Genomic DNA, 87351 nt, shown 5'->3' with positions numbered 1-87351 from the left:
ATGCCGCCGGAATTGGTGATCATTTCGCTCCGGAATACACACTAATACCAATTTGTTATTTTCAAAACCACCTGGTATCGATGCTGAAACTTCAAATCATATGGCTTCATCTATTGACCGCTTAAAAGATTTTGACCGTTCAAAACAAAATCTTTGGTTAAAATACAGTGAAGACATCATCAATGAATTCTGTGCTTTATTACCAGAGTTTCCCAAGATAAAACCTAAAGTGCGTGAAGATATTCGCTGCCCGGAAGAAGCGTTATTAACTCAAGTCGGTTGTGCTTATGCTTTTTTAGCCAGTAAAAGACGCGAGGTAGCCAAGCTTTTAAAACATGGTCCTCTAAGACATCAATTTGGTTTATTTAACAAGCCAGGGTTTGCCTCAATCGATGATTTCAACCTCAGTAAAGATATTCCTTCTCAAAAGGATAAAATTTATGAGCATCTCTCCTTGTTAATCAGTCAATCTAATCCTTTTGTTGAAGTTAAGCAAAACAATAGAGAAGCCGAAGGTTTTTCTATTTACACCATAACGTTCAAGATGAAACCTGATGAAATAGAACAAGTGCATATAAAAAATTTGAATTCAAACAAGCCATTTATTGAAAATGATACGGTGCTGACGATAACTTTCAATGATTATGGGAAAAATGACAACAGAACATCAATTGTTATTGATCATTGCCCTACCCCTTTTGCTGAAAACTATACGAGCGAATCCAGTTATTTTAAAGTGCAATTTGAATTGATTGAGCCCTATTTTCAAGCATGCCTGGTCTGGGAGCCTTCAGAAGGAATGAATCAATTTTTAGAAAATGCCGGTAAAATTGCTTATATCCTCGCTCGTATGCAACCTGTTGGGCGTGGTAATTCTGCGATTGTTGAATGGATGATTAGAGGTCTTGCCCAAACCAAAAACATCGAATTAGGACCATTTAACCCTGATGAAAAAATTGGGTGGGATTTTAAAGCGTTTTTGACGCCTCAAATGCAGGATTATGCCCATTGGTTTTCTAAGAAAGCCTTTGCGCACAGCCAATTAAAAAATGTTTCTTCCTTGGGATATTAACAGGACTTACGAAAAACTCCAAAGCCAAGACAAAAAATGTTTTTAGTGAGAGAGTTTAGATAAACTAAATGACCGAATTAAAAACTTTTTTAACAAAGAGATTGGAGGGTTTCGTAAGTCCTGAAAAAGAGAAAGCCGGGGTTCAAGTCTTACTTTTGACTATCAGACGCAAGAAAAGTGAAAAACTTGCCCCGAGATAAATGTATTATTGTTTTAAGTTTGATTTAGATACTTCTTCTTCAAGTGTTTGAGCATCCAATAACCTTTGTGTATTGTTTGTGATTGCGCGACCTGTAATCATTGATTGAAATCGGTCAACCATATATACACCACCCCAGCCGAAAGTGCTGCTGTTTTTATACTCGAACTCAGATGCTACCTTGATAGAATTAGCCAGTTGCTCATCAGATGCGCCTGGGGCTTTATATTTTTTACGAATTTCTTTGCTTTTTTCACTGCTTGGTTTCATGTGCTAAACACCTTCATTGTTAAAACTGACGACATTATATATGAATGATATTCAAACATCATTAATCTAAAAAAAACAATTTGATCTAAATTTTTCATAAATATTTCTTTAGTAACACACAGTCCACAATGATTGAGTATAAAAAACAATGGACTGATTACGCTCAAATCCAATATATTAGGTTATGCTCATCTATTGGATAAAAACTGTGCTAACAAAAAATCTGATTATTTATTAACCAAAAAAAACGCGCTCCATTATATGACCTTCGCAATTGCTTGATTTTCCCAAAAATAAAATCTCACAATGAAAAAACAAACCCAATGGATCAAAATATTAACACATTGTATTTTATTTGATATAATAATAATCCTGTTTTACCCCATGTTATTTTTTTATGCTCACAAAAAATCTGAATGAAGCCCTAAGCGCGATAAAATATGTAAAATCCAAACTGATTTATGGTTCCAATACTGAGCAAGATTCAAAGAAGCCAAACTGGGAACCTGGAAGAATTATTCACTTAAGGAAAGAGGTTCATGAACAAGCTGTCGCCTATGCTCGTTCACATAATGGTAAAGCAGGATTTGATATCATCTCCAAACTTACTCATGCAGCACTCTTGAAATACGGATTTGGTAATTGCGGGGAACAAGCACAAACAGCATTCTGTTTTCTTCAATCTCGAGGAGTCGCGCCGCTTGATTATTGTCAAACATCAATAGGAGAACACTGCTTGATAGTAATTGGACGTGTTAGTGGTTCTGATCCTAATGATATTTCGACCTGGGGAGAAGAAGCCGTGATTTGTGATCCTTGGGCAGAGAAAGCCTATCCCCTTTCTGAATTTAGAGAAATGCAAAATCCTGATAATGATATTCGATACCCTGAGATGTGCTACACTAATGGTAAAAAACCCAAACCTTATTTAGCAGGAGATTTAATCAGTTTCCACAGGATAGAACCTGTGTTGAAAAGCACCTCACTGTCTTTCTTTAAAAAAGCAAATACTGATTATTCGCAATCGAGTTATACGACACTTAAATCGCTTGCCTAAAGTACTTAAATAAAAAGACCCTTTTCTACAGAATACTCCAATTTCCAGCCTTTCAGGTAGCCATTCATTGAATGGTCTAGAGTATTTTATTCATCTAACTAACAGACCAAGACCTACAATGCTTCCCTTGAAAAAAATCACCCAGTAAAAAAATAAAACCATTTATTGTTAACTATTAATATTCTCTTAATAAAAAGAAAGCATTATAGTCATCTTGAAGTCATATTTGCGCAGCAAAAAACATGGCAGGAAACACAAAACCACAATCAGGAGGTAAAAAATGACAGACAGTACCCATTTAAAAAATCCTGTTAGCAAATCATTAAATGACCTTTGTCAAGATGAGCTGACTGTAATTGGCTCCTACCTTGGTGCCTGGAATGATTTATGGAGCTTGACATTTACATCATCAGAAATGAAAAAACACCTCACTGATGAACAAAATGATAAGTTGTGGGAGTTTCTTTTCAAGGAATATTTTCCCTACATTCCTCTGCCAACACAAGATTTTTATAAGAATTTCATGGAAAGCTATAAAAGTTGGTATCAAACATTGTGCCGGGTGAAATCTGATCCCTTTTTTCTCATGTATCTGGATAAACTCAAGAAAGATCCTGCGCATCTATTCAGGAACGATAAAGAAATTATTATGGCAGCCATCGAAATACAACCCGTTTTGTATAAAAATTTTTCCAGAGATTATAAAGAGGATGAAGAGGTGATTCTGTGTGCTCTTAAAAGAAATCGATTTATAATCCATGATGTACCAAGATCAGTAAGAGATGCATTTGAAAAAATAGCTGATATTAAAGACGATAAAACAAGAATTGATGCTTGTGACAAGCGTATTGCTGAACTTTCATCGCAACGTGCTTCTAAAATCGAAAGCCTGGATTTGTTTAAAAGCCAATTACAGTTTCTAACGCAAGATACAAGGAAATCAACTGGTGAACAAGCTAATAGCCGTCAAATTCAAAGGTCAACGGTGTCCATAATAACACCTGCAGGGATCACTTCTCTTGTTAATTTAAGCCTGTTTAAAGACACACAAACCCAGGATCAGGAAAAAGATGAATCACCACACAACCAATATCGAAAATAAGGTACATAAATTTTGAGGTTACTATCGCGAAAATCATTACAGAAATATCCAGGCATCGCCTTAATAGATTGATTAATGCATGAAAACATGTCAGCTAATTTGTATTGATTACGACAAAATACCCTAATTTTTATGATACAACACCGTTTTATTGCGCCCTGAATTTTTAGCTTCATACAGCGCATTATCGGCAGCGGTAATGAGATCTTGCATGTTGTTGCCATGCATGGCGTACATAGCTAATCCTATGGATATTGTGATTTGGGTTAAAGCATTTCCTCCATAACGTAAATGAATACGACTGACCGCATCATGAATTGATTGAGCCCTTTGCAATGCTGTTTCAAGCTCAATCTCTGGTATAATCAGGATAAATTCTTCTCCTCCATAGCGGCAGGCTATATCCTCTTTTCTGCTAATTTGACGTAAAACATTAGCGAAAGCCTGTATCACCATGTCTCCTGCCTCATGTCCGAATTTATCATTAAATTGTTTAAAATGATCAATATCCAACATTAGCACGGCAAGTGATAATGATTTTCTTGCGCAACGATTCAATTCACGATCCAATGCTTCATTCAAATAACGTCGATTATAAAGCCCTGTGAGAGCGTCTCGTAAAGATTGGTTACGCAAGGTTTCACGAAGCATGATATTGGAAATACCAAGCGCTATTTGCTCGGCCATCATACTTGCGAGAATTTCCTGATTATTTTCTTTATTTATTTCTTCCTCTGCTTCCTTTTTAAAAGAGTTCCATTCCATACAAACCAAACCAAGAATATCGCTTTGAGCAAATAAAGGAATACAGGTATAAGGCCGTAAACTACTATTGATTTGATGATGGGGGCATATTAAATCTTTTTGAGGATCTTCTACTGTATACATCGAGCCACGTCGTAAACCCAAACAATCATCTGGTTTAATGATCCTTTCTTCTATCACAGAGTCGCCCCATGAGCTCATAGCTTCAAGATAATTACGTGAGGGATGCATGACATAGAAGATTCCCGATGTTTCAGGTAATAATTTAGTAGCATACAGAGCAATTAAATGATAGGCCTCCTTAATATATAAACAGGTTTGCAATGTTGAACTTAACTCCTTCAACCATTGCATTTCTTTATTGCGGTGATTTAATTCATATAAGGCACATTCAAGATTTTTATTGACTTCCATTAATTTTCTAGTCATTTCTATTTGAGCAGTTGTTTCTTTCTGCCCTTTCTCCAATTCTGATTGCAGCATCACATTTTCCATTGCAACGGATGTGCTGTCAGCCAGTACCTGCAGCCAATTTAATTGTTCCTCTGTAGGAAGGTAATATTCTGCCCAATAAATTCCAATGGCACCCAAAGGGGCAGCTGTTCTAATAGGAACCATTGCCAGACTCTTTACAAAAGTCGGTCGATAAGCATCAAAAGGAATTCTTGGATCGGAATAAATATCTTCAATAACAACCGACTGACGATGCTCCATAACCCAACCACTGATACAAGCACTCATAGGGAATCGTTTGCCTTTCCAAAGAGGGGCGATCGCATCTTCCTCCGCGTAATAGCATTGATTGCCATCACGCAATACAAATGTAGAACCGTCAGCTCCAGTCAATGTACGAGCGGCCTTACGTACAATGAACATGATTGTTTCCAGATCTTTTGCAAGAGAAAGTTTTTGTATGACATCTAATAAGAACTCAACCTGACAATTGGAAGCATCAGTTCCACAAGATTTTGATGGCTTGAGATGTGATTTAATTGGGAATTCTTTATTTGTTCCCATGTGCATTCTATTCATGTCCGTTTGGCTCTTTGCTATCATCCTTGTCTCTTTGTAATTATAACACTGTGTGAATATTTTTTGAACAAAACTTTCCTTTAGATCACTCCTCTTTATAATTTTTCTATCAACTCAAATTTTCATTTTCAATAATTGTTGAAACAAGTTGACGTCTGCTCAAAGACCATTTATGTTAATTATTGATCCATAAGATCTTAACCTATTCAATTTGATTTAAAATACCCAATGACTGAAACATCAATAATTTAAACAAGGAGATAGTCCTCAATACATAAAACTTTATGACGGAAGCGTTTTAAATACCCGATTGATTGTGATGGCTGTAGCAAAAGAATCGTAAAAAATAACTTAGAATTTGTTTTATATAAGGGATTATCGGTATGAAAACAAAGCAAGAAGTATCTCAGCAAGACAAATCAAAAGATTCAAAATCGTCTACACCACCCCAGACAAAAGAAACATGGTTACTATCTGATACCTTGAATATTACTTTTGACCCCTATGATTTTAGTATATCTGTTACCGAACAAGCCCCCATACCGTATCGTATTGTTTTCAGTGGCGGGGGTTCAAGAATACTGGCACATATAGGCGCCCTGGATGAACTAAACAGGCATGGATTACAGTTTACTGAATTTTCTGGAAGCTCTGCTGGTGCAATGGTCGCTGCGTTTGCTTATCTGGGTTATAATTGTTCCGAAATAAAACAAATTATTTCCTGGTTTAATGAAGATAAGCTCCTTGATAGCCCGCTCATTTTTAATTTCAATAACATAAAACAAATATTTAATAAAGGAGGCCTTAGCTCAGCCAAATTAATGCGTCAAGCGGCTAACTACGTCATTTTAAAAAAAGTAATGGATATTATATCCGATGAAAAATTCAAAGCGCGATTTACAACACGTCAAAACTTTTTAGAAGAAAATATATACAGCTGCCCCGAGAATATAACATTTCAAACCTTAGCCAGAATAAAAAAAATATGTCCTGAATGTGAATTAGGAGAAAAATTATTTATTACTGGAACAAATTTAAGTACCCAAAAACATGAAGTGTTTTCCATTGATTCAACACCCTCTATGGCACTCGCGGATGCCATTATTATTTCCGCAAATTTACCTATTGCCTTTGAGCGTATCTGCTATCAAGGAAACATATACAGCGATGGAGGAATCAGCAATAATTTACCTGCCCATTGTTTTTCAGAAAAAGGGCATAAAACAACTTTTTTGAAACACAAGGATGATGTTGACTTCAGTGTACTTGCCCTGCAGTTTGATAATGGGCTTGAAGAGAACGCTCTTTATAGCCAGAACCCAATTCCTAAATGGTCATGGCTAAGCAACACATTCTACTCATTGATTACAGGGCATCCCAATGTTACTGAAAACTGGTATGAAGATCTTCAAATACTGAGGAGGCATGCGCATCAAAGTATTTTAATCAAAACTCCATCCATTGCTTTGACTAATCTAACGCTTAGTCAAGATACAAAAGAAGCCCTGATCGAGTCAGGACGAACAGCGGCCAGAACCTATTTGGACCACCATGAGTTTTATACAGGTACTTATGGAAATATCAGACGTAATGAATGCTTATATGAAAAATTTCAAAAACCCGAAGAGTTATTGGATTACTGTATCCAACAAGGGCACGTTGAACTTTTAAAAAAAATAAAACAAGCTATTTCCAGTTCTCAATATTTAGAAAAAGGGTATAAACATTATTTATGCGAGTTATGTGAAAACTTCCTCCCACCTCAATTGAAATGCTCCAAAGAAGATCCAGGTATAGAACAACCTGAAAACAAATTAGAAAAAGAAACCATCATTTGCAAAAGGGATAATAATAAAGGGCTGAGGTGCTCAATGGCATTTTTTGGGGCTCAGCCTTCCTTAGTCAAAACATTACATCAGTATAGCCCTGAATTAAAAATTAAATTATTTACAGGTCTATATCCCATATTAATTCAAAACTGGCAAAATTTATGCCCTATTTCAGGCATTAGCGGCGTATTAAATTCTATCCGTATGTCATTACTTGAAATCAGTTCCACAGATACCTGTATCAAAGCATTAATCAATAAACTCAACGAAATTGAAATTGGACATTTTTTGATATTTGTTTTTAAAGCAGCTCTAAAAAATTACGATAAAAATGACTTCATATTACTATTGAAAAACCTGAAGCACCTTCACCATTCTATCGAGTTAATTAGAAATAAGCCGTTTCATTCTGATGACCGATTTTATGGGCAGTGGAATTTTGAAGGCCATGATCCTAAAAGAATTCTCGAATTCCTTAAAAGCGATGATATTTCAGGATTAATGACTATTTTAGAAGATAAAAAAGCACTTCCTAATAATAAACCTAATTAACAGACTTAAATTCAAAGCGTCACTGATTAACAAAATCAATTTGAATTGATGTTTTTACTACTAATCAAGTGACCTTTCTGTCTTGCTTTGGAAAATAAAGAATTAAGTATAAGATGGCCCCTTATTCATTGCTCTTTCATTAAATTCCTCTATCAATAAATCTATTTTTTGCCCCAGTTGACCTTTACCCATTAATTTCCCGGAAGCATTATAAAGTGTTTGGGTAAAATAAGAGTACATAGAATTTGTGCTACTGTCCTGATTTCTGCGCTTTTGTAAATTATTCTCTTCAGAACGCATGCTAAGTAACAGGATATTCACCATCTCATGGCAATCAGAGAACTCTCCTTTTTCATAGCGAGGATAAAGATCGGCCGCCTTCTGGATATATTTAAGAACCAATTGTTTTTTTGCATCAAAAATATCTCTGCTGGCTTTAGCGGTTATAAACTCATATTCCTTATCAAGAATATAGTCATAGAATACAAAAGAAAACTGATACACCCAAGGTACATTTCTATTATTACAAAACAATGATTCATCCATGATATGAGTAATAATAGAAGGACTTTTTTGAAACAGGTCAGCTACCACTTCAATAAAATTGACTAAACTGTATGTAAAAAAACTTTCATACAAATCTGTTGTGAAATCAGTATTCTTTTCTTCATTATATTCTTTGACAGCATTTTTGGCTGCTTGTAATGCCGAGTTAATTTCATCAGAGATCCGTTTAAAATAGTTAGCATAATCCTCTTGGGTTTTAACTTCCATTAATGAAATGGTTTTAATCAAACATCTAGCAAGCTCGTTTCGTTGAATTAATAATTCCGCTTCTTTGCCTTTGTATGTTTTTTCATCTGCCTGCAATTGGTAGCTATCCAAAATTTTCTTAAAATAGCGGTCGGTAATATCTTTAAAAATCCACATTATCTACCTCTTTAATTAGTGAGCCAGAAAGTATTTGTAAAAGTTGTTGCTGATTATCGAGAACAATAACGTCTTCCTTTTCTATTATGGGCGATACTCAATATTGTAATGACAACAAACACTGGATTTTTTTGTCCGAAGTGTTTGTAATCCATTGATAACCGCTAAGAATTAAAAATAAATGTTCAAAAGCAGTAGGAATAGCCATGGTGGCTAATAGTAACTCATTGTAAGTTATGGGAAAAGTATCTGTATTCAGTTTTTTGGAAATAGTCGAAGACATCCATTGGCAAAAAACACTACAGGAGAAGACTTTAGGTTTTTTTCATAGCCCTGACATAAAAACAGTATTGTTCTAAAACAAACATCATTTCAACTCGAAGCAATTATTTGGCTCTTTTCTAAAAAGGATTGATAATTAATCAAGAATAGAAAAATAATTATTATACTTTTCCAAAAAGAAATTAATCATGAAATCAAAATGCATTAAATTATCCTTTTTTTCATTCATTTTATGGTTTAGCAGCCCAATTCTTTTGGCGCAACCGTCCAGAGTGGATAATGTAATTAATAAACTGGTTCAACCATTTATTGAGACACATCAAACTCCTGGCTTAGCCATTGCTATTTATTATAATGGAAAGGATTATTATTATAATTTTGGATTCGCTGACCGGAAAAGCAGGAAACCCGTCACTAAAAATACTATTTTTGAATTGGCATCGATTACCAAAATATTCATCAGCACTCTGGTGGCCTTGGAAGTTCAGAAAGGAAAATGGAATGTAACCGATTATGCCGTTGAATATACACCTGAACTTTCAAAAACCAAAGGACTACCCATTGACAGGGTTCAAATTGTGAATCTGGCTACTCACACAGCAAGCTTTCCCAAACAAATGGAGCAATTTGGTGTCAATAAAGGCAATATACAGGTCTTCTTTACCCGTCTTAAAACATGGCGTCCTCCAGTAAAAATAGGAACTCATTATAAATATTCCAATATTGGTTTTGGGTATTTGGGATACGTATTGGAAAACGCCACAAACGAAACTTTACCTAACCTGTTAAAATCGAATATTACCAAGCCATTGGGAATGTCTCATACTTTTTTTGATGTACCAGAAACTCTGTCTCACTATGAAGCACAAGGGTATCGACCTAAAAACAAGCCAGCGCCCTATTATATACCCGCTAACTTTCTAGGTGGCGGAGCGCTACGTTCTTCTTCAGCGGATATGCTGACTTTTTTAAAAGCAAATTTAGGCATTCAACTTGGCACTGCATCAGCCGAGTTACTTTCTGCGATGCAGTATGCCCAACAACCATTTTTTGTAGTCAACCCAAATTTTGTTATGGGATTAGGTTGGCAAAGAGTGAAAAGAGGAAGGTACATTGTAATTACTAAAAATGGGGCAAACCAGGGATTTAGTACCTTCATTGGTTTTTCACCTGCAAAAAAACTGGGAGTCGTCGTATTAATCAATCAGGCGAGGGGCAAGGCAACCTTGCTGGGAAACCAAATTCTTAATAGTCTACTTGGGTTATAGCTTAAAGGACTATTTTTTAAGCATAGACTCATGGGCATTGACAATCAAAATGTCGTGCAACATGATTGTCCTTGTACCTATTCTCTGTGCGTCTTGACTTACAATATGGCTAGGATGATTTTAGTCTAAACTAATGACGAACAGAGCGATAGGTCAAACCAGCAACTTATCAAATAACTGAAAAAGGAAGTTTCGATGAAAAAATCTAGTCCTGTATACTCGTTGTTATTGCTTTCTGCTATTACCTTTTCGCCTGTTATCAAAGCAAGCCCTATAGGTCTGATGGTGGATATCTATTGTCCTACTACCCAGGGAGCACCAAACGTCATCACTAATTTCGGAGATTACATTGGTGGTTATGGCATGGAAAATATTTTGTCCCAAAATAATCCTATTTATTTTAAATCCATTTCGCTAGCCCATGATGTTCCAGCTCAACTTGGAAATTATTATAATGAAGCGACCAGTTATAACAGCACAACAGGTCAAGTCACTTGCAGTTATATAAGCAATAACCCAACAGAGCCTCGCTTTGCTGTAGCGTATACCCTAACCAATGGCAAAGGCGGATCTGTCCAATGGCAATCAGGGAATTCAATCAATATCATTTTTCCGGTTGGTTTCAACAGTTAATCCAAGGTTACTGTCTTAAAGGTACTAACTGTCTTCTTAGCCTCCCAGCAACTCTTTCTGAAATTGATTTGCTGGGGAAATTGATGGAAATCTTACAATAAAAGTAAAACCAAGAGGATAAATCCACTCGCGAATTGGCGTACTCTGGCTGAAACGCATTATTTATTTCATTTCAACTCAGACTACGTTAGCTGATACAGACTACTACCGCTTTACTTTGATGGTTGAGGGATTTTGTCCAATTGCATACTGACATGCTTGGTAATATCATCAAGCATTTGTTGGCATGATTCACGATGCTCTGGGAATTGTTTATAGATGACATTGGTCAAAAATGCAGACAAAGCCTGACAAACCAGCCTGCGATTACGAAGCTGTGGAGGCAACTTTTCTACAGATTGAGTTAATGATGACAATAAATTTTGGCCTATAAAATTCATTGCCTTGGAATAATCTTCAGTAGTTAGAGCTTCGCCTGGTTGAGTGTTTTCACTATTCACATTCATTTTTTATCCTGTCAGTGTGTGAGCAAGCCAGATTATAGAGTCTATCTCAAGCTACTTCAACGACTGTTTCAATTCTTTCCGTAAAAGCAGCTTGATTATCAATTAAAATAACAAAATACATCATTAACAGGACTTATATAGGATGTAGCTATGGTTTTACAATGACAACAGGCTCTGGTGTGCCACCCAAAAGACTAAAGACCAAAAGCACAATAAACATTACTATAAAGAGGAAGAACAGAACTTTAGCTATCCCTGTTGCGGCTGATGCTACGCCTCTAAATCCAAATAAACCTGCGACAATTGCAACAATAAGAAAATTAAGGCCCAATATAACATGATAAACTCCCTGTCTTTCAGAATAATAAGTTCTTCCCGAATTGTTTTTACCAGAGCAAAATCAGATCCCTCTGTTTGCGCTCATCTCACTTATAAAAACGAAAGAAATTGAAATACTTATTTATAGTCATCCTACTAAAATTGTAGACTATTTATCCAAAACAAAGAAAAACAAACAACTTTTATGATATTTCATATTGTCCTCTTTTAACCGTAGATTGTCCTTATTCGACCATCCAGCTCAATTGTGATTAATTTATAATTGTTTAGTTTGTTTTTTATCTGTTTAGCCCTATTTTTGATCTAACCATTCATAATATGGAAAACTATGAGAACGATCCGCAGTTACGATTAATACCCTGGATTCTATGGGAAAATTTATTTCAGCATTTTATCAGTGTGTATGAATTATCTCTTATGACTTTATCTTATAAAGAAGCAATCCATATCTTTTTACCGAGAACAAAAAATATGGAACAGGTGAGGCAATTGTTGTGTCTATACTATGCTCATTTTGACAGGAACTCCAAACAATTCTGGAATGATGTTCACAGTAAAGGAATAAAAAGTGAGGTTATTTGTTTTGTTGCTGCAATAACCGGTTGTTTAAATGCCTTGGATACAATATCTTTTTCTTTAATACCTGATGAGATTGTGAAGATGATTCAGGCAGAAAATTACCAAGCCTTTCGTCTGGCGGCAGAAAATGGACACCTCCATGTGATAAATCATTTATGTGAATTGGCGCCAACTGAAGTCACAGCAATGATTCAAGCTGAAAATTATTATGCTTTTCGCTGGGCAGCAGTTGGAATAGGTCATCATGATGTCATTAATTTTTTGCTCGACTCTCCGGTTATGCTCGCGTACGCAAAAATACACGAATTTGAATATGGAGAGAAGTACGTCAATCCGTTTATTACCAGCCATGTGAACAGGTTAAAAGAAATGCGCGATGCCTTTAAGCAAAGTAACCTGGATGGTGTCTTTGATTTAGTCACAAAGTCGGGATGCCTGGAAGGCTTTTATATGTTACGTAATTTAATCCGTCGTAATGATGAAGCATTACTTGATGATATTCGTTTTTTGCTAAGCATCCCCGGTATAAAAGCCTTGGCTCCTGCTGGAACCATTCCAGGAGATGAGAATGAGTTACTTCGCCTGGCTCTAAGGCTAGGTAATCAAGGCGCTTGTGAGTTACTCTTATCTATTCCAGACGTACTGGCATTGACTAAGGCAAACAATTATTACATTGATGAAACAGGGGGACGACTCGACTTGCGTGCCGTAGCTTAAGTCCGTCAAGAACAATCAAAGGAGTTGATGCTTGCGACAATAAAATTGTCATATCACTCAACCGTTATGGCTATGTTTATAAACGTTTACCTATGGATTACTCATCGGATATAACTGTAAAACTACTGAAAGTGAGTTCAACTTAATACGAGTCCAAAACCATTTTGTTCAAATTTTTATGCTATATTACATTAAAAGATGTTCTTGGAAAAAAATAATGTTGCGCACATCCAATCCCTTGCTTCACGCTGCTATTCTGAATCTTGATGTTGAAAACTGTAAAGCTCTTTTAAAAGACAACAAAATTAGCGATATAAACGAATTTGCAGAATTAATTAGGGATATTCTGATTGCTCCTAAAATTAATGAACATCGTAGTTCCTTCGATAAAGCAGTTCAGATTTTAGATGTTTTTTTGGACCAAGGTTTATTTCTTGATGTTTACAAATTACCTGAGGATATTTTTCATCGTTTGTTGATGGAATATCCTGATACAACTTATAAGGTCATTGATGATTTTCAAAAACAAATCAACGACGACTCACTCCCTAACTATGTTAAGTTTTTGAAAAAAAATCTTCATGCGATGCTATACAGTTATTCTGTATTAGGTTTCCGTGATGAAAATGGCCCCGCTTTTAAAAAATGCTTAGAACTTATTTTCAAGTTTTTAGGACAAAATCAAGTCGATTATACAACAGCACCTGGATTTGAATTTATGGAAGGGTATGATAGCTCTTCTTTTTGGCGTTTAATGCAAACTCTAGTGCAAAATGATTGCGTGATATCTTTTCAATCACTCCGAGAATGGCCTTTTGTCTCTCAATCAATAGAATTGTTGGAAATAGAAGCTTCAGATAAGGACAGTCCTGCAATATTTAGTAAAATTTGGTTAGCAAATGCGAAAAATATGAGTTTGGATGAAACTTTCTCTAAAATTGGTTCACTTTATAATAAACAAGCCCACAAATGTATTGCAGTCATTATGGAAAACTTAGATCTCAATGACGAGGTAATAAAGCGTATTAGGAATGTAAGAACAGTTACTTCAAACGATAAATTTAATGCTTATATCAGTGGAGATTTCAGAAAATTAAAAAATAGAGATAATGGCAAACTGATACTTGCTCTATTTAAAAACCATTATCGTCTTGCAGCAATTGAAGTGTTTGATCCAGATCGATTCAACTCAGCTGATGAAAAAGAGGTAAAGGAAAAAATTAGGGATTTATTTTTAAATTTATTTGCATCCACTCCTTTCGACAAAATTAATAAACTAGTTACTGCTCTTCCCAAAGATCATCCTCATCTACAAACTATTAAAGAAGTTTATTCGAAAGTTAAAACTGAATATTGTGACGCTGCACCTTGTTTTTCACGCTATGTAAAACCGCAACATATAGATAAACTTAAAGAGTTTTATGGAAACAAAGCTGGGAAAATCAATGATGATATTCAATTTGGCGCTAAACGAATGGAATTAGTTCATGAGCTCAATAAGTTATTATCTAATTCAACATATCATGTTACCCCAAGCAAACTACCTTTTAACTCTTTTACCCTCAAGCAGTAAGACGTATTTAGCTGCTTTCGTTCTTGAAAAAGTATCCGAATTTCTTCTGCAGACTGGACGAAGTGATGCAGTAGGTCGATTACGAGAGTCTGAAGATTATAACACACCTGTTAGAGCTCAGTATGCATTTGCATTACCTCTTATTAGAAATGTGTTTTATTTTTCCGATGACGTAAGACTAAACAAAAAAGGCTACTCTGTGAGTTATGGCCTATTTTATAATGACCTTCAAGTCAATAGTATTGAGGAAACCAGATACACTTGGAGTGGGCCTGTTGACGAGACTAATGTTGCACCTAACTTAATGTGGCAACATGGCCTGGCACCATTAAATGCCACCTGGCCTAATATTGAAAATTTATTTGCAGAAATCTGGTCTATGGATTTATCCTTTGCGGAAAAATATTCTGACTATCGAGACAAGCTTACGGTCTTTTATGAGAAACTAGCCGAGTTATCGTGGTTAATTGGAAATACTCAACCCTTAGAGCGTGGCACAGGGAGCTTTGCTGAAACTGTAGTAGCCTTGATGCATGTTCATCATGGTTTAAATCCGCCCATTCTCAAAAGTGATTTTCCACAACTGGATGTACTAAATATTACATTTCCTCTAGAGACTTATAAAAATATTTTCCCCTATTTTTTTGAACCATCAACTGTTCCCAAACACTTAAGGTCATTTACTAATATCCCTGAGATGGAAAATCTCCCTATCTCGCAACAAATACAACATTTATTCACTCAATTCCAACGACAACAACCAAATAATCCTGGCTATGAACTCGATGAGATCTCAGTTGCTAACATACTAAAAAACCATGCAACAAAAAATAAACCACCCACATTTAGCTTTTTGAATCCAGAAAAAGCCCTCTTAGCCAAAACATCAAACTATTATTTTTCTCTCTTTAATAAAGCGGACAACCCTGAACAAAAAATTCTGCTTCTTTTGACTATATTACAATTTTCTAAAAATAAAAATTTACAATTAGATATAGCAAAACAAATTTGTAGGGATAATTTCATTAGTTGCACTAAAATTATGGATAGGGAACAAATTATTAATAACGCGTTACACTTCATCAAGACTACTGCACTTGAAAATACCGAGAAGATTGACGAAAAAACGATTGCTACTTGGGAGCAAACTGCAAAACAAATTGCTGAAGCGGAACAAGAGAACCCAGAAAAAATAGTCCTACCTAAGTTTGAAAATATTTTAATTAAACAAGATACAGATACCAGACAAGAAATACCTACTTTACCCGATAAAACAAAATTATATATTAGTATCATGAAGATACCTGTCAATGAAAGAGAAGAAAATATTTTAGCAGTCTACACGGTATCAAATAATGATGAATTACTTACAAATCAAGATGGTTCAGTTCCAACCATTATCAAAGAAATACGAGACATGGTAGGGAAGATTGACCCTTCAAAAGAAGAAAATATAGCCAATACCATTATTGAAATCAAAAGAAAAATAGCTGAAAACAAAGACAATAATTACAATGAGAATGCTCATGACTTCATCAATGCATTTGCCAAACCAAGCTGTTGCGATTTCCAAAAAATCCGCGCTGCTTTAAGTGCCAACCCTGCAATTGAGGAAATAATGAATGCTGTCAGAGTAGAAAAGCAGCTAAAAACCTAAAACTTCGAGGACTTACAAAAACCCCCGGTCTCATCGTTAAAAAATGTTTTTAATTCGGTCATTTGGTTTATCTAAACTCCCTTATTAAAAACATTTTTTGCCTTGACATTGGAGTTTTTCGTAAGTCCTCACTTCGTAAGATCGCGAGGGATTAGCAAAAAGGAAAGACTTGTAACTGAAAAAAAGGCTGTTATGAAAGCTCAGCCCCTTTCAGTTTTATTGCAAAAGTAGTAGTCAGCCTCACCGCATTACTTTAGCATTTTAGAAGGTAGTGGGAAATTGTTATCTAAATTCTGTTCTCTCAATTCAAGTGAACTGGCTTTGCATTCAATACATTTTTGACACATACATTTTGTTGCTCGCGATACGATCAAAGGGATTGGAGTTGTTGATATTCCACCTATAAGTGCAGATAAACCCCAATTTACAGGAAAACAGCAAGCGAATAATGAACCACCAACAGTTCCTAATACACAACACACAACCGTAAACGTTTTTTCTTCTTTGGAAATACAACTGCTTCTGTGTGCTGGATTGTCTTCCAGGTCTTTTCTTTGTTGATTTATTGACTCTCTAACTTCTTTGATTGATTGTAATTCCTTTTGACGTTTTTGAGAGGCCACTAGGAATTTTGAGTATTTTTGATGTAAATGACTATAAGTTCCCTCGCAGCCTATATCAACTAAAGTTACATTAAACGCTTTACTTAACTGATGTACTTGATAATTAATATCCTTATTAGTTCTTGCAAAACGACTTAGTGATTGAAGATCAAGGAAATACATAACATGCAAGAGTATTTCATTAGGAACTCTTGTAAAACTGCCAAGATTGGTGCTAGAGGGATTACTTACTCTATTTGAGTTATTTTTTTTTAAAATGAACATAAATCAACCTTAACTCCAGTGATAGATTTTATTGAGCAAAAAATATTTTTTCCAAATAAATTTTTTTTGGTATGTACATAAACAACGAAAGAACACTAACATATGTTAGCATCCAAATAAAAGATAATATGATATCGAATTAGGGCATAATCAATTGACTTAAGGATCTGAACAAAATAACGATCATCTCAACTTGATTTATTGTGCTTAGTATTGATTAAGATCTTATAGGTTTTTCCCTTTTTTAGCATTGTTAAAGTAATATGAAAAATAATACAACGATTTTCAGGAGCATTATCTTCACTCATTTTTGTCATTTTGGTTAAAATAAATTGGGTAGTTGTGTCAGATTAAGTCGAAACTAATTCATATAATTTTTGATACATATTTTAGTTTGAGGCAAGCTGATTTACAGGAGATGCGTTCTGATCTTATGATAACTTTGCCAAAACAGAACAGTGCTTAACTTAATTTGACCTGGCTAACTTCCTCATGGACCAAATCTTTGGAGACTTTACGCGCAACAAGGAGCTCTTCCATGGATTTATTGATAATTTTATCCAGTTCACCCATTTCCAGTTTTGAAGTCTTCTTATAATGTTCAATCAAATCTTCTCGCGCCTTTCCAAGCTCTTTTGTAATCGCATTGACATCATTACCCATGCCTTTTTCATTGAGATCAATAAGCCTTTTTTGTAATGCATCAGCAATTTGCTCTTTGACTTCCGAATGCAATTTCGGAAAAGGAATGTTGAAAAAGTTCAAAACGTCTTTAACTGAATTCCAAAACGAATTCCTATTTTTATAACTATCCAATCGCTGAATAATTTTATCAGTCATATTGGTTTCGCCATAATGAGCTTTTGAGAGTTGATTCAATGTTTGAGATAGAGATTCTAAATTCAGGGTTTTTTGTGTATCCCCTGATAATTCAAAATAGGCTTTTTGGAAATGACTTCTTGTTAATTGACTATCATCTTCCGGTGTGGTGGCTTTGGCGTTTAACTCAATCACCTCTCTTCTTATTTCCCTATATTTCTGCTGGCTGTCTTTGTTACCATCGTTGACTATGCTATTCATTCTATCCATAGCCTTACGAATTTCCTCTTTCTGAGTGTCGGATAGCACTTGATTATGCTGAAGATGTTCCTGAAGTGCCGCTTTTACTTGTTCACAATATTGTCGAGCATTAGGGGAAATGTGATTAATTTGTTGCCAGAGGAAACCTTTTTCATTTTTGGATTCGAGAATCTGTTTCACCTCTTCCATGGTCTGTTCCAAATGTTTGATTGCCTCGCTATCCGGTTTTGTTCTTGATTCTTTCACTCGTTCTAACAGCAAATTTTTAACTGACTCATTCGTTGAATTCTTCTCATTACAATGATAGTGATAATAATTCGCAATGGAGATCAGTGAATGTTGTAAATAAGAAAGCCGATCCCTGACTGGAGGTAGCCTGAAGCTTCTTTTTTCATCCCGATCAATGCCCGAAGGTTCTGGCAAGGTTCCTGCAATATTTTTCTCATTAATTTGAAAGTGTTTCGCTAATGATGAAAAAAAATGCTCATACCTTGGATCTTCGGATAGCGATTTTAATTCAGCGATGACTTCTTCTTTTTGGGTTTGGCCACCATGATTTTTTTCAAAAAGCCAGTTAAATGATTTGGGATACAATTGCTTAAACAATTCCCGATGCTCTTGATTAACAAATAATCTGGAATCTTGTACGTAATCTTCTCGCTTGGACAGAATACTGCGTTCATGGTATTTCTTTTTCAGCTTGGCATAGCCCCATTCATTTTCCTTCATACCACATAACAATTCAAAACGTTTTTCTGGAGATAATCCTGAAGACGTTCGAACCTCCTCTTTTTTATCTCCTACTCTGGCAATAATTGGTGGAGGAATTCCAACAGACGGAAGGGAGCCGGTTTCCCTGCAAAAACGATTCATATCATCATGTAATAAAATGGCAGTGTGATTCGTGTTGGGATCTTCGGTAACGCGATTACCAGTATTGTGTTCCCCATAGTAAGGTTTAACAACCACTTTTGTTTTTTCAGGATCTGCAATCACATACCTTCCTGAATGTTGCGGATCAAATCCTGGCCTGTATTCATGTAACATCAGGGTCGACTCAAAATGTGCTACATTAGGGGGGACAGTATAAGAATGTGGATCATCGCGTTTCCCAGGCCCAGGTACCTGATCGATTAAAAATAAATTGACTTTGATGTCTGGATATAATTGATAAAGAAGATTCGCCATTCGCATACAGGTATCAGCCCCTCGGCTAAACCCGTGCAAATTGATTGTTTCAGGCAGTTGGCCTCCATTTTTTTCAATGATGTCATTAAGGTAAAGCACTGCCTCAAATAATAAATGCTCTATGCCTTCTCCCGCCAGATTCCCTGTCAGTTTTTGTATGGCATTGGTAATCGTTTGGGAGATTACAGGACTAATTAATATTTTGGAATTATCAGTTGGGTTATAAATGTAAGTCCCGGGAATAGGATCTTTGCTGTCGATTGATTTTGGTTCTGAACCAGGACCATCAAACATCCTCATTGCCACTGTGGGATTGTCTTTATGAACTTCCGAGATTTTATTATGGAAACTGGTGAGAATATGATGAACATTTTCACGATGTTGACCAGTACCCAGAAAACTTAAAGTGACTGTTTTTACTTTTTGTTCACGAACGTCTTTCTCTGGTGTGCTCATAATATGAATATCAACTAATAGGCCCCATTGATATAATTTTAATCTATAAGCACGACAAATGCACATAAAAATCAAAATGATTACTTTTGTTGAAAATTGTTTTATTTATAATCAACATTAAGCTGGAATGGCGATTAAATCTCGAAGGATAATCAAAACACAAGCAGCAACAGTGCTGGATACTGACTATGTTTTTCCTATCTCTAATTAGTTTTAGTCTTTAACCGTAACGTTTCAATTATCATTAGCAGTTCAATACAAGTATTGCTATCCTTGACACAACAATGAAAAAAATTAAAACAACGATTCATGGAATGAAGATGAAAACAATTCTCAGCATTTTAATTGCTCTGCACACCACGTCTACTTATGCAGGCCAGCAAGTTTTGGTACTGTCAGGGGGAGATAACCCAGGCCTTAACCACTACACCCAATACCTGCAAACAAAAACTCTTTATGAGCATTTAATCACCCGATTTAATCCTGAAACAGTGAGTATCTATTTTGGAGGAGGTAACACACCAACCGCACAACCTTCTCCCTTTGATGTGCACAAACTCATTAATACAAAAGATAATCAACAAAACAAAGAAGACGTCATGTTTACGGGTATTATCGCAAACAATCAACAAGCCAATAAATACAATGTGGATGCCTTTTTTTTATCTTCCAAAATTCAACAAATCAACCCTGGTGATAATTTGCTTCTCTTTGTCAGTGATCACGGAATGCCTCATGGGTTTTTAGAGGATAAAAATACCAATCCCTACAGTAACAATTGCATTGATCTCTGGCATTATCAAAAACCATTTATTAACAACTTCACTAACGCCAAAAACTTTAGCAAAGCCTGTTTATCCAAAAATGAATTATCGTCGCTGCTCACCTTAATACCAAGCCAACACATTATTTTTGCGATGTCTCAGTGTTATTCAGGCGGGTTTCATCAATTATCTGTTACAACACAAGATGGATATCCTATAGCTAATCCTAAAATTTGTGGTTTCACTTCCTCAACGGATGATCACTATGCCAGTGGCTGCACTGCTGATGCCAACGGTGCTACCTATCAAGGATATGAACGTTCTTTTACCGAATGGTACACAGGGCATGGTGTCATTGATGGAAAAAAAATCAGAGAACCGGCTAAAAATATGTTGGTTGCACATCAAAACGCGATCATTGAAGACATGACAGTAGACATTCCTTTAAGTACTTCGGACTATTATTTACTCCAATGGGCCAAATTATTCGCATCAAAACAGTTTAAGTCCCGCATGAAAAATTACGACAATAATACGATTCGATCCGTTTACCTGAATTATGAAGAAAGATTTCAATCCAACAACAATGATGCTCTTTCCCAATTTATCCGTGTGGCCAGTGCTTCTCAAGATAAAATTATCCAGTTAATGCCTGAAGCCAGTGAATTTGCCACTTTATCCTTAACCCAACAAAAACAAAAAATCAGTTCGCTGGAAAAGCGATTAGAACAACAAGGCAAGGAATTAGAAGCCGTTTGGGAGGGAATGATGAATCTGACACTGAATGTCATCATGCCAACCTGGGAAAAAACAGTGAATCAATCAAAAAATCAGCCTCTCAATGAGAAGCAACAAACTTTTGAAAAAGAATTTTACCAAACTATTATTAAACTTAATTTATACCAACATCCTTATCAATTTGAAATGTATTATTTGCAATATCTGTCAGAAAAACACAATGATCCTGATTTAGTGAACTATCAAAAAAATCGCAACACCATGATTTACGAATGGGCAAAAACTAATAATAATGAGCCTCTGGCGAATGCCATAAAAAATTGGGAAAAACTGAACCAAAAACAACTTGCCTTATCTGAACACATTGCTGAAGAAGAAAAGAAAAAACAGTGGTTAAAGCGGATTTTTACCTACAATCAGATCATCGCCGCCTGGGTGACGCTCTTAGCTATCCACGATGAAAAAGCCCTGATTGATCTCGAAGGTTTGTTAAAATGCCAAAATGCCAGTTGAATAAATTCTCGCCAGGTAATACAACAAGATATGATGCTAAAGCAACGACATAAAAGGCCTCTTATACCTCTTATGTCGAATTTGACTTTAACCTAAAAACAAAGATGAGCTTTGCTCATCAGTTTTTTGTTCTTCAATTTGCGTCTTGAAGAGATTATGACGATGATGATGTTTTAATCTGGATTGATTTATTTCAACACATATATCTTGCAATTCGAACAGCTGTTGTGTTGTTAAACCAACCGCAACATCAATAATAAATTGAGATGATTTGATAGTATTCTCAATACTGCTTATGTATATAGGTCTTGATTCATCTTTCATCTCAACCATCTCATTTCTGAAATCAAAGCTGATTTGTTTTGATGTTTTATCCTGAATTTTTTTGAGAATGCTCATTGCACTCTTATAATCACTGGTAGCTTCCTGATGATAGCTTTGGGTTCTAATATGCAAGTAGGGACGCGACATACTTTTTCCTTCTCTGCCATCAAAAACAACCAGATCCTGGATCACCCTATTATGCGGAAATGATTGTTTTAAAAGTCCGATAACATTGGAGAGCATTTCTGCGTTTGCATTAGTATTCTTTTCTTTTTTAAGTGAAAACTTATGAAGTTCCTGAGGATTTACCTCCTTGATAATGCATACTTTCTGGCCATCTTCAAGTTCTTTGCTTTCTGTTTTTAGACAATCAAGCAAAACAAGGCTATCCATTGATCTCAGCAGTTGTTGAACGCCTGTCTCCTTGGAATCTAAATTTCCTGTGCGCAAATCAATGGGGAACTCTTCACTGGATGAATGAAAATGAACTTCAAACTTCACCCCCAAAAGAGATTTTAAATCGTTCTGTATTTGAATGAGATTAAGTTCTGATCCACTATTTAATAAATCCAATAAATCAAGAACAGAAAACCATTGTTGTGTCGGTGTCGTTAGTTCGTTTTCTTTAAACGAACCAAGGTAATTCTCCCCATCGAGTTTTGCAGAATTGAATGAAATCCCTCGTACATACCCCCTATTCCCTGCAATTGACATACGAATAAAGGTCGTAGCAGGAATAGTATTTTGCATTTCTTCCTGATTCAGTGGGATAAATCCTTCCAGTTTCTCAACCTCACATGCGGTGATAATAAATTCCACCCCATTATCCTTTAAATTGTGCCCTTCCTCATATTTCACTGCATTGGCAGCAGACAACATGACGAGTACAGATCTTAATTCCTCTATTCTTTCTTTTGATTTTATAGGGCCTATCCTTAAATCGGTTGTAGCCCCCTCGTCCCAGGATCGACTTGTCGATTGCTCAATTCGCGTTACCTCGTTTTCTTTTTCATCCAGATTTAAAATCTCGCACAACTTGGTTTTGACACGATGAATATAAGGGTTTTGCAATTCATCCAAGGTAGCTAACAACTCGATAATTTCTTTCATCTTTTAAATTCCAAGTAAAGTAAAAGGACTATTCCAAAATAGTTTTTGTATCTAACTTCCTGATTTTATTGACCAAGAAATTGAACAATAACATAAAATACAATATACAAAAAGCTCAATGTTTATAATTTAAATACAAAATGTACTCTGTTTAATAAAAACTCTATGCCCCCATAACGAAGCACGAAAATTGTTAAAATAACTGGTGATGTTTTAAATGAATCAAATTATGTACAGAAAATGAAAGAGACCGGCTCGAAGAGATTTTGGGGATATACCTATATCAACTACTGAAATAGACGATATTATTTTCACAATTTATTTATTAAGGCAGTGTTTTGGTAGTACATTCACAACCACATTTAATTTGGGCATTCGCTGCGATTTCTGCATTGCAAAGACAATAAATCCCTCCTCCAGCACTAGCGCAAAGGCTGGGACCAGCATTTTGACAGTTAGTGAGCACAATACTGGAAGCTGTTCCATTCACACGACCTTTACAATCAGGGGGTGGCAGACAGTCATCATTCGCATCACAAGTCGCTTTATTCGCGTCTTGACAATACCTGTCTGCAATTTTACTTTTTAATGTCGCATTGGTGGGATTGCATGCAGTTGAATTAACACAAGCGCCCAATTGCCCTATCGAAAAAGGAGACGATGCAGGGTTTTGTGGAAATGGGTTAGGGGTTGTTCCGGTACAGTTTTGCCCTGAAGGACTGCGTTTAAGGTTCTGTTGAGACGATTGTTCCGAGGTATTTTGTGAGTTATTGCTCACCACAATGCTGTTGCCATTTCCATTGAACTTGGCACTGCTAGCCTCTGAAAGCATCGTACCAACTAGTAATAAAACAACCGGTAAAATCCTTTTTGTATTCATTTTATTCTCTTAAACGTTTGGACAGCTATTCAAAGTCTAGGATAATTTTTTAATCCCCTCAAGTGTGCAAGGTAAGGCGATGAAGATATGGTCATTAATAAAGAAAGTACCAAAATTGCATATGCATATATTGAAAAAATATAGCACTTTAGTAGCCATTAAAAATATCGGGCATTTATCGAATCTTGACAAGCAGTCATCAAACAATCCAAGAAAACTGAAACTGTTAAATCCATGCGATTAAAAAATACGGAGTCCTGCGCAGGACCCCTGATAATTACACAGGCGCAACAAGAGATTGCTTTTCTTGACACTCTTCCTTACCTGCCAGTTGACTTAATTGATTTTTGATATGCAGCCAACTGTTAAGATCATATTGAGTTCCTAAACTGAGTATGAACGGTTTAAGAGCATACTGAACCAATAATTTATTGAGCTCGTCCATCACATAAGGAGCCAATGAATGATTATTGTATCTGGTGGTAGAATCCGCAAAGAAATGATGAAGCAAGGTCAACAAAGACTCAACCGTACTGGTTCCCCGTGCTTCACTGGCGAGCCCGCCTGCTTTTTCTTCTCCTGCCTTGCCATGACGCAACCAGCTGAACCAACCATAAGCTTCACCGGGAGTAGTTCCTTCCATTTTTTTCTTCGTATAGTTGTCAACTGCTCTTGATAAGGCAGCCATCAGTTCCGTCCAAATTGATGCAGAAGAGTTATCTTCAACTTTTTTTTTATCATTAGAAAGGGATACAGATGACACCTCCCCCTCGGTTTTTTCTTCTTTAACAGAAGCAAACAAAGTACTGTCTGAATTGGTATAGCTAAAGGAAGAAGGAGGTCTATGATTGATTTTTGGACGTTCGCTCGTTAGATGGGTCAATCGGGGTTTGAGTGACTCGGAATTGCTCTCCTTCACAGGACTCTCTGATTCTTTATTTAAAGATTCTTGAGCTTTTATAGCTTCTTCTAATTTTGCCAAGAGCAATTCTGCTTTTCTTTTTGCAACCAAACCCTTAGGAATATCAGAAGGTTTATTGATAATAGGCTCTGATCGACCGGTATATTTTTCTCTCATATCCACTTCCCTATGTCATGATTTATGAATTTAAACAGTTCACTAATGTTAATGCAATATATTGTTTTCTTTCAAGGAATTAATCTCTTCTGTTCAACCAGAAAACAGAAATACGCTGAAATAAAGTATTTTGTATTTTTCAGTTACAGAGAAATATCATAGGCCAACTTACCTTGCACAAGCCACAAGAAAAAAGCAGGGGATAAAATCAAATACTTGCGTCAATATCTACTATACTATTAACATTTTATATCACTATAGTTCTCATCCGATTACTAAAAAATTATGGACTGGAATAAAAACCTCAAGGATTATGAGAGCAGACTCACTAACATCAAACCTTTTTTTAAAAAAGGCAAAATCGTTTCTGAGAAAAATATAGTCGCCCTTCTTGAAGCAGCAATAAAACCTCATGACAAAGTCTGCCTGGAAGGAGACAATCAGAAACAGGCCGATTTTCTGGCACGCAGCCTATGTTCTGTAAATCCCCAAAAAATATACGGATTACATATGTTGCAATCGGCTGTTACCTTATCGGAACATCTCGACTTGTTCGAACGAGGAATTGCTGAAAAAATTGATTTTGCATTTGCTGGCCCACAATCAACTCGTTTGGCAATTATGATCCAGCGTAATCAGGTTAAGATAGGCAATATACATACTTACAATGAGCTTTATGCACGTTATGTGATGGATCTTACTCCCAATGTCGCCTTAATCACTGCAGAAAAAGCAGATTATTACGGTAATCTGTACACCGGTGCCAATACGGAAGAAACACCGAGTATTATTGAAGCAACTGCTTTTAAAAATGGCCTGGTCATTGTGCAAGCTAATGAAATAGTCAAGAAACTCCCAAGAATTGACATTCCAGGAGACTGGGTCGATGCCATCGTTAAAGCCCCATCGCCATCCTACATTGAACCCTTGTTTACAAGAGATCCCGCACTAATTGACGAAGTAAAAATCCTCATGGCCATGATGGTGATTAAAGGCATTTATGCTCCTTATCAAGTCAATCGATTAAATCATGGGGTTGGTTTTAACACTTGTGCAATTGAACTTATTCTGCCAACTTATGCCCAGTCTCTGGGTTTAAAAGGTAAAATTTGTAAACATTGGATGGTCAATCCTCTACCTACTTTAATCCCTGCAATTGAAGCGGGATTCATCGAGTCTATCTTTTGTGTAGGGGGTGAGGTAGGGATGAATGAATTTATTCGCTCCAAACCAGACATCTTTTTTACTGGTCGAGACGGCTCATTACGTTCAAATCGCCTGTATGGGCAACTTGCCGGGCATTATGGTTGTGATGTATTTATTGGCGCGACTCTTCAAATGGATCCGCAAGCCAACAGTTCAACGGCAACCAAAGGAAGAATCGCCGGCTTTGGTGGAGCACCCAATATGGGCTGTGATACTTTAGGGCGACGTCATTCCTCTTACGCATGGCTTAAAGCCGGACAAGAAAAAAATTCTCATAATCCTGTAGCAATGCCTCGAGGACGTAAACTTGTGATACAAATGGTTGAAACATTTCAGGGGGCAGGCAAACCAACCTTTGTAGAAAAACTGGATGCATGGGAACTACAAAAAGAAATGCAGGCCGACCTGCCGCCCATTATGATTTATGGTGATGACATCTCTCATGTCGTCACCGAAGAAGGGATAGCCAATCTGTTATTATGTAAAAATTCAGAGGAGCGTGAACAAGCTATCCGCGGAATCGCCGGTTATACTCCGGTAGGTTTGAAACGTGATAAAGCAATAGTCGATGAACTGCGCCATCGTGGTATCATTCAACGACCAGAAGATTTGAGCATTTCATTAAAAGAAGCTGATCGAGATCTACTCGCTGCCAAAAACATCCGTGATCTAGTGGAAATTTCGAATGGACTTTATAGTCCTCCTAACAAATTCAGGAATTGGTAGACCTATTTATGGATAAATATCAATACACATTCAATTTGCCCCAAAAACTCCAAATATCGCCAATGATTAAAGTTGGAGTAGCCGGTTCAGGTAATTTGGAAGTGATTATTAAACCAAACTCTAACTTTGATAAAACCGATATTATTGTAAATACTGTAATCTCTGGTTTCCGAAATACCTGGGATGCAGTGATCGAACGCTTTGTTGAAGACTATCCTTATGGTGGGCTATCCATTACTCTTAACGATGCGGGCGCCACTCCGCCTGTCGTTTCCTTACGCCTACGTCAAGCGATAGAAACCTACCAAACAGGATATCATAAAAAGGATAGCTACACGGAAGCCGCCGCACGCAATAGAATTTATTCGTTAGTCGATGAAGCCAGTTTTACAGAGTTTTTACTTGATAAAGAGACACCAAGTCCAACCCTGCCTCAGTTAAACATGCAAGTGGAAACAGACGATGGGATCATCATTGGTATCGCCAAAATGGATGGAATTGATATAGCCATTGCATCGCAACAAAAAGATTTCATTGGCGGGTCAGTAGGAGAGATACATGGTGCCAAAATCAATGGTTTAATCAAGTATGCAATTAAACATCAACTGCCTGCAATCATTTTTTTGATTGACAGTGGTGGAGTCCGTTTACAAGAAGCGAACGTAGGTGAAATTGAAATTTCTGAAATCATTCGCTCCATCCTGGATGCTCGCTCAGCCGGCATTAAAACCATAGGTGTTATTTGTGGCAATAATGGGGCTTTTGGTGGCATGGGAATCATCAGTGGCACCCTTGATTATCTCATCGTTAATCAAGGAGCGCGTATTGGCATATCTGGAGCAGAAGTCATTCAGGCAGTAAAAGGAGTTGAAGTATTTGATAGCAGTAATCGTCCTTTAGTTTGGCGCGTCTATGGCGGTAGAACCCGTTTTCTTAAATCCGATGTTCAAGGATATACCACCAATAAAATCACGGATATTCGTCAGGCTATAACAATTGCCCTTCAAATACTCTCCGCTACCCCATCCCTTAGTCTGAATTCTATTCTGGCAGAGCATGAACAACTGCAAAAACGAATTGATACAGCCAATAATTGCCGTGAGGAAGGTGAGTGGTTAAAAAATAACTGGCCCGAATTATATCAACAAGACATTTTCAATGTTCCTGATCAGCAGTTCCTGGCATTGACTAATAAAGGGAAATAAACAATGTCTAATGAAAAAATTACTTTAAAACAATTAATCGATCATTGCTTTGACACATCGAAAACAACAATTAAACAGCAAATTGTTTTTGGATCCGGGAAAATAAAGAACCAAAATTTCAACATTGTTGGCACCATTGAAGACACCAGTTTTGGAGTTGACGAATCCATAGAAATGGCCCGATGTATTCTGGATATAATCAAAAATAACAACACAGATCCTATTGTCCTGTTGACTGATGTAGCCGGACAAAAATTAGCAGTACGTGATGAATGGCTAGGAATGTATGCATACTTTGCTCATTTATTAAAGTGTTTGCATTTGGCACGCCAAAATGGCAATAAAATCATTACCCTCATATACAATCAAGCCATTGGCGGCAGTTTTATCGCATTCGGGATGATGGCAGACAGAATATATGCTTTGAAAACTGCCAAATTGGCAGTGATGTGGTTAGAGGGTATGTCCAAAGTGACCAAGATAGATATCGATGTGTTACGAAAAATCAGCGAAACATCCCCGGTATTTGCCCCAGGCGTAGAAAATTTTAAAAAATTAGGAGGCTTACACCAGATACTTGATTTGGACGAAGTCTCGCAGCAATTGCTATTGACACTCAAGGAGCCCAATATTAGCCATGATAATCGTGCCGAATTAGGCAAACAATATGGCGGCCGCAAAGAAGCCTATGACATTATAAAAGCCATAGAAAACCTATGAACTATCTCAGACACACACTATGTTATCTTGATAAAAACACGACAACTGCAATCTTACCCGCTCCTGGACAACTTGATTTACTCCAGTATTGGTTAAAATGTGAATACCCCCTTATAGTAACCAGGCAGCCTGAAGATGTCTCCTGTGGACAAATCCAACTGGCCATTCCCTACTTTATCCCAGTACGAACCCAAAAATTACGCGCCAGCTACGTAGTGGATGACTCTTGGGTAATTAGCACAAGAGCACTCCCTTCTCTTCAAGAGATCTTCCCCTCTTTAGAACTTGATACAAGCAGCAAAATCCAGGTTTATGGCTCCTACTGCTGGCAATTCCTAACCCGGGAGCAATATGTCCAACCTTCCTCTGATCTGGATGTGCTGATATCTTATGACAATCAATCACTCTTTAACTTATCAGCATTGAAAAAACATTTACAAAAAACGCTTAACATTAATTGTATAGACGGTGAAATACGCTTTCCTGCTTTAGGCGAGTGTTCTTGGGCAGAATTGTTACAAATACAATCCAGTGATTCCATTTTGTTTAAAACAACAAAAAAAGTCATTTTAGTGAAAAGAGAGAGCTTATATGCAAACTTTCCGACACTCATTGCCTAATCCGCACAAAATTGCCAGATATTTCGCAAAAACAGCAGTTCAAGCACTGTATGATGAAGTAGCCTTGTATCCAAAACCCGGATTAGTCAGTTTTGTTGATAGTGGGGCACATCAAGATATGAATGGAGCTTTATTTTTTCGTAGTCTTTTTGGTTTGCGCCATTATTTTTTTCAGGTTGGTCTGCATACCGCTTTGGGATATTCACCTAAAAGTCTGGTAACATTTGGCTTGAATGCCGAAAAAACCATGCTAAAGATTACTGGTGGGGTCAATACCCATCGGGGAGCTATATTTGCCCTTGGTATATTATGTACTGCGATTTGCAAATTAAGTGCAAAATATCATACTTTTTCTATCGCAGATCTGCATTATGCGATTATTGATCAATGGGCTCAATACCTGGAAAAGGAACACCAAAACAGAGATACTCATGGTACATTAGTAACGAAAAGATATGCTGTATATGATGCCAAACAAACTGCCATTGAAGGGTATAAACCAGTATTCGATACTTATAATGAATTGTTGAGCATGACTCACGATCAGACATTCTTTGGCTTATTGGCATACCAACGTTTATTATTGACCATTGACGATATCAATATCCTTTATCGTTCAGGCCCCGAAGGATTACAATTTGCCCGCTATCATATTCAACAAGGCATATCTCAAAACAATCGGGAACAATCCATACAAAAAGCCATTGAACTGCATCAATTATTTTCCCAAAAAAACATAAGTCCCGGGGGTGTAGCAGATATGTTAGGCTTAATTTATTTTTTAAGGCATGTTTTCTCAAGAGAAGCTAAATGAAACTATTATTTATTTTTGCCGGACAAGGTTATCATGCTAACAGTTTGTTTGATATTTTTCGAACTGATAAAAAGGCAATGAATCTTCTAAAGATAATGTCTTCTGCAGCTGAAATTGACTTCTTACAAAATGATCTTGAAATAACCAATCCGCATTCTGTTCAATCTATTATTGGCGCCTATCAGTTGACTCTTTTTTCAAGACTGCTGCCGCTCTTCACAAATCATCAAGTTGACCTGGCTGGTTACAGTTTAGGCGAAATCAGCGCCTTTTTAGGGAGCATTAATGCAAGTCCTCAAGATTCCTTTAAATTATTCAGGTATCGTACCCAACTTATGACATCGATAGTAGATAAAAATATCATTGAAGAATACGATTTGTTGTCTATCGTTGGACAATTTATATTGGAAGAGATTCAACCTGTTATTGCAAAACATAACTGCTATATTGCTATTATCAATTCAACACAACACGTGGTGATCGGCGGAAAAATTTCAGATTTAACAAAATTGATCACAGCGCTTTCCCAATATCCTGTAAGACATGCGAAATTTTTAGGAGTTTATCTGCCTTCTCATACGGATTTTTACTCTGATAAGAGCAAACAATTCCAGCAATTTCTGGATGAAAATTATGGTTTTTATTCTCTAAAATATCCTGTCATCAGCCCGCTAGAATTAAATAAAATATACGATGCCAGGCAAGAAAGAGTTTTGCTTGGCCAAGAGCTATGTACAACACTTCAATGGCATAGAGTTTGCTCTTTAATCGGTGAGTATCAGTACAATTTGATTATAGATCTCGGACCTGGCGATTCAATGACTACTATCTTGACCAAAGCAAACGCAGAATCGCTCAATATACCCTTAATTACTGCATCACATTACAATAGTTTAAAAGGGCTTTGTAACGCCATAACATCGCTTACCTCATCTTATCAATGAGATAATATTCATTAAATTTCGCCCGGTTTAAAAATTAAATTGACTTAATCATCTTGTACTTTCAATTCTATTGATTTATTAAAAAGAGATCTCTTACCATAGCGGCTTTGCTCCATCAAGCACAGGGATCTTCTTTGAAAAACTTGTTGTTTCTTGTTTTGGTTATCCTGACTAACTCGCTGATGGCCCAGGAAAACTTGGTCTTTGCTGTCATTGGAGACTATGGTGCCAATTCTTTAGCGGAAGCCAAAGTAGCCAGTGTCCTCAAGTCTAAAAATCCCCAGTTTATCCTTACTCTTGGAGATAATAATTACACCCACGGTTGCTGGAAAACCATTGATAAGAATATTGGTAAATATTATCACGAATACATAGGCAATTATCAGGGAAAATACGGGAAAGGTTCTGATATCAATCGCTTTTTCCCTACTCTGGGTAATCATGATTGGCTTGCTCGAAAGACTTGTTTATATCAGGGAACATTACCCTATTTCAGCTATTTTACCCTTCCTGGAAATCAAAGTTATTATGATTTTGTTCGCGGCCCAATCCATTTTTTTGCCTTGGATAGTGATTCTCATGAACCGGATGGAAGCAAGGAAGGTTCCAAGCAATATCAATGGTTGTTTGAACAGGTACAACAATCAAAAGCTCCCTTTAAAATAGTCTATTTTCATCATGCTCCGTTGAGTTCTGGCAAACATGGTTCCAATACCCGTATGCAATGGAATTTTGCCGCTATGGGTATTGATGTGGTCATGGGAGGTCATGATCATCACTACGAGCGTATCGAACGCAACGGAATTGTTTATTATGTCAATGGAGCCGGAGGAGCAGAGCTTTATTCCTATAAAAAATGGGTGGAAGGAAGCAAATTTTTCTACTCTAAACACCATGGATTCATGCTGATAACAGTTCTCGAGCATGCCCTGAAAATTCAATTCATCAATGATGATGATGAAATCAAGGATGAAATAGTCATTCAAGAAAAACCGGGTATTGGATAACATCAGTACCTTGGGGGTTTTTGTAAGTCCTGAACATAAGAAAATGACGAGTTTACACCATTCTTGCCTCGGTTTTCTTAATATTCACATAATATTTCTTTGATAAAATGGCAATATTAAATACTTTTTGTATTATTGTATATCCATATGACGCCTTTGTTTCCAGAAAAAAATACTCCCCTTACTATAAAACAAGGCCCAGTCGATGATTGTTACTTGCTAGTCGCATTAGATTGTATTTTTAACTCTGGAGACGAAGCGCGTCAATTGTTAGCATCAAAGTTTACGCAAACTCCACTTGGGCTAACCGCCCGCATTAAACGAAATAATCAGAGTACCCGACTTGATTCTCAGAAAATGCGCGGCAAATATATCCACGTTTATGATCGAAACACAGATGAAGATGTTTTTTTTATAGGCCAGCAAAAACTGAAAGAAATTGATAATTCAAAAAAAGGGGTACAAACCAATTCACTTGCAATTAAAGTTTTAGAACGAATCAGTCCCTATTATTACACCGGAGATTGGGATCATACCGGTGAATCTGGCAGTCTAACGGCTCATAGCTTAAGACAAAGACACATGGAATCCTCCACCCGTTTTGTCGGTAAGTTACTAGGTATTCATGCTGAAGATACTGAAGAAATGGATGAAATCATCAAGCTCAAATTAATGAATCCAAGGGAAGCCATTTATATCAGCTTCGCCTATGGTGAGCCAGATGCCAATGGAAAAATTCATGAGCGTCATGCATTAAGAATAGATAAAGTGGTCCCTAAAACAAATGGTGGTTATGATTTTATTTTAGTCAATCCATGGGATAATCAAAAGCAGGAAACATTCAGTTTAGGAGAACTTGAAAAACGAGATTGCCGTTTTTGTACCTTCAGTCTCAATCAACAGAGATATGAAATCACACGTGTTTTATTAAAAAATCCGGTAGAGCAAGGGCAATATATTTTTGCAAACCCGGAATTGTTTACCCTGCTCTTGCAAATGCAAAAGCTAAGCCTGTTATCCGATGCTAAAAATATTCAAGCGTGTATTAATCTTCACAAACAAATGCCTTACTTGCCCTCCCTATACAATTCATTAACATCTGACGAACAAAAAAAACTGATTCAAGGAATGGTAGGCACAAAGGGTGATAAAGAAAAGTTTACAAAACACCTGATATCGAACGTTCCTCGACTGGATTTGATTAAAACGATTTTTCAAAACGAACCTCTGGAAAATAAAACTGAGAACATGATTGTTGACCTCGCACTTGAAGCAAAAAAGAAACATTCACCAGCACGCATTGTTTTCGAAGATCCGGAATTTTTTACTTTAATCATGAATCGAGCGATTCATCATAAAGCAAACATTCGGGGATGCAGTCAGGAACAAGCAAAAAAATTGATTGAATCCAAAATGATTAATTTTTATTTTGATAACATCGGAACAGATAGCCTGACTCGAAATGCAAGGTTATGTGAATTATTTGCCACAAAGATTTTCACAAAAACATCCATTGAAGCCTGGTTTGCTGCCAGACTTTCTTTGACTAATGTTGATTTGCCTCAGGCATTAAAAACTCTGGGATTTTCTGATCAACGTTCTGGAGTAATGAGCGCACCGGTTCTAAAAAAGCAAACAGCTTTGGCGGCTGGCCAGGTTGGATTTTTCCCAATCCATAAATCCTCACCGGCACTGGTAGCAAATAAAACTCCTGCTCCAATCCAGGAACTGACTACAAAAAAATCATCTGTTCCTACTCTACCATCTATAGTAAAAAAACCTTCTACACCGATTCCAGAACCTATTGCAAAAAAATTATCTACACCAACTCCACCACTTCAAGGGAACGGATTATCCATTTATAACCCAACGAAGCAAACATCTGTAAAAACACTCCCTCCGTTAAAAGGCATGCGTATTACACCACTCCCCTAGAGTTTATGGTATACCTATCGTGCTCTCGGTATTTTCTGTTGCCCAAGATAAGTCAGATTTTGGCTTCTCTAAAACTCAGTAACAACTTGACAATGTGGAACCCTAGTAAGAAGAGATTCAAGATCACTTACTTTATGCTAATATTGATTCAATATTGCAATAACAAAACTCCAATCGACGATCATGATGAACAAAGATAGCCACCCATTGCTTGCTATAGCAGCAGAAGAAGTCCCACTCCGTACCAAACCCTCTATTTATCCCGAGCCATTCGCATCCATGATGACTGGTCGTCAAAAACATCCGTTAGGGGATTTTTTTGGAATAAAAAATTTTGGCGTCAACTTAACAAGATTAGCTCCTGGCGCACAATCCGCTTTGCTGCATAAACATAAACTACAGGAAGAATTCATTTTTATCCTGAAAGGGCAACCAACATTGATAACTGAAACTGCGCACATTCAATTACATCCCGGAATGTGTGCAGGATTTACTCCAAATGGCGCAGCACATCAACTGGTCAATCGGACAGCTGATGAAGTGGTTTATCTTGAAATAGGAGATCGAACCCAAGGCGATGAAGTAAACTATCCTGCCGATGATCTGGCAGCAGTCTTTGGTAATGATGGGCAGTGGCATTTTATGCATAAAAATGGAATGCCGTATTAATAACAAATAATTAGAAAGAAAAAATTATGATAACTAACAACATCAGATTCAATTCGATTATCTTCAGCCTGTTATTTGGTTTATTAAATTTACTCAATATCAACGTACTTCATGCGGATGACACTGGAGAGCAAAATCGTCTTAATTTAGAGAATTATTCTCCTCAAACAAAGAAATTATGCCAATCAGTAGCCGATTTATCAGTACCAAGCCAAAACCAGCTTGATGAGGCCAGCAAGGCCTCTCTAAAAAACTGTGATGCGCTTGATCTTTATTATGGTTTTAATGCAGCCCCCGATTATGACAAAGCCTTTCAATGCGCATTAATGAATAAAGATTATAATATCTTGGTCATGGCTTATGCCAATGGTAGAGGAGTAGCATTTAATCCTGATCTTGCCATGCATTTTGCCTGCATGATGGAGGATGCCGCTCCGGCGGAAATGGATGGTCGTATTGCCCATCTTGCACAGATAAAAGAGGGTAATAAGAAAACTTCTTTTGATATTTGCGATGACATTACCAGTGGGTATATGATGGGTTGGTGCTCTTCTATCGATCAGCGCCTGGAAGATGTAAAACGCAATAAAAAAATTAATGCCTTAGTCAGTCAGTGGACTGCTCAAGAACAATTATTATATCAGCAGGTTAGAAAAACTGCCGAAGTGTATATCCGTGATCATTCGATGAATGAAATTGATTTATCAGGAACTGCCAGAAGCGCATTTGCCATCAATGCGCAATTAGGTCTGAATCAAAGCCTGTTTGAGCTGTTACAAAAGGTAGATCGATGTGAGGCTCCTCTTGTGACAACAAAGCAATATGAGGAACTGGATAGGCAATTGAATAGTATCTATAAAAAGTTGATGGCAGATACTACCTCCTTTCAATACACTACTATTACCAAAGAAGGTATTAAAAAAACCGAGATAGCCTGGATTAAATATAGAGATGCCTGGATTCAACTTGCTCACACGAAATGCCCCAGGATCAGCGCAGAAAGCTGGCAAGTGCTCTTAATTCAAGACCGCATTAAATTGCTCAATGAAATTCTTGAGCTAGCTGAATAATTAATGTTATTGACTATCAAATAAAGCGAGTAATCAATGACCCGAAATTCAGTGAAAACAGTATGTATCTTTTTATCGATAATCCTTTATGTTATTGCCTTGTGCTTACCCGCGGCAATAATTCCTGATTTTGAACGAGGAATACATCAAACACATTATGGATTTGAAATTTTAATCACAGGGTGGATGGGTTTTCTAGCATGGCAACCTGCTTGGCTGGCAAACCTTTTGTATCTATTTTCATTACTGACCTATGGATCCAAAAACAGTTATCGCTTTGGCATTACAGCTTTTATTCTTGCCTTGCTTTCGCCATTCATTCTTGTAGAAAAATTATTAATCGGATTTTACGTATGGCTTGCCAGTTTTGCTGTCTTACTATACGGGAATAATTTGCATGAAATGACTATAGAGTAGATTTAAGATTAATAAGTTTATTCATTGTCTAATAGAATATTTACAGAATCATTAAAGCCTCATGTCTTAACATGAGGCTTATTGTAAGCTTGTATAGAAAATGCATTCTATGCATTAGATGCGGCTATTTTTTTAAAACGATCATGTCCTATGAAACGAGCTCCCGGTCCTTCATGAGTAATATCCTGAGCCTGATGGGTCAAGATGGAAATGGTATCAATGATGTTTCCTTTTTTAGTGAAATTACCACTAAAACTTAATACAGAACCACACCCGGGATAAACAACACTAAATGTCACAGTGTTACCTACAGCATAGCCCGTAATTGGTCTTTTTTGGCCAATTGCCTGGGGACAAGATTTAGAAGCAACAGCCGTGGTAAAATAACCTTCGACTTTATTATCTGATAGAGTTTTCAGTTCTAAAATTGAACCACGAGTGTTTTTAAAAGTTAAAACGTCTTGTTGGGCGTAATTAGGCAAACTAACCAACGAAGAGACAATAAAAACATTACTACACAACCATTTTATTTTCATTGATAATTCCTGAATAATGTTCATTGAAAGCACCAAAAATATTATTTTTGGTTTACCTACTTTATTACATACAATATTTATTGTATCTCCGTGAAATCACGGGTGATTACGATTAAATTTTGCTGCCAATTCTGCTCGGTTTTCACCTTAATTTCAATTTAAATAAATAGGCTAAAGCTACCCGAATTGTAGAATAGCATTTTGAATCAATTAAAAATCGCTTAATATTCTAAAACTGAATTTGGTGATTCTAGCCAATCCCAATGCAGTGAAACAAAGTACGGGAATAGCTAAACTCAATGGTTCGGGCATCCATTGCGCTGTCAGAATACCAATTAGACCTGCAAGACCAAACTGGCAAGCACCTAACAGAGCGGTAGCGATACCAGCTTGCTGTTCAAAATCCTTTAAGGCAAGCGCTGTTGCTGTACCCATACTCATACCAATGCCTACAGTCAAGCAAAGCATAGGAAGCATAAAACTTAAAATACTGGATTGATGAAGATTAAGAGCAATCATAAAAAAGCATGACAGAATCATTAACACCAGGCCCCAACGAACTATCCTTTCCAAGGAGTGAGAATAAGTAAGACGTGCAGCCATCATATTGGCGATAAACACTGTCATTGCATTCAAACCAAACCAGAAACCATATTCAGTCGCACTCAAGTGCAGTTGTGTGATCAAGATACCTGGCGATAGAGCACAAAACAAATACAATCCCAGTAAACTGGCTGCTGCAATCAATGTGTATTGGCGAAAATCAGAGTTATCTATTATCTGCCTCATCACTTGATGTACCCTCATCTGGGGTAGCTCTGGTTTGGGATAATGATAATCGGGGATGTAACGGAAGGCTATGCCACTCATTAACACCCCAAGCAAGGTTAAAAAGTAGAATCCACTATGCCAATCCTGCGTCAGATCCAGCAATAATCCCCCAATGACTGGAGCAGAACTGGCCACCATTGAATTGGTCCCAGACAAGATACTAAACAAGCGGGCACAGGTATTCGTTGAGAAATTATCTCGAACTATAATAAAGCACAGCAAATAGGTTCCACAGGCTCCAGCTGCCTGAATTATACGGGCAAAAATCAATGTCGGTACTGAAGGCGCCAACGCGGAGATCAACGATCCCGCAAGAAAAAGAAGTGCCATACTCAAGGCCATCTTTCGGCGGCCAAAACGATCGGCCAAAGGGCCAACCAATAACTGTCCCAAGGCTACAGTAAGCATAAACAAGTAAAGAGTAGCCTGCATTGTTGTACTGTCGGTCTTGAAAAAACGACTCATTTCTGGAATTGCAGGCACAAAAACATCCATAGCAAAAGAGATGCTGATAATGAGGGGAAATAATCGATAAAGGCTTTGTCTTTCTGTCCAACCAATAGAATTCAATTCATGGTATTCCTGTTAAAATACTTATTATAAAAAACACAAAAAGCGCTTAATAATAACAGATTTACACTGACTATTACAAAGTAACCTTTTAAATCAATACATTAGCCATACTTCCATTAGACTAGGTATAAAACGACAAATTTGTGTAAAATATATTCTATTAAAACCACACTAAAATTAAATAATATATAATTTAAATAGATTTAAAATGAATTGTGTTAGAGATGCCATGGAAACTGAAGAAGACAAAACAAAGCAATCGAATATCAAACGATTTAAAGAATTGCATCATCAAAAAGAACGGCAACTGCAGGAAGAGGAAGAATATAATCGACTTTTTAATCAATTAAGAGATGAGATAATTGCTCATCCAGAATCTTTGAAAGAAGAGGTCGAACTCAATTATGTTTTTTCTGAGGGAGCCAAACCAGATCTGATTGAGCTTTTAAAAGATTACAAAGATGAATTTGGTAAGGAGCCTATACCCCATGAGAGTGGATTTGCGCTGAGTTTTAATAGCAAGGAAGAAGCTGTTGATTTTTTTAAATCTCAATCTGAAAAAGGTCGTGCGTTTGACATGTATAATGCGAGTATAGATCATCGTGTTTATTCAGATGGTAAAGGGGTATTTGTTCACGGTACAAATGCTGAAGTTATGGATTATCTTAAAAATAAAGAAAAGTACGAAGTGGGTAAAGATGGAGCGCTAGCCAAAATAGATAATATGGAACACGGTATGTCAATACAGTAGTTGTCTGTCAAGAACATTGTTTTAGGAAAATATCCTGGCATTTTTATGAGGATTTATGTTTTGCAATTTCCTTGGCAAAACGATCCAGAAATCCTTGCAGAAAATTACGAGTAGGCTCTATGGTAATGGAATAATTGCTATCAATCAGTCCATCTTTATAAATAAGATAAACTTCCGGTTGCCCAAAATATATTCCATCAATTGCAACCATTATGCTTCGCAAATGCGATTGAGCAACAGCAGTTCCAATAGCTCCTGGACTCGTTCCAATAGCCGCCATTAGTTTTCCTGCCCATACATTTTTCCCATAGGGTCTGGTACCCCAATCTATAATATTCTTCAATACACCGGGTATCGATCGGTTATATTCCGGGGTCACGAATAAAACAGCATCTGCTTCCGTAATTTCTTTTTTTAACCGCATGACTGATTCAGGTAAATTGTTATCAAGATCCTGGTTATAAAGAGGAATATCATCTATTTTAATATGAGATAGCTGAAATGTAGGATGCTGAAGCTTCTCCAGGGCAAACGCTAATTTACGATTAAAAGACTCTTTACGAAGGCTTCCGACAATCACAGCTACTTTGAACATAAATTTTTCCTTAAATTTATTGATACAAAAAGAATTAATCCATTTATCAATGATTATGCATTAAAAAGCAGTTATTAAACAAGACGTATTCTTGCTATGCCAGTATCTCATTGCATGCAAGAAAAAATATGGATAATCCATTAATACATAAGGAATTCATAATGGGAATATTAATTAATGGCATTTGGCATGATGAAAATAATATAAACACGGACAAAGAAGGTCATTTTCTCCGTGCTGAATCCGGTTTCCGTCAGCACATTACTGCGAATGGAGAAAGTGGGTTTAAAGCAGAACCTGATCGATATCATTTATACCTATCCTATGCTTGTCCCTGGGCATGCCGAACATTAATCATGAGAAAACTGAAAGGATTGGAAAAAATTATTTCTGTTTCCTTTTCAGATCCAGTGATGGGGAAAAATGGCTGGAGTTATGGCGAATCAGGTAATGAAACAAAAGATGAAATCAATCATATCCATTATCTCAAGGAATTGTATTTGGTTGCCAGAAAAGATTATACCGGTAGAGTAACAGTTCCCGTTTTATGGGACAAAGAAAAGAAAACCATAGTCAATAATGAATCATCAGAAATCATGCGCATGTTGAATAGCGAATTTAATGCCTTTAGTACCACAGATTATGACTATTATCCAAAACAATGGCGCCAAAAAATTGATGAGATTAATCGGCTTGTCTATGAAAATATTAACAATGGGGTTTACAAATGCGGTTTCGCTAAATCTCAAAAAGCTTATGAAGAAGCATTTGACGCTTTATTTAAGACATTAAATCAAATAGAAAACCTATTGGCAACACAACGATATTTGACAGGAGAGCAACTAACAGAAGCCGACTGGCGTTTGTTTACAACCTTAATTCGATTCGATGCGGTATATCATGGTCACTTCAAATGCAACTTGCAAAGGATTATCGACTATCCACATTTATCCAATTATTTGCGAGAGCTTTATCAATTTCCTGGTATAAAGGAAACCGTAAATTTTAATCATATCAAACAACATTATTATCGTAGCCATTTAAGCATTAATCCTACCGGAATTGTTCCCAAGGGTCCAAAATTAAATTTGGATGAACCACATAACCGCTATTAATTCTGATAAATTTTTCAATAGCTACAAATAAGGATAAAAAAACCATGCAAAAAATCACTCCATGTCTCTGGTTCGATGATAAAGCTGAAGAAGCAGTGAAATGTTATATCTCGATTTTCAAAAATGGGAGTATTGAAAAAATTTCTTATTATGGCAAAGAAGGATTTGAATTTCATAAAAAGCCAGCAGGCAGTGTGATGACAATCCTCTTTAATTTGAATGGGCAACAATACGTAGCGCTTAACGGCGGACCTGAATTTCAATTTAACGAATCCATCTCACTGATGGTCAATTGCGATACTCAAGAAGAGTTGGATTACTTCTGGAAAAAGCTCTCAGCAGGTGGAGAAGAAGGCCCTTGTGGCTGGCTCAAAGACAAATTTGGATTATCCTGGCAGATAGTCCCCAGTATCTTGGCTGAATTATTGAGTGACCATCAAAGATCAGAAAAAGTAATGAGAGTGCTTCTGCAAATGAAAAAACTGGATATCGCAAAGCTCAAAGCTGCAGCAGATTAATATAAGACTTACAAAAAACGCCAAGACCGGGGTAAAAAATGACTTTTAACTAAGAAATTGGGGGCTGAATAAGTCCTGCAATAATTAATCTATCAAGGAGAACAGATGAAACCGCTAATACCTTACCTTCTTTTCAACGCTACCTGTCGGGAAGCAATGACATTTTATCAGGATTGTTTTGGAGGAGAATTAGAACTAATGACCTATGGTGATTCACCTGAAGGGACTTGTGATAAAAAGGCCGATAAAAATGAAATCATGCATGCCTGTTTAAGAAAAGACAGTTTCATTCTGATGGCATCTGATTGGCCAGGTGGTGAGGCAATACAAGGCAACAATGTGCATCTCAACATTGATTGCAGCACGAAATCAGAAATTGAAACCTTGTTTAAAAAACTCAGTCAGGATGGGACAGTAGTACAACCACTTGCCGATACCTTTTGGGGTGCGCACTTCGGTATGCTGATTGATAAATATAATATACACTGGATGTTAAATTATTACTTGAAACAATAGAAATCAAAATACAAAAAAATTCGATCGACAATTTTTGAGCAATTGATGCTGTTTCACTACATTGTAAATCCCCTATGACAAGCAAAACGCTAATCATACAGGGATTTACCCCATGTCATTATTTACGGTCATAAATACATGAGATGGTTTCTTGTTTAATATCATCTAACGTATTTCCTGTTTGAAAATGCTGCCCTCTGACCACCAGTTGCTCTTGCTCCAATACCATGGAAACCTTACTAAAAAACACATTCAAACTACCGGTTTCATTGATAAACAAATGATAATTAATAAAAATTAATGCTGTGTTATCTTGATTCCATCTCACTGTGGCATTGCCGCTTTCCGATAAAGATAAGCGAGAGGACGACTCTGCTCGGACTTCACCCATAATATATTTTTCTTCCATGAATCCATATGAAATAGAAATGTGATCTCGAGTATGCTTGATAGTCAGGTCCACAGCCGGATTACTACCACATTGCCCACTCCATATCCCAGAAAAATCTATTTGACTTTTTTTGATTTCATCATGAGCCCTATATCTCAGTTTGGTATTGTTTCTGAAATCATTCTCATGCTCAAACCAGGGAAGAGCTGATACCTGATTCATAAAACCAACGAAAAAGAATAAAACTATAAAAAAATATCTTATCATTTCTGACTTCCTTATCAATAAAACGGTTTTTACAGAATACTATTTCTTATGTCTAACCGAAATCGAATTCATAATATCTTTGACTTCGACCTTTTAAGGAGTATTCAGGGAAATGGTGCCAAAGGCTCCTAGTTTTTGACTCCACTCTTATAAAATGGCGCAGTCTTGTTTGGTTATAAGACTTACTTCGAGTAATCCACAGGAAATTGATATCCCAGTACCTCAAAACTGAATATTTTTGATTTCACAAACTATTGGCATGGTTTTTATCAGACAATTTGCTGGCAACATAAGTAATAGCTAAAGCAGCGCCTCCAAATAACCCCCACTTTAGTACTTTCGATGCATAAGAACTATTGCTCTTTTCTATCCTGGGATCACTTTCTTTTTTTAAATAACCATGATCCATTTGCTGTGACATATGTTCTATGGCTTCTATTAAATACTGGATAATATCCTCAGGTTTGGCAGGATCTTCCGCATTACCCATCTGGATAAAGTTTTTTTGGCTATGAAAATAGGCATCTGGATTCATTGGAGAAAGGGTATTGCTCAGAAAATCTTCTAATAAAACACCTACCGTATCATCACCATTAATTTGTTTATTCACCAACTCTTTATCCAAACACTCGATAGGCAGTTTTAATAAATAAAATTGCAGGTATTGCAATACCATGACATGTTCATTAGGTGTTAAATCACCTTCCTTACGTTCAGTAGGAATTCCAAAAAACAGATTATAGTTGGATTCGAAGTAAGATTTTATGGCCGTTTTTTGCTGAGCTGATAACCCCATACTGAACCTCCTCCAATAGCTGTAAAGTCTAAATAATGCAAAGTAAAGCTTAACAGAAGACATACTGATCTTAAATATTTCATGATGACCTTACAATGAATTTTGTGTTTAAATTATAAATAATCAAATAAAAACAACATTAAGATTTTGCTGTCATTGTTTGGAGGGATTTGTTAAGTTAATCTTTTCTTTGAGTTTCACGAATCAATATGAATCGCTTCATTCATTCTTTATTGTTTCTCTTGATAACCTGCTCTTCAGGCTCTTTCAATCTTTATGCAGCCAATAAAAATAATGATTTTGTTTTATTTGAAAAAATATTTACTGACTGGACTTTGGCATTTAATCAAAAAAAACTGGCACCAACCTGTGCTTTATTTGCAAAATCATTGGCTGCCGATTATCAGGGTGCCCCGCAAAAGAATTACACGTCTATTTGTCATGGCTTTAAGAAAATATTTCAGCAAACAAGGAAAAATTACCAATATCATTTTAAATTAAAACGGGTCTATCGCTCAGGCCATCTTGCTGTTGCAAGAATTACCTGGTACTTGCAAATATTTGAGCAAGGAAAACTCATTTCCGAGACGCAAGATGAAGGATTAGATGTCTTTCTTAAAGATTCACAAAATCAATGGAAAATTATCAATTTCATAGCATACCCTGTCCCTGACAATCTCAATGAAAAACACTAAAACAAGGTGTAACAATAAATTGTAATATGATCTTGGATTGATCTTGTTGTATTTTATCAATATAATCACGCCTCTATTTATTTGATGAGTATTAGAATGATCACTGAAATTGAAACATTACTAAAAAGAGCCGGGTTTACTTATGTAGGAAATGGCAGAGGCTTGGGGGAATTTGAAAAATATGAAAACCATCTCTACCATAAAACTGTTTATGGCTCAATACAGCAGATCCAACTGGCTATGGACAGAGAGAATGACACGGTCAGACCTGTGTTTTCAAAAAATGTCCCAGTAGAGCTACGTGACAGTATTTATGACATCATGAAAGGCTCATCTGAAAAAAATTCGTTACAATTTAATTGACATTAGAGTCTGTTGACAATTCATTTTATAATATAATCCTACTAGGTGCCACGGCTGTCCGTGGTACCCATAAGCTCTCCGGATACTGCGGAAAAGCCGCAGTACGTAGCGGTTATAGAGCAATTGTCAACAGATACTGGATTTTGAGCCATAATTTTTAAATGAAACCCATAACACATATCGCAGATAAAAAAATACTATCTATCCCTATCAAAGAATGTGTCGAAGAACTCATTGATCTTAAAAACCAAAATATTATTGTTTATGGACCACCTCCAGAAACACCCTTAACCGCAAATGACTACACCAAAATACGTAAAACTGTATATCAAAAATTATGTTTGGCACAAAATGACCTGCCCAACGGCTGGCGTTTTAGATTATATGAAGGATTACGCAGTCTGTCTGTTCAGGAAATTCTGTTTAACCAACAATGTGATAACCTGCGTCAAAGCAAACAGTACGATTCCTACGAGGATTTATTTGATGCAACGTGCCGCCTGGTTTCTCCAGTAGTCCATTTGGATGGGACAGCCAATGTACCGCCACATAGCACTGGGGCTGCAATCGATCTTGAGCTCATTGATAGTTATGGTAATCTGGTTAATCTTGGAATGGCCGCAAAGGATTGGTTGATCGTCGACCCTGATTTATGCGAAACCGATTCAAAACTCATTTCTGAAGAAGCTATGCAAAATCGTATTCTGATGCTGAAAATACTGACTAAGCATGGTTTTGTTGTTAATTACCCCAGAGAATGGTGGCATTTTTCTTATGGAGATCGCCTATGGGCCTATATGACAGAACATTCTACCGCGATCTACGGTACAATCATAAATAATTAACTCAATGGGATAGGGTCTGTTATTCTTGAACTAATCTAATTAGTTGATCATTCTGTTAATATTACCCTAAAGAATAACTCTTATGACTCCATCCATTTCGCTTATTACCCTCTATTCTTTATTACCTGCCGTGTTGATGTTAATCGGTGGGGGGATCGCGAGCATTTACCGTCCCGGTAGTGCTATAACCAGTGCCACCCAACATTTTGCCGCAGGTGTTGTTTTTGCTGCTGTAGCAAAAGAACTGCTACCCAAAATCGGAGCATACCATGATCCTCTTGCTCTTATTATTGGTTTTTCAGTAGGCATTCTGGGCATGTTATTTCTAAAATGGTTGACTAACAGGCTCGAAGATCTTGAACAAGAAAAAACAGGTCTATCCTGGGGATTATTAACCGCAGTTGGAATTGATTTATTGATAGATGGTATCTTAATTGGGGTTGCTTTTTTGGCTGGCGAACGAGGAGGAATTCTTATCGCTATTGCTCTTGCCATTGAAATTTTCTTTTTGGGATTATCGACGACCGCCACTTTAGGGGCAAGACAAGTGAACGTGCCAATTCGTCTGTTAACCAGTGTCATTTTGGCCATATTGATCCCTGTGGGAGCTGCTCTGGGCGCCAGTTTATTAATTCATTTACCACTATCGATTACCAATGGAATTTTATCATTTGGTGTTGCGGCATTACTTTATCTGGTCACTGAGGAGTTATTGCTTGAAGCCCATGAGGTTCGTGAAACCCCTTACATTACTTTATGTTTTTTCATTGGATTTTTGTTGATTTTATTGTTAGAAGGGCTGGCAGCATAAATACAAGCGGGTATTTTAATAAAAACATAAGCTATGATGAGCTGAACTAGCCTGGAAAAGCAAATACAAACCGCTTGTCTATAGTTTAAAAATTAAATTTTCTTCCATTTTTTTTAACTCCGTTTGATCAAGGGGGAAGTCCACAGTCCAGCGCTTTATCGGCTGGGGAAGATTTGTTTCAGTACAGTAAATTTTCAACTCTTGTGCTGAAATATGATCGATATCAAACTCCTTAACCAGTATTCGCACCCCCTCCTCAAAACTGGTTAAAGTTTTTTGAATGACTTCATCAACTTCATGTTTTGAAAATTTCAATTGATTCGATTGGGCATCCCAAACCAACGATTTACGTCCATGCTCAGTAATAGATCCAACAACCGTTTTATTGTCTCGAATAGAAATGGTATCCGGATAACGTTCCAATTTGAGTAAGTTCATTTCTACCGTTTTGAGATCTATGGGGAGCAAATCAGTCTGCATCAAGCGAAACCACCCTTGACTGGTTTTTCTCTCCAGAACATGCACACCATCATGCTTATAAAATTTAAATTCTTCCTTGCCTTGTAAAATAGGCTCGTCTTTTTCTGTAATCCATATTCGAAGCCTTGGAGCAGAAGCGCCTAATCCCGGATCCAGAAGAAATTTTTTGTCTCCCAAAGTTACTACTAAAACAAGATGAGTAGCAGGTAACGCAAGTACCTTAGGAGAATTCACAGGTTCGCCAATAAGAACATGCGCCGCACAATATTCCGTCTTAAATCCCAATTGCATTAATGCATCAAACAACAGACCCGCACTTTGGTAACAATACCCTCCATGTTCTGAAGAAAGCAGCTTTTTATAATTAAAAAAAGACAAGGATTGTCTTTGGACAGGGTGTTGATTGCCAGCCCGACGTAATTCAAAATTGGAATAAGGAAAAGCCTTGACATGTGCCAAATAGATACTGTTTAGATATTTAATTTGTTCTTCTGTAGGTAAATCAGATAATACTTGAAAACCTAATTTTAATTTCTGGAGATATTCCTTTAAGTCAATTGGTTTCATATAAAACTAAATCATAATACTTCTTTACATCGTATCTGGTTTAAGTTTGAAAATAAAGTGTTTTATTAAAACAAAAATCAAGGGTTCCATAGAACCCTCTGCCCGGAGCCCAAGTAGAATAGACAAAACACTTGGTTTCTATGGTTACACTATCCAGCTAAGCCAGCTTATTGGCTATTTCTGTTTTTAGTGTTTCCAGATTATTGGTAAATTCATCCATTTTTTCAGAAGAATCTGTTTTTATATTTTCTTTGCTCGAAAAGAAAACTCCTACATATCCTTTTGTTGATGAAAAATGTACAACCAATGCAGGAATTACTGCTATGGTTGCAATAACTCCTATAATTCTTCTGACAAAATCAGGATAGCCATGCCAACCGCGATGCGTTGATAAAACTGGGCTGGCCTCCTCAAGAACCTGTTTACACTTCCTTTCAAATTTTTGAAAAGATTGAGGAGTGATTTCATTCATAAAAAAATCATTTCTTACTGTGGATAAGTCATTAATTAGTGCTTGCATGACATTGGTTGCTTCGTGAAGAGTACCATATTTTTTATTCAGTAATTCTGCTTTTCTTTGTAATTCATCTAATAATTTATTGAATGAATTTTGATACGGCATAATTTGAGAACGCAACATCTGTTGATTATGTCGTTGTTTTGCACGTATTTCATCTTCTTGAGTAAAAAGCTTTTCAAGGTGTGGGCAATACTTTAAAAACAATGCGATTAATTTTAAATCCCCATTATTTATCGCCTGGGTTAAATGAGCCTTGTTGAATTGGTCCTTATAAGCAGTATTTGTCTTAAAATTATCTTCCATGCGCTGATAATAAGTATCAAATAAGGCAACCATCTTCGATGCCTTTACCGGATCGCTTTTATCATAGCATCGTGCCCAATCAAGCGCAGTTCTTCCTCCTGTTGGAGCTTCCCCTATTTTATAGCGGTGATCCTGCGACACTATTGTTCTGACATGGATATCAGCACCTGCATCCATCAAATATTCCACGATATCCACATGACCATTAGCACAAGCCCAAAGCAAAGGAGTTTGTTGGAAAGAGTCTTTGGATTCCAATAAATCCGGTCTATGTTCTATAATGATTTTAACCAGCTCAAAATCTCCTTTTTTTGCTGCCTGAATTAAATCATTCCCGTCAATATTCAACGCATGACGAGAGTCTGTGTTGAGAAACGCTCGAATCAAATCAATATGAACCGGTGTACTCTTTATCACTGAAATAAACACGGATGGGAAAACAAGATTGGCATAGTTTGCAATTAAAAGTTTTGCATGTTCGTATTTCTTTTTTTGAATCACTTCGCTTAAGATTTGTGACTTTTGATATTTCGTCAGGTAGCGAACTTTTGACGCCACAGCTTCAGCTATCCCTTCGTCATTCACTTCTTTATCTAGCAGAACTTTTATCTGTTGAAACTCTCTTGATTTATCAATATAAGATTGTCTTTGATTATAAAAAATTTCAAAATTTTCAGATGAAATTTTCTTTTGCTGCTCCAAACTTCGTATATTTCCCTCTTCATTAATAGAACTGGTGCTCCAACAAAGACGCCCTCCCATCACGATATAATTGGAATCCTGGAGCAATTGAGCACTGCATGCTATTCTTAGTTCATCAAAATGTTCAGCATCAATATGAGCCAAGACGATGCCATAAGTTGATTCAGCAATAGACGCGTATTCTGCAGAAGTCAGATCAAATTCATCGGCCATCATTCTCATAAACGCTTTTTCATCGTTACATAATTGTAATACCAAATTATTCAACGTACCCCTGTCTTCAAACAAACCCAGGAATTTTTTTGCCTTTTCTTTGTTTTTTAAACGCAACTGCAAAGAACACAAATAGAGAAACGTTTGTAAAATAAACAGCTGATAAGTGTTCCTGCGTTTACATCCTGATTCAGAATCATCATTAGTGCTTTCGTTATATTTATCAAAAGCCTGATTGTAGACATCTGCAAATGTTTTTTGCTTGGTTCCTGATTGTTCACTCAGCAAATTTGCTTGTTTAAATATTGATTTAATGGCATCGACTATCTCTTCCTTTTGCCAGGTACTAAAGTCTTCGTTGTCTCCAAAGGCAGCGACCAAATTGCCTTCCATGACTTCGAAAACAGCTGATTGTTGATTTTCTAAAGAGGTATCCTGTTTTTGCAGAATTTCATAAACCGCTTTAAATAAAGCTTGAGGATCTTTATTATCTTTTTTGCATAAGTAATCGATGGGGTCTGCATCCAGTTTTCCCAGCGCATCAGTAATCAGGTCCAAGTTACCCTCTGCAGCAGGCTTTTGCACAAGAGACAATGCTTCCAGGCATTGATTAATGTCGGACTGGGCAAGTAATTGCTTGTAGCGGGATACACCGGGATTTATAAGACTCATTACGTTTGGCAAATCAAATTGTCGCACTCTGTCTGGATACACCGTTACAACAAACTCGCTCTTTGATACCATGATTTCATCGCTGTGACTAAAATCATTTTTCATGTCTTCAAAGCCTGGATTTCCTTTTCTGAAAGCGAGAGCTTGCTCTTTCAACTCATTGAGATTTGCTATGATTGTTTCAAGAAATAGTTGCTCATCCACACGGATTTCAGTAGACGATTTGAGACCATTTAATTCATGAATCAGATTTGAGAACAATTCGGTAAAGGGTTTTACTGAGTGACGACCTCCGGATTTCTGCTTACCATAAAAAAAAGTGCTTCTTTCCAGATCTGATTTGCACGTATTATCGCCAAATAAATAAAGAAAAATTGGCTTGGTTTCATCGGCAGTAAAATTGTCGGAAATACTGGCCGCGCCTGTTAAAGGCACAATTATTGATAGCTCACCTGATTTATCTAAATGAACAAAGGGGTATTTTTCGAATATTTTGGCTAATTGGTCTTTCAATTTCGTTATACTCTTTCATTTTAAGCTTTTTTGGCACCATTGTAATATAGTTTGCTTAAGACAAAATTAATAACACTGTGGGTATAAATAAGCCCGGCAAAAACCTCTTGTTGTCTCTGCCAACAAGAAAATCCCAAGATTTGAAAAATGAAGAACTTGCCTATTATTTACAAACACTGCCAATTTTTTTAATATCCGCTGATTCAATAACAAGGAGTTTCCAGTGGCTTTTCAAAGATCATTTTTTTCTCATATCGAAGACGATTGGCGTTATTATCAAAACATTCGTGCAAAATACTCTGATGCTATACCTATACCACAAAGAAAATATTTCGAACCCATTCATTCCATAGATTCATTCGCTACATTAGCAGTACGGCCTATTGAAAAACCTCTTTGGCTTGGCGTTCACACGGCAGGTTTTTTGCTGAAAGCGATAATCCACTTAGTAGGGGCATTAGTTCTTTCACCATTTGCTTTGATCTTTGCGGTATGTGTTCCGAGATCCGAATTGAGAGAGCAAACTGTCTCATCATTTAAATCTACTGCTGCCGGATCTATTGTTGCTGCAGGTATGGCTTGTGTTGCATTACTCTCAACTTTAATGTCGCTTATTTTTAATCCGTTGTATATATTAAGTCGAAGTGCCGCCACAGGAATCGATCATCTTAATTCAGTAACCGAATCCTGTTGCGGTCTGACTATAGCAAAAATCTGATTAGGTAGTTCAATCGCAACCCTTATTTATTTCAAATCTGGCGAAAACTAGAGAACAGATGGTCTCATCTGTTCTGCTGGCTCACTTTTTACCCTCATAGTTGATATTGCTCCTCCAATCAAATCAATCAAATTAATAATGGGGCTAACAATCACACCAATTGCGGTAATAAGAGAAACAGCGAAATGCACCACGCTATCAATAATATGAATCTTTGCGGCTTTTTTATCAGAAAAAACCAGGCTGTTGAGAGACTTTAAGCTCAAATAGAGAGACGACGAAACAAGTTCTAACGTAATAATAGAAAAACTAATCGGTGCTGCTACCACATGACCTGCTCTGTATAAAAAATTAGAGGCAGATGAATAGGGGGAGAAAAAAACTGATTTCAGGGGTTTGTCTTTCCCTTTTAAATAATGGTCAGCAACCAGGTAAGTGGTACCGCCTTGTTCCAATAAAAATTCATTGAATGTTTTTAAGAAATTATTAAACGACATAGATACTCCCTGTTAAAAAAATCTTCACCATAATATCTGAATTTGTACTAATTACTAAAGATAATTTCGATAATGATTTTTACGGGAATTCATTGCCTGTAAATATTGCCAGAAGTAATCAGAAATTTTGAAAAACCCTAAAGTCGAAGCAAAAATGCCTTTAATGAGAGAATTTAGATAAGCTAAATGATCGAATTAAAAACATGTTTTAACAAAGAGATTGAGGTTTTTCATGCTGATCATTGCTCCGCTTGATTTCAGAGTTATAACTTCAGCATAATGCGTCGAAGATTTTCGCCGGATTGGGAGTTTTTCATGCTTCATTTTAAATGGTATGAGTTTTCAGAATTAACAAGCAAACAACTCTATGACGTTTTGGCATTACGAGCGAGCGTTTTTGTAGTAGAGCAGCACTGCCCCTACCTTGATCCAGATGGCAAAGATTTTTTTTCCATGCATTTATTGGGTCTGGAAGAAAATTCTCTCGTTGCTTATTTGCGCCTGTTTCTTCCAACTGAGATTGAAAACCATCTCACATTTGGCCGTGTTGTTACAGCCAGATCAGCGCGGTCTAAAGGATATGGAAAAAAACTGATACTCGAATTATTGTCTTATTGTGATATGCGTTACCCCGGTATTCGTATCCAATGCTCTGCTCAAAATTACTTGAAAAAATTCTATGAAGGATTTGGCTTTAAAGGTTATGGAGAGATTTATGAAGAGGATGGCATTCCGCATCTTGCCATGCAAAGAACTTTATAAAATCGTAATGGCAAATCTGGATTTACGGTAAGAAATCCATGACCATCATCAAATTTTTAAATTGACATCGGTGTCACAATAATGCACACTTTTTCTCGTATTTACTCATTAATAATATTATTTAACGTGAGTTATGGATAAAATCAGTTATTATCTCGAACCGCTCGGGCTGAGGAGGCGTTTATGCCGTCTCGAAGCCCAGTATTGGACTTAATGTTCCATGCTAAGGCTTCGAGACGATGCTTAGGCATCTCCTCAGCCCGAACGTTCCCTGGGTATCGACTGATTGTTATATCCTCTTTAGCCATAACTCACCTTATTTAAAGTATTATTCTTTGGAGATGTTATGACGAAAATTGTTTATCTAAAAAACGACCCGGATAAGATGCTCTATTATAAAGACAGCGTCCCCAAAGATTTAAAAGTGGTTGAGCCAGATGCCAAAATGATGCTGGAAATTTTAGAGCAAAAATTAAAACTACTTGAAGTATTAGATTTGGATTGGTTTTATTGTGCAATTTGTATGGAACTTCCTAAAGAGCCCGTGTTTTATCCAACCTCAGAGGGTATTAGCAATCTTTACGAAAAAAGTGAATTAGTAAAATGGTTTTCAAAAGCCACCGGGAATAAATCCGACCCTGTTGGACTTGGTTCAAATGTTACTATATCTCAATATAAAACCCCTACTCCAAAAGAATTGCTTGATTTTGTCATTAAATCAACAGGATTTGCTGAAGAGGTGTTTATTGAGCATTACAAAAAACCCCAGGTAAAAGTTTCTCCGGAAGAAGAGCTTTTGCTTGAGAAACCCGATTATACTAGACGAAATGAAATAGTTAGCCCATCTCATTCACAGCAAAGATCCTGCTTGAGTCTCTTTTTGTACAGTATTTTTGGTTGTAAAGGAAAGAGATACGGAACACAGGAAAAACCTGAATCTCTAACATCAAATTACCTACCGTCTAATCATTAACAAAGACAAATTCGGTCTTTTTTAGACATTTTTTTATTATGTACAGGACTTACGCCCCCAAAGATCAAGGCAAAAATATAGGAGTTTAGATAAACTCAATTATTGAATTAAAAACCTTTTTTAATAAGGAGATTGGGGATTTTTATAAGTCCTGATGTATAATAATGATATAGTTCAACTAATCAATCAGGGTGTTCCATGTTGACTCCTCCACCTGACTCAAAAATTTCAACCACAGATAAAAGTTTGGATAAATTAAGTGTTCCAATGGATATGCTTAAACAAATGAATGAGTCAACAATGGAGCAAACCAAACTCGATGGACTACGAAAAAAAATGTCCCTGCAAGCCGAAATACTCAATAAAGCGAAAGCAGATAATGATATGTTTTTTCGTTTACTTATCGAATTAATGTCATTAAAACTCCAAGGTGAATTATTTAAAGAACAATTAAGCAAAATTTCTAAAGAAAGTGGTTATGACAGCGTACAAAGCGCATTAATTCAAGCTACAAACTCAGAAGGGCAAAGCCCTTTACAATACGCCCTGCAAAAACAAGATTTCACTACGGCAAAATATTTTCTGGATAATGGAGCGAAAGTAGGCCCGATAGAAAAAGCCGTCTTTGAAATTGCCCTTGACAGTAAGGCTGCTAAAGAATTTGGATTCCCACCACTGCCCCCTGAAAAAGAAAGATTGCATCCTGTCAAAAATTTTGGTCTGGTTTTAGGGATAAAAACAACCAGTGTTGATGGCACTCCCTCCCAATTCGGCCATATAGCACCAACTTATCAATTGATGACAGATTCTGTCAGTCATTTTGCCAAAGCTCATCCTGACAACAAGAATTTTCAGGAAATAGCCAATGCCTTCCATTTTTCAAATGAGGCATCGGCATTCAAATTCAGCACACCGCAAAGAAATCCGGAAGCAGGTAACGATCTTGCACGACGCATTCAAGCCGGTGAACTCACCACAATTCCTGTTAGCTGTAAAGGCCATGCCATGGGATTATCGTATGTACCTGACGGCCCTGGCTCCAAATCTGGCTACCTGATATATACCAATCGCGGTCTGGGATCAAAGAGCAATGAACATGGCACCCATATTTTCCGAATCGAGGATTCCAGTAAAATCACCTCGGAATTTATTAATAATATGACCAATGGACATTCGAATGGTGCCTCTCATGATGAAATTATGTCTCAAATTAAAGCAGCTGCCGGAAACAAAGATCCCATTCACCATATCAAACAAAAAGGACAAAAAAATGACAATTGCACAATAGCCAACTCCCGATCCAACATTGAGGGGATACTATTATGTCAAAAAGCCAGAGAAGTGGGAGGGTTCGATAAATTAACTGAAAGCGACAAAGAATCTGTTAAAAAGGAGTACAAGGAATTTACCAAACATATGCGAGTAGAAAAAGTCAATGAATTAGCCAAAGCCCTTAAAGAAAATCCTCAGGATCCTGATTTAAATAATTTGACCAAAGAATATTTAAAGCAACATCCAAACGCCGACCCTAAACTAAAACAAACGTTAGAAACTGCGTTAAAACAGGCTTCTGAAAGCAGTATGACATTAAGCCAGCCAGGAAAAACCATTTAATACTACAGTGCCTACATGGATTGTAATATCCAAAATAGTTTAATGGCCTCGCCATAATCGAGCGGTTTAATTAAATGGCCTCGAATATTCAAAGGCTCAAACGCCTGCTTATCCTTGCTAGTATAGGCGGCTGTAAGCACAAATACCTCAATGTCTGTAAATTGAGAATCAGCTCGTAATTCTTTTAAGAACTCAATACCATTCATTTTAGGTATATTAATATCGAGAAGAATCAACTTGGGATGAATTTTATTTTCTTTATTTCGACCATAAAGCATGTCCAAAGCCTGATTTCCACTTTTAGCTATTTCAATCTTGATTAATGAACTTATTTTATGGAATACACGCTCAACGGACTGAATATCGACCTCATCATCTTCTAAATACAAAATATCTATTTTATCAGCTGCGAGGTCCATCACTATTCTCCATGAGACAATATTTTATTTTTTATTTCTAAATTAATTATAGACCTAAACCTTTATTGATGAGGTATTTTAGGCCATGTAAATGAAAACTTTGCTCCTTTACCCAACTCAGACTCCACCTCAATTTTCCCATTTTGAGACTCTACAATTTTCTTTACTATAGTTAATCCTATGCCAGTAGTTTCTGCCTCATCTTTGGATTTTAAAGTTTGAAATATTCTGAATATTTTCTCAAAATACACCGGCTCAATGCCTGGACCATCATCTGCCACATAAAACTCATAAAACGAACCTCTATCCAAAACACCAATTTCGATAGTTCCCGTTTTACAGTGATGGTGTTTCATGCTGTTTGCAATCAGATTAGAAAAAACCTGGCTTAGAAGTAATTTGGCAGTTGACAGTTGGGGCATGGATTCATGAACTATGATAGTAAATTGTTCATCGTGATTAAGAATATCCATTATTTCTTGAATTAACTCTTTAGTATCTACCCATTCTATCTCCATATTGACTCGTCCTGCCCGCGCGTATTGTAACAAGCCATCTACCATGCCGCTCATGCGATGGGTACGTTCTCTAAGCAATTGAAGATTTTTTCTGGAAGAAGGATCCAGCTTATATCCACAATCCTCTTCAATCCAGGTTGCCAATTGAATAATTGCTCTTAGTGGTGCTTTTAGATCATGGGAAATAATGTATGAAAATTCTTCAAGATTCTGGTTGCTTTTAATCAGCTTTTCTTCAAACTTTTTAATTTCGGTAATATCTTTTGAAATAATGACGTAACCTACTCTTTTTCCTTTTGAATTATGATGTATGCTCATCGTAACAGAAGCAGTGAACTGGGATCCGTCTTTTCTCACCCTTTGAAATATTTCTTCCGCCTTCCCTTCCCGACGTACTGTTTGAAAAAATTTTCTTACTTTACCAGACTGGATATCTTCCTCTGTGTGCAAAATTTCGATGCTCTTTTTGTTTATTAATTCATGAGCCTCATAGCCGTAATTTCGCCTGGCCCCTTCATTCCAAACCAGGATAACGCCTTTCAAATTGATTGCAATGATTGAATATTCAATTGCGCTTTCTAATATGGTTTGTAAAGTACTTTTGGCATTGCGTTCTTCTTCTGTTTTAGCGATTTGCAGCTTTAATGCTTTGGTCTTCTCTTTTAATTTTTTACTTATTTCTTTTTGAGCTTTTAAACTCTCTTCCAGACGCTGGGCAAAACGATATAACTCGGATATTTTTTTTTCACTTATTTCTTCAGCTTCTTTCCTTGCGCGTATCTCTCTATCAAGATGGCGTAACAATACTTCGTAATCACTCATCAGGATCGCCTTTCGTTAATATAAATCTTACCTTAAAGCCCGTTTTTGCAGACAGATTTTCACGTACAATACTAATATTTTCCCTATGATAATTAATACAACCTCTTATTAAACCTTCCGCAAAATCGGCTAAAGAACGTGAAGAAGTGTAAATCATTTCCAATTGATTTGGACTGAGATATTGGCATTCAAAATGGGGCAATTCAGTATGGTCATACAATTTTTTCACTTCGAAATGAATATGTGTTTCAAGCTCTTCCAAAAATTGAAACACCGTTTTTTTTTCCCTGAAAAATTGAGGATATTTTTTTGCAAAAACCTCAAACAAATATTCTCCATATTCTTGTAAAATCACTGATGTTGGTTTGCCATTTTTCACACCAAGTGCTTTAACCAATTGAAATAATTCTTTGGGAGAGTATGTACCGATAGACGTGTAGGCACCATGGGACTTCAAATGACTATCCATAATAATTTGATCTACCAGGGTGTAGGATTCACTTTTTTCTACAAAATTGAGAAATTCGTTGAATATGATTCCTTTCATAGACAAAGTGTTTTATATCAATTGAACTATATTTTAAGTATAGTCATAAATTTGTTACTAATAATATAATCCTTACGCAATCAGGAAGTCCTAACTCAATACCACAATATTTAACCTCTCTAATATTACCCTGTTCGGAAGAAAAAATAATTTCCTAGGTTAGCTGATTTGAAAAGGCAGGTAACTTGGACCAGTCCGGATAAGTTAACTCCCATAATCGATAAATTTTTTCATCTTTATATTGAGCAATCAATATGACTTCAATTCTCTTGGCAAGCTCATTAGGTCGAGTGGTAGTAATAAATACCCGCCCGGCTATTTTTTCACCTTGCTCAAGAAAAGTCTCCTCATCATACTCAACTTGATATTGAATTTCAGTCGCATAATATTGTTGATGTGAGCTTAGAAATTCATCATAGTCTGTCACTATGTCATTGGTATAGAGTAAAAACTCCCTATGATAATATTCTGGAATAAGATTAGCATTTTTCTTAATTACCATTTGAGCAAACATTTCTTTTAATTTTTGTATATACATTTTCTACTCTCAAATTAATTTTTCAAAATTATACAACAATTATTTAGCAATAAAACTGATCATTTTGAAAAATTACCCTCAGCATTGTTCATTAATTGAAGAAAGGTTACTATGAAATTGCATGGAAGTAATCATTAATACTGGATAATAGGAGAAAAGGAATGTCTCAATTCAATTTTTTTGAAAAAAACCAGGCTTTTGATGAAAAAAATTTCGAGCAAAAATTGCAAGATGCAATTAGCCTGATAAAACAAAATCAATCTTTTGTCGCAAGACTAGTGCTTGATGTCATAAATTCCAATCAAGTCACAGTAAGTACTTTCTTTCAACTTACCCCAGATCATTACCAGAGAATGAAAACCATTATGAAAAAGGACTATCATACTACTCTTCCAAAAACTTTCCCGCCTACAATGTCGGCGGTACGTAAAATTGAGAAAGAATTAGACGGTATTATTTATGATCACCAACATATTTATATCAGCTCGACAAAAAACGTTGAAGAAATTGCCAAAACATTAATTCATGAAGTCTGTCATTTTTTAAATTCAGATCTTTATGATAAGGAACTGGAAACAGAAGCGTCAAAACAAGTCAGCTATAAAGATGAAATAAGGGCATTTACAGCAGAAAAAATATTTGAAAAAAATAATGGCTACCTGCTCAGAAGCGATATAAACCAAATACATGAAACGGTTACCGAGTTATATCCTGAATTCACCGATCCGGATAACCCAATATCAGGGTATATTTACAGCACTTTTGATAAGCCTTCTTAGAGTCTGTTGATATTTCGTCAAAGGTAATGAAGTTAGTTAGAGAACCTACGAATTTTAAAGAATATTAAGTATAATTGTTGTGAGTTTGAATTATAAAATAAATCCATTTTCTTATCTTAAACTCACAGCAATTAAAACTTAAAAGATTATCCAGAGAGCCTGCATGTCAAAACAAGAACGTATCATTTCTCATAACACCGATTCATTTCAGCTGAATACCGTTATAATGCAAATGAAGGAAAGAATAATAAAAGAGGGTGATAAGCCACATGTCACAGTAGAAACGCAACTTAAAATTCTTCAAGAATTAAGTCAATTTGGGTTTGGTCAATTTCTAATAAAAAATCAGGGCATTAATGGGTATTGGACCCATTATATGTTGACTCATCCATGGTTTGGAAGAAAGACAGGGTTAAACAATAGTGGCGAGCCATTATCAGACATGGAACGTTTCTTATTGGACAAGGCACCAACAATGTTAGCAACCCAACAACGCTTTGGGTTATTTTTGCAGGAAAATCAGAAAGCCCTATTTAATGGCGCGACCCTTGCGTCTATTCCCTGTGGGATGTTAGGGGAATTACTTTATCTTGATTTTAGTGGTATCAATAACATCCGACTCATTGGTATAGATTATGACCCGGCAGCACTAGATGATGCCAAAATCTTGGCAAAACAACAAAACCTGGACAAATTCACAACGCTTGTTTGTCGTAATGCCTGGGAGCTTAATATTCAGGAAGAATTCGACCTCATTTCCAGCAACGGGTTAAACATTTATGAACCAGACGATAACAAAGTCCTTGATTTATACCAGCAATTCCATACAGCCCTAAAAAAAGGCGGGAAGTTAGTAACCAGTTTTTTAACCTATCCTCCTCACCTGAGTTCACAATGCGAATGGATGTTCAATAAAATTAATCCAGAGGATTTATTACTGCAGAGAATTATTTTTTCAGATATTTTGAATGCAAAATTCCAGTGTTATCGCTCTTCCCAACAAACCCAAAAACAACTCGAGTTGGCGGGCTTCAAGAATATTCATTTTCTATATGACGAAGCTCATCTCTTCCCAACCGTAATAGCTGAAAAATAGCAAGAAAAAGGAAATTGTTATCAGCATTTTTTAAACTTCCATTTCTTCACACTTCATTTTAAAATAGCTGATTTTCCCAAGGATAGTCGAACATTCGGCACCTGATTATTATCACAAATAAAATAAAGGAATAAGCAATGGTAGACTATCATTATTTCAAGAGTAAATTGAATCACTTTTATGGGCGCTATGTAGGATATAATCAACGCCCGGTTTTTTTTGATATTGAGCAAACTTTCCCAGAATTAAATCATATAACACGTCATTTCCCCGATATCAAAAGGGAATTCGAAAATGTACAAGCGAATGTGAAAGAATTTCCACGCTACCACGACATAGATCCTGGAGAGTCTGCCATATCAAACACCACAGAAAAAAACTGGAATGTCTTCATGCTGTATCTTCTTGGTTATCAACTCAAAGAAGCCCGTTTATTATGCCCGACACTTTGTAATTTATTGGAAGGAATACCACATCTTATACAGGCTTTTTTCTCGATTTTAGAACCTGGAAAATCAATTCCCCTCCATGAAGGACCCTATATTGGCTATCTAAGATATCATTTAGGAATTCATGTCCCTAAAAACAATCCACCACAAATCTTTGTTAATAACCAGTCTTACACTTGGAAAGAAGGAGAAGCAGTACTTTTTGATGACTCCTGGCCACATGAAGTACGAAATACAAGTGAAGATTATCGTGCTGTATTAATCATTGATGTCTTACGCCCTATGCCCTTCTTGCCGCAATTGGTTAATCAATTTGTAACCCACGTCATTGCTCGCTATTTTTATGGACGCAAGGTAATGAAACGCGCGATGCAGTATGGTGGAGAAGTAAAACCTTTGGCACTTTAAATAAAAAACGATTATCTTGCAAATATCAGTTGGGAAAACCACTTAAGGCATAAAGAAACTCATATCGTAAGCTTTAGTGCTCCTTCAATCTCTTTTTTTATTTGGATAACGACTTCCCTCATTGCTTTTTTAACTGATTTGGACAGCGCAGTATTAAAAGTGGTGTTATCAATTTCAATCCCGTACAAAATGATATCCTCTGGCAAATCATTAAGACTTTGACCTATTTGAAGCGCTTCTGCCACACCCATTTCATGGGTCGATAACCTGCTTTGAAATGCAAAAATCTCGTTATTTTTTAAGCGATGAATTGTACCTGGAGCGCATCCGGATTTTACGGCATCAATTAAAAAAACGACTTTGGCAGGATTCATCAATTCAATCAAAAGAAGACCAGGTCGATCGTAAGATTCTATGATCAGCGTTTTACTTGCATAGTGCTCTTTTGACAGTTCTGTCTTAAGGCGATCGGCAACCAGCCATCCCGCTTGATCCTCACCAAAAGGTGAACCTATGCCTAAGACTTTTATAAGATTCATATTCTATCGATTTTTAAATTCAAAAAATGAGTAGAGCATGAAATACACGGATCATAATTACGAATTATCATCTCACTAAAATATCTTATCGCTTCTTCCTGTTGATTAAGGCCAAATTGTATTAAAGAATGTCTTAAATCTTCTTCAATACGCGCTTGATTTTGGCTAGTGGGAGGAACAATCCGGGCTTGTAAAACCTGGCCACTTTCATCAAAACGATAATGCTGCCACAACAGGCCTCTGGGAGCCTCGGTACAACCTACTCCTTCCCCTGCCTGAGGCCTGATTTCAGGATGAGATTGCTCTGGCAAGTCATATTGTTCCAAAATACGGATAGCTTCCAAAACACAGTAGTACATTTCCACTGCTCGAGCAATAATGCTATGGCACATATTCCGCGAAGGGAATTGAATATTCAGGCTTTGTAAAAGAAGATGAATGGGTACTGGCAAATGCCCGAAGCAATTATTAATACGGGCCAGAGGGCCTACTAAATAGGGTTTATTTTGCAATAAACAGTGCAATGCATTGGAGTAATCCACATGATGCTCTTTGAAATAGCTATCAAATTCTTCTTTGCTTATGTTTAATCCACGATCTGAAACAATTCTTCCTTCATTCATAGGATATTCAGTAGGGTGATAAAGCGAAACACTGGTAAAATCATGAGAATTATCAGGTAAAGATAAGCTGGCAAGCCAAGCAATTAACGCTTCGCAATCCGAAACCCGATCTTTTCCCTTGTCTAATATTAATTTGATTTGTGAATGAGAAGGCGCTTTATAAAAACCTCCAACGCAAGCTCCCACTGGATGAACGGAGCGCCCCCCTAACAATTTAATCAAATCATTACCAAAAGCCTGAATCCGCAACCCGCATTTCACTTCCTGTGGATATTTCCTTGCCATTTCAGGTGCTGATTGAAATCCTAAAAAATCTGGTAAAGCCAAAAAATAGACGTGCAAACTATGGCTTTCGAGCCATTCGCCGCAATAAAACAGCCGACGCATATCGCGAACCCAAGGAGTAGGGCTCAGATTAAAACATTGTTCTATAGCCTGTGTTGCACTCATTTGATAAGCAACGGGACAGATGCCACAAATACGGGCTACAAAATCCAACACTTCGTTGTAACATCGACCTTCCAGAAATTTCTCAAATAATCTTGGTGGTTCATAAATTTTTAATTTTAATGTGTCAATTTTGCTATCCCGAATGCAAAGCTCAAGAGCCCCCTCACCTTCCACCCGTGCCAAAATTGGAACATTAATTGAAATGTCTTTAGCCATCGCTGATTCTAATTCCCTTAAAGTAATTTCCGGCTTGATTAAATGCAGGTGCCTGATTATTAATATGTAAAAACTGCCTGGCAATCGCTTCTTTGGTTAATCCCATAGATAAAAACCACTCTCCCAAAGAATTGGGATTGGAGTTTTCTTTTGGTCCATAACAGGCATAACATGCTCTGCCCAACGTGGGGCAAAGCGATCCACAGCCCGTTTGAGTTACTGGTCCCATACAGGGTTGTTTTTTGGTCACCAATACACACACATTCCCTTTTCGTTTGCATTCCATGCATTCAGAATCTCTTTTTATTTTGGGAGTCGCGTTAGATAATAAAAAACGAATCGCCTCCAATACCTGCCCACTATTTACTGGACATCCCCATAACTCCCAATCCACTTTAACGTGATGCGCAATAGCTGTTGAGGTCGTTAAAGTCTTGATATAATTTGGTGAAGCATAAACGCTGGCCATCCATTCCCCGGAATCTGCAAAATTACGCAAAGCTTGTATACCTCCGGCTGTAGCACAAGCACCTATGGTAATAAGGTATTGACTGTTTTCACGAATTTTACGTATCCGACGCTCTTCATCAGGAGTTGAAATGCTGCCTTCAACAAAAGCGATATCTACTTTCACATCCACATCCACCATACCTGCCTCTGCAAAATGCACGATTTCAACCAAGTCAGATAAGGTCAACAACGATTCACCCGCATTTAAAAATGCCAATTGACATCCATCACAAGAAGTAAATTTATGTACAGCGATACGTGGTTTCATAGCATCCCTCAGGCACTTTAAAATCCAGGTTCTTTGAATAACTCTTTAATCTGAGAATAAGCAAAGACAGGGCCATCTTTGCATACGAATAAACCACCATATTGACAATGACCACAATGACCAATTCCACATTCCATGTTTCTCTCCATACTAAGGTAGATGTCGTTTTCAAGAATCCCCTTTTGGGTAAACACTTTAACGGCTGTATTCATCATCATTTCAGGCCCACACATCATCACTACCGACTTATCTGGTTGTATAATGATGTGGTCAATCAAGTCAGTCACATAACCAACACCCCAAGGCCATTTAGGACCAGCTTGATCTGCGGCTATATAAACTTCAGTATGATCTGATTTTTGCCATTTAGCATACTGCTTTCTAAAAATAAAATCCTCGCTGTGTTTTACTCCCTGCAAAATACTGAGCTTACCGTAATGACGTCGTCTTCCTAAAATATAATTGATAATAGAAACAGATGGAGCACAACCCAATCCCCCGGTTAGAACAATAATGTCTTTACCTATCGTTTTTTGTAGTGGCCAGCCTACTCCAAAAGGACCTCGTATTCCAAGACGATCACCAACCTGCAGTTTTTGCATGGCTTTGGTTACCCGCCCCACAGCCCGGATGGTGTGACTCAGGAAAGTTTTCTTTCTGGGATCCGAGACAATTGAAATAGCCACTTCACCTACCCCATAAAGGTACAGCATATTGAATTGACCAGGATAAAATTGAAATTGCTTATGATGTTCTTCATCAGTAAAACGCAAATGCAGGGTAAAAATTGAAGACGACTCCTGCGTACGCTGAATAATTTCAACTTCTTTTGGCAAATAAGGATCATAGACTACTTTATTCACTTTCTATTTTCCTTACATTAGACTCGCCCGAAATCGCTGCCAACTCTTCAGTTATATCAATTCCCACAGGACACCAGGTTACACAACGTCCACATCCAACACAACCGCTGGTATCAAATTGATCAAACCAGCTTCCAACCTTGTGAGTTAGCCATTGCCTGTATTGTTTTTTTGTGTCATCACGAATAATTTTCCCATTGAGATAAGTATGACCTGTCGTAAAACAAGAGTCCCACTCTCTATGGTGTTCACTGGTACAACCATCCAAGCCTGGCTTTTCAACTTCACTATGACAAAAACAGGTTGGGCATACCAAAGTACAATTACCACAGGATAAACACCGTTCGGCCACGTCATCCCAACGAGGATGATTTAAATTCGAAAACAGCAAATCTCGCAAATCCCTTTTATTATCCAAAGGAATCCTCTTGGTTTGCAAGGCAGCGGCTTGTTTCACATTGTTTTGAGCATCGACACATTGCGCGCTTTTTGCATCATGTAAATCCAGTTGATTAATAATCTCTTTGCCTCTATCACTACCTGTTTCCAGCACAAACCCATCGTCAATTTCCGTCATAAGAATATCAAACGAATTGTTCACTGCAGGACCGGTTCCGGCAGAAACACAAAAACAATTTGCAGAAGAATAGGTACAATTCACGGCAACAACAAATAATTGCTCGCGTCTTCTTTTATAACGAGGATCAGGATTATTGCTTTCTATAAAAACTTTGTCTTGAATGCTCATCGCCGCTAAATCACAAGAGCGAGAACCGATAATGGCAACAGGCAGTTCATCAGGTTGATGTGGTTTAAAGCACAATTTTCCTTGTTCATCACGCTCAACCCTCCAAACCGTTTCCTGTGGCTTGAACAATAGAGGCTTTATTCCCTGAGGGCCATTGGCAAAGGCAAAGGCTTTGCGTTCCGGAATCTGTTCCAATCGATACCCGCCTGGTTCCTGATGGTCACGCATACCCCAGGGTAATTGTTCAGCTCTGCTCAGGACATCATAAACAATCGCACCATCACGCACCTGAGGCCCCACACAGGAATATCCAGCATTTTGCAAAGAATCAATTAAATGTTGCAATTTATCATAAGGCAAAAAACTGGCTGTCTTGTCATTCATCCTCGCCATCCTTTCATGTCAACCATTAGTACTTAATTAACAGATTCTGGGTAATTGCTCTCCGGCCAGCCAATCCACAATTCGTAACCCGCCCAATTTTGTTTTCAGCTGAACAAAACAGCGATGATCTTCAATCACTTCGCCAATGATTTCAGCATGTAAACCCAAGGGGTGTGCTTTCATAGCGGTTAATAACCTCTCTGCCTTTTCAGAAGGACAAATCGCAATTAATTTTCCTTCATTAGCAACATAAAGAGGATCAAGACCTAATAATTCGCATGCGCTGGCAACCTCGGTACGAATCGGAATTTTACTTTCATCAATGACAAACCCGACTTTGGATTGCAAGGCCAATTCATTCAGTGTTGTTGCAAGCCCGCCACGCGTAGGGTCACGTAAGCAATGAAGCTCCGGGACTGCTTTCACCATCACATCTACAAGCTCATGCAAGGAAACTGTATCAGACTGCACTCTGGTCTGAAATTCTAGGTTATTGCGATGCGCCATAATAGCCACCCCATGGTCCCCTATAAAACCACTCACAATGATTTTGTCACCCGGTTTTGCTCCATCACCTGAAATATGAATTCCCGCAGGGACAATACCTACTCCGGTTGTCGTAATAAAAATGCCATCGCCTTTTCCTCGCTCCACAACTTTTGTATCGCCGGCAATGATAGCAACAGCTGCTTCCCTGGCTGCATCGGCCATGGAATAAACGATTTTTCGCAAATCGTTAAGCGGAAACCCTTCCTCAAGAATAAAGCTGGCTGTCAAATACAAAGGTTTTGCCCCTGACATAGCCACATCATTAACCGTTCCATGCACTGACAAAGAACCAATGTCCCCGCCAGGAAAAAAAAGGGGGGAAATAACATGAGCATCGGTTGCAATGACCATACGTCCTGAAGGAACAATAAAGCAAGCCTGATCATTTTTCTGTGCCAACCACTCGTTATCAAACGCTGTTAAAAATAATTGTTCGATTAGCTGAGCCATAGCACGGCCCCCACTGCCATGGGTCAAATTGATAGTACCTTCTTTAAAATTCATTTTTGGCCCAGTTAATTTTTTAGTTATCAGGATTTCACTCATAAAGCATTAACCCGTCCATAAGCATAAACAGCAGCGCAAGCTCCTTCCGATGAAACCATACAGGAGCCTAAAGGATTTTCTGGCAGGCAAGCCTTGGCAAACAATTTACAATCAGTTGGCTTTTTTACTCCTCTTAATACCTCTCCACAAAGACACTGCTTATGTTCCTGTGCTGCACTATCAGGTAATTCAAAACGCTGCTCGGCATCAAATTCAGAAAAAGACTCTTTGATTTTTAACGCGCTGGATGGAATAAAACCCAAACCACGCCATTCAAAACGATCCCGTATTTCCAGGACTTCAGCCATGATTTGTTGCGACAAAAGATTACCCATACGATTTACCGCACGAGTGTATTGAATTTCCACTTCACACCGCCCCTCATTCAATTGTTGAATTAACATGAGAATAGAATGCAACACATCCAAGGGTTCAAACCCTGATATCACTATCGGTTTTTGGTATTTTTTACACACATGCTCATAAGGATAGCTTCCTATCACGATACTGACATGAGCTGGGCCGATAAACCCATCCAGGGCAACTTCATTGGTCTGCAGCAAGCTTTCCATCGCAATAGGAGTTAATACATGGTTACAAAATACACTGAAATTGGTGATGTTTAATTTTTTCGCTTGTTTGATGACAAAAGCAGTAGGAGGGGTTGTTGTTTCAAAGCCTATAGCAAAAAATACAACGTCTTTATCAGGGTTTTCCTGAGCGATTTTTAATGCATCATTCGCAGAATATATCATCCTGACATCAGCGCCACCTGCTTTGGCAGTTAACAAACTTTTTTGTCCAGTACCCGGAACTCGCAGCATATCAGCATAGCTGCACAGTATCACTTGCGGCATTGAGGCCAGCGCAATAGCCTTATCAATTCTCGCAATAGGCAAAACGCAAACAGGGCAACCGGGGCCATGAATCATTTCAACATTATTTGGAAGCAAACTTGGAATCCCATAACGATGAATTGCATGCGTGTGGCCACCGCAAAACTCCATAAATTGATAATGTCTTTGCGGATCTGCTGTCGCAATAATTTCATTGACAATGGCTTGTGCGTAAGCACCGTTACGAAACTCTTCTATGTATTTCACTTCAAGCCATCCTTTAGCATCTGTGCAAACAAACTCAGTGTTTTGTTCGCCTCGCTTTCGTCCAGTTTTGTTAAGGCGAATCCTGCATGTATGATAACGTATTCCCCTTTAGAAACTTGATCCAAAAGAACGGTGGAAATTTCCTTGCTGATCCCACCCAAATTAACGATTGCCTTGTTATCTTCCAAAACCTGATCAATTTGCGCTGGCAACGCTAAGCACATAAGCCACCCTTATTCTTTTATTCCAACAATCCATGCTTGACCTAATGCAATCCCCCCATCATTTGGTGGAAGCAATTGGGGTAGCAGGGGTTTAATCCCTGATTTAATTAATGAATTAACTAAACCTTCCGCAAGAATTTGGTTCGAAAAACAACCGCCACTCAATAGTATCATGCGCATCTCTTTTTCTCGACAAATTCCTGTCACCCACTCGCTAAGACCTGCTATTAACGTACCATGAAACAGATTGGCCCCCAATTGTTGCTCTGTCGTGTTTGCTAAAAACTGTAAAGTAGGTCGCATGTCAAACACATTGTCGTTTATCACCCAGCCTTTGTTTAAGACTTGTGGATGAGTCACCATGCTTTCCAACCTCATGGCCGCATGACCTTCAAAACCAGACAGGAACTCAACCCCTAAAAGAGCGCTGACCGCATCAAACAGTCGCCCACAACTGGTAGTCAGCGGACAATGAATCTTTTTTTCTAATAATTGCAGTAAAAATGGCGATTGGGGTTGCTCTTTAAACCGTTGTGAAATCTCATCCCCCCTTCCCAAAGTATGCAAAATGCCAGCAGCCATACGCCAAGGTTCCCTTGCAGCAATTTCCCCTCCGGGCTGAGGAATAGGGAAAAAATGTCCAACGCGCTTAAATTCCGCTTTCTCCAGTAATAATAATTCGCCCCCCCAAGCTTCGCCATCAGAACCAAACCCATAGCCATCCAGAACCAATCCTAATACAGGCTCCTGAATGCCATATTCTGCTGCAACAGAGGCCAAATGGGCATGATGATGCTGAACTCCATAAAAAGGTAAACCAAACCCCTGTGCCAATCTGCTTGTATAAAAGTCAGGGTGCCAATCACAGGCGATTCTTTCTGGTCTGACTGCAAGAAATTTTAACAAATGATTCAACGACTCATGAAAATACTCAATCGTCGCTTTATTATTTAAACTGCCAATATGTTGTGAAACAAACGCTTCTTCGCCACGAGTAATACAAAAGGTATTTTTAAGATGCCCTCCCAAGGCCAACGTAGGAGGGATTTCATAAGGTAACTTTAGAGGAACAGGCACATATCCGCGTGCCCGACGTACTAATAGAGGAGCTTTATTAACCATATGAACTACGGAATCATCCGCTCGGGTAATAATTTCTCGATCATGGGAAATAATTTTATCGGCTATTGAAATTAAACCTTGCTCAGCCTTTTTATCATCAATAATGAGCGGTTCACCGCCAATATTCGCACTGGTCACTACTAATACCATGGAATGGTACGCATCCAGCCATTGGCAATAATCCGGGTTGCCAAGGAACGAATTAAAGAGCAAATAATGTAATGGAGTGGAAGGCAGCATGATACCCAAATGATTTAAGCCAGGAGCAATCCCATCCGGTAAAAACGTTCCCTTTTTCCTTAGCAAAACAATCGGCCTTTCTCTGCTTTCCAATACCAATCTGGCCTGACAACTTACCTCGGCAATTTCTTCGGCACTTTTTACATTGGCTACCATTAAAGCAAACGGTTTGGCCTCACGGTTTTTTCTTAACCGCAATTGTGAAATAGCATCCTCATTTCGAGCATCACAAATTAATTGATACCCTCCCAAACCCTTTAAAGCAATAATTTCCCCCTCCTGAATTCTTTGAGCCAACTTGTCGACTGATAGTGCGAGTTGCGGGCCACATTGACTACAGGCTGTAGGTTGCGCGTGATAGCGACGATTATCAGGATTTAAATAATCAGATTGACACCATTGACAAAGAGGAAACTGGTTCATCGATGTTTGACAACGATCATAAGGCAGATTTCTGGTAATTGTGAACCTTGGACCACAGTGAGTACAATTTAAGAAAGGATAACGATAGTATCTGCTTTGAGGGTCAAATAATTCGCTGAGGCATTCAGAACAAATGCAAACATCCGGAGTGATGGCAGTATTTGCTTTACCTTGCTGGCTATCAAGAATTTCAAATATTGTTTCATTGGAAATAACTGGAAGTGAAATGAACTCCACGTTATGAATTGTTGCAAGAGGCGGTAATTGTTCTCTTAATTTCGGAATAAATTGAGATAAATATTGGCCTTGAATTTCTATCAAAACACCTGATGGATTATTTTGTACAAAGCCAGTTAATTCCATTTGTTTGGCAAGCTTATAAACGCACGGTCTAAAACCAACCCCTTGCACTAGTCCTTGAATGCTAATTTGTACCCGTTCCAATTCCATGGGCTACCACTTTTTCTATGAAGAAGCCTGGACATTCAACCTAAAAGAATGCAACAACCAATCGTACCAATCCTTCAATCCAACACCATTAACCGCTGACAGGGTAATAATCTCTATGGATGGATTCGTGCGGCGTACATATTCCTTACATAAATCCAAATCAAAATTCACATGGGGTAATAAATCTGCTTTGGTTATCAGGAGCAAATCTGCGGAATGAAACATATCAGGGTATTTGAGCGGTTTATTCTCCCCTTCCGTCACAGAAAGAATCACTATTCTGAATTGCTCGCCCAGATGAAATGAAGCCGGGCAAACGAGATTACCCACATTTTCGATAAATAAAAGCGATTGCTTTTTTAGGGAAATATCTTGTATGGCATGACTGACCATATGGGCATCCAAATGGCATACTTTTCCAGTATTGATTTGCCAGGCATCCCCTCCACGGGATTTTAGCATTTCGGCATCACAATTTGTTTGTTGATCACCAACTATGACTGTAATATCAATTTCTTTGCCAAGATCAGAAATGGTTTTGGACAGTAATGTTGTCTTCCCGGATCCCGGGCTTGACATCAGATTCAAGGCCAAAATTTTATGCTTAAGGAAGTAATCCCTGTTATGAGCAGCAAATTCATTGTTTTGCGCTAAAATATTCTGTTCGATATCAACTGAATGTTCATGGGGAACAGAATGCTCATGGTGAGTAGCATGGTGCTCATTATCCATGGTTTGACCTTTTTCTACTGAACATCCGCATATCCCGCACATTATTCCACCACCATTGATTTCACTTTTAATTCTTCACCTTTTGTCAGTGTTAAGGAATGATTGCCGCAAATCAGGCACTCATCATAATACTGTTTCATCGGTACAATTTGTTGACAAGAATTGCATATTGCTTCACCTGGGATTTCTACAATCAATAATTCTGCATTTTGAGCAATCGTCCCTTGAGTTATCACTTTAAAGCTAAAATTCAATGCGTGCTTATCGACTGCTACTAGCTGCCCTATTTCCAGCACTATTTTCTTTACCTTTCGACATTGATTGCCAGTGGCTTGTTGCTTGATAATCTCGACAATACGCTTACATAACCATAATTCATGCATTTTTAGCCTGTTTAAAGCAATTTGCAGCAATTGATTATAGCAATACCTATGCTAAAAAAAGCAATGCCAAATCCTACTAATCTTGAGAAAAGTAATGAGAACCCATCAGCACGCCGAATCAAGCTTGCTACAAAAAATCCATTTAATCCATCCGACATCATCATTCCCAGCATAAAAACAAAACCTAATAACCCGGAAAATAGAAAACCTGATAAAGCACTAGCTGCAAGTGAAAACAATACAATTTGACTAATCGTATCAAAAGATAAGGCAAACAACGCACCAATTAGAAGAATCATAAGAGGATGTACATTGTTATCAGCAAGCTTCCTGAATAAATAACTCCTTAAGTTGGTTGGTATGATGGCAGAAGATGAATAATGAAGCGTATTCCATAAAGTTAAAAACCCAAATAGCAATAAACAGGTAACTGATACAATATTTCCCACTTCATTTAACCATTCAGGAGTACTCGCTGAAATAATACCCCCGCCAATGATCAAACTCACAATAATAACTACCAAACCATGGCCTAGTGAAAACAAAAAGCCAACCATGCGCGATAAAGAAGGTTTATAACGAACTGTGCGAGTTATCGCATCGATCGTTGCCAGATGATCCAAATCAAAACCATGACGCATGCCAAGCAAAAGAGCAGTTGAAATCAAAAACCAACCTGAATCGTTCATTTAGTATGGAATCATTATTATTGTTAAAGACTGTGAATAATATACCAATACTTTCACTGTTTTTATAATCGTCGATGGACTCAGCTTCACAGAGTAGGTTAACATATGAAGCTATCTATCTTTATATCTGGTGCATTAATACACGTTATGCCTAACACTGCAAAACATGAAAAACTCATCTCTTGCGTTGTTCCTGTTTTTAATGAGGAAGTACTTATCGCTGAATTCATCGCTGCATTGGATAAAACTCTTAAGAGCATCACTTATCCTTATGAGATCCTGCTGATCGATGATGGAAGTCAGGATAATACTTTCGCAATCATTCAAACATTAAGAAAAGAGTATTCTCTTCGTTGCATTCGTTTCAGTAGAAATTTCGGCAAGGAAAAAGCGCTCAGCGCAGGATTGGATCATGCGCGCGGAGATGCTGTGATCTTATTGGATAGTGATTTCCAACACCCGCTTGAATTATTAAGCGAATTTATCGCCAAATGGGAAGACGGTTATGACATGGTTTATGCCGTGAGACAAAATCGTTCTGACGAATCATGGCTAAAACGAGTTTGTGCTAAAATTTTTTATCATCTCACTTCCAAAATAAACCGTATTAATATCCCGGCAAATGCAGGTGATTTTAGATTGCTCGATAGAAAAATTGTCGATGCACTACAAACACTTCCCGAACGTAATCGCTTCATGAAGGGCTTATACAGCTGGGTCGGTTTTAAACAAATAGCCGTGCCATTTAATGTGCGCCCTCGTAAATCGGGTAGTTCACAATGGAGTTTTTATTCTTTACTGGATTTGGCAATTACTGGCATAACATCGTTTACTGCTTTTCCTCTAAGAATGATTTCCCTGGGAGGGATGGGGGTAGCCGCCCTGGCCCTTATTTATGCCGCCTGGATTGTATTAAGCACACTAATCTTTGGCATTGAAACCCCTGGCTGGGCAACAATAGTCACTGCAATCAGCTTTTTTGGCGGATTGCAATTATTTGCTATCGGTGTAGTTGGAGAATACATAGGACGCGTTTTTGATGAAGTGAAACACAGACCTCACTACATTATCGATGAAGAGTCCAGTTTTGATGACCATCGTGATTAAATTATCCCATTGATTAATTTATTTGAGTCTGTCGTTAAATAGACTTGATATTCCTCACAATCTTGTATAAATCCATCGCTCAGAAAATAATTTAGCTCTCTGATTCGGGCCACTGCAATAACGTCACTACCCCAATCGCCTTCACCAGGATGACACATAATTAAGGTATTTGTCGGAACGTTGTTTAACCATTGCCGGAATAAGGATCTGTAGTTCGTTCGGTCAGAGAAATCATAAACTCCCGCAAAACAAGGATTATGAGGGATATTTGTTTTCTTTAACTGGCTACTTAAAATTTTACCACCAGTTATTCCCAGAATTTTTGATTTTGCTTGATATCGTGACATATTAACAGAAGGGTAAGTGGAACGAATAAAAATGTTCTTTCCCTTTAATCGCTGCTCATAAATACCAATAATAATTTGTCTAATGGTAGGAAATTGATGGATATGTTGATGACCATCAATAAAATCTGGCAACTGTCCCATGACGTTTGTGAAATGGCCCAATTGAGCATTCAATTCATCAGAGATTAATCTTGAATTCAAGAGCCCCAAATGCGCTCTGATGAGTAATTCTTTCAAACCAAAACAAAGCTTGTCGGGAAGAGACAGAAAATAACCTTCTGTGAGATTAAAATGCAAGCCTATGCGAACTTCATTTTTCAACGCCAATAGATCCTTGGCATGAGCCTCAAAAGAACTGGCATTGACAATACAACTTACTGCGGATAGGCGCTGTAAACGAGCCACTTTTAAAATACCTTGAGTGATACCCTCATTAAGGCCAAAATCGTCAGCACACAAGAATATATTTTTCAGATCACTCATTAAAAACTTCTAATTCCCAAAAAAGTTATAATATCAGGACTTACGAAAAACCCTAAGGTCAAGGCAAAAAATGTTGTTAATGAGGGAGTTTAGATACACTAAATGACCGAATTAAAAACATTTTTTAACAAAGAGATTGGGGTTTTTCGTAAGTCCTGAATATATTATTACCCCTATCCTTTTTGTATAATTATCTGGTAAATCAATATTAAGGATATATACAATCAGTTCGGAATAACTAGGCTGTCTCAGGTTGTTGCGTTTTTGCAACAAACAGACGAGTAGTCAATAAATTAATACAAAGCCCACTAATCACCAGCAATCCGGCAACAAGCTTCCAAAGATAAAATGGCTCTCGCAAAATAAGGACAGAACTCAAAATACCCACAACTGGAACCAATAAAGTGAAAGGTACTACCATGCCAACAGGATAACGGCTTATCAACCAATTCCATACCCCATAACCGACCCAGGTTGAAATATAAACAATATAAAGTACAGAAAAAATACCTTTCCAGGTCATATGTTCATAGGTTGTTACAAAGCTTGCGGGTCCTTCAAAAACTAAAGAAAGTATAAACATGGGCAAACAGGCAACAAAACTACTCCAGACAATCACAGCAATCAGATTGACAGAATGAATTTTTTTCGTAATGAGATTTCCAATGCCCCAGGAAGCCGCTGCAGCAAGAATACATAAAAATCCCATTAAAGACACATTGTGGTCGAAATGTAAGGCCACTACACCAATGCCTATGAATGAAATCAAAGCCCCTATTATCTGGCCGACTTGAGGTTGTTCTCCTAAAAATATTATTGCAAAAAACATACTGAAAAAGACTTGCACTTGCATGAGTAAAGAAGCCACTCCTGGAGTCATACCCACTCGCAAACCAATAAAAAGCAATGCAAATTGCAAGGCAAACATGATTAACCCATAACCAGCAATAATCTTAAAAGGCACAGCAGGGGGTTTGATAAAAAATACAGCAGGGACACTGGCTAAAAGAAATCTTACCGCGCATAGTAGCAGTGGAGAAAATTCTTCAAGACTAATCTTGACGAAAATAAAATTAATTCCCCAAACGAAAACAACCAATAGAGCTAACAAGAGATGTGCAAAAGGCATGAATGCGTCAACTTTTATAAAAGTCCCTTTATTTTAACCCATAAATATGAAATTTGCTAAGAAACATTAACAATTGAATAAATAAAATCCAAACTGTCTTAACAAATAAATTAGGAATTCTAAAAAAAATTATAGTATTATTAATGTTTTTGGTTTTTAGCAAATCCAAATGTACTTTATTAATACTCTCTTAAGTTTTTTCTGCTAAATTTATGCTAGGTTTAAAAATGCACTGACTTTATTTTGATCACACTGGGGAATTAAATGGCCAAAACTATTACAAAAGACAGTTTTTTTCATAGTCGTTTACAACAATTTGTAGCTAATTCCCTTTTTCCAGCAGGGGCCGGTGATTGGTATAAAAACAAAGGCTACGGAAAAAAGGGCGAAGTTGATGACGAAGCTCCTTTTAGAGATTTCGTTGAAAAACAAAAAACCGATAAAAAATCACACTATTATAAAGAGTTTCAAGGCCTGGATTTAAGTCTGAAGAAAGTGAAAACAAAGCTGGTTTCTGGTGAATCCTGTCAGTTAGAAGTCATGAAATGCCAACCAGAGTCTCATGAACCTAAAAAGCCCGGCACCGGAAAACACATTGTCTATTTTCCCGGAGCAAATACTTATTACCAAGCCTGTTTTCGTGATATCAGCACCGCTTGCAAAGAAACTGGAGCAACAGTACATGCTTTCAATTTTCCAGGAACAGGGCTTAGTTCAGGAAAGGTGAGAGAGGCAAATGACTTAATCAATGCCGGTATTTCTGTGGTATCTTCTTTGATTAAACAAGGCGTGCACCCCGATGATATTATTTTACAGGGTGATTGCTACGGAGCAAGCATTGCATTAGAGGTAAAAAAACAATTAGAAGAACAGGCAGACATCAAAGTTCGCGCAATCATGAACAATGTTTTCAAGTCATTTAAAGCAGCCGTTTGCGATATGATTACCCAATCACCATGGCTACCTAACATATTAAAAAGCATTGTTAAAAGATTGTTAGAATTTACTGGCTGGCATGTTACCCCAGGAAAAAAATATAAACATGCCGATCCTTACCAATGTCATATTCAACACTTGGGAGATCAAACGCTAGAATCGTCAACATTATCAGGTAAAGTCAGCAAATATCATCATGAAATACAAACTGGGCAAACCAAATCTCAAAAAAGGGCTCCCATTACCGATACTTGTCCAGAAGAGTATCGAGAGGATCGCGATGAGTTGGATAGGAAACATTATGTTCGAGTCAAAGAAAGCGCTAAAGAACGCCTGGCTTCCAAATTTGGAGTAGATAAATTTGGAAGAGTCAATGCTCACTTTGCCGATTTATGCGAACTGGAAATGTTGGATGGGCAATCGGTGTATCAAGGCTTTGTCAATGACTATATTGCCAGATCGAATGCTTATATCGAAAAACACCCTCAAAAAGGTATTAAAGAAATTCAGGATGATTTACGTAAATTACATTACCTGCAACCAGCTGATTCAATAGAAATTACTGAAGATGAGGCTCAGGATTTTAACACGGTAGTTGATCTTATTACAGATGAACAACAACTAAGACATGATCGAGTCAACGACAATACAATAGGTAAAAGCATCTCTATGTAATTGAAAGTACTGACTGGCAGGACGATTCAGCTTTTGCCAGTCAGTTGTCTCGAACAAAATCCTTGTGCTTCAACGCCAAGGGCACTATTAAATTTACTGGACATATTCTGAAATGCAATCAGTGCTGTCAATTCAATGATTTCCTGTTCAGAATAATACAATTTCAATTGATTGAAACACTCATCATCAGGACATTGATCAGAATAAGTTACTTTTTCAGCATAATCCAATGCCGCTTTTTCTTCTGGTGAAAATAATGAGGAACTCCTCCATTTCGCCAGTTGTTTATACTGTGCTTCACTTCCAGCCCTTTTAATTAAAGTTGCTGAATTAATATCAATACAAAATGGACACCAATTAATTTGAGAAACCCGGACAGTGACGAGAGAGCGTAATATTGGGGAAAGTGGTGATTTTTTTCTGTCTATTACACCATACATAGCAGCAACTGCCAAAAATAACCTGGGAATTCTTGCCCAAATCAAAGCCGGTTCGAGTACTTGGCCGTATTTTCTTTTCTGATTCCAGAAGAACGGTTTTAAATACCAGGGAGTTTTCTTGATATTTTTTTCCAAAATTCTCATGCATAATTATCCTTTTTATGAATACTGAATTAATAGCATGGAATAAGAATGAAAGAAATTATTTTGGCAACCAGTAACCTTGGAAAAATAAAAGAATTTGAACAATTACTTGCACCCACAATATGTATACCCCAAGCCGACTTGGGTATATCCGATGCGGAAGAAACAGGATTAAGTTTTATAGAGAATGCCATTCTCAAAGCTCGTCATGCCAGTGCCTTAGCCAATAAACCAGCCTTAGCCGACGACTCAGGTCTTGTAGTCCCATCTTTAAATGGAGAGCCAGGCATCTATTCAGCACGCTATGCTGGAATAAAGGCAAATGATGAAAACAATATTCAACAATTATTAAGGAAAATGGCCGATTTATCCCAAGAACAAAGGCAGGCCTATTTTTATTGCGCAATAGCCCTGATCCAACATGCCAAAGATCCAACACCACTAATTGCAACAGGCGTATTCCATGGCGTTATTAGCGTGAAACCTTCCGGAACAAATGGCTTTGGGTATGACCCAATATTTTATCTCAACGAATATCGATGCACAGCCGCTGAATTACCTGCTAAAATTAAAAATAGGATTAGTCATCGCGCAAAAGCCTTAAACCAATTACGCGCCCTTCTTCCAGATTGATATGAACAGTGAAGTAGATACTCTTTTTGCACAAGCCTATAAGCTTCAATACGAAGGCCAATTACCTCAAGCCATTAGCTTATATGAACAAATACTTGCCCAATCGCCAAAACATACGGAAACTCTGCATTTCCTGGGATTAACCTATGCGCAACTGGGTGATATGGAAAATGCCATTTTGTATTTTTTACAAGCCAGAACAATGAATCCCAGTGACGTTGGTATACTCAATAATCTCGCTAACGCTTATAAAAAGGCAGGTCAATTAGATGAGGCCATTAAATACTACCAACAAGCCATTGAGATTAAGCCAGAGTATGCTCAGGCTCATAATAATCTGGCAGCCACCTACGCACTGCTTAACAATTACCAGAAAGCCTTGCATCATTATGTGATTGCAGTGAATACAGAACCTGACTTTAGTGCGGCTCACTTTAATTTAGGTTTGTTACTTCTCAAAAATCAACAATTGTCTGCTGCCAAAACACAATTTAATAATGTGATAGCTCTAAATCCCCAGCACAGAGAAGCTCAATTTTATTTAGGTATCTTGCATTTGGAAGACAATCTACTTGCGGAAGCAGAGCAGGCATTTCATAAAGTGTTAGAGCAAGATCATGAACATGTCCAATCCCTAATTAACCTGGGCGTGATCGCTTTGAAAAGAGAGCAAAACCAATTAGCTGTTGATTATTTCACTAAAGCATTGGCTTTGGATAATGAAGACATTGATGCACGCAATAATTTAGCAGCTACCTTCATGCATCATGACCGATTTGAAAATGCGCTCATGCATTATGATGTTTTACTTAAAAAAGAACCAAATAATCTGGAGTATTTATATAATTCCGGAGTCGCTCAAATGGCGTTGGGTCATCTCAATGAAGCCACCCTTTTGTTCGATCAGATTTTAACATTACAAAGTGATCACACCCCATCTTTGAATAATCTGGCCGCTATTTATTTAAAAATGGAGATGCGTGAGACCGCTCGTGAATATCTTGAGCGTGCTCTGGCAATCAACCCCAATGATGTGGTCAGCAAACATATGTTAAATGCTATTACAGGCGCAATGAACGTTAATACGACAGAAAAATATGCCCAAAATTTATTTAATAATTATGCCTTGTATTACGATCAACACATGCAAGGCGAATTACACTATAAGATTCCACATCACATTGGCCGTCTCATCCATCAACTTCAACTTCTGCAAACCAGTCGTTCTTTGGACTTGGGCTGTGGTACCGGATTGACAGGTATTGTGCTCCGTGAAATAAGCAAACACTTAACCGGAGTAGATATAGCAGAAAAAATGATAGCTCGAGCAAAAGAAAAAAACATTTATGATCTTTTGGTATGCTCGGAATTAATCAATTTTCTAAGAGAAGATAAAAACGATTACGATTTAGCAGTCGCTGCAGATGTGCTACCCTATTTCGGTAATCTGGATGATATTTTTAATTACATTAATCAACATCTGAAGCAAGAAGGGTATTTTATTTTCACAACCGAAATCAGCACAACAATTCCATGGAAACTGGAAAGCAGCGCCCGATTTAGCCACCACCCCGAATACATAGAGAGTTTAATCAATAAATACCAATTTCATCTTATAAAACAGGAGAAAATACCAGGCCGCACCCAAAACAAACAAGTGCTGGAAGTCATGCTGTATTGCATTAAGAAATCAACCTCTTGTTTTGTTTCCAACTGAACTTACGAACCCCCTAATCTCTTTGTTAAAAAATGAACCTTAACCTGAGCTTTTTCGTAAGTTCTGTCCAAATCTGGCAAACTCTGACAAGGATAACACTATATTGAATTTTTCATATTCCTAAACACTAAAATGGCAAATCCAACTCAGAGTCCAGGCGCTGAATTTGTTTCTTAAACAAATATTGAATTTGCTCCAGATGATCTTTATCTGTAGCCTCAAAACGCGCAACCAAGCAGGGAGTTGTGTTTGATGCGCGTAACAATCCCCACCCATTTGGAAATTCAACACGCAAACCATCAATATTCAAAATCCTGCCCTCAGGGAAATCAGCCTGCTCACTAAAACGCTGAATAAAATCAAATTTTTCTTCATCAGTAATCGCTATTTTTATTTCAGGAGTATTGACACTATTAGGGATCAACTCAAATTGTTCACTGACAGTCAAATGGGAAGAACTGATAATCTCTAACAATCGACATGCGCTATATAAAGCATCGTCAAATCCATACCAGCGATCTTTAAAAAACAGATGCCCACTCATCTCGCCAGCCAAGATGGCTTGTTCTTTTTTCATCACAGTTTTCACAATCGAATGGCCAGTTGGACACATTCTGGCAACTCCGCCTGCAGCCTTGATTTCTTTCTCCAAATGACTGGAACACTTCACGTCAAACACAACAGTAGCACCTGGATTACGACTTAAAATCTCTCTTGAGTAAAACATCATTAAGCGATCAGGCCAAATCACTTCACCTTTATCAGTCACCAAGCCAAGTCTGTCGGCATCTCCATCAAAGCCCAAACCAATATCAGCTTGATGATTTGCCACAGCCGCTTTTAAATCAAGCAAATTGGCTTCTATTGAAGGGTCAGGGTGGTGATTGGGAAATCGACCATCGACTTCACAATACAGGGGAATGACTTCACAACCTAATTTCGCAATCACTTTGGGAATAATTGGGCCCGCCACACCATTTCCGCAATCAACAACTACTTTTAAAGGGCGTTTCAATTGAATATCGCTTACGATGCGCTGAATGTAGTCTTCGATCACATCAAAAGTCGTTTCTTTGCCACGAACAGCTGCCTGTTTAACTTCACCAAGCAAAGAATAAAGTGTATCTATTTCATCTTGAATTAGTGTTTTTCCGGCTAATACTAACTTGATACCATTATAATCAGCAGGATTATGACTTCCGGTAACCATCAATCCAGAATCAATCCCTTGAGTATGGGTAGCATAATACATGACAGGCGTAGCCACAGCACCAAGATCAAGGATATCTATTCCGCTATCTAGCAAACCTTTTTTCAAGGCCATAGTCAATGCGTAACTGGTCAGACGTCCATCACGAGCTACAAATATTTGTCGACGATTTAATTTTTGTAAATAACACGCAATGGCTAAGCCAATGCTATAAAAAGAATCCTCATCCAATTCTTTACCTATAATTCCCCTGATGTCATAGGCGCGAAAGACCGAACGAGGGATTTGCTTTTGTTGATGGCTCATTTAATATCTCCCAGAGCTGCCGAAACCACCTTCCCCTCTGGAGCTTTCTGTAAATTGATTGACTACTTCAAAAGAAGCCTGCACAACAGGAATAAAAACTAATTGAGCAATCCGATCACCGGGATTAACAGTAAAATGTTCCTGGCTCCTGTTCCAACAAGAAATTTTTAATTCTCCCTGATAGTCCGAGTCAATCAGTCCTACAAGATTTCCTAAAACAATACCATTTTTATGGCCTAAACCAGATCTTGGCAAAATCACTGCTGCCAACTTTGGATCGGCAATATAAATAGAAATGCCGGTAGGCAGCAATACTGTTTGCTGAGGCGCTACTTGCATAGGCTCTGAGATACAGACCCTTAAATCCAGACCAGCAGACCCATCAGTGGCATAGGCAGGCAATGGAATGGTATCACTTATCCTTGAATCCAGAATTTTTAACTGAATAACTTGATGCATAATAATTCTCAATCGTTTTATTGCGCCTAATTTTGCAGACTTGCAGCAAGGATTGCAATAATTTGGCCTGCCAGGCGTGTTTTATGGGTTAATGGCAGCTCTATTTGTTTCTTTTTTGTAATCACTGTTACTTGATTTACATCACTATCGAACCCCATTCCCTTACCTACCTGATTGGCGACGATCATATCCAGTTTTTTATTTTTCATTTTTTCTTTTGCATAGGAAACGACATCCGTTGTTTCAGCTGCAAACCCAACAACAAAGGAAGCTTTACCACTGTTAGCCACTTCAGAAAGAATATCGGTATTTCTAACAAGCTTGAGAGTTAATTCAGAATTCTCATTTTTTTTCATTTTTTCCGAAGAAGGATTCAACACTCTATAATCCGATACCGCTGCTGTTCCAATAAATAAATCCCCTTGTTGTAAATGCCTGTTCACCTCTTCTAACATAGATTGCGCCGACTCGACCCTTATTAGCTCGATATCCGAAAACGTTTGTAAATGACAAGGACCACTAATTAATGTCACTTGTGCCCCTGCCATAACAGCGGCTTCTGCCATTGCAAACCCCATCTTTCCTGAGCTGTAATTGCTTAAATAACGAACTGGATCAATCGACTCGCGGGTAGGGCCTGCAGTAATCACAATTCGTTTGCCATGCAATAATTGGTTCACATCCAGTAAGCGCAAGGTACTCACAATTTGATCTGCCTCACTGACTCTTCCCAGTCCATGTTCCCCGCAAGCCTGAGAGCCTTCCTCAGGCCCGACAAAAAACACACCCCGTTCTTTTAATAATTCACAGTTTGCCTTGGTTGCTGGATGTGCCCACATGCTTCTGTTCATGGCAGGGCAAACAATAACTGGCGTTTCAGCAACAAGATATAATGTTGAAAGCAAATCATCAGCAAGACCTTGAGCCATTTTGGCAAGACAATTGGCGGATGCAGGAGCAATGAGCAAATAATCCGCCCATCTGGCCAATTCAATATGTCCCATAGCTCGTTCAGCTTGAGTATCGAATAAATCAATCCTCACTTCATTGCCAGATAATGCCTGCATCAATAAAGGGTTAATGAACTGTTGTGCTGAATGAGTCATGACAACCCTCACATCAGCTCCCAAACGAGTTAATTCTCTAACCAGATGAGCAGATTTATAAGCAGCAATGCCGCCACAAACACCAAGTAGAATTTTTTTATTGATAAAATCTTGCATGGCTCGCCATTTTTGATAAGAATAATCCCGATCAAAGCACAAACTTCGCAATAAAGGAATATAAAAGGAATACAAAATGATGTTTGCCCAAACAGCGCAACAACTTGACTTGCGCGAAAAACTACTTACTAATGGAGTGCAAAGCCTCTCTGATATCGAACTCTTAGCCGTTTTTATCAGTTCTGGTAACAGTAAAAAATCTTGCTTGCAATTAGCTTATGAGCTTACTAAACACTTGGGAAATTTACGTAATATCCTCAATACTGATCTGCAAAGTTTTAAATCAATCCAGGGATTAGGAGAAGTTCGCTATGCGCAACTTCAGGCTGCGAAAGAAATATGTCATCGTAGTGATTTTATTCATCTGCAAAAAGAAATACAGTTAACTAACACGCAACAAACTTATGCTTTTTTAAAAAAACGATTGCGAGACTATAAAAATGAAACCTTTTCCGCACTCTTTCTGGATAATCAACACCGAATCATTGCTTATGAAGAATTATTTTCAGGGACCATCAACACAGCAACAGTCCATCCCAGACCTATTGTAGAACGTGTACTGCAATTAAATGCTGCTGCTTTAATTCTGGCACATAATCATCCCTCGGGCTTGTCTGATGCAAGCCAGCAAGATCTAGCCATTACAGAACGCATTCGAGATGCTCTGGACTTGGTAGATGCCCGGTTACTGGATCACATTGTCATTGGGGATAATGAAGTGTATTCCATTTTTGCTGAGAACAAATGGGTATGTAACTAGTTCCCGCCCCTATCATTTGAGTTAATGGATTAAAAATGTTCCAACCATTTATTACAGATTTTATAAAAAATCGTTCGTTTCAATTTATTTTTGTAATGGGATTAGTTTCTGATATCGCCCTGGCTGGGACGATAAAGCACATAATATTTCTCTTTGGGTTCCCCTATTTAAGCTCTGTTGGTCTTTATTGTCTAATGAAGCGTAAAAAAACAACTGTTAAAGCAAGAATCAGTGAGCAATACCGGCCAAAGCAGAAAGAAATTTGCAGATGAATTCTTAAGGTTTAGTTAATACTTGGTGGCTATAATGGCACAAAGTGTTGTTTTAGGTCAGGGTGATTATGTTAATTTATCAAGGTAAAGAAATAGTTCTATTTAAAGAAAAAACGGGGGGTAAAAATAAAAGCGACGTCGATGGTTTTTACAAAGACAATGATGGCGGGAAATTTTTTATAAAAAAACCAGGCGACCCTCGTGAACTATTCACGGAATTATTTGCCGGCTTGTTATTAAAAGAATTCATGAAGCGAGGATTGATTGATGAAAGCTATTTTCCATCATTGATTTGCGCGGATGTCATTCAATTTGAAGACAAGTCCTATGGCCTGATCCAACCACTGGTTTCATTTGATGAATTACATAAAGTCATTGGAACGAGCTCTGGTGATGGCAAAGATCGTAATACAATAAAAGAAACCTTCTTTGGACCAGGTTATTACGCTGGTATTACGAAACAAAATAAATATTTTGGCCTTTCTATGGCCCTTATGTTTTCTTTATTGTTTGGAGCCCATAGTGTACATAGTGGCAACATCGTTGTACTCAACGGAGAGGAAAAAGAAAAGTGCAAACAATTTGGCCGAATAGATTGGGGAGACGCCTTCCGTTATTTCGCTCATCCTAACAATAATGACAATCTCCTTTATGCTTATGAAAACAGAGGTTGGTTTAATTATAAATCACTAACTAAAGATTATTTCCTCAACTATAAGAAGATCAATGGACTCTTCCCTGCGATGGCTGAAAAAGCCCGACAATTGCAATCCAAACTCAATCCTAAATTGCTTGTTGAAATAATAACCAGCGCACTCAAAAATATTCCAGCTGATCTGATAGAAGAAAAAACCAAAATCCAACTTGCCGCATACATGTGTATGGATTCATTTAAAGAGGCGACATTTGGCCCAGAGGGTAATTGCAAAGATTTTGCCATTGCCATGGCCACATTATTAGAAAATCGTTTAGGAAAAATTGCTGTCCTTAAAGATATGTCCCCGTTGAGCAATCCAGAAGCGCTGTATCAGAGTATTATGGAATTAAAACCCTTGACGCTTCTTATGACTTCCTCAACCTCTTTTTCAGAAACCATAAATCAATGGGCAGATATCTTAAAAACTTCAGACATTGAAAAATTTTCGTTTGATAGTACTCCAATTAACTTACTGGAATTAGTCAAACAATTTAATCTTTACGTTGATGAACTAGCCCTCACGTGTGAAGCCAATAATGTCTGGGCAAGAGAAAGAATAGACAGCACCCATAATCTATTTACCCCCTACGATAATAGTGGTGGTGAAGCGATTCACGGACATGCCTTTGTTCCTTACTACAAAGAAAGCATTGTATTGCGCCGCCTATTTACAGTAGACCCTAATACTTTCAACTTATCTCGTTTTGCTGCTTTTGAAGGACCATGCCAACTCTATTGCAAGGAACATAAAGACTCTGCCTGGGTTAAAATCCAAACCTTACTGACTTTAGGTAATGGAATTATTAATACGCTAAAAATAATCAAACAGGCTCAAGCATTCGGAATAGATGAGGCAGTTACAGAGAATTTAAAAGCATTGAAAGAACAATTCATTGCTTTTCAACTGGCGGAAGCTGATGTAAAAGAATCATTAAAAGCACCTTCTTTTGCAGAGCCCTTGCCTAATAAGGAAAGTGAGTTTTTTTATCCCATTGATGAAAAAGCATTAGCTAAAATGAATGGATATCAACTTGCAACGATTTGTCTGGAAGAACTAAATAGCCCTAAACCGTCGCCTTTAATTGAAAGAATTCTCAGTAATAAAAAATTTTGGAAACGTATTAACTCTGCTTTTGAAAGTGGTGTATTTAAAGGCCGCACGGATGAGCCCGCCGGTAAAATAGCTAAAATCCGTGAATGGCATCAATTATTACAGATTTCTGGTAAAAAAACTGCTGGACAAATTGATGAGCTGCAAAAGATAGTAATTTCTCTTCAATCAAAAATTAAAAAGCAAACGATTGAATTTGAGGAGCTAGAAGCGACTTTAATCCAAATAAAAGAAAAATATCAGTTACTGGAGAAAATGGCTGAGCAAAGCGAACATGAGAAATCTTCCGCCCAATCCATTATTCGCTCTCTGAATTTAGAACTGGGTCAGCTTAAATTACAACTGCAAGAGCAAGAAAAATTACAGTTCCAATTAAAAGAACTCAAAGAGAAAATACATGAACAAACGACTCTATCCAAGCGATTAGGAGAGGAGCTGCAAACGCAAAAGAAAACCAACACGCACCAGGAAGAAACCATTCAAAGAATTACCAAAGAAAAATCATTGGCCGATTCTTCCCTTGAATTGCTGCGAAAAGAACTGCATGAATTAGCAAAAAAAGAAAGTTCTCTTCATAAAACGCTCGAAGAAAAACAATTACAAGTACAACTGTTAGAAGAGCAATTAGCAGAGAAAGAAAAGGAAAATCTATCTCTGAAAAAAACCATCAAACAAAGTCAGCATGAAAAATCTCTGGATAAATCTGCTATTGAATCTCTAACCTCAGAGCTTAATCAGCTTAAACTAGAACTGCAAAAACAAGAAACATTAGAATTGCAGTTAAAATCTTTAAGAAAACAAATTCAAGAGCAAACATTACTTGTAGAAGGCTTGAAAGAGGAGTTACAAAAACAAAAGAAAAGCAACACACACCAGGAAGAAACCATTGAAAGAATCACTAAAGAAAAATCATTGGCTGATTCTGCTCTTGAATCGCTTCGAAAAGAGATGCATGAATTAACTCGAAAAACCGAGGAAAATCAACTTAAATTAACAAAACAAGTCCATTCTCTTAGCGAGCAACTTGAAGAGAAACAATTACAAATTAGAGAATTTGAGAAGCAATTACAAGAAAAAGAAAAACGAGTTGAGCAAAGTGAGAAAGGTAAAGATTCAGCAAAACGAACTGTGGCTTCACTTAGGGAGCAAGTAAGCAATTTAAAATTGCAATTACAGCAACTTGGAGAGGTAATTCAGGAAAAAGAAAAAGGCTCCTCTTTGATAAGCCAGCAATCCAAACAAATTATTGCTCTTCAAGAGATTATAGAAGATCAAAAAAGACAATTGGAAGAATTGAAAATAAAAATTCAGGAACTTGTATCTGCAAATCAAGAGCTTGGAAAACAAAATCAAAGTTTGAGCAAGGAAAATTTACATAATAAGAATACAGTTGAAGATCTTAAGAAAAAATTGACCGAATTAAATGTTCAATTGGAACAATTGCATCAATCCTCAAGTGAAAAAGAACAAACCATTAGAAAATTGAGAGAAGAACTCATTAAGAAAGATTCTTCACTCAAACAAAATGAGGAAATGCAATTAGCCCAAAAACATCTGCAAGAGGAAATTGATCGTCTACAAAAAGAAATTAAACAACAACAATTAAATACAAATCAATTAGAATCTATAATTGCTCAAAGTAAAGAGGCTGAAAAACGCTATCAGCAAGCTTTACAACAGAAAAAGGGAATTTACTTTGCGCGAATGGAAAGAGTGTCTCCTATTTATTTGCAAATACAGCAAATTGAACAAAAGGCCAAAGAATTGGAGGAAAGAAGGGAAACAGAAGCATCAACAGCGGCAAAAACACTCGCAACAAAACTTCGTTTAGAGATAAAAAATTATATCGACAATAATGAGTCCGATGAAAAAAGTGCCTTAAACTCATTCAAAATAAATGCCAAACGGCATATTGAAAACTCGAAGGAAACGCTAAATCAACATCGCGAAGAATGGAAGTACCTGTTAGCTAATGTTACTTTAGGGGTATTCTTGCTTGGAATCGGTTATCTCGCCGCTATTTTGATTAACAAAGCAACTACTGGCAATTATACCTTTTTCAGCCAAACTAACAGTGGGAAAAAATTGGACGCGTTGGAAAAAGCGATTTCTTCCACTCACTCCGAAACATTAGTTTATGGATAATCTTCTCTTTTTGGCATAGGTTGGCTTAGGGCGTGTTGACAATTGCCCCCGCCTACGTGCCTTGGCTTG

At 37.4% G+C, this 87351-nt stretch carries 81 protein-coding genes and 1 pseudogene; 42 read left to right on the top strand and 40 right to left on the bottom strand.

Annotated elements, in window-relative coordinates:
* Positions 1-34: 34 nt before the first annotated feature.
* Positions 35-1072, top strand: coding sequence for a hypothetical protein (locus tag CC34_RS01000000116220; RefSeq protein WP_050598202.1), 1038 nt, complete (start codon positions 35-37; stop codon positions 1070-1072).
* Between the two features lie 205 nt (positions 1073-1277).
* Here CC34_RS01000000116220 and CC34_RS0107085 read toward each other — a convergent pair whose 3' ends face one another.
* Entirely contained in the window at positions 1278-1541 is a 264-nt protein-coding gene (locus CC34_RS0107085; RefSeq protein ID WP_027227446.1) for a hypothetical protein, read from the bottom strand.
* Positions 1542-1938: 397 nt separating this feature from the next.
* On the opposite strand from CC34_RS0107085, the gene CC34_RS0107080 reads away from it, so the two are divergent.
* Both CC34_RS0107080 and CC34_RS0107075 read left to right on the top strand, forming a co-directional pair.
* Positions 1939-2598, top strand: coding sequence for a hypothetical protein (locus tag CC34_RS0107080; protein WP_027227447.1), 660 nt, complete (start codon positions 1939-1941; stop codon positions 2596-2598).
* Between the two features lie 280 nt (positions 2599-2878).
* Positions 2879-3700, top strand: a complete 822-nt coding sequence (locus CC34_RS0107075) for a DUF4116 domain-containing protein (RefSeq protein ID WP_027227448.1) — start codon at positions 2879-2881, stop codon at positions 3698-3700.
* A 123-nt stretch (positions 3701-3823) separates the two neighbouring features.
* On the opposite strand, the gene CC34_RS0107070 is transcribed toward CC34_RS0107075, so the two are convergent.
* Positions 3824-5521: a sensor domain-containing diguanylate cyclase gene (locus CC34_RS0107070; protein ID WP_028379311.1), complete on the bottom strand. Its 1698-nt coding sequence runs from the start codon at positions 5519-5521 to the stop codon at positions 3824-3826.
* 359 nt (positions 5522-5880) lie between these two features.
* Between CC34_RS0107070 and CC34_RS0107065 the strand changes: the two genes are divergently transcribed.
* Positions 5881-7878, top strand: a complete 1998-nt coding sequence (locus tag CC34_RS0107065; protein ID WP_028378597.1) for a patatin-like phospholipase family protein — start codon at positions 5881-5883, stop codon at positions 7876-7878.
* 102 nt (positions 7879-7980) lie between these two features.
* Here the strand turns inward: CC34_RS0107065 and lem24 are convergent, their stop codons facing one another.
* On the bottom strand, positions 7981-8808 hold the full coding sequence (gene lem24, locus CC34_RS0107060; RefSeq protein ID WP_028378598.1) for a Dot/Icm T4SS effector Lem24: 828 nt from the start codon (positions 8806-8808) through the stop codon (positions 7981-7983).
* Positions 8809-9278: 470 nt separating this feature from the next.
* Here lem24 and CC34_RS0107055 point away from each other — a divergent pair, with 470 nt between their 5' ends.
* Both CC34_RS0107055 and CC34_RS0107050 read left to right on the top strand, forming a co-directional pair.
* On the top strand, positions 9279-10358 hold the full coding sequence (locus tag CC34_RS0107055) for a serine hydrolase (protein WP_028378479.1): 1080 nt from the start codon (positions 9279-9281) through the stop codon (positions 10356-10358).
* A 195-nt stretch (positions 10359-10553) separates the two neighbouring features.
* A complete protein-coding gene (locus tag CC34_RS0107050) occupies positions 10554-10991 on the top strand; it encodes a hypothetical protein (protein WP_027227453.1) in 438 nt (145 codons plus the stop codon).
* 212 nt (positions 10992-11203) lie between these two features.
* Here the strand turns inward: CC34_RS0107050 and CC34_RS0107040 are convergent, their stop codons facing one another.
* Together CC34_RS0107040 and CC34_RS01000000116215 are read right to left on the bottom strand one after the other, a co-directional pair.
* Positions 11204-11497: a hypothetical protein gene (locus tag CC34_RS0107040; RefSeq protein WP_027227454.1), complete on the bottom strand. Its 294-nt coding sequence runs from the start codon at positions 11495-11497 to the stop codon at positions 11204-11206.
* A gap of 148 nt (positions 11498-11645) precedes the next feature.
* A pseudogene (locus tag CC34_RS01000000116215) lies at positions 11646-11836 on the bottom strand (DUF1328 domain-containing protein).
* A gap of 294 nt (positions 11837-12130) precedes the next feature.
* On the opposite strand from CC34_RS01000000116215, the gene CC34_RS0107030 reads away from it, so the two are divergent.
* The 3 genes from CC34_RS0107030 (at position 12131) to CC34_RS1000000117380 (ending at position 16362) form a co-directional block, all read left to right on the top strand.
* Positions 12131-13132, top strand: coding sequence for a hypothetical protein (locus CC34_RS0107030; protein WP_028379310.1), 1002 nt, complete (start codon positions 12131-12133; stop codon positions 13130-13132).
* 217 nt (positions 13133-13349) lie between these two features.
* Positions 13350-14705, top strand: coding sequence for a hypothetical protein (locus CC34_RS0107025; protein ID WP_028379309.1), 1356 nt, complete (start codon positions 13350-13352; stop codon positions 14703-14705).
* Entirely contained in the window at positions 14620-16362 is a 1743-nt protein-coding gene (locus tag CC34_RS1000000117380) for a hypothetical protein (RefSeq protein ID WP_231957863.1), read from the top strand. The genes CC34_RS0107025 and CC34_RS1000000117380 overlap by 86 nt, the downstream gene beginning before the upstream one ends.
* A 248-nt stretch (positions 16363-16610) precedes the next feature.
* Here CC34_RS1000000117380 and CC34_RS0107015 read toward each other — a convergent pair whose 3' ends face one another.
* Positions 16611-17249 (bottom strand): F-box protein, encoded by a 639-nt coding sequence (locus CC34_RS0107015; protein ID WP_027227457.1) that lies wholly within the window; start codon positions 17247-17249, stop codon positions 16611-16613.
* Positions 17250-17711: 462 nt separating this feature from the next.
* Positions 17712-19973, bottom strand: coding sequence for a Dot/Icm T4SS effector Lem25 family protein (locus tag CC34_RS0107010; protein WP_028379307.1), 2262 nt, complete (start codon positions 19971-19973; stop codon positions 17712-17714).
* 320 nt (positions 19974-20293) lie between these two features.
* Here CC34_RS0107010 and CC34_RS0107005 point away from each other — a divergent pair, with 320 nt between their 5' ends.
* Entirely contained in the window at positions 20294-21988 is a 1695-nt protein-coding gene (locus CC34_RS0107005; RefSeq protein WP_028379306.1) for a hypothetical protein, read from the top strand.
* Between the two features lie 87 nt (positions 21989-22075).
* Here the strand turns inward: CC34_RS0107005 and CC34_RS0107000 are convergent, their stop codons facing one another.
* The 3 genes from CC34_RS0107000 to CC34_RS0106990 all read right to left on the bottom strand — a co-directional run bounded on the left by CC34_RS0107000 (position 22076) and on the right by CC34_RS0106990 (position 25386).
* Positions 22076-23422: a hypothetical protein gene (locus tag CC34_RS0107000; protein WP_028379305.1), complete on the bottom strand. Its 1347-nt coding sequence runs from the start codon at positions 23420-23422 to the stop codon at positions 22076-22078.
* 325 nt (positions 23423-23747) lie between these two features.
* Entirely contained in the window at positions 23748-24302 is a 555-nt protein-coding gene (locus CC34_RS0106995; protein ID WP_028378473.1) for a hypothetical protein, read from the bottom strand.
* 277 nt (positions 24303-24579) lie between these two features.
* Positions 24580-25386 carry a hypothetical protein gene (locus CC34_RS0106990; RefSeq protein WP_080272081.1) on the bottom strand — a complete coding sequence of 269 codons (807 nt, stop codon included), beginning with the start codon at positions 25384-25386 and terminating at the stop codon, positions 24580-24582.
* 279 nt (positions 25387-25665) lie between these two features.
* Here CC34_RS0106990 and mdcA point away from each other — a divergent pair, with 279 nt between their 5' ends.
* From mdcA to CC34_RS0106935, 11 genes are all read left to right on the top strand, one after another.
* Positions 25666-27312 carry a malonate decarboxylase subunit alpha gene (gene mdcA / locus CC34_RS0106985; protein WP_028379304.1) on the top strand — a complete coding sequence of 549 codons (1647 nt, stop codon included), beginning with the start codon at positions 25666-25668 and terminating at the stop codon, positions 27310-27312.
* A gap of 8 nt (positions 27313-27320) precedes the next feature.
* Positions 27321-28517, top strand: a complete 1197-nt coding sequence (gene mdcD, locus CC34_RS0106980; RefSeq protein ID WP_028378472.1) for a biotin-independent malonate decarboxylase subunit beta — start codon at positions 27321-27323, stop codon at positions 28515-28517.
* 3 nt (positions 28518-28520) lie between these two features.
* Positions 28521-29237, top strand: coding sequence for a biotin-independent malonate decarboxylase subunit gamma (gene mdcE / locus CC34_RS0106975; protein WP_028378471.1), 717 nt, complete (start codon positions 28521-28523; stop codon positions 29235-29237).
* Complete coding sequence (gene mdcG / locus CC34_RS0106970; protein WP_028378470.1) at positions 29234-29857, top strand: malonate decarboxylase holo-[acyl-carrier-protein] synthase; 624 nt, start codon at positions 29234-29236, stop codon at positions 29855-29857. The genes mdcE and mdcG overlap by 4 nt, the downstream gene beginning before the upstream one ends.
* The gene (gene mdcB, locus CC34_RS0106965) at positions 29829-30671 is read left to right on the top strand and encodes a triphosphoribosyl-dephospho-CoA synthase MdcB (RefSeq protein WP_028378469.1); all 843 of its coding nucleotides are present in this window, start codon (positions 29829-29831) and stop codon (positions 30669-30671) included. The genes mdcG and mdcB overlap by 29 nt, the downstream gene beginning before the upstream one ends.
* The gene (mdcH, locus tag CC34_RS0106960) at positions 30668-31615 is read left to right on the top strand and encodes a malonate decarboxylase subunit epsilon (RefSeq protein WP_028378468.1); all 948 of its coding nucleotides are present in this window, start codon (positions 30668-30670) and stop codon (positions 31613-31615) included. The genes mdcB and mdcH overlap by 4 nt, the downstream gene beginning before the upstream one ends.
* A gap of 134 nt (positions 31616-31749) precedes the next feature.
* Complete coding sequence (locus CC34_RS0106955; protein WP_028379303.1) at positions 31750-32622, top strand: metallophosphoesterase family protein; 873 nt, start codon at positions 31750-31752, stop codon at positions 32620-32622.
* A gap of 135 nt (positions 32623-32757) precedes the next feature.
* Entirely contained in the window at positions 32758-34557 is a 1800-nt protein-coding gene (locus tag CC34_RS0106950; protein WP_080274142.1) for a hypothetical protein, read from the top strand.
* 183 nt (positions 34558-34740) lie between these two features.
* Positions 34741-35226 carry a cupin domain-containing protein gene (locus tag CC34_RS0106945; RefSeq protein WP_028378465.1) on the top strand — a complete coding sequence of 162 codons (486 nt, stop codon included), beginning with the start codon at positions 34741-34743 and terminating at the stop codon, positions 35224-35226.
* A 26-nt stretch (positions 35227-35252) separates the two neighbouring features.
* Positions 35253-36296 carry a lysozyme inhibitor LprI family protein gene (locus CC34_RS0106940; RefSeq protein WP_028378464.1) on the top strand — a complete coding sequence of 348 codons (1044 nt, stop codon included), beginning with the start codon at positions 35253-35255 and terminating at the stop codon, positions 36294-36296.
* A 36-nt stretch (positions 36297-36332) separates the two neighbouring features.
* Positions 36333-36713 (top strand): hypothetical protein, encoded by a 381-nt coding sequence (locus CC34_RS0106935; RefSeq protein ID WP_027265324.1) that lies wholly within the window; start codon positions 36333-36335, stop codon positions 36711-36713.
* Between the two features lie 107 nt (positions 36714-36820).
* On the opposite strand, the gene CC34_RS1000000116990 is transcribed toward CC34_RS0106935, so the two are convergent.
* Complete coding sequence (locus CC34_RS1000000116990) at positions 36821-37249, bottom strand: avidin/streptavidin family protein (protein ID WP_230305070.1); 429 nt, start codon at positions 37247-37249, stop codon at positions 36821-36823.
* A gap of 210 nt (positions 37250-37459) precedes the next feature.
* Positions 37460-38650: a multidrug effflux MFS transporter gene (locus tag CC34_RS0106925; RefSeq protein WP_028378463.1), complete on the bottom strand. Its 1191-nt coding sequence runs from the start codon at positions 38648-38650 to the stop codon at positions 37460-37462.
* A gap of 232 nt (positions 38651-38882) precedes the next feature.
* On the opposite strand from CC34_RS0106925, the gene CC34_RS0106920 reads away from it, so the two are divergent.
* The gene (locus CC34_RS0106920) at positions 38883-39404 is read left to right on the top strand and encodes a hypothetical protein (protein ID WP_028378462.1); all 522 of its coding nucleotides are present in this window, start codon (positions 38883-38885) and stop codon (positions 39402-39404) included.
* 43 nt (positions 39405-39447) lie between these two features.
* Here CC34_RS0106920 and CC34_RS0106915 read toward each other — a convergent pair whose 3' ends face one another.
* Positions 39448-39999 carry an NADPH-dependent FMN reductase gene (locus tag CC34_RS0106915; RefSeq protein WP_028378461.1) on the bottom strand — a complete coding sequence of 184 codons (552 nt, stop codon included), beginning with the start codon at positions 39997-39999 and terminating at the stop codon, positions 39448-39450.
* A gap of 161 nt (positions 40000-40160) precedes the next feature.
* On the opposite strand from CC34_RS0106915, the gene CC34_RS0106910 reads away from it, so the two are divergent.
* The 3 genes from CC34_RS0106910 (at position 40161) to CC34_RS0106900 (ending at position 42148) form a co-directional block, all read left to right on the top strand.
* Entirely contained in the window at positions 40161-41114 is a 954-nt protein-coding gene (locus CC34_RS0106910; protein WP_028378460.1) for a glutathione S-transferase family protein, read from the top strand.
* A 44-nt stretch (positions 41115-41158) separates the two neighbouring features.
* On the top strand, positions 41159-41632 hold the full coding sequence (locus CC34_RS0106905; protein WP_028378459.1) for a VOC family protein: 474 nt from the start codon (positions 41159-41161) through the stop codon (positions 41630-41632).
* A gap of 105 nt (positions 41633-41737) precedes the next feature.
* Positions 41738-42148 carry a VOC family protein gene (locus CC34_RS0106900; protein ID WP_028378458.1) on the top strand — a complete coding sequence of 137 codons (411 nt, stop codon included), beginning with the start codon at positions 41738-41740 and terminating at the stop codon, positions 42146-42148.
* Positions 42149-42266: 118 nt separating this feature from the next.
* Here CC34_RS0106900 and CC34_RS0106895 read toward each other — a convergent pair whose 3' ends face one another.
* Both CC34_RS0106895 and CC34_RS0106890 read right to left on the bottom strand, forming a co-directional pair.
* A complete protein-coding gene (locus tag CC34_RS0106895; RefSeq protein WP_080274141.1) occupies positions 42267-42824 on the bottom strand; it encodes a hypothetical protein in 558 nt (185 codons plus the stop codon).
* Positions 42825-43050: 226 nt separating this feature from the next.
* Positions 43051-43665, bottom strand: a complete 615-nt coding sequence (locus CC34_RS0106890; protein WP_080274140.1) for a hypothetical protein — start codon at positions 43663-43665, stop codon at positions 43051-43053.
* Between the two features lie 146 nt (positions 43666-43811).
* On the opposite strand from CC34_RS0106890, the gene CC34_RS0106885 reads away from it, so the two are divergent.
* From CC34_RS0106885 to CC34_RS0106870, 4 genes are all read left to right on the top strand, one after another.
* Positions 43812-44297 (top strand): Cif family virulence factor, encoded by a 486-nt coding sequence (locus CC34_RS0106885; RefSeq protein WP_028378455.1) that lies wholly within the window; start codon positions 43812-43814, stop codon positions 44295-44297.
* Between the two features lie 96 nt (positions 44298-44393).
* On the top strand, positions 44394-44660 hold the full coding sequence (locus CC34_RS0106880; RefSeq protein ID WP_028378454.1) for a hypothetical protein: 267 nt from the start codon (positions 44394-44396) through the stop codon (positions 44658-44660).
* A 161-nt stretch (positions 44661-44821) separates the two neighbouring features.
* The gene (locus tag CC34_RS0106875) at positions 44822-45505 is read left to right on the top strand and encodes a M15 family metallopeptidase (protein ID WP_028379302.1); all 684 of its coding nucleotides are present in this window, start codon (positions 44822-44824) and stop codon (positions 45503-45505) included.
* An 82-nt stretch (positions 45506-45587) separates the two neighbouring features.
* Entirely contained in the window at positions 45588-46316 is a 729-nt protein-coding gene (locus CC34_RS0106870) for a ZIP family metal transporter (RefSeq protein ID WP_028378452.1), read from the top strand.
* 78 nt (positions 46317-46394) lie between these two features.
* On the opposite strand, the gene CC34_RS0106865 is transcribed toward CC34_RS0106870, so the two are convergent.
* Together CC34_RS0106865 and ankF are read right to left on the bottom strand one after the other, a co-directional pair.
* Entirely contained in the window at positions 46395-47363 is a 969-nt protein-coding gene (locus CC34_RS0106865; RefSeq protein ID WP_028379301.1) for an arylamine N-acetyltransferase, read from the bottom strand.
* 157 nt (positions 47364-47520) lie between these two features.
* Positions 47521-50286, bottom strand: a complete 2766-nt coding sequence (gene ankF, locus CC34_RS0106860; protein ID WP_028378450.1) for a Dot/Icm T4SS effector AnkF/LegA14/Ceg31 — start codon at positions 50284-50286, stop codon at positions 47521-47523.
* A 223-nt stretch (positions 50287-50509) separates the two neighbouring features.
* Here ankF and CC34_RS0106855 point away from each other — a divergent pair, with 223 nt between their 5' ends.
* Positions 50510-51004: a hypothetical protein gene (locus CC34_RS0106855; RefSeq protein WP_028378449.1), complete on the top strand. Its 495-nt coding sequence runs from the start codon at positions 50510-50512 to the stop codon at positions 51002-51004.
* Positions 51005-51051: 47 nt separating this feature from the next.
* Here the strand turns inward: CC34_RS0106855 and CC34_RS0106850 are convergent, their stop codons facing one another.
* Positions 51052-51501 (bottom strand): hypothetical protein, encoded by a 450-nt coding sequence (locus tag CC34_RS0106850; RefSeq protein WP_027227485.1) that lies wholly within the window; start codon positions 51499-51501, stop codon positions 51052-51054.
* A gap of 315 nt (positions 51502-51816) precedes the next feature.
* Here CC34_RS0106850 and CC34_RS0106845 point away from each other — a divergent pair, with 315 nt between their 5' ends.
* From CC34_RS0106845 to ankD, 3 genes are all read left to right on the top strand, one after another.
* Positions 51817-52263, top strand: coding sequence for a GNAT family N-acetyltransferase (locus CC34_RS0106845; protein WP_028378448.1), 447 nt, complete (start codon positions 51817-51819; stop codon positions 52261-52263).
* Between the two features lie 346 nt (positions 52264-52609).
* A complete protein-coding gene (locus CC34_RS0106835; protein WP_028378447.1) occupies positions 52610-53236 on the top strand; it encodes an RING finger protein in 627 nt (208 codons plus the stop codon).
* A gap of 198 nt (positions 53237-53434) precedes the next feature.
* Complete coding sequence (gene ankD, locus CC34_RS0106830) at positions 53435-54850, top strand: Dot/Icm T4SS effector AnkD/LegA15 (RefSeq protein WP_028378446.1); 1416 nt, start codon at positions 53435-53437, stop codon at positions 54848-54850.
* An 11-nt stretch (positions 54851-54861) separates the two neighbouring features.
* Here ankD and CC34_RS0106825 read toward each other — a convergent pair whose 3' ends face one another.
* From CC34_RS0106825 to CC34_RS0106810, 4 genes are all read right to left on the bottom strand, one after another.
* Positions 54862-55269 carry a response regulator gene (locus CC34_RS0106825; protein WP_028378445.1) on the bottom strand — a complete coding sequence of 136 codons (408 nt, stop codon included), beginning with the start codon at positions 55267-55269 and terminating at the stop codon, positions 54862-54864.
* 62 nt (positions 55270-55331) lie between these two features.
* The gene (locus tag CC34_RS0106820) at positions 55332-56609 is read right to left on the bottom strand and encodes a sensor histidine kinase (protein WP_028378444.1); all 1278 of its coding nucleotides are present in this window, start codon (positions 56607-56609) and stop codon (positions 55332-55334) included.
* Complete coding sequence (locus CC34_RS0106815; protein WP_028378443.1) at positions 56602-57156, bottom strand: heme NO-binding domain-containing protein; 555 nt, start codon at positions 57154-57156, stop codon at positions 56602-56604. The genes CC34_RS0106820 and CC34_RS0106815 overlap by 8 nt, the downstream gene beginning before the upstream one ends.
* Positions 57157-57310: 154 nt before the next feature.
* Complete coding sequence (locus CC34_RS0106810; RefSeq protein WP_028378442.1) at positions 57311-57694, bottom strand: hypothetical protein; 384 nt, start codon at positions 57692-57694, stop codon at positions 57311-57313.
* Positions 57695-57834: 140 nt separating this feature from the next.
* Between CC34_RS0106810 and CC34_RS0106805 the strand changes: the two genes are divergently transcribed.
* The 3 genes from CC34_RS0106805 to CC34_RS0106795 all read left to right on the top strand — a co-directional run bounded on the left by CC34_RS0106805 (position 57835) and on the right by CC34_RS0106795 (position 60426).
* A complete protein-coding gene (locus CC34_RS0106805; protein WP_080274136.1) occupies positions 57835-58473 on the top strand; it encodes a hypothetical protein in 639 nt (212 codons plus the stop codon).
* Between the two features lie 163 nt (positions 58474-58636).
* Complete coding sequence (locus tag CC34_RS0106800) at positions 58637-59569, top strand: SAM-dependent methyltransferase (protein ID WP_028378440.1); 933 nt, start codon at positions 58637-58639, stop codon at positions 59567-59569.
* A 137-nt stretch (positions 59570-59706) separates the two neighbouring features.
* Positions 59707-60426 (top strand): aspartyl/asparaginyl beta-hydroxylase domain-containing protein, encoded by a 720-nt coding sequence (locus tag CC34_RS0106795; protein WP_028379300.1) that lies wholly within the window; start codon positions 59707-59709, stop codon positions 60424-60426.
* Between the two features lie 59 nt (positions 60427-60485).
* On the opposite strand, the gene CC34_RS0106790 is transcribed toward CC34_RS0106795, so the two are convergent.
* The 12 genes from CC34_RS0106790 to CC34_RS0106735 are packed head-to-tail and all read right to left on the bottom strand — an operon-like array spanning position 60486 to position 71488.
* Positions 60486-60965, bottom strand: coding sequence for a hydrogenase maturation protease (locus CC34_RS0106790; RefSeq protein WP_028378438.1), 480 nt, complete (start codon positions 60963-60965; stop codon positions 60486-60488).
* The gene (locus CC34_RS0106785) at positions 60962-62254 is read right to left on the bottom strand and encodes a Ni/Fe hydrogenase subunit alpha (RefSeq protein WP_028379299.1); all 1293 of its coding nucleotides are present in this window, start codon (positions 62252-62254) and stop codon (positions 60962-60964) included. Before CC34_RS0106785 ends, CC34_RS0106790 begins: the two co-directional genes overlap by 4 nt.
* Positions 62247-63032 carry an NADH-quinone oxidoreductase subunit B family protein gene (locus tag CC34_RS0106780; protein WP_028378436.1) on the bottom strand — a complete coding sequence of 262 codons (786 nt, stop codon included), beginning with the start codon at positions 63030-63032 and terminating at the stop codon, positions 62247-62249. Before CC34_RS0106780 ends, CC34_RS0106785 begins: the two co-directional genes overlap by 8 nt.
* Positions 63033-63049: 17 nt before the next feature.
* Positions 63050-63895, bottom strand: coding sequence for an FAD/NAD(P)-binding protein (locus CC34_RS0106775; RefSeq protein WP_027227500.1), 846 nt, complete (start codon positions 63893-63895; stop codon positions 63050-63052).
* Complete coding sequence (locus CC34_RS0106770; RefSeq protein ID WP_027227501.1) at positions 63888-65027, bottom strand: 4Fe-4S dicluster domain-containing protein; 1140 nt, start codon at positions 65025-65027, stop codon at positions 63888-63890. Before CC34_RS0106770 ends, CC34_RS0106775 begins: the two co-directional genes overlap by 8 nt.
* Before the next feature lie 36 nt (positions 65028-65063).
* Positions 65064-66122 (bottom strand): hydrogenase expression/formation protein HypE, encoded by a 1059-nt coding sequence (hypE, locus tag CC34_RS0106765; RefSeq protein ID WP_027227502.1) that lies wholly within the window; start codon positions 66120-66122, stop codon positions 65064-65066.
* Positions 66119-67225, bottom strand: coding sequence for a hydrogenase formation protein HypD (gene hypD / locus CC34_RS0106760; protein ID WP_027227503.1), 1107 nt, complete (start codon positions 67223-67225; stop codon positions 66119-66121). Before hypD ends, hypE begins: the two co-directional genes overlap by 4 nt.
* Positions 67222-67449 carry a HypC/HybG/HupF family hydrogenase formation chaperone gene (locus CC34_RS0106755; protein ID WP_028378432.1) on the bottom strand — a complete coding sequence of 76 codons (228 nt, stop codon included), beginning with the start codon at positions 67447-67449 and terminating at the stop codon, positions 67222-67224. The genes hypD and CC34_RS0106755 overlap by 4 nt, the downstream gene beginning before the upstream one ends.
* A 9-nt stretch (positions 67450-67458) precedes the next feature.
* Complete coding sequence (hypF, locus tag CC34_RS0106750) at positions 67459-69684, bottom strand: carbamoyltransferase HypF (RefSeq protein WP_028378431.1); 2226 nt, start codon at positions 69682-69684, stop codon at positions 67459-67461.
* Between the two features lie 15 nt (positions 69685-69699).
* Positions 69700-70458 carry a hydrogenase nickel incorporation protein HypB gene (gene hypB, locus CC34_RS01000000116210; protein ID WP_050598201.1) on the bottom strand — a complete coding sequence of 253 codons (759 nt, stop codon included), beginning with the start codon at positions 70456-70458 and terminating at the stop codon, positions 69700-69702.
* Positions 70458-70799 (bottom strand): hydrogenase maturation nickel metallochaperone HypA, encoded by a 342-nt coding sequence (gene hypA / locus CC34_RS0106740; RefSeq protein WP_027227506.1) that lies wholly within the window; start codon positions 70797-70799, stop codon positions 70458-70460. Before hypA ends, hypB begins: the two co-directional genes overlap by 1 nt.
* A gap of 11 nt (positions 70800-70810) precedes the next feature.
* Entirely contained in the window at positions 70811-71488 is a 678-nt protein-coding gene (locus tag CC34_RS0106735; RefSeq protein ID WP_028378430.1) for a HoxN/HupN/NixA family nickel/cobalt transporter, read from the bottom strand.
* Between the two features lie 147 nt (positions 71489-71635).
* Between CC34_RS0106735 and CC34_RS0106730 the strand changes: the two genes are divergently transcribed.
* A complete protein-coding gene (locus CC34_RS0106730) occupies positions 71636-72595 on the top strand; it encodes a glycosyltransferase family 2 protein (RefSeq protein WP_028378429.1) in 960 nt (319 codons plus the stop codon).
* On the opposite strand, the gene CC34_RS0106725 is transcribed toward CC34_RS0106730, so the two are convergent.
* Both CC34_RS0106725 and CC34_RS0106720 read right to left on the bottom strand, forming a co-directional pair.
* Positions 72592-73425 (bottom strand): ChbG/HpnK family deacetylase, encoded by an 834-nt coding sequence (locus CC34_RS0106725; protein WP_028378428.1) that lies wholly within the window; start codon positions 73423-73425, stop codon positions 72592-72594. The two genes, CC34_RS0106730 and CC34_RS0106725, sit on opposite strands and share 4 nt — an antisense overlap.
* A gap of 238 nt (positions 73426-73663) precedes the next feature.
* Positions 73664-74554 (bottom strand): EamA family transporter, encoded by an 891-nt coding sequence (locus CC34_RS0106720; protein ID WP_028378427.1) that lies wholly within the window; start codon positions 74552-74554, stop codon positions 73664-73666.
* 264 nt (positions 74555-74818) lie between these two features.
* Here CC34_RS0106720 and sdbB point away from each other — a divergent pair, with 264 nt between their 5' ends.
* Positions 74819-76165 (top strand): Dot/Icm T4SS effector SdbB, encoded by a 1347-nt coding sequence (gene sdbB / locus CC34_RS0106715; RefSeq protein WP_028378426.1) that lies wholly within the window; start codon positions 74819-74821, stop codon positions 76163-76165.
* 26 nt (positions 76166-76191) lie between these two features.
* Here the strand turns inward: sdbB and CC34_RS0106710 are convergent, their stop codons facing one another.
* Positions 76192-76749, bottom strand: coding sequence for a carboxymuconolactone decarboxylase family protein (locus tag CC34_RS0106710; protein WP_028378425.1), 558 nt, complete (start codon positions 76747-76749; stop codon positions 76192-76194).
* Positions 76750-76797: 48 nt separating this feature from the next.
* Between CC34_RS0106710 and rdgB the strand changes: the two genes are divergently transcribed.
* Both rdgB and CC34_RS0106700 read left to right on the top strand, forming a co-directional pair.
* A complete protein-coding gene (rdgB, locus tag CC34_RS0106705; RefSeq protein ID WP_028378424.1) occupies positions 76798-77382 on the top strand; it encodes an RdgB/HAM1 family non-canonical purine NTP pyrophosphatase in 585 nt (194 codons plus the stop codon).
* Position 77383: 1 nt separating this feature from the next.
* A complete protein-coding gene (locus CC34_RS0106700; RefSeq protein ID WP_027227514.1) occupies positions 77384-79099 on the top strand; it encodes a tetratricopeptide repeat protein in 1716 nt (571 codons plus the stop codon).
* A gap of 127 nt (positions 79100-79226) precedes the next feature.
* Here the strand turns inward: CC34_RS0106700 and CC34_RS0106695 are convergent, their stop codons facing one another.
* The 3 genes from CC34_RS0106695 to coaBC are packed head-to-tail and all read right to left on the bottom strand — an operon-like array spanning position 79227 to position 82297.
* Positions 79227-80615 carry a phosphomannomutase/phosphoglucomutase gene (locus CC34_RS0106695; RefSeq protein ID WP_028378423.1) on the bottom strand — a complete coding sequence of 463 codons (1389 nt, stop codon included), beginning with the start codon at positions 80613-80615 and terminating at the stop codon, positions 79227-79229.
* Positions 80616-81074, bottom strand: a complete 459-nt coding sequence (gene dut / locus CC34_RS0106690; RefSeq protein WP_028378422.1) for a dUTP diphosphatase — start codon at positions 81072-81074, stop codon at positions 80616-80618.
* 26 nt (positions 81075-81100) lie between these two features.
* Positions 81101-82297 (bottom strand): bifunctional phosphopantothenoylcysteine decarboxylase/phosphopantothenate--cysteine ligase CoaBC, encoded by a 1197-nt coding sequence (coaBC, locus tag CC34_RS0106685; RefSeq protein ID WP_028378421.1) that lies wholly within the window; start codon positions 82295-82297, stop codon positions 81101-81103.
* Between the two features lie 76 nt (positions 82298-82373).
* On the opposite strand from coaBC, the gene radC reads away from it, so the two are divergent.
* Both radC and lepB read left to right on the top strand, forming a co-directional pair.
* Positions 82374-83057: a RadC family protein gene (gene radC, locus CC34_RS0106680; protein WP_028379298.1), complete on the top strand. Its 684-nt coding sequence runs from the start codon at positions 82374-82376 to the stop codon at positions 83055-83057.
* A gap of 340 nt (positions 83058-83397) precedes the next feature.
* Positions 83398-87282: a Dot/Icm T4SS GTPase-activating effector LepB gene (lepB, locus tag CC34_RS0106670; RefSeq protein WP_028379297.1), complete on the top strand. Its 3885-nt coding sequence runs from the start codon at positions 83398-83400 to the stop codon at positions 87280-87282.
* The last annotated feature ends 69 nt before the right edge of the window (positions 87283-87351 follow it).

The sequence above is a fragment of the Legionella pneumophila subsp. fraseri genome, from assembly GCF_000586315.1.
Classification (GTDB): Bacteria; Pseudomonadota; Gammaproteobacteria; order Legionellales; family Legionellaceae; genus Legionella; species Legionella pneumophila_B.
This window is presented reverse-complemented; position numbering and strand designations above follow the sequence as displayed.

Bases quoted from the DNA above. Each gene is read 5' to 3' on its own strand.
- coaBC (WP_028378421.1), bottom strand. From the start codon at position 82,297: ATGCAAGATTTTATCAATAAAAAAATTCTACTTGGTGTTTGTGGCGGC.
- CC34_RS0106885 (WP_028378455.1), top strand. From the start codon at position 43,812: ATGAATCGCTTCATTCATTCTTTATTGTTTCTCTTGATAACCTGCTCT.
- CC34_RS0106900 (WP_028378458.1), top strand. From the start codon at position 41,738: ATGAAACCGCTAATACCTTACCTTCTTTTCAACGCTACCTGTCGGGAA.
- CC34_RS0106790 (WP_028378438.1), bottom strand. From the start codon at position 60,965: ATGAATCTTATAAAAGTCTTAGGCATAGGTTCACCTTTTGGTGAGGAT.
- lepB (WP_028379297.1), top strand. From the start codon at position 83,398: ATGTTAATTTATCAAGGTAAAGAAATAGTTCTATTTAAAGAAAAAACG.
- CC34_RS0107065 (WP_028378597.1), top strand. From the start codon at position 5,881: ATGAAAACAAAGCAAGAAGTATCTCAGCAAGACAAATCAAAAGATTCA.
- CC34_RS0106870 (WP_028378452.1), top strand. From the start codon at position 45,588: ATGACTCCATCCATTTCGCTTATTACCCTCTATTCTTTATTACCTGCC.
- mdcE (WP_028378471.1), top strand. From the start codon at position 28,521: ATGTCTAATGAAAAAATTACTTTAAAACAATTAATCGATCATTGCTTT.
- CC34_RS0107070 (WP_028379311.1), bottom strand. From the start codon at position 5,521: ATGATAGCAAAGAGCCAAACGGACATGAATAGAATGCACATGGGAACA.
- hypE (WP_027227502.1), bottom strand. From the start codon at position 66,122: ATGAGTGAAATCCTGATAACTAAAAAATTAACTGGGCCAAAAATGAAT.
- CC34_RS0107010 (WP_028379307.1), bottom strand. From the start codon at position 19,973: ATGAGCACACCAGAGAAAGACGTTCGTGAACAAAAAGTAAAAACAGTC.
- CC34_RS0107075 (WP_027227448.1), top strand. From the start codon at position 2,879: ATGACAGACAGTACCCATTTAAAAAATCCTGTTAGCAAATCATTAAAT.
- CC34_RS0106700 (WP_027227514.1), top strand. From the start codon at position 77,384: ATGAACAGTGAAGTAGATACTCTTTTTGCACAAGCCTATAAGCTTCAA.
- CC34_RS0106770 (WP_027227501.1), bottom strand. From the start codon at position 65,027: ATGAATGACAAGACAGCCAGTTTTTTGCCTTATGATAAATTGCAACAT.
- CC34_RS0106865 (WP_028379301.1), bottom strand. From the start codon at position 47,363: ATGAAACCAATTGACTTAAAGGAATATCTCCAGAAATTAAAATTAGGT.
- ankD (WP_028378446.1), top strand. From the start codon at position 53,435: ATGTTGACTCCTCCACCTGACTCAAAAATTTCAACCACAGATAAAAGT.
- CC34_RS0106880 (WP_028378454.1), top strand. From the start codon at position 44,394: ATGATCACTGAAATTGAAACATTACTAAAAAGAGCCGGGTTTACTTAT.
- CC34_RS0106945 (WP_028378465.1), top strand. From the start codon at position 34,741: ATGATGAACAAAGATAGCCACCCATTGCTTGCTATAGCAGCAGAAGAA.
- CC34_RS0106910 (WP_028378460.1), top strand. From the start codon at position 40,161: ATGGGAATATTAATTAATGGCATTTGGCATGATGAAAATAATATAAAC.
- CC34_RS1000000116990 (WP_230305070.1), bottom strand. From the start codon at position 37,249: ATGAAAATAAAATGGTTGTGTAGTAATGTTTTTATTGTCTCTTCGTTG.
- CC34_RS0106915 (WP_028378461.1), bottom strand. From the start codon at position 39,999: ATGTTCAAAGTAGCTGTGATTGTCGGAAGCCTTCGTAAAGAGTCTTTT.
- CC34_RS0106820 (WP_028378444.1), bottom strand. From the start codon at position 56,609: ATGAGTGATTACGAAGTATTGTTACGCCATCTTGATAGAGAGATACGC.
- CC34_RS0106720 (WP_028378427.1), bottom strand. From the start codon at position 74,554: ATGCCTTTTGCACATCTCTTGTTAGCTCTATTGGTTGTTTTCGTTTGG.
- CC34_RS0106905 (WP_028378459.1), top strand. From the start codon at position 41,159: ATGCAAAAAATCACTCCATGTCTCTGGTTCGATGATAAAGCTGAAGAA.
- CC34_RS0107025 (WP_028379309.1), top strand. From the start codon at position 13,350: ATGTTGCGCACATCCAATCCCTTGCTTCACGCTGCTATTCTGAATCTT.
- CC34_RS0107085 (WP_027227446.1), bottom strand. From the start codon at position 1,541: ATGAAACCAAGCAGTGAAAAAAGCAAAGAAATTCGTAAAAAATATAAA.
- hypB (WP_050598201.1), bottom strand. From the start codon at position 70,458: ATGTGCGGGATATGCGGATGTTCAGTAGAAAAAGGTCAAACCATGGAT.
- CC34_RS0106825 (WP_028378445.1), bottom strand. From the start codon at position 55,269: ATGGACCTCGCAGCTGATAAAATAGATATTTTGTATTTAGAAGATGAT.
- rdgB (WP_028378424.1), top strand. From the start codon at position 76,798: ATGAAAGAAATTATTTTGGCAACCAGTAACCTTGGAAAAATAAAAGAA.
- CC34_RS0106735 (WP_028378430.1), bottom strand. From the start codon at position 71,488: ATGAACGATTCAGGTTGGTTTTTGATTTCAACTGCTCTTTTGCTTGGC.
- CC34_RS0107080 (WP_027227447.1), top strand. From the start codon at position 1,939: ATGCTCACAAAAAATCTGAATGAAGCCCTAAGCGCGATAAAATATGTA.
- CC34_RS0107005 (WP_028379306.1), top strand. From the start codon at position 20,294: ATGAAAACAATTCTCAGCATTTTAATTGCTCTGCACACCACGTCTACT.
- CC34_RS0106780 (WP_028378436.1), bottom strand. From the start codon at position 63,032: ATGAAACCACGTATCGCTGTACATAAATTTACTTCTTGTGATGGATGT.
- hypA (WP_027227506.1), bottom strand. From the start codon at position 70,799: ATGCATGAATTATGGTTATGTAAGCGTATTGTCGAGATTATCAAGCAA.
- CC34_RS0106850 (WP_027227485.1), bottom strand. From the start codon at position 51,501: ATGTCGTTTAATAATTTCTTAAAAACATTCAATGAATTTTTATTGGAA.
- CC34_RS1000000117380 (WP_231957863.1), top strand. From the start codon at position 14,620: ATGAGCTCAATAAGTTATTATCTAATTCAACATATCATGTTACCCCAA.
- CC34_RS0106800 (WP_028378440.1), top strand. From the start codon at position 58,637: ATGTCAAAACAAGAACGTATCATTTCTCATAACACCGATTCATTTCAG.
- CC34_RS0106835 (WP_028378447.1), top strand. From the start codon at position 52,610: ATGACGAAAATTGTTTATCTAAAAAACGACCCGGATAAGATGCTCTAT.
- CC34_RS0107050 (WP_027227453.1), top strand. From the start codon at position 10,554: ATGAAAAAATCTAGTCCTGTATACTCGTTGTTATTGCTTTCTGCTATT.
- CC34_RS0106725 (WP_028378428.1), bottom strand. From the start codon at position 73,425: ATGAGTGATCTGAAAAATATATTCTTGTGTGCTGACGATTTTGGCCTT.
- CC34_RS0107000 (WP_028379305.1), bottom strand. From the start codon at position 23,422: ATGAAAGAAATTATCGAGTTGTTAGCTACCTTGGATGAATTGCAAAAC.
- mdcH (WP_028378468.1), top strand. From the start codon at position 30,668: ATGAAACTATTATTTATTTTTGCCGGACAAGGTTATCATGCTAACAGT.
- radC (WP_028379298.1), top strand. From the start codon at position 82,374: ATGATGTTTGCCCAAACAGCGCAACAACTTGACTTGCGCGAAAAACTA.
- dut (WP_028378422.1), bottom strand. From the start codon at position 81,074: ATGCATCAAGTTATTCAGTTAAAAATTCTGGATTCAAGGATAAGTGAT.
- CC34_RS0106940 (WP_028378464.1), top strand. From the start codon at position 35,253: ATGATAACTAACAACATCAGATTCAATTCGATTATCTTCAGCCTGTTA.
- CC34_RS0106875 (WP_028379302.1), top strand. From the start codon at position 44,822: ATGAAACCCATAACACATATCGCAGATAAAAAAATACTATCTATCCCT.
- CC34_RS0106695 (WP_028378423.1), bottom strand. From the start codon at position 80,615: ATGAGCCATCAACAAAAGCAAATCCCTCGTTCGGTCTTTCGCGCCTAT.
- CC34_RS0106730 (WP_028378429.1), top strand. From the start codon at position 71,636: ATGCCTAACACTGCAAAACATGAAAAACTCATCTCTTGCGTTGTTCCT.
- CC34_RS0106785 (WP_028379299.1), bottom strand. From the start codon at position 62,254: ATGGCTAAAGACATTTCAATTAATGTTCCAATTTTGGCACGGGTGGAA.
- CC34_RS0107040 (WP_027227454.1), bottom strand. From the start codon at position 11,497: ATGAATGTGAATAGTGAAAACACTCAACCAGGCGAAGCTCTAACTACT.
- CC34_RS0106815 (WP_028378443.1), bottom strand. From the start codon at position 57,156: ATGAAAGGAATCATATTCAACGAATTTCTCAATTTTGTAGAAAAAAGT.
- CC34_RS0106755 (WP_028378432.1), bottom strand. From the start codon at position 67,449: ATGTGCTTAGCGTTGCCAGCGCAAATTGATCAGGTTTTGGAAGATAAC.
- sdbB (WP_028378426.1), top strand. From the start codon at position 74,819: ATGGCCAAAACTATTACAAAAGACAGTTTTTTTCATAGTCGTTTACAA.
- CC34_RS0106845 (WP_028378448.1), top strand. From the start codon at position 51,817: ATGCTTCATTTTAAATGGTATGAGTTTTCAGAATTAACAAGCAAACAA.
- CC34_RS0106935 (WP_027265324.1), top strand. From the start codon at position 36,333: ATGACCCGAAATTCAGTGAAAACAGTATGTATCTTTTTATCGATAATC.
- mdcB (WP_028378469.1), top strand. From the start codon at position 29,829: ATGCAAACTTTCCGACACTCATTGCCTAATCCGCACAAAATTGCCAGA.
- CC34_RS0106890 (WP_080274140.1), bottom strand. From the start codon at position 43,665: ATGTCTTCTGTTAAGCTTTACTTTGCATTATTTAGACTTTACAGCTAT.
- mdcG (WP_028378470.1), top strand. From the start codon at position 29,234: ATGAACTATCTCAGACACACACTATGTTATCTTGATAAAAACACGACA.
- CC34_RS0107055 (WP_028378479.1), top strand. From the start codon at position 9,279: ATGAAATCAAAATGCATTAAATTATCCTTTTTTTCATTCATTTTATGG.
- hypF (WP_028378431.1), bottom strand. From the start codon at position 69,684: ATGGAATTGGAACGGGTACAAATTAGCATTCAAGGACTAGTGCAAGGG.
- mdcD (WP_028378472.1), top strand. From the start codon at position 27,321: ATGGATAAATATCAATACACATTCAATTTGCCCCAAAAACTCCAAATA.
- mdcA (WP_028379304.1), top strand. From the start codon at position 25,666: ATGGACTGGAATAAAAACCTCAAGGATTATGAGAGCAGACTCACTAAC.
- CC34_RS0106920 (WP_028378462.1), top strand. From the start codon at position 38,883: ATGGAAACTGAAGAAGACAAAACAAAGCAATCGAATATCAAACGATTT.
- CC34_RS0106710 (WP_028378425.1), bottom strand. From the start codon at position 76,749: ATGAGAATTTTGGAAAAAAATATCAAGAAAACTCCCTGGTATTTAAAA.
- CC34_RS0106995 (WP_028378473.1), bottom strand. From the start codon at position 24,302: ATGAATACAAAAAGGATTTTACCGGTTGTTTTATTACTAGTTGGTACG.
- lem24 (WP_028378598.1), bottom strand. From the start codon at position 8,808: ATGTGGATTTTTAAAGATATTACCGACCGCTATTTTAAGAAAATTTTG.
- CC34_RS0106795 (WP_028379300.1), top strand. From the start codon at position 59,707: ATGGTAGACTATCATTATTTCAAGAGTAAATTGAATCACTTTTATGGG.
- CC34_RS0106810 (WP_028378442.1), bottom strand. From the start codon at position 57,694: ATGTATATACAAAAATTAAAAGAAATGTTTGCTCAAATGGTAATTAAG.
- CC34_RS0107015 (WP_027227457.1), bottom strand. From the start codon at position 17,249: ATGTTCATTTTAAAAAAAAATAACTCAAATAGAGTAAGTAATCCCTCT.